A 115343-nucleotide genomic window follows, 5' to 3' on the forward strand; every position below is an offset into this window, starting at 1 on the left:
GGCATGAGAGTAATGGATGTGACAATGCCAGCTCGCTATGGCAGCGAAAAGTCAAAAATCAAATACAGTAAGTACATTCGCAAAGTAGCTCCCATGATCTTCAGAGGATTCTTATGGCGCCTGAAGATGAAGTACATGGTGCTTGACTTCCACCCGCTTGTGCTTTTTTACTTTGCAAGCATGATACTTGTCCCACTGGGTTTAATTTTTGGATTCTGGATTGTCCTGGAAAAGTTGGTGTTCCATGGGTCTGTTTCTCAGAATTATCCTCTGCTGTTTGTGTTTATTTTCTTAGTAGGCATGCAGTTTCTTCTCTTTGCAATGTTTTTCGATATGCAGGCAAATAAAAAGAACTATTCGAAGATAACATGAACGTTGTTCGCAGTATAAGATGTAATTTAGTAAAAAAGTGGAATTTCATCTAAAAATCAGTAAAGTGAACCCCCATGAAAAAAAGTTTATCTATCACAGTTGACATAGAGGATTGGTATCATATTCCCTCGGTATGCGGCTCTCCATTTTCCGTATTCAGAGATGTCAATGAATTTTTTAGAAAGTGGAATTCAAGATACGATTATTTAACTGAACCCACGAAAAGAGTTCTGGATCTTCTCGAGAAATATAATGCTACTGCCACTTTTTTTGTAGTTGCGGACACTGTTGAGCATTATCCTGAATTAATCGAGTCAATTGTCGATAGAGGGCATGAAATTGCTTGCCATGGGTTACATCATATGTGTAAAATTAATCCTAAGACAAAAGAGCCCCTTGTGACCAGTGACGAGTTCGAGTCCAGAACATTAAAAGCAAAGAAAAGTCTAGAAAAAGTTTCCGGTAAAAAAGTCGTTGGATACAGAGCTCCAAATGCTTTTGTCGGTGGCTGGATGCTGGACTCCCTAGAAAAACTCGGGTTCAAATATGATTCATCTGTATGTGTGAACTCAATTTACAATAAAACAGATTCTTGTTTACAAGGTGTCTTCTTTTCTTCTTATCATCTAAGAAGAAATGAGCTTGAAGGAAACTGGTATTCAATATAGAAATGCATGATTATTACAATAAATGGATTTCTAAGGAGTCATTACAGAACAAACTATGCACAGGTTTCGATTAGGTGCCTTGATTTAGTATGAAAATGATGCCATCTGCAAGCATTTTCATTGGCTGTGCATGTTATTCAAAGAATATCATGTTCGTTTTCAAGATCATCACCACCAATTGAAAACCAACTTTATAAAAAGATTGCCTAATCTATTTTGTGATAGTTACTAGATTACTAGAGATGTTTAGGTGGTAACTGCATGTTTGTTACTACACAATACTGTTGCTGGAGTTTCAGCAAAATGTTAAAAACTTTCTGTTTAATATTGGAACGTGATTGTGTGAGATTATTAATAAATGTTTTACATCCTGCTGATGTTCATTTATTTAAACATTTGATATGGTTGTTTGAAAAAAGAGGACATGATGTTAAAATAACTGCCAGAAATAAGGATTGTTGTAAGACACTTTTAGACCTATATGGTTTTGAATATGAATTGATTAGCAATGCTGGTAATGGTATCTCTGGTCTAGGTTTTGAAATGATATCGAGGACTAAAAAATTTGTTTCAATAATTAAAAGGTATGATCCAGATCTTGTATTATCAATGATGGATCCTTCCTCAGCTATTGCATCTAAAGTATGTGGAAAGAAATACATTTCTTTAGAGGATACAGAACATTCTAAACTTGTTATTAACCTAACCCTTCCGTTCACAGATGTAGTTTTAACTCCGTCATGTTTCAAAAAAAAATTAGGACTTAAACAGATTCGATATGAAGGTTATCATGAACTTGCATACTTACACCCTAATTTTTTTCAACCAAATCCAAATGTCCTTTCTGAACTTGGATTAACTGAAAGTGATCCTTATATAGTCCTAAGATTTGTTTCATGGGGTGCAATCCATGATGTTGGGCAGCATGGGATCAGTAACAAAAAAGACCTCGTGAAAATGCTTGAAAAATATGGTAAGGTGTTCATCACTTCTGAAGGGGAAATAGATATTGAACTTGAAAAATATAAACTAAAACTTTCTTCGGAAAAGTTGCACGACCTACTTTATTATGCAACTTTGTATATTGGAGAGGGAGCTACAACTGCTTCTGAATGTGCATTATTAGGAACCCATGCAATTTATGTGAATACTTTAAGATTGGGATATCTCAATGAAGAGGAGGATAAATATGATCTTGTATACAACTTTTCAACTAGATTTGACATTGAAAAAAAAGTATATGATAAGGCCTTAGAATTATTAAAGAATCCTAACTTAAAGCAAGAAGGGAAAATTAAACGAGAAAATATTATTAAGGATAAAATTGATGTTACTAAATTCATGGTTCAGTTTGTTGAGCAATATAAATGATACTTTTAGGCTCTTCGCTATTCTCTATAGGTAACATGATTTTTACTTCAAGACAGCATTGGTTTTACGAGAATATTAGGCAGTTTGCCAATTTAGCATGAAAGTACATGAGGATATCTCTCTCATGTGCTCCCTGCATCATCTTTTTCCATAATTGCAATTATTCCACTAATTATTTTGATACGTTCATCAACTGAGAATATTTCAGTCTCAACAATCTTCCTCTTGTGGATCTCTCCCTTTTGATATCCAGATTTATCTTCATACATCTTGTCATTTGTAATAAGATGCCAAATAATTGTGGCTATTTTCCTTGCTAGGGCAATAATTGCTTTTGCATGTCCAATTGAATTCTTTTTTCGGTTATAAAATTCTTTTAACTTACTATTCTTCTTTCTTGCTGCTGCATTAGCAATCTGTGTTAGAATCCACCTAGCTACTTTTGAGCCTCTCTTTGTGATCCTACCGTTATGGTATTTATCTGCTGATTGATATACATTAGGAACTATTCCAAGCCAGGAAGCAAGCTTATCTCCAGAAGAAAAATCTTTGAAATCGCCAATTTCAGCAAGTAAAACTGCCGCACCAAGTTCTCCAATGCCTGGAACTGACATTAAAATGTCCATTTCATGGTTAAAATTACTATAGGCATAATTAAAATTTCTTTTTCCAAAGCTTCGATTTCATCATCAAGACTCTTTATGAGTTGAAGACAGATCTGAAGCCGATAAACAGAACTTTGAGAGATTTCTCTATCCAGAATCTCTTTTATCTGATTATGTTTTTTACGAATAGTTGGAGAAAGATTTCCCAGAATTTGGTTGACATCTTTACCTGAAGAAATGCCGGATAGAATTATTCTGCCATTCTTACCAAAAATATCTGTCAACACACCTTTTAGATGCAACATTTCAGATGCAAGGATAGAGTGAGCTTCATTTTTTATATATGTTCTTTTTTCCACAAGTATTAACCGAAGTCGAACGTATGAACGGAATTCCCTCTGAGTTTTCACAAAAACTCTTGATGGCTGAATCATTTTATTCAATGCAAGTTGAGCAATGAATTCTGAATCAAGCTTATCTGTCTTTTTATGTGTAAATGCTTTCATGTCTCGTGCATTTCCAATAATAACAGGTAGATGTTTTATTAAGGAATCATAACTTGACTTTGTCACATTTCCTTTTCACGTCAACTGTGAAGTATAATTTTTCCTTTATAAATTCAGTTTAATGAAACAAATAACAGATACCTTCATCAAGTCAAATAATATTTCTGTAAAAAAATACATTTCAGAGAAACATCTTGACTCCTGTTTTCAAACAAAAACTCGTTGTGTTGTTTCAACCGGCATTGATTACCTTAATGGTTTGGTTCTCCTCCCCTATAGGAAAAATATGAGAAAAATGGCAATCTATTGTTGTAAATGCTCTAACAACCAATCACTAAGCCATTTTGTCTCAACTTCTCCTTGGCATCCTGCAGATCTCCTCAAATCTGTTCGAACATATGCCATTAAAACTATAGGCAAAAATGGTGTTCTTATACTTGACGAATCAAGCATAAAAAAATCTGGAAACAGTTCTGTTGGAGTTTCTCATCAGTATTGCGGCAACCTTGGAAAAAAGGATAATTGCCAGGTTGGTGTGTTCCTTGCTTATTTTAAGAAACAGAAGAGAATGTTGATTGATGAGAGATTATATCTCCCACAAAAATGGATTGATGACAAGGAACGTTGTTTAAAGGCTAAAATTCCTCCTGAGAAAATAAAGTTCAGAACCAAGCATGAGCTTGGTCTTGAAATGATTGATAACGCAATAGAAGAAGGTATTCCTTTTTCCTATGTTACAATGGATGGATTCTACGGTGAAAATCCAGAGTTATTGACAGAACTTGAGAATAGAGGCTTAACTTTTGTTGCGGATGTCGCTGTCGATACTTTTGTTTATGTAGAAAAACCCTTAGCTGAAGTACCTTTGAGAAAGGGAAAAAGTGGAAGAAAACCCACAATTCCCAAGGTTTTGAATACATTCTCAACAAGAATTGATTCTCTTTCCAGTTCAATTGAGGGATGGAAACTTATCAAAGTTAGAAAAACGGAAAGAGGGTACAAAAAAGTCTATTTTAAGGCTATAAAAGTTTGGAGACGCCAGAATAAATTACCTTGTGAGAAGCCATTATGGCTTCTCATAAGTAAAGATGTAGAATCTAATGACATTAAATATTCATTATGTAACGCTTCTGAGGATACTTCATTTGGCGAACTTGCAAAAATGCAGAGTTCAAGGTACTGGATTGAGAGAGCATTTCAAGACGCAAAAGGATATTGTGGAATGTCTGAATACATGGTGAGAAGCTGGAATGCATGGCATCATCATATAGCATTGGTTATGCTTGCGATGCTTATTCTGTTGTCGTACAAAATCAAATTGCGGGCGGCCACCCCACCCTAAAGGATGGGGTATGCTTCGGACCGCCCGCCCGGTTACTTGGAGACAGATAATTAAGTATCCTTTAACAAGGTTTCCTTAACATAAGTGATTGAAATTTTTACCTCGGTTTCCTTATCCGATTTACTATCTATATAAAAGGAAACTATGGTTTAGATATTTAAAGAGAAAACGAAGAGGCGAGGGTTCACTTCATCCCCAACCTGAAGGATAGGGTATTCGTGACCCTCTGCGCTCCCGTAGTAATAAAATTTAAATTAAAAACTATTAAGTAGTGACCATGATATTAATAATGAGCCTATCCCAAAACTCAAAATTTGCTTCTTTGGATCTTATATTTTAAGCATCCAATCGAGCTTATAACTATGAAGCCAACCCTGTATATCTCTGATAATTGAGGACAAAATGAGTTTTGGGATGAGCTCAATATATATTTACATTTGGTAGGATAAATGACAAATTGAATTAGAGATCAAATCCAAATGATCACGATTTTCAAGTGAACTTATAACAAATCAAAGTTGCGCTGGCGCACCCCGCAGCAAGCTAGCGCGGTATTCGACTGAAATAATCTATCAGTATTTTAGAATGAGTTTGGCTGCCGAAAGTAGGACGATCATTATGACCAATAAAAATATTTCCATAGCTAATTTATTTCTTTATATCAAGCATACAATATACGTATATCCAATGCTTATAGGTATAGTTATTTTATATTTGTCTTATTTTCCTGGTATTGGCCAATATGGAATGGGATTTGCGTTTTTTTTGGGCTCAGTCTTTTATTATATCTTGAAAAATAATATGTATGTAGAAGTCACACCTAGTAGTAACTCAACTTCTAAAAATTATAAACTATTATTAATTCTCAACATTGTCTTCTTCGTTAGTTTTTCTTTATCTCTTCTTGTACTCCATCAGAGTATATACTATCGATCAGTTTCATATTTTTCATTAATTACTATATCTTTTTTTTCGATATTTATGGAAATAATTCAAAGAAATTACAGCAGGTGTAGTTATTTCTTAATTCTAAAAATAATTCTTGTATCATTATCTCTCCGTATAGGGAGATTGTTTAATTATCCTACTATTCCTGGCTCAGACACACATTTCCATCTAAACATAGTAGAGTTAATTGTTCAAAATGGAACAGTTCCTAGCTACTATATAGCCAACAAATACAGTTTCTCTTGCTTGTTACATATACTCATGGCAATAGATAATATTATTCTAAGTGTTAATTTAAAAAATTTGCTTTTTTGTTCAATAGTGTTATCTACTACAATTATAGTTAGTTTGTTTATATATTGTATTGTTAATAAAATGTATAACACTCAAATTGCGCTTATTTCAGTTTTATTTATAAATATTTCAGATATGTTTTTTAATTTAACCGTCACTAACATCAATCCAGGTTCTATTGTTTATTGTTTTTTTATTATGATATTATTTTGTATCATTCAACAAAAAAACAGGCCTACCTATTCTTCATTTGTTGTCTTAATGATTTTTTGTATGATCCTCTCTCATCAATTATCTACTTTCTGCGTTTTTTATATTTTATTTTCTTTGTTACTAGGTATAATATTTCACAATATTTATTTCACTAAAATTTTGAAAATAAATTTAATAGATCGGGAGGTACATTTATATTATCCTACTTTAACTTTATTTTTCGTATCAATGATACTTCATTGGATCCTAATCGGAGGAACTCAAACCAGTGGTAGTTTTTTTGATCAAATAATTTATAGGCTAGATAGTACAATTGCATCAATGTTCCATGAATACGTATCAGAAGCAAGTGTTCCCACTAATAACTATGAAACATTTTTCTCCACTTTTAATGTTTATTCAAATATATTGTACAACCTGGGATCTAATCTCTTACTAATGTTGGCTATTATCGGAATTCTTCTTATTATTGACTCCAAACTTAAGTCGCAATTTAATTTTTCGTATATTAGTGCGGCGTTTACGTTGTTTTGTCTTATATATGCTGGTACGTATGTAGGTCTTGGTTATTTATTAATTCCGCATCGATTTTTGCCCTTCTTTCAATTATTTTGGGTGATTTTTGCGTCATACTCAACATATATTATTTACAATACAACTTCTCAAAAATGGAGAAAACTTAGTCTGATGGGTATAGTAATATTTTTAATATTTTTCATGATCACGGCTCCGTATCTGAACAACGGGGAGGCGATTTATTCAACAGACATGGTATCTAGAAATCAATTAATATATTCTGAACTGAAGTCGTTAGAGTGGTCTAACTATTTTCTTGAGAATCAAACAGTATATTGTGATTCAGCTGTAACTCAACTACCAATATCCACCGTAGATTTTTTAAATATTTCTACTTACCAAATAATGAATCTTGATCTTAACTCTAACTATTTGCCAAAAAATATTTTAATACGACAATACGTAATAGATAATCCAAATTTAAATATAGGTGGAACATTTGGTACAATTCATAATCACAACTACCAAGAAAAATTAATAAAAATATTTCATGAGTATAATTTAATTTATTCGAATAATTGTGCAAAAGTTTACCAAACAGGCTGTCTCAAAACTGCTTCTAATTGTACATTTGGGTCATAAATATTACAATATTTATCTTCCCTAAATATATATTAGGACTTATGCAGTTGAAATGCCGAAAGATTTATATCATTAGAAATATAATTAGGGTTTAGTGTTTTTCTAAAAACGTACGGAGTTATGGACATAAATCCACCTAAGTGTAACGACATTGACTACAGTAATTTTCTCATTGCGGCTTCTAACTTTTTTAGCTGTACTGAAGCTGCTAGATGTTATTCAGACATAGCTAATGCTCCTTCTCATGATGTTTTTACTCGTTGCCTTCAAAGACAACCTCCACACGGAAGCACTATGGGAGGAAGTAAAAAGTTATGTCAAGCTTAAGGAAGGATACCTAATTTTTGATGATTCAACGTTAGGTAAACCATACGCAGAAGAAATAGCTTTTGTTCGTCGTATGTGAAGTGGAAAACATCATCGTACTGTAAAGGAAATAGGTCTGGTTACCTTAGTTTGGACTGACGGTACAGCCGTTATACCTATCGATTTTTGAATTTATAACATCGATGTAGATGACAAAACAAAGAATGACCATTTCCGTTATATGCTTGACAAAGCCGAAAAACGTGATTTAAGCCAGAATTTGTTTTATTTGATACATGGTATGCAAGTGTGAAAAACCTTAAAGCCATTAGGAAGAAAGAATGGCATTTCCTTATAAGGTTAAAAAATAATCGTTTGGTAAATCCTGACAACAAAGGAAATGTGCCACTTGAAACAGTAGATATTCCGCCAAAAGGATGTGTGGTTCACCTCAAAGCATGTGGATTTGTAAAAGTGTTTTGGATAGTTTCAAAAGATGGAGACATGCAACACGGGGTACAGATGTGCAGGAGATGGAGAAACAAGAACGTGAAGACTGGGCAAAAAAGAAAACGTGAAGCAGGAAAAAGAGGTAGAATTTATAAAGATGAGAAATTGAAGACATGTTACAGGATTGATGGAATTATAAAGGTTAATGATGCTTTTGTTTTAAAAGAAATGGAAAAAATGGGACTTTTCATTCTTGTAAGTAATGATATCCGTCTTTCTCCTGAAGAGATGCTGAAGTATTACAAAGGACAGGATAAAGTAGAAAAATGAGTTAGATTTTTGAAAAGTGATACTTTTAGCATATAGAAGGTCTACCTCAAGAATAAATCAAGAATTGAAGCATTGACAATGATAATGGTTCTCTGCTTAATGAGTTATGCAATTGCAGAATGGAAATTAAGGACAAAGTTAGAAGAAGAAAATGAAACGGTTCCAGATCAAAAAGGGAAACAAACAAAAAGACCAACAATGAAATGGATATTTTTCAAGTTTCAGGGAATTACAGAACTTATAACGCAGAAAAAAGGGAAAACAAAGTCAGAAATTCTGGATATGGAAGAAATTCACTGGAAAATATTGAGGCTCATGGGGGAGGAATATGAAAATATATATCTCTAGTTGCGTTAACGTTGAATAAGAAAGAGCGATTACTCGCTCTCCCTCTTCTAAGAACCGTACGTGAAAGTTTCCCTTCATACGGCTCAAGCATTCTATAACCTTTTCTGTATCAGGCAGCAGTTTTTTTTTCAAATGGAATGTCCTTTCCGGAAACTTAATTTGTATTGACGTTCACGGAAATAATTCGTGTCAAGAAACGGATTCATTTTCAGCTTTAAAGGAATATGCCTACAGATTATGGTTTTGGATAAAAGCAATAAACCATTTATTCCTGTTCTGAAATTCCACCTTCTGGAAGTGCTTCTTTTCCAGTACTTGTTGACAATCCAATCTTTGGATTTATCTGGATGTCTTCTTTTAGCCCATTTCCATAACAGTTCCCATATTATGTGGTCAAGTTTCTGGAAAGTATCCGAAGAAACCACAGAATTATGGTAGTTGGACCAGCCTCTTATTATGGGATTTAATTTGGCAATTAAAACCTCCTGAGACCATGCTCTTCCTTCAGTTATGGTTTGACTGATTGTTTCAGTAAATCTTTTAATGGACTTTTTGGAAGGTTTAGTCAGAAGCTTACCTTTATACTTGCGGAAATTCCAGCCGAGGAAGTCAAAGCCTTCATTAATGTTTGTGATAAGGGTTTTATCATCGGAGAGCTCAAGACCTCGTTCTTTAAGAAAAGCAACAATTACATCCTGGATTTCTTTCGCGGTTTCTTCGGAATTAGCAGTGACTATGAAATCGTCAGCGTATCTTATGAAGTTGACCTTTTTGGAATTTTTCCCTCTTTTAGGGTACTTAGCAAAAAGCAACTTCTCGATGCCATCCAATGTCATATTTGCCAGAATAGGAGAGATAATCCCACCTTGCGGAGTGCCTGCTTTCGTTGAATTCAAATGACGTTTATATATAAAACCTGCTTTCAGAAATTGAGTTAGTATAGCTTTTTCCATTGGAATATTAGTCAGCAACCACTGATGATTTATATTATCGAAACATCCTTTAATATCACCTTCCAAAATCCATTGAGCTGAAGTCTTCTTACTAAGACATAGAAAGATTTGCTGACAGGCATCCTTGGTACTTCGATGTTTTCTGAAGCCAAAAGACCGTAGGTCAGACTTAATTTCAGCTACTGGTTCAAGAGCTAATGCGTATAGAGACTGCATAGCCCTGTCATATATTGTAGGGATACCTAAGGGACGTTTCTTCTTCTTACCAGGTTTATTGATGAAGACTCGTTTAAGCGGTTTGGATTTGTATCTTTTACCAGTGAGAATAAGGACAGCTTTCATTTTGGAGGCAGAACTTAACCATTTTTCACCATCAATTCCAGATGTCCTTTTTCCTTTATTTTGAGTAACTTTTCTTACTGCCAGAAGTTTGGCATAATAAGAATGAGTCAGTAAATACTGTAATCTCTTGGCAAGATTCCATTTGTTTTGTAGGACTGCTTGTGTAATCCGGGTTTGCAACTTATTAACTCTCTTTTCGACTTGATGCCAGTTAATAGTTTTCCAATTCTGGCAGAGTTGAGCGTTTGTAAGCTTCTTATCCAGAGAGGATATCGTTGAATAACTTACATTCAGAAGTTTGCCTCCTTTCATACAATAGAATACCAATAAGCAAGTATGCACCCTTTAGGGTAGGGCAAAGTTCGAACCCCTATCCATTCCATTACAGAATGGCTTTCGCTTTTTGCCTAAATCCTCTGCCCTCTATGCCATTAATTTCCTTCACAGGATCTCTACCTTTCCTTTTTTTTTCAAAAAAAAAAAAAAAAGAAGAAGGAGCATATAGGGTTTACCAAGTTCTATACTACAAATAATGTAAATACCTTAGAAGCCATCTGTAAACCGAGAATCATTTGTCCATTTGCTATAATGTCGGCAGACCCATTACAGCCTGATTCTATACCTTTTGGTTTAAGCGCATCAACCTGCTTTCGCTTGTTCTACTTCACGATTCTTACGATGGTTCACTTTACGTTCTTCATAGTATTCTTATCCTAACCAATTATCAAAGTCAGGTTCCTTGAGTTCTTGATATTGTCATGTGAGCTTCACACACAAACGTTACCATTTATGCATGTCACAGTAGGATTACCTCAAATGGAAAAGGTAGCGTCTGACGCAATTCATAGTATAGCTTCTTGTCGCACCTGCCGAATCTAGGTAAAATAATCGGTATTGTTAACTAATTATAGCTACATTTTTATTTCTATGTTTTATTAATAGAAGAACAGAGTACTTTGGCATTTCAAGACTCTTCGTATAACATTTTGTCTTTCGTCTCAACCTTGCCAGAAAGTGCCTCAATATGCTGTTATATCCTTCAACTGTATATGTTTCGGCTTTGGATTGAGTATGAATATTTTCTGGAAGAAACTCTGCATATGCTCTCCAGTGATCTGTCATCACTCCTCCAATCTCTTTCTGCTTTAATTTTTCCCATATTAGTTGCCCAGTTTCTGTTCCTCTGCTACCAAAAGAGCAGTTGATGAATTTTTTCCCAACTCTATCAACAGCAATCCAGATCCAGCAATATTTTTTTTGTTACCGATGTAAGTGTGCATCTCATCCATTTCAACAATAGATATCTCATTTTCGCTTTTTAGGTCCTCCAACTCCTGGCCAAATTTCTTTATCCAGTTTTGGACAGAAACATGACTTACTTCTAAAAATCTTCCTATTGAGCGAAATCCTAATCCTTCAAAATAGAGTTGCAAAGCCTGTCTCTTTACAGACGGGGAGCAAGCAGTTGATTTAAACTCTACTGTATAGTTATATCCACAATCATAGCATTTGTAGCGTTGACGTCCAAAAACTATACCATTCTTTTTGTGAGTGGAACTATTACACCTTGGGCAGTTCATACAGAAATATATGTTCTAATGATACATATCTATAATTATGTACCAAAGCCAAATAATCCACTATACAAATTAAATTAATTCAGATATTTGAAAGTTTGGAAAAAACGATATGCCAGGAGCCAACTGCGTAACTCCTAATAATGTCAAAGAGATAAGAAATAACGCTTTTTTCATATCGAAAGTACCTGCAACCATCAATGAAACAAAGGAATCATTGACGACAGATTTAGTTCTGGAAACATGCTCTGATGAACGTTATTCTTGTTATGGTGGAGTAGAACAGTTATGGGTTGTATTCTGTTCAGAGGAAATGAAAAAGAAGGAAGAGAAGACATTTGATGAAAAGGTTCTTAAGGAATTTGAAGCAGCAGAAAAATCTCTTAAAAAGCTTTCTAATCGTGAATTTGCCTGTGAAACCGATGCAAGAATAGCGGCTGAACACTGGTTGAAAGAAAATAAATTGTATGAGTTCACGAAACTTGAGATAAAAACTAAATCTCAGAGACTCAAAAACAAGGAAGGAAGACCAAGGAAAGGGGAAGATGTACAGACTTTCTATATGATAGAAGCAGAGATAAAATCTGATCAGAAGAAAGTACAGGAAAGAAGAACGAAGTTAGGAAGGTTCATTCTTACAACCAATGATATGGAGTTGACTCCAGATCAACTCCTAAAATACTATAAAGAACAGGGAACCGTTGAAAGAGGGTTCAGATTCCTTAAGGATAAGAGTTTCAGAGTGTATGAGTTATATCTGAAAAAAGAGTCCAGAATAGAAGCACTTGCAATGGTAATGGTTCTATGTTTGTTATTATATTCAATAGCTGAATGGAAACTGAGAACAAGATTGAAAGAAGAAAAAGAAGCTATTAGAAACCAAGTTAAGAAGAAAACGCAGACTCCAACAATGAAATGGGTATTCTTCCTCCTCAGAAGAATAACAGAAATAACGATCGAAATTGATGGAAAAAGGGTAAAGAAGGTATTAAATCTGGATGAAGAAACAATTAAAGTACTGAGACTGATGGGACAAAAATACGAAAAATATTATGTGTAAAAAAATAGTGCGGAAAGTAGGATCAAAAGGTGGGGAAAAGTAGTCCGGCCAAAATGAGGAAAAGTAAACCGACCTTGACAAGATTAGGCCCACTGCCCAAAGCTACCTGAATCGGTTCCAAATTCATAGACATTTCAGAAACTATTTCCCCTGATCTGAAACTCGATCGAATTTAAAAAACGAACTTATTCCAAGCTTTAGAGGATTGATCTACATTTCAGGAAGACTTTACTACAGATAGATATAAGAGTGAGTGTTAATTTATAATTGCATATATTAAAATATTCTTTTAAAACTGTTTCATGTTCTTCAATAAGAAGGCTTGAAAATTTCTTAGAGCTAGACATACCTCCATGCAGATATATTGATATTATATCCCTACAGTATTCTCTTTTAATATTGTATTTATAAAAAGCTCTTAACTCCCATTCATAATCACCTACAATTTTATAAGTCTCATCGAATTGCCCGCATTTTTTAAAAAGATTGGCTTTGTAAAAGATGCCCTGCTGACATATTACGCTATAAATAAAAAAAAATTTTGTAATATGTTTATGTGATTTTATAAATGACTTATTTGTTATGGGATCTCTAACAATAACAGGACCATAAATAAGTTCAGTATCCTTATTGTTCTTAAACATTTCTACAATCCTTTTTATGACATATTCATCATAAAATATATCATCTGAATTCAAAAAATATAATATATCACCAGTGGCAGCTGTTATTCCTTTATTCATTGCTTCATATATTCCATTATCTGGTTCACTTAATAAAAATGCTATGTTTGATTTATATTTATCTATAATTGATAATGTGTTATCCGTTGAAGCACCATCAATTATTATATATTCAATATTTTCATATTTTTGTTTCAAAACGCTATTAATGGCATTTTCAATAAATTCTTCAGCGTTATGACAAACTGTTATTATTGAAACTTTTGGATCCATAATCATACCCTAAGATTGAAGTTTTTCGCGTTATATTAAAAAACTTAAAATATATACAGTTAAAATATAAAAATTATTACAAAATTAAATAGTGTTGCGATTTAATACTAAGATTTCAAAGTACATTCATATCGCCTTTCTTTTTTATTTATATACTAATCGACGAATTTTCTGCTACAAATGACTTATTTTGGAAATTAGTGAACTCACTTTATAATATAACTTAATTATTGGGTTCTTCGTCATTCTCTATGGATAAGATAATTCTCAATTCAAGACCGCATTGGTTTTCATGAAGGTATTACGAGAATATCCACACAAAACAACGAATACCAATTATTGTTCATAGTATTTAGACATTTTATATTAATAGAATATCTTGCTAGTGTTAAGAAAATTTAGCCTAGATTCGGCATGTTGACATAAGAAATTGGCTCTTCGTCATTCCCTGTGGATAAGATGATTTTCAATTTAAGATTGCATTGATTTTTATGAAACTATAAAGAAAAAAATTCCAACATGCCAATAGACGATTTTATTTCATTACTAATACTAATTGTCGGACAAACTGTAAAGGACAGGCTATTCGTGAACCTCTAAGCTCCCGTTGTAATAAATTATGTTAAATTATGTTTTATTTTGAAGGGGGGTCGAAATGTAAATTTCAAATAACATAACTCGTCAACATTTCCCATTTATCTCCAGTCCAAACAACCATATTTGCAGGATAAGTAAGCCCCACATTGACAAGGGCTTTAGGGATGATTTTAGGACAGAGGTATAGGAAATAAAGTTTGTCTCCAATAGCAAAATTTACATATTTTCTAATTGTACTATTTATTTTTCCGTACGGACGCCCTGAATAATCACTCAAAAAACAGCTTTTTGCTTCTTTCAAATAATGTTCCATACCAAGTCCTGTTTTTTGATCTCCGTACTTACGAAATCCACCGATAAGAGCATTTACTGCATATAGATCGGTGTTTTTGTAAAAACGCGCCCATAATTCGAAGTCTCCTGCATAATTAAGGGAATCTTTTATATGTCCTCCAGATTTTTCCCATAACGATCTTCTCCAGAAGGTTGATTCCTGCTGGATCCAGCCACGGGCATACCAGTGGCATCCTGGCAGATTTGTACCTCGGAAAAAGGAGGCACGGTTAAATCCCCCTGAATTGCCGCACGTAACAGCTTGGCCGTATATGTTCCAGTGTACAGGAAAGTTACTTGTTAGCCATTCTATTTGTGAAAACGTAGAAAATATACTTGCAACAGCTGATAATGCCCCTGGCAAGAGTTTATCATCACTATTTAACCAAGCCATGATTTCCCCTGTTGATTTGGCAAAACCTTTGTTTATGCCGTTGTACTGACCCTGATCTCGCTCACTTACCCAGTATGCAAGCTTATCTTCATATTTGCGAATTACGTCTACACTACCATCAGTGGAACCACCATCAATGATGATGTATTCCAGATTGGGGTAATTCTGATTTAGAATAGATAGTATTGTTTCCTCCAAAAAGTCAGCTTGATTGTAAGATGGTGTAACAATTGATATTTTTGGATATTTCTCTTTCATAGTTTTTCGCCCTAAAACTCTTCTTATCGTTCAAATTTTTTGATTTGACCCCGTTTTACTTTGAATTATTGTCCAAAAATATTCAACGTTTATTTATTTCGATAACATACTTGTACCAGTCTAAGTACTTTTCTACTTGTATACCTAAGTTAAATTTATTATATGCTACTTCACTTGCTTTTTGACCAAATTTCTTTCTTAAGTAATCATTTTGAAGAAGGTCATTAATTCTAGCTGCCATTAGATCTCCATCCCCCGCTGGAACTAAAAAACCTGTAATTCCATCTTCGATCTGTTCTGGAATTCCACCTACTTTTGTAGCTATAACAGGAGTTCCACATGCTAAAGACTCTAGGATTGTATTTGGAAATGTATCTGCGAGAGAAGCATGAATGTACATATCTGCAGCTTGGTAATAGCGTGCTATTTTGACTGGGTCCTTTTGATAAGGTATAAACTGCACTTTTGTGTGACCTATTTTCTCTGGAGGTGCAGTTTCACCAAGTGCCAAAAATAATATTTTTTTATGAGTATATATTTTAGAAACTTCTGAAATCGCTCTTTTCAATGTGTTATAATCTTTCCATGGATTTTTTCGAATTCCATTGGCAGCAAAAAGTAATATTTTATCTTCTTTTGGCAACCCCAGTTCTTGCCTAGCTTTTGATTGGTTATACGGATGAAATATCCATAAGTCCACTCCGTTATTAATTACTTTAGACTTTATTATTGCTGATTTTAAAATAGATTTATTAACTTTTTCCATAAGCCATTGAGAAGGAGTTGTTATATAAAGCCTGCTTCTTTCGAAAATTTCTTTTTTTCTTATCCAGTTATATGCTGTAGCATCCTTTCGAATTCCTGGATAGATTGTTATGTCCGGACAGTTTCCACAGCCTATTTTCCAACGATCACAATTAAATGAATGAGCACAATTTCCACTGAGAAGCCATGCATCGTGAAGAGTCATTACTACAGGTACATGATGACTTAGTGATGGAAGCATTCGAAGATCGAAGTAACCCCCATGCAGGTTATGACAATGAACAATATTTGGCTTTCTCGTTGTTATTTCAAGAACATGTGAAGTTCCCGGATAATTAAAGTCCTCTATACCATTAATTTTATTGATTATCCTTTTTGTTTCTCCAATAGTCTTTAAATTTTTATTAAATTTTTTACCAAGTGGGATTTTTTTTACAAAGGGATCAAGGCAATTCCCAATTGAAATAAATATTTTTGCAGTCAAACTGCGGTATTCGTCATTTGGAATACAAAAAACAGAGGGATCATTAGATCTTTTTGTACCAACTACCAATGTAGATTGATACTCCAAATCTTTATACGCTTGAAAAAGATCCCATGCTACTTTTTCAGCACCACCAGCAATGTCAAACGTGTTAATTTGCAGAATGCTGAGTTTATTCATAAAATCCTCTTTTTAAATTTTCTAAAAGATATCTTTGAAACAGTATTCTAATGCTTCTAAAAATAGAAGTTCTTCCATAATATTTTACAATATTTTTGTCATACTCGGCGTTTCTAGAGATATATGGTGGATGTACTAATGGAAACACAAGTTCATTATTTTTTACTTTTGCAAGAGGAGAATGCTCATCTTTTGTATGTGTTGCTTCTTTGCCAAATCCAATATTTGTTACTAAACTTTTGTTAGGTACAACTGAAAGTGCATTATTTATCCAAGACATGAATATCCATTGATAATCCCAAACATCAAATGAGCAAGTATTGTGATATATTGAATCAAATATTTCTTCCCAATATTTTTGTTGTATTGGTGATAAAAATAAATTATTTAATATATTTTGTTTCTTTGCTGTTGGCCATAGATCTATTTTTATATCGTAATTACTCCAAGCTCTTTTCCACGATGCCCATCCCCATTGACTTGCATGTCCTGAAAAAGTATAACTATAATCATTAAAACATTTGTTGCTAGGCATGGCATTGAATCCACTAATTGTCCATATTCGTGTATCATTTTCGTAGCGTGTTAACATTTCTTCACAAAAAGGAAAAAACGATTTTGAAGGTACGCAATCATCTTCCAAAATAATCGCTCTATCCACTTGATCAAAAACCCAATCCAAACCTCTCACAATTGTCTTACTGCAACCCAAATTTATATCAGAATATAATTTATGCATTTGACATGGCCAATCCACCATATTTTCAACTGCAGATCTTACATTTAAGCATACTTCATGTTCTGCTGATGTTATTCCCCCACCCGCAACTATATACAGGTCTGATGGTTCATATTCTCTAATCTTCTCTAAAACAGCAAGTGCAGTCATGCGCTTATAAATAACTAATACCACAGGAACTTTATTATTCATTTCAACTTCTCCACTTATTTGCCTTCTTTAGCAATATGCCAAATTGACGGGTAACAAATGCAAATACTATACTTGATAATGTAACAAATGCAAATACTATACTTGATAATTTATCACTTCTAACAAAAGTTCCTTCTAACCAATATGTTTCAAAGTGTTTACCTTTGATCTTCATTTTGATATAATTCGTAACATCAAATTTAGGCGCAAACTGTACTACTCTACTTTCTGACTGGTCACTTGCAAACAAGTAACTACCAATGACATCTGCCTCTTTAGGTGTTGGGGTATGCACAAGTAGATTCATACATTTCGAAAATCGTTCTCTATATTTATCGAAATCAAATTTTGTACCAGCTGCATTCTGTTTATATAAATTTGTATAGGTAAATATTCCATCTCGAAGACTTGGAAGACCCCATGCAATCACTTTAGTATCAATTTGTTCTTTTAGCACTGGAACTATGCAACTATCTTCTTTTTTCTCATATTTCATGGTTAACCCATGGTCAGCTGATGCAAATAACTCCATAAAGCTAAAGTATCTAAAACTAAAAGGTGAATTTTTAGGGTACTCAGATTTGTTGGAATATTTTGGATCGAAGAAAAAACCTTCCATACTACATTCTGGACAACTTCTTTTCACCAAGCCAAAATAGAAACCAAGTATATTATGTCCTTTAGAGAAAGAATCGACAACTTGTTTTAATGATTTCTGAATGTTTCCATGCCATCCTAGATCAACTATTCCCGATGCTGGAGTTTCGATGAATTTTTCTTGTATGAGATAATTCACCATTAGTTCCCTTCGCTTCTTAGCTTCATTGAGTATCAAGTCTTCAAGTGGATTTTGTAATAATAATTTTTTCAATAATTCAGTTTCACTCGAATTAAGAATAGAGTTAGCCGACCAATTTCTCTCTGAAATTTCGTTCAATTTCATCATAAATTCATCACAATTTATTCCCAATCTAGATGCTACTACAGCTATGGTTAAATCTACATCTGCCCGAAGTAAGATCCACTCTAATTCTTTATTGGTGATGTTGAATGTTGATGCAATATGCCAAGCTTGTCTAGATCCATAAAGATAGCGTAGTTCAAGATTGTCAACTGTGTTTATCAGTTTTGCGATTTCGAACAATATTTGTCCATCTCGAGAAATGAAATATAATTTTTCTAACCCTACATTTACCGCATTTTTCAAAGTCCATTTTACATATGGGACTAATATAGGACCAGCAACATTTGCTCCTATATCAAATAGCGTATTACGCGTATCATTTTCAGGATAATTTTTGCTTAACCGCGTTAATCTAGATATGCCAGCAGTTAACTGACCCTGCAAATCACAATACCTTTTTTCATCATCACCGAGTAAAACTTGTTCGTAACGATTTAATTTTGTATCAGGAAAGTATTCGACATTAATACCAATCTTACTCCCAGATTTGATGTCACTATTTAAATTATCACCTATGTGTAACAATTCTGTATATTCACATCTCTCTTGTTCTAAAACGTACTTAAATAAATTTCCAGAAGTTTTAGTCAAACCAACTTCACTCGAATTGTAAAAGTGATCTACGTTTTCGTAGGCACCTACTTTTAAAAGCATGTCGAGCACAGAACTTGTTGGAAGATATGTGTCTGATATAAATATGATTCTTGAACCAGAATCCCGTAGATTTTTAATTCGATTTATTATTTTAGGAACGCCATATATCGAATCAATTTCTTCCTTGATTTCGATTTCAATAAGTTCTTTAATCGCTTTTTCAGTTAGATTATATTCTTTTCTAACTATATCATAAATTAAATAAATCGTTACTTCTTCTAAGTGCGTTATTTTTCTTGCTTCAGCTTCTGCATTTATTCGTATTTCTGCATAGTTTTGTATTATATTGTGTGGGAGTTCTAATTCGTATGTTCCTTCCACCATTTTTTGTTGAATTAAACCAAATATTCCAGTCGGCTCGGCTGTCACTCTTGTAAGAACTGTATCAAAAACATCAAAAGAGTAAATGGATACATGTAAATTGGTCATGATCTCTTATCCGCTGTTGCAAGTATGTTCAAAGATAATGGAATGACTTTACCTTGTCCCCAGCCTAGCTCTGCAATCATTTCTATTCTTCGTAAGGCACGGACTGAACGAAAACAAAACCAATGAATGACGGAACTCCAAAAACACTTCGTTAAAATGAGATGACTAAATATAGACGAAAGTCTCGGCGCCTGAAAAAATTCAGTTTCAAAAACTCTTACATTCTTAAATCCAGCGTTGTATAAAAGAAAATCTAAGCTGTGCTCTGTAAAGCTTATGTGGTGAGTCCAGTCAATATACCTCCATCTACTTGCTAATGTTGAATTAGCATTTGGGACAGTACATACCAGAATTCCGTCTGATCTTATAGCTTTTTGAATTGCAGTAACGAACTCTAGCTGGTATTGATGTGGTACATGCTCTATCACATCAAAAGCAAGTATCATATCGTAAGTATCTTCTTTCTTTGAAAGATATTCAATTGAATCTTCAACCAGTGTCACATTCAACATTTTATTTAAACAGGATTGTATCTGCTTGGAATCGATATCTATACCTTCGATATTTTTAAATCCCATATCTTTTAATGCTATCAAAGAAAATCCCATTCCACAGCCTACATCCAAAATGAAACTGTTTTTGTCTCGCGGTATATAGGGCATCAATAATTTCTCATAATATATTTTCATATTTTCGATATGTTCCGGACTGTCAGAATGCCAAATTGAATACTGTCTTGAATAATCAATGTTCATATAACTCACATTTTGTTAAATTTGTTATTCACCTATTTATAGCTCTTCACCATTCTCTATGGATAAGATGATTTTCAATTCAAGACCGCATTGATTTTTATGAGAATATTATGAGATATCCACACAAAACAACGAAGAACTCTTTTGATTAATATGAATATTTCTTCATAAGCAAAAAACCATGTGTGTACAGTCAATCATTAATGATTTGGTATTGTTAACTAATTATAGCTATCTCTTTATTTCTATGTTTCATTAATAGAAGAACAGAGTACTTTAGCATTTCAAGACTCTTCGTATAACATTTTGTCTTTCGTCTCAACCTTGCCAGAAAGTGCCTCAATATGTCGTTATACCCTTCAACTGTATATGTTTCTGCTTTAGATTGAGTATGAATATTTTCTGGAAGAAACTCTGCATATGCTCTCCAGTGATCTGTCATCACTTTTCCAATCTTTTTCTGCTTTAATTTTTCCCATATTAGTTGTCCAGTTTCAGTTCCTCTGCTACCAAAAGAGCAGTTGATGAACTTTTTCCCAACTCTATCAACAGCAATCCAGATCCAGCAATATTTTTTTTGTTACCGATGTAAGTGTGTATCTCATCCATTTCAACAATAGATATCTCATTTTCGCTTTTCAAGTCCTTCAACTCTTGACCAAATTTCTTTATCCAGTTTTGGACAGAAACATGACTTACTCCTAAAAATCTTCCTATTGAGCGAAATCCTAATCCTTCAAGATAGAGTTGCAAAGCCTGTCTCTTGACAGAAGGGGAGCTAGCAGTTGATTTTAACTCTACTGTATAGTTATAGCCACAATCAGAGCATTTGTAGCGTTGACGTCCAAAAACTATACCATTCTTTTTGTGAGTGAAACTATTACACCTTGGGCAATTCATACAGAAATATAGGTTCTCATGACATATAGCTATAATTAGTTACCAAAGCCAATGATTTTTATCTTTATTGACATCTATGATGATCGAAAAGGAAGGTTGAATGCCCGGATGTGATTCTATTTTCTTTTTCCAACCGTACCAATATTTCGGTGCTATTACCAAGTTTCTTTCATTCATCAGATACGCACCCCACCACGAAAAAGAACTATTCGAAATGACTCCTGCTTTGCACAAGGTCATTATTGCTAAGTCAACTTGCATAGATTTTTTTGAAATAATTTTTGGTTCTATTTCTTGAAAACAGCATTCTATATATGAAGGATCGTCTGACAAAAAGATAAAAAAAGGATTTTTTATTTTTTCTTTGATGAGATTTATAGCATTTTCAAAATAATACTTTGGAAGATCTATTCCTCGTTCTTCCATAAAAGATTCTCTTATATAATCTCCTCTCCTAATGTGAACAAAAACTTTTGTATAATTATCAGATATTTCTGATAGAAATTGCCTAGCTTCTGTTAAATATTTTCCTTTGATTTGCAAATTTGAAATGTTTATTTGACTCTGATTAAAGAATATCTCTGATTGGAAGAAATCAGTATTTACATACCTGATATAAGAGAATAATCCTTTTTTTTCTCTCCAATCAGGCAGTGGACGTAAATTGAGATCTTTTTTTTGTTCAATGTAGTTTATTATTCTAACCTTAGATAGTGGCCTAAGCAATAATGGTATAATAATCTTCTGAATTAACAAACATACGTACTTATCTGAACTATGCCAAATAATATGTTTGTCAAAATCAAATGATTTAAAAAGCATCTTCATATTCAAACAAATTATTCGCTCATTTTTTTTTGATATTGTTTTTAAAAACATGTATTGAAAGATTTGATTACCCAACCTTCCATCTGCCAAAAAAATTAACATTTTATCCCTTTCAGTAGGCGATTTAATATACATCTATAGTTTTCATAGCTAAGCTCTCTTATCTTTAGATATGTGAAATGATTTCGAGATAGAATAGTCAAATTAACAAGGGTTAATACTATATAAAGAGACAAATCCAAAACTCAAAATTTGGTGCGAGTTCAAAATAGCCCGAGAGTTGATTGTACGCATGTTTGAAGATTTCCCAAAGACGGAATTTCTGCAATTCTATGTTTTTTTAAGAGTCCCTCATTCAGTTTACTAGAGAGGATAACATGTTTATTTTTGGTATTACTAACAAAACATCTCCACATTTTTTTAAGCATGATGTCAATCCTTTTATGGCATAGATTCAACTAAAATGAAAAGTATCCGATGACCCATCATTATTTTTTGTAAACTGGTCAATATTAAAAGCATAATTCCTATGTCAAGAGACTGGATTAACGTTTGTTTTTTGTCTGTATATTTTTCTCTATCTGCGACATACACCAAATTATGAAATAGATCTTCTATTTGTGCTCATGTATTGTTACCGATTATAACTATGAAACGAAACCGATCTATATTTTTTACTTAAATTTATTGCAATTCTATCCAATTCTACTATTTTTTTAGAATTTAAACTTATATTGAAAAAATACTCCCTTTTAATGTTTTGAGGATAATTTGAAAGAACAAAGTTCCCGTATGTTTCATATTCTGAGAAACCAGAGGTTTCATTTTTATCTATATTATTAATTATTGCGCTATACCATGAACTTTGAGTATTTTCTTCAATTTTCTTCTTTAAGGCATATAATTTTGGTTTGTGAAATAGCATCTGATGACTAACAAATGAAACACATGAATTCGCTTCAACACCTACTATCTTTTTATACATTTTGAAATAAGGTAAATGATACTCATCCGAGTACATGAATAATGTTTTATTTTTGATTAAAAATGTATGTGGTTTAAGGAGAACGGTATCAGCATCTATAACTAAAAAATATTCTTGTGTGCAAATTTTATCCCCACTTAATTTCAGTAATTGCTGGAAAAGCCATCCTGACCTATCTATGTCTTTAACTTTGTAATCTATGTCTTTTTTAGTTATTGGTAAAATAGCATCTTCATTTAAGTATCTACATTTTTCTTTGGAACACACTGATTTTATCTTCTCTGAATCTGGTGCTATAACATATATAGTGGTAATTGGATGCTTTATATACAATCTAACTGATTTAATAGTACACGGAAGAGTAGCCAAATCTTTTTCTGTAGCAGGTATCAGAATATCAATTGGAATATTACTATTACTATTTCTATTTTGGTTAAAATAAAAAATTTTTTGCAATTTTTTATAAATAAAAAGGTACCATATCCTACGGACAATGATGAGTTTAATTATAGTATTTGCCATTTGTAATACCTTCTATATATACTAGAGGAGCTCATAGCAAAACCAATTTTTAGCCTTATACCAATAAATTTTTAGAATTGTTTTTCGTGATACGAGATTCGATTGGTTATCCGGAATATAGGATTCAGAGAAGCAATTTTGAGCTTTTGGATAGGCTCGATCATGAATGCTTGTCTCATTTTGACTTTGTGTAATAATGACACTTTAAATTCTCTTTTTTGGAAGGTTTAAGAATCTCATTGAATCGCGACCATAGTAATTGTCATAAAGGACAAAATCATTGTATTTTTTACACAAAGCTTACTATTCTATATGCTTTATATTTTAAATGAGTGTATTGATTCAAAATATTACATTTCAGTTTTTTGAAATAGTTGTCAAAATACTTACCATTTACAAAAATTGCATCTCCTGAGTATTTCCCTATGTTTGTAAATCCAACTAACAAAAATCCTTTTTTATTTAGAAATGCTCTTAAGTCATCATAGAGTGGCTGATCTTTATATATCTCAAAAAATTCAATTTCTAAATATACTAATTTAAGCTGTTGAATTCTATCTCCTAATCCTTTTAATGCTAATAATTCAGCTCCTTGTATATCCATCCACATCAAGTCAATTGTATCTATTGAATTTTCTTTGATAAAATCCTCTAGTCTAATTGATTCTACTTCAATTTCATCCTGAATATACTTCTCCACTGGATATTTTCCTGATGCTTTAAATATTGATGAAGCACCTGGATTCCCATTAGCCCACGTTGTTATGGTTTTTGACGGATTAATTGGATAAAATTTAATAATCCCTGTAACATTTGAAACAGCTTTCTCAATCAAATTTATACGTGGCTTATTTTTTACCGCCGCTCGACAATCAGGAAGCGTTTGAGGATTACATTCAAAAGTATAAATATTTGCATTTGGCAATAATTTGTAAAAGCTAAGTGTTTCCCGACAATCTCTTGCTCCGACCTCCACAAGCACTTTAATTGATTGCTTCCCTAAAAGTTCTTTTGCAATTTTTACCACTTTATCTACACTTGATTCATAATTCTTCAACGTCAATTTTTTCAGTCTCCCAAAAAAGGTATGGTCTTATAACGCCGTGCATTTGAAGTTTATAATCGCCTCTTGTTATAGCATTCAAATCATCTTGGACACTAAATAAAATTTCTGTTTGGCAATGGATATACACAGGATTGTGTGTTGTGAGTGCAATATTAAGAATATAAGTTTCATTGTTTAGCAAATTAGCTGGAATCCACGCAATTGATCTATATTTTCCTTTTGTAAAAATACCCTCAGTTTTAGTTTCTAGGGATTGGAAAACTTTAGTTCCTGCTTGAGTACTTATCAGAAAATTTGCTGAAGGTTTATAACCTTCTTCCAATATTTGGTAAGTTGTTTCTATCCCAAAATTTTCATTCACTACTATAGTATTAGAAGTTGTACGATCTTTTTTTATAATTCTTACTCTCAAAAGTTTCGTAAATTTATCCCCGATATTTTTTTTATTATAATCTACATCTAATTTTTTTGGTGATTCTTTAAGCATGTATAAAGATACCATTTCGGTAGGGGTTCCATCTGCAACATTTCTTCCTCCATTCAATAAAATAACTCGATTGCAAAGAGTAGTGATTGCATCCAGATTATGACTCACAAACAGCACCGTCTTTCCTTTTTTTGCTACATCCTCCATTTTTCCAAGACATTTTTTCTGAAATTCTGCATCTCCCACCGCGAGTATCTCATCCACGAGCAAGATCTCAGGATCAAGATTTGCTGCAACCGAAAAGGCAAGCCGAACCTGCATTCCGCTTGAATATCGTTTTACGGGTGTGTCTAGAAATTTCTCGACGCCTGAAAACTTTACTATCTCTTCAAACTTCTCGTCTATCTCTCTCTTCTTCATTCCGAGGATAGCTCCATTAAAGTAAATATTCTCTCGTCCTGTAAGCTCAGGATGAAAACCAGTTCCTACTTCAAGGAGACTTCCCACACGACCTCTCAGGATAATCTCACCCTCTGTAGGATATGTTATGCGGGAAAGAATCTTAAGAAGAGTACTTTTCCCCGCACCATTTCTACCAATGATGCCAACTATTTCTCCTTGTTCAATTTCGAAGTTCACATCATTGAGTGCCCAGAATGTATCATTCGGCTTGTGACTTTCCTTCAGCATCTTTAGCGGGTGCCTCACAGCGGAAGTAAAGCTGTCACAAAATGTCTTGTATGTTCCATCCACACCAATGTTATACTGCTTTGAGAGATGCTTTACCTCTATTATCGGTTTTTCCTTTTTTGACGCCGCCATTCAGACCAGATCCGCAAAGTATTTTTCTGTATGCTTGAGGTAGAGTATTCCGCTGACAAAGATAACGATCGTCAGAACCGCCGAGATCCCCAGGCCGACAAAGTCCACTGAAGTGTATCCAAGTATACATGCACGGTGTGCGTTTATTATCCCTGTTAGAGGATTCAGATAGAGCAGAAATTGCAAATTTTTTCCTGCAATATTAGCAGGGTATATTACCGGGGACAAAAACATAAGCAATTGTATAAAGAAAGGAAGGACAAAAATCACATCCCTGTATTTGACACAAATAGATGAGAGCCAGTAACCTATGCCTGAGGCAAGCAAGAATGTCATTAGCACAATTACCGGTAGCAGGACTATTGTAATATTTGGAACAAACCTATAGTAGAGCATCATTAACGCAAGGATGCTCAGAGCAATAGTGTAATCAACAATGCCTGCAAGACATGGAGCCGTTGGAATGAATATCCTTGGCATATAAACCTTTGACAGAAGATTGGCATTAGTAACTAGACTGTTACTGGATTGGGAAAGGGCATTAGAAAAATAAGTCCAGAGAAGAAGACCTGAGTATGAAAATATAGGATATGGAATTCCTTCAGATGGCATCTTTGCAAGCCTGCCGAAAATAAGTGTAAAAACTATCATGGTAAAGAACGGTTGCAATAAAGCCCACGATGCCCCCATGATTGTTTGCTTGTATCTGATCTTGAGTTCTCTTAAAGCGAGAAAGAAGAGAAGTTCCCTGTACTCTTTCAATTCCTGCCAGTTTATATCAAGAAACCCGTATTTTGGGCGGATCACCAATTCGTAGTCAGTTATATTTTCAGTCATAGAAAACACATTTTTCTTTTTTGTGGGTCTTATTCTGTTAGATTCTTCATTTATGCAATCAAAATCTTTCACCTTATTTGATCTTGATACCATTCATAAGTTTTTTTAATTCCATCTTCAAGTAAAATTTTGGCTTTCCATCCCAATCCATTCAACCTCGAAACATCCATTAACTTTCTTGGAGTCCCATCAGGCTTTGAAGCATCATAATTAATCTCTCCATCAAACCCTATAATTTCCTTTATTAATTTTACAAGTTCATTGATTGTAATATCCTCTCCAACTCCTATATTTACAAACTCTCCTACCTCAGAAAAATTATAATTTTCCATCAAATACACACAAGCATCAGCCATATCATCCACATACATGAACTCCCTGAGAGGCTTGCCTGTACCCCATACAACAACTTCAGGCTCATTATTTACCTTTGCCTCATGGAATTTCCTGATAAGTGCAGGCATTACATGGGAAGTTTCAAGATCAAAATTATCATTAGGTCCGTATAGGTTGGTAGGCATAACTGAAATGAAGTTTGTCCCATACTGCTCGTTGTAATGTTTGCAGAGCCTTATGCCTGCAATCTTTGCGATTGCATAGGCTTCATTTGTCTCTTCAAGGGGGCCAGTCAATAGATATTCTTCTTTGAGAGGCTGAGGAGCGAGTTTTGGATAAATACAGGAAGAGCCAAGGAAAAGCAGTTTTTTCACTTCATATTTGTAGGCGGAGTGGATAATATTTGATTCGATCATCAGGTTTTCGTAGATAAATTCAGCGGGGTAGGTACTATTGGCAAGAATTCCACCCACTTTTGCTGCGGCTAAAAATACATACTCAGGCTTTTCCTGTTCAAAAAATTCATTTACAGCTTGCTGGTTTGTAAGGTCAAGTTCTTTGTGGGTACGGAAAATAAGGTTGGTGTAGCCTCTTGATTCAAGTTTTCTTTTGAGGGCTGAACCTACAAGGCCCCGATGTCCGGCTACGTAAATTTTTGATCCTTTTTCCATTTGATCGCCTTTATTTAAAAAGAATTTTACCTCTTGCGGTACTTTTCTGAAATTTACAAACTCCTGATATCTAATTCCGATTCTACTGAATCTTCCTCAGTTTCCTGACTGGAAGCTAATTTCTCTGCAGGATAATTTTTCAGGACTTCATCTTCATCAGACTTCACCATCATCTTTACCAGTTCTTCCAGTCTGACTTTTGGTTCCCAGCCAAGTTTCCTTTTTGCTTTTGATGGATCGCCAATCAAAATATCTACTTCAGTGGGTCTATAATACTCAGGATCTACTTCAACTAAGACTTTATTTGTAAGGGCATCGATTCCAACTTCTTCTTCTCCTTTTCCCTGCCATACTATATCGATTCCGAGTTCTTTGAATGCCAGTTCAGTAAATTTCCGGACTGAGTAAGTTTCGCCTGTTGCTATAACGTAATCTTCTGGCTCTTCTTGCTGGAGCATCAGCCACATGGCTTCTATATAGTCTTTTGCAAAGCCCCAATCTCTTTTTGAATCAAGGTTTCCAAGGTAAAGCCTATCCTGCATGCCATATTTTATCTTTGTAGCCGCCATTGTGATTTTTCTTGTCACAAAAGTTTCGCCACGAATTGGAGATTCATGGTTGAACAAAATGCCATTACATGCAAAAATACCATAGGCTTCTCTATAGTTAATTGTAATCCAGTATGCGTACAGTTTGGCTGCTGCATAAGGGCTTCTTGGGTAAAAAGGAGTTGTTTCTTTCTGGGGGATCTCCTGAACCTTTCCGTAGAGTTCACTGGTCGAAGCCTGATAAAACTTCGTTTTCTTTTCAAGGCCCAGGATGCGGATAGCCTCCAGTAGTCTGAGAGTTCCTATGGCATCAGAATTTGCTGTATATTCTGGAGTTTCGAAAGATACCTGAACGTGGCTCTGGGCTGCAAGATTGTATATTTCATCAGGCTGAACTTCCTGAACAATGCGAATCAAATTGGTAGAATCTGTCAAATCCCCATAATGCATGAAAAAATTAACATTTCTCTCATGGGGATCTTTGTAAAGATGATCAATTCTTGCCGTGTTAAAAGAAGAAGATCGCCGCTTGATTCCATGTACAATGTATCCCTTTTCAAGTAAAAATTCGGCAAGATAAGCACCATCCTGACCTGTAATTCCAGTTATTAATGCAACTTTGGACAAGCTTTTTCCCTCTACTTTATTAAAAATAATAATGATTAATTTATTAAATTTTTAATCTCGTGCCAAGAATAATTTCACTCATCAATTTAAATCCAAAAGAACGATAATATTAGTTTTTACTTATGAGAGCTTCGTAAAAGTATATTTGATCCTCCAATTGAGATAAAGTACCTACCCAATAAAGTTAAATACATACCTAAATTTTGGTAAAAATTACTATAGATATTTAAACTTAACATTGCAAATTACCTAATTGTAGAAATGGTTTGACTGTTACTACGCTCTCATTTAGATATCACTTGAAGTTCCAAACCTGACACAACTTCTCCCATAGGCTTCTGGTCTATATCTAGTACTGCGATTCCTAAGTAGGTTCATAAAAATTGAACTTTAAATAGATCCAACGATCATGAATTTTTTCCAGGAAATAAGGAATCTATTTTGGAATCGAAGCGCTAGATTAAGAGCCTATCCGAAAAGTGATTATCTACTGTAACTTTAACAATAGGCAATTATGTAAAACCGGAATTGATACTTTGATATTATAGATCTATCGTGATTTTTCAACATGCATTACTGACTTTTCGGATAGGCTCTAAGCAGATAAGCAATTGTTACACCAGCCATCACATAGCAAATGCAACAAAATAATAGTAAATATTACGCAAACCCATTTTTGCCGGTCTCATTACAAAGACATTGTTCAGGTTCTCATTTAGATCGTTATCTTTACTACTTCGGCAGTCCCCTTAGTTTTTTGCTTATAGTTCCTTGCCAAATTTATTAAATCGCAGAGTGAAAAGTTTTCAATATTTATTTGACGATCTTTGTAGCAATTTTATAAATTTTAGTAGTAATTATAAATAAGTTTAACTTTATATATTTATCTGTTTAGTTCAAATTCTCATTTTAGCGAAGACAAATATTGTTGAAAGATCCCCAGTAAAAGGGGTTAGAAACTACATGAGTAAAATAAAAAGAGAGTTAAGGGATAAATTAGTCAATTATTAATCCGGTTAATCGTAATTCCGTTGTGATAGGATAAAACTCTGAATGAAAAACGAATGAAATTGCTACTGCATTGTGAAGAATTTTATATGATCCATTCTTCTCAATTCAAACATTATTTACATGTGTATTTTACCCTGGCTAAAAGCCTTAATTCTGGGTCTCCCTTTTTATGATTTTGTTACCTCTAATTGGGACTTTTAGGAGTTTACGGAATTTACTGCATTTGATAGCTGGTTTGGTTAAATATGCTCTAAACAAACCGTGAATGTATTGAGATCCCGAATTGCCATTCGAGTACTGTCTCTGGAGGGAAGCAAAAATTGCGTTTAGGGAACACGTGTCCCTTTTCAAAAAAATATATTAACTGCAAGCCTTTTCAAAAAAGGCTTGACCGAAAATCACTACTTAATCGAAAGCTGTGAAATGGTTGAGCTCGAAGTCCTTACCCCTAAACCCTATCCGACGTGATCAAACGGCACAAAGGTTGTGTTTTTTTTATTTATTCCACAGTTATATGTTCTGGATTGGATTTTTTGCGGGTTTCGGCAGTATAAATTCCGCTTTTGGCAATTTGCTGCGGTATTTGGATTAGTAACTGCGTTCCACAGTGTAGGTAACTTTCTTTGAGCCGTCTGCGGGTACGGTTATTTCCCATTCTGCAGTATAGGCATCTTTTTTCTCGTATGGGTCAGAGGTAGTTGTGATTTCCCAGTCGCCGTAGAAGTTTTCTACGATTTTTACTTTCTGGGACTCAGATTTGTGGTTTTTGATTTCGGTTTCGTAACTTTCTTTCCAGACATTCGAGCTGATTTTATTGTAATTTGTCTGGGTTCTTTTTCCTGTTACATCAAAAGCGTTTCCGACAACAACTTTTATCTCTTCATCTTTTGGGGTATGCTTTATGCTGTCTTCCCCGAGGAACTGAAGCTGACCTTCGGAGTCAGTTTTGTATACTCTTAGAACACCGGCAGGAAGAGGCATTCCAAGACCTTTTTCTTTTGAATTGTTGAAGCTCAGGGCGACCTGGACATCACTGCTTTTTGAGACGTCAAAAACCATTTCCTTTTCTACAGGCACGGAATTAACAGAGAGCAGAGAGAGTTGCTTTACCTGATTATTCCTGAGAGTAGCCGGCCTTTGAAGAGTATAGAGGTGATACTCAAAGAAGGATTCCTCAACAAAGCTTTCCTCGGCTGTTTCATATACAACATCCCCTTCTGCAGTTGCCTTTCTCGCAGGCGTTTCCTGTGGCACAGTTACGCGGTTAACTTCCCCTGCAACCAGTTTAAGTTTGGCATTTTCATAGGTTGTTCCTGCTTCATTATTAACAGTAACCCAACCCTGGATATCGGCCTTCTTATCATCCGCACTGGTCTTTACGATGTAGTTTGCTTTCCAGCTCATCCCATTTGTAAGATAGGAAGTGAGGACGTTTCTCTTTCCTGCGGCAGGCGAGTAGACCTGCCAGATAAGGGTAGGCTTTGTAAGCAGCCCGGCAGAGTCAGGAAACTCCACTTTCGAAACTTCGGAAAGGGTTACAACTTTCCCGTCACTTAACTTGAGCACCAATCCCTTATTGTCATCATAGCTCATGAGAACTCCTGTGTATGTACCTCCTTCTTTTTCGGTTACAGTTATTTCTTTATCCAGAAATGTCTCCAGAAGCTCCTGGTTGCTCACGAGATCGTACTCATAGTTCTGCTCCAGTACGACAGTATTCTTATTTTTCGTATCCTCAAACATTACTGATGTCGGATCAATAAGAGCAGCAACATCCTTATATTCAACCCTGTTCACTCCGGAATCAAGATCGAGTTCCCTTTTTTCTTTTACAAGGGCAAGGTTATTATTGTAAACAGTAACCTCAGTACCCGAATCAGTTGCCTGAGCACCTGCTGTGAGGATCGCCAATGGGTTTGAAACCTGTACTCTGGTAACTATGCTTGAACTGGATTCTATTCCGTTAACTGCAGTTTCAGACATATCTGCTTGAGCCGTATTTTCCGCAAAACCGGGACGGAAGGTAAAATCAGGATACACAAAAGCTGCAGATGCGGTCAAAATCAAGCCTGATGCCAGAATAAGCCAGATATAACTTTTCTTTATTTTCATGAAAGAGGAGTTGGCAACTTTATTATTTATATTTAGCTTTAGCTGCAGTTTTGTTTGAAGTTATTTATTTGGTCTCCAATACAGCTTGTGGCTCTTTGTTGCCTTGTGTGAATATCTCATCATATTCTCATAAAATCCAACGCGGTCTTGAATTGAAAATAGTATTATCCATAGAGAATAACGAAGAACCTGGTGGCAGTATTAAAATATAGCATCATTTCGACTATAGCTATTTAGAATCACTTGACCTTTGAGTATTGACGTGACAATAGCTTTCTACAACGCTTTAAATATGAACTCATGATTTTGAATAGCTTCCTATCATATTCCCTATTCGATTTCTCCTTTTTCAAAGGCTACAGGCTGTAATAATTCTATTTTTTATTTTTAGAAGAACAGGAGAGAAGACAGTTATAAATAATATACACAACTACATACTTAATAATTTTATAGAGTGTGGGTTTAATTGATAGCTTAATTGATGTTTGAAATAATCTAAAAATGTGCGCATAACAGGAAACAAACTGGACGATAAATCAGAAAAAAACAAGCTCAAAAACGAATCCGATGGCAGAAAATCGGGTAACCGAAAAATATGGAAAAGAACTAAGGATCCGCTCTTATGAATCTCATCAAAGCCTTCAGGAATAAAAGCCGTATTGAACTCTCAGGCCTTATTTCAGGCTTCGCTCTGATTATTCTATTTGCCTGGATAATTCTCCCTGCCTCAGCCGCAGGGATAGAAGCAAACAGGGAGATTTCTGCCGAAAAAGTTAATTCAGGCGAAAATTTTGCGGTAACCGTACATATAATTACAGATCAGGATATTGAAGCCCTGACGCTCGATGAAAATCTCCCTGAAGGGTGGCAGGTAAGCCAGTGGGAAAATAATGGGGCTATGTTCCAGGAAACCAGTACATTCAAAGCATCCACTCTGGAATGGATATGGGTTGAGAACCTTTCAGCAGGGGAAGAAAAGACAGTTGTATATAATGTGACCGTGCCTTCGGATTCCGAGCCTGGAAACTTTACACTTTCTGGCAGGATTTCTGCTTATTCTGTTCCTGCTGTCTCCGTGAGCGGATTTTCAGAAATAATGGTTATTTCTTCGCCCGAAGCCAACTTTTCCGCAACTCCCCTCCTTGGGCCTGCACCTCTGATTGTCCAGTTCACGGATTTATCTAACTTCAATCCTGATTCCTGGGAGTGGGACTTTGACGGAAACGGGAACATTGACTCAAACGAAAAGAACCCGGCTTACACGTATGAGAATCCCGGAACCTACACTGTTATATTAAAGGCAGCTAACAGTACATATGAAAATAATACGTACGGAAATAACACCTACGGAAATAATACGTACGAAAATAACACCTACGGAAATAATACGTACGAAAATAACACCTACGGAAATAGTACCCGGAAAAAAGCGGGATATATAACTGTGACCGAAAAATCTTCAAATTCTGGAGAAAACGTAGGAAGTGAAGAAAGTCGCGGGGGAAGTAGTGGAGGAGGTGGAGGAAGTGGGGGAGGCGCAGGTTCTCCAGAATCAACCAAGAATGTCGAGCTGAAGGAAATTTCAAATGAACAGGTTTTCAAAGGCACTCATACATGTTTTACTTTTAAAGGCGAGGCAAATGAAATAGTCAGTGTGGAATTCGATCCGAAAAGGAGTTTCGGAAAAACAACCGCTATTGCAGAAATGCTAAAAAATACATCTTCAATTGTTAAGGAACCTGCCCCCGGAACCGTCTACAGGAATATAAATCTCTGGGTTGGGAATAGCGGCTTTTCAAACCAGGAAAATTTTGAAAATGCCCGAATAAATTTCAGGGTTAGCAGGACCTGGATTATCAAACAGAAAGTCAGCGAAGATGCCATAACCCTGTACCGCTACAGTGAAGGAGCATGGAATCCGCTTCCTACAACCCTCAGCAGAGAAGATGAAGTTTACTTTTACTTTACCGCAGAAACTCCAGGCTTTTCTCCCTTTGCAATCGCGGGCAGCGAAAAGAGAATTCAGTCGGTTGAAATTCTTTCGCCCATAACCGGAAAAAATCAGACCCTGAACGAGGAGAAAACATCTGAAGAGGATAAACAGGGAATTCCTGCTTCAGATATTAAAAAAGAAGAGGCAAAGAGTTCTCCAGGATTTGAATTGGACTTTGTAGTAGTTGAATTACTGGTTTTGTATGGCTTATTTAATAAAAAGAGATAATCCGGGAGTAAAAAAGGGAATCTGAAAGAAAATTGGAAAAGAGAGGCTTTTCTGGGAAAATCTTTTTTCTACAGGTTTTATTTCCCTGTTGATTTCCCTGTTGATTTCCCTGTTGATTTCCCTGTTGATTTCCCTGTTGATTTCCCTGTTGATTTCCCTGTTGATTTCCCTGTTGAGTTCTCTTTTAACCTGTAATCTCAGTCCGGATACCTTAAACAGAACTTACATTCCTTGAATTTGCATTTTGCTTTCTCAGTGATATCCGCACTTCTCAAGCCAGGTAAGAGACTTTATCCACTCTCCTTTTGGCTCCCTTGAAGTGCCTACCACAAGCCGCTTGAGATCTCCGACTTCTTCAACGATGCCGCGAGCTTCTATTAACTCTCCGGGGAGCGCCTGGCCTGCATAGGTGTGGGTATACGAGAGTACATGGTCGATCTCATCGTGTTCGACCTTGTAATAAGCAGGACTGTCAAAAGCAAAGTCAGCATTTGTAACTCTGGCTTCGATTTTCATTTTGACAGTATCCTTCCCGCGTAGAAGAGGCTCTTTTATCTGGTCCCATTCCCTTACAAAAAGAAGGTCAAAATAAGTGCCTTCGACCATGCCTCGGTTGCCTTTTCTCGATTCATGCAGCATGAATTCGTCAAATGAGATCTCGGGAATCCTCTTATTGTAGATCCTCTTCCACATTTCTTCATTGATTTCTTCAATGGGACCTTCCTGTTGTTTTGCAGAAGTTATTGCATCCCTTGCCCTGAACCATACAGGGCCGTACACAACAAAGTCAATATCTGAGCTCTCATTCTGGAGGCCTGCAAGCATCGAACCCGTAACTCCCATGCTTGTCCTGGGAATGCCTGCCAGGTCAAGGGTCTTTACGATTGCCCTTACGCGGCTGTCAGAATTTACAAGCCTGGGAATTGCATCTGCAGGACGAAGCACCTGTTTTACCTCAGATTCAGGCACCACATGAACATCCTGCACCCATTCAGGCTTGTGCTTCCTCATGAACTCAAAAGCCGGACCAAAATCATATTTTTTGTATCGTATTCCGTTTAACTCCCTTTCTCCGTTCTCATCGGGCACGTAACGGAGTGTGGCGCGGATTCCATCCCTACGGAAATAGTCGGAAACCGCAAAAAGCCAGTTATCTTTCGTGACAAGAAAATCCCTCAGGCGTGTTTTTAGCATTTGATACCATCATCCCTGGAACTTATAGGAGTACTTTAGAGTACTCGGATCTATGGAACCTTAACGGCCAGGCTTTATAATAACTGATAACGAGTAACGTGAGATGTATTGTAACATTCCTGTATATAATTGTCAGGTATTTTGGCTTCGTAGAAATTCTCTAAAATCTACTTTTATCCAAAAAATTATAAAAAAGAATTTTAACAATGCTCCTGATTTTCCCTCTAAGAAACTCCAAGAGGATCCACACAACTGATGTTTTTAGAAAGTGTAACTTAGAACCTATCCGAAACACGACTAGCATGAAGATTCATAAGATCCGTAATGTGGAGACTTGAAATTCATGTAAGTACCAGAAAATTAAGACCTAAATTTCAGAAGAAAAAAATAAAATTGCTTTATGAAAATAAAGCTTATTTCTGTTTTTTATATTTTATTCAGTAGTCACACCGTCAAATTCCTCAGGATTTGCTTCAGCTTCTGCTTTTGTGGCTCTCACGATGCCATCCTTATGTTGTGGCGGTGAATAGATAGTAAAGAACTTCAGTGGTTTGTTTTTCATAGTGTTGATTACATTGTGATAGGCACCAGCCGGTACGACCACTGCAGATCCTTCACTGACGTCATATTTGTTACAATTAATTATGCAAGTCCCTTGACCTTTCACAAAATAGAAAAATTGGTCATTATCCTCATGCACTTCCGTCCCTATTTCTTCTTTAGGCTCGAGGCTCATTAGTACCAATTGGCTGTACTGAGCTGTATAGAGCACCTGACGAAAATTGTTATTTTCCAAAGAGGCGTTTTCGAGATTAATAGAATATCCTTTCTTTAATGCTTCAGCGCTTACTGCTGTTGCTGCCATTGACACTAAAAAACATACCGCCAAAAAAATAGCTACTGTCCTTCTGATTTGATTTTTCATTGATTTACTCACTCCTTAATGGTCACTACTTTTGAAAAAACTTCATATTAAAAAAGAACCTTGTAGTAGCCGATTTTTCGTTTTATACCACTACTCGCAAATCTCCCCGTTTTGAACAAAACTGCCTTAGTAGTCTAAGTCCATTCGCTTTGATTCGTTCGTTTTTATCTGTTCTCTATTTTCTGTGAGGTTACAATCTGGAATAAGGTTCCAACTTATTTAAAATAAATTATATGAAAAATTAGTTCTAAAAAAATAATATGTCGATGAAAAATATTTATTTAGTAAACAACATTTAAATATTAATTATGATTTCAGATCCAATCTTTGTTTTATCTGCATTTTAAACTTTAAAATGTCCACTTTTTAAAGTTTAAAATGCAGTAATTTTTCATCTAAACTACCTCATTTTGCTTTCTATTTGGAAACGTGTTGAATTTTCTATATTTACAGAAAAAGCGGCACACGATGGAAAAGTTCTGAGTAGATGACAAAAAAATGGAATAATATACATGAAGTTACAGATACTAAAAGGAAATATATTGAAGGAACTAGTAAAATACAACTAAAATATATTAAAATAAAACTTCCTGAAGTACGAAATACATAACCTTACGATAAGTAGAGATCTATTAGAAGAGATCTTTGACAGATAACAAACGTCGCAGACCATTAAACGGAATAAACTGCAAATGCATAACATCCGAGGGAATGCTTTTGAGAGAAAATCCGAGTGCAGAAGAGCTTGAAGCCTGGATTATCCAGCTCAGGCGCGAATTTCACAGATACCCCGAACTCAGTTTTGGAGAATATGAAACCCAGAAGAAAATCCTGAAAATTCTTGGAGAACTGGGAGTCGAAGCAAGAAAAATTGCAGACACCGGCGTACTTGCAAGCATCCGGGGGAAGTTACCTGGGCCCTGTATCGCCCTTCGATCAGATACGGATGGACTGCAGGTACAGGAAGAGTTGATTGAAAGAAATAGCGATTATATCTCCAGAAACGATGGAGTAATGCACGCCTGTGGACACGATGGACATATGGCAATGCTTTTTGGGGCTGCACGGCTTTTTCAGGAGAACAGGAATTTTCCAGGGGAAGTTCGTCTTATCTTCCAGCCTGCCGAGGAAATTCCGCCAGGAGGTTCGGAGAGAGTAATTGCAGAGGGAGGGCTTGAAGGTGTGGATGCGGTTATGGGCATGCATATCTTTACCAATCACGAATCAGGAAGTGTGGGTTTCCGTCCCGGGCCTTTCATGGCAAGCACCAATCGGTTTGAAGTGATCATTAAAGGAAAGGGAGGCCATATCTCAAAGCCTAAAAGCTGTATTGATCCCGTCCGAATAGCAACGGATTTTCTAAGTAACCTTTACCCAGCCCTGGAAAAACAGCTTGACCCGGATAAGTATATCATTGGAGTGGGAAGGATTCGAGGAGGAGCCCAGTTTAATAGGATTCCCGATACTGTAGAGATTCTCGGAAGTTACCGAACCTTTGACCGGGATACTACGGATATCATTGACAGGACAATAAAAGAGTGCCTGGACGAGGTATCAAAAAGATACGTAAAGCAGGGAGACGAATTTTCAGGTTTTCCGGACTACGAGCTTGATATACTGCACGGCTATCCTGTCCTTGTGAATGACCCTATGTTCACAAATGCTGTAAATTCAAAGCTGCAGGAGAGTTTCCCGAAACTTACAATCTACCCTGAACTCGAAAAAACCTTTGCAGCCGAAGATTTTGCAAGTTACCTGCAGAAAGTTCCAGGAATTTTCATTTCCCTGGGTACTTTAAACCCGGAAAAAAAGATAGTGGAAATCAACCACTCTTGCAAGTTTGATATTGATGAAGATATCCTGATTACCGGCACGGAGATATTTTATACTCTTTCTCTGGATTTCCTCAAAAATCCGAAAAAATATATCAGTTCTCAGAGCTATCTCAACCCCGAACCCTTAAGAAAGAGCCTGAAAACCGACAGGTAAACAGAAAATGAACTGTACGGCTTGTGAAGTGAGTCAAATGATAATACAGAGATACGACGATTCCAGAAATGAAGAAGTTCATGACGTTGTGCTTGGAGTGTTGAAAGAGCACGGTTTTGAACCCGACAGGCTAAAAGATGCCGACCTCAATGACATAAACGGTTATTACTTTGGAAGCGGAGGCGCGTTTTTCGTGGGGATCGTCGACGGCAAAGTCGTAGGCACCGCAGGCGTCCGAAAACTTGGCGGAAACCGGTGCGAAATCCGGCGTATTTATCTTGAAAAAGCTTTCAGGGACAAAGGCAACGGAAAAAAGCTCTTCAGGACTGCTCTCGATTTTGCTGAGAAAAACTGCTCAGGCGTGTTTCTTAAAACCGATTCAACCCTCACGAAAGCGATAGACATGTACCTCAAGCATGGCTTTACTTTCAAGAAAGAAGAGAGAGGGTACCTGTATTTCGAGAAAACGTTTTAACGCCCGAGTCCCGTCTCGGGAGGACGGTGCCCTTTTCGCTCACGTCGTTCGCTCAAGAGGGCTGAATCTGACCTTCCGCAGGTACCTGATATATTTATCTATTTTTTCAATTAATATATGAACTCAATATATGAGCTCATTCCAAAACTCAAAATTAGTTCTCTTAATCCGTATTCATGCGCCTTCGGTTAAATGAGAAATCGTGACAAACTGCGTCTATTCCCACAACGTTTGTTAAATATGTAAGTAAGTTGTGGGCTGGAATAGGGTGTTGATTTCATGTGACCTAACTTCTGGCTTTTTAGGCGCAGATATGCTTTTCCTTATCTCTGCAAGGTCAGATGTTTGCTATTTAGAAATGTTACCTTGCATATGATGTGCTTAAGTTTAAGCACATGCATCGATATCAGGCGATAGTTATGTGCTTAAAAATGTGGAAATAAGGATGTAAACAGGCCAAAATTGAAAGATGGTTTCTAATTCAAAATCGGTCCATGGCAAAAAAAGTCCTTATCCGATGACCAATAAAAAGAGCGTATAATCACTTCTACTGGTTTGTTATTACTTGGTGGTACACCACGCTGCAACCAGAGGTTCATCATTACTTTTGCATTTACTGTAGGAATAGATCCAGTATCTGTACAGTACCAATTAGCAATAATTTTGCCATCTGATGCTATAGCAGTGTAATGTATGTAGGTTGGTTGCCAGTCAAATGTATAAGTCACACCAGTTGCGTTTATATAACTAGAAGTAGGTGGTACAAACGTTATTGTTTGGTCTGGTTGGCATGTGAAATGTAGATGGTCTGAGCTTGAGTCACCCCACTGACCGGATTCAATATCAATCTCATGATTATCATCTGTATATGTGAAGAGTCCAAGCACTACATTTTCATCAAGATTTAATGATTGTGAAGATACTACCCATGTATATTTACCGTATTTAAAGTCTTTAACACTGTCTAGTTCAACACAATTCCAACGATCATCTGAATAATTTAGTTCAAGGTGTAAATTTCCATTTGAATCTACATATGCGTTATTTGGGTTCCAATAGTTTGACCCGGGACCTTTTATACCACTTTTAAGTGTCCAGTCATATCCCGACCAACTAAGGGCACTTGCATTTGATATAAGTAATATAATTCCAATTAATATGAATATCGATTTTCGCATGTTTTCACCATATTATAAATCCTTTTTATTTAGTATAAAGTTTTATTGCAAAAAATCTCACAATAAAAATGTAAATTTATGTGATATGGATAAAAAGTTACATATAATACATTAATATTAAATTAGGATTTTAAATTTTCTATATGGATAAAATAACATCAAAAATCGTTTTTATTAATATTAGGTGAGTAAATTTAAACATTTTTATATTTTCTGGTTTATATAGTATTAGTTACAAATCATGCCAAACAATAAAATTTTAATTTCATTGAAATAAATTATATTTTACCTTAACTCTGCCACGAATAGGAAATATATTTTTCAATAACACTGCTCTTGATAATGTTTCACTCGGAATCATCAAAACACAGTATTGAATTTTTCAGCGTGCCTCCCGCAGAGAGAAAGATAAATTGATGTTTGGGCCTATAGGTATCGAATTTAAAAAATAAGTACATTTTTTATACCATATAGGGAATAAATTTTCTTCATATTTTTCAGTTTATTTCATACAAAATTTTTGGCACTTAAAGAATAAATAGCATTAAATGTATAAAAAATTTCTGGTAAATTTAAAAGCAATAGAGAGGGAAAAATGCAAAACCTCGTGGAAAAACAATATCAAAAGATAGAATTCGTGAATTAGTTTATTCCCTAAGCGAGAGAGAGTTAAGATTTTTAATGAAAAAGAAAACAAATTCATTGCAAAAAATTATGAAATAAATGCATTGAACTAACTAGAAATTTAAGGGTATACATTACACAGGTGTCCTCTGGCAGTGTGCCTTAATTTCTGTAAACTCAAAAAATTATTAAGTTTATGTTTTGAGAATTCGAGAACAAGAGAACTTAATCATGTTAAGTATACAAAAATTTGACTTTGAATTAGTCGGTCTGTTGCAAAAATTTTCGCCTCGGGTTTTAGGCTACGTTTTTAAGCTATTTTAGGCTATTTTAAACTATTTTAGATTATTTTAAGATATTTTAGGCTATTTTAAGCTATTTTAGGATATAATTGTACCCTTGCAGAGGAATGTATTTCTGCATATTATTGCGTTGGGATCTCTCAGCGGCTTACAATACCGGTCCGATCTAGCTTGTTCCATTTTGCCTCCTCTCTACGCAGCTCAACGATGATCGCCCATAACATTACTATATCCATCATAAAGGAATATAGTACCCATAATGGTATCACGTAGAAGTATTTTAAATCGAACCAAGCTCGGTCAAGGGCAATAGAAAATAATAATGCAAAAACGGAAGAGAACATACCAAGCCAACCCATGATGCCTATCCAGCTCAAAGGGATGGGATTAATGTTGCGAAATAGCAAGATTGGCAACATTATGATTGATATCAACTGTAGTAAAGGTATGATAATCATTGATATTAAGTTAATCGGCAAATAAAAGGCAAAAAGGCCATACTTTGGATTGAATAACATATCTCGGTGAATATAAGCGGTCTTAAGTAGCCCACGCGCCCATCGCACGCGCTGCTTCCACAGGCCCGTGATAGTTGAGGGTGCTTCTGCATATACTATGGCCCAAGGTTGAAACACTATTTTGTAACCTGCTTTGTGCACGCGCCAGGTCAATTCCATGTCTTCGCCTATAAATCCCTCCAAGAAGGGTCCAGTCTTTTCAAGAGTGCTATGTCGGAAGGCGCCTATATTGCCAGACACGACCGGAAGGCAATCGATAGTAGACAGCGCTCTACGCACAAAGCCTGTACCTACGTGAGTAAGCAAGTTTGCCAGTTGTGTCTGAAGCTTATCAAGGTTAATAGGAGCATCGTTGCCACATACTGCACCTACATCTTCGCTGATAAAACCACTGAGCATCTTGCTTATGGTATCAGGAGCAAAGATGCCGTCAGCGTCGACGAAGAATAGAACTTCTCCTTTGGCCAGGTTCAGTCCCACGTTAAGAGCTGAGGCTTTGCCTCCATTTTTCTTGGTTACCACAATTACACGGGAGTTCGTTTCATAACGCTGCATCTCTTCAAGTGTATTATCAGACGAACCATCATCCACCAGGATGACCTCATATTCCGAATAGTTTGATGCTAAAATGGACTCTATACAATGACCTATCACTTTTCCTTCATTATAGGCCGGTACCACTATAGAGACAAAGGGATTCTTGCTGTGGAATATATGCTGTTTGCTTTTGCGCATTTCGAAAGCTAAAGATAGTGGATAATATGGAATTGTCAGAATACCTACAGAAAAGCAGGTGAATCCTATAATATAGAAGAATAAAAGAAGTGGCTCCATTAGCAAACTCCAAAATCTTCCAGAACTGCATCCAGTACTTCTTTGGCCTGGGCAATATTTGCTCCAAACCTGGCATTGACCTCCAGAACTACAGGATTGTGATCGTTTCGACGGCGAATATCTATGTCCATTGGACCGGTCAGATTCATGGCCTTTGCTGCAGATATAGCTATATCTGCCACGTCAGGAGCGTTTACGCGCTTCACTTCAGCTGCGTTGCCCACGATTCCCTCTTTTAGCCTGGTCTTTTCTAAAACTACGATAACAGATTTTTTCCCAATATATACCTCAGGTGCGTAATCCGTTCCAGGGATAAATTCCTGCAATATATATCTGTCATCAAGCATGGAGATTGCAGGCCAATCCTTTATATTTCTGACAATTACCTCTCTACCGCCTCTACCTACTCGCGGCTTACTCAGGCACGGCCATCCCAAATTAAGCGAGATCTCCTCAGGCGAAGAGACCTGTGAAGGCAGTAAGTACCTGGGAACACATACTCCATGGCTCGAAAGCCGTTTATATGTCAGAAATTTATCATCTGCATCGGAGACTGGTTGATATTGGCCAATGACCGCCGGGATGTCACTCCAGTTTTTCCATTCTGAGGCTAAGATTGGCAATTCCTCACTCACAGTTGGAATCAGCAGTTGAATGCTCTCCTCGACCGTAAGAGTATATAGTTTTTCCAAGAACGAAGGGTGTGAAGCAGGAGGAATCCTATGCACCTTGACCCCTGGAAACGAGATCCTCTGCATATCAACGCCAATGACGGTATGTCCTTTTTCTAAAAGGAGTAATGTAACATTACGACCGGCTGGGCCTCCAATACCAGTCACCATAATTTTTACCATAAATAATTCCTCTTGCCCAATTTATGACGTGCCCTTTTAAATTTACGATTGTTTATGCCATATTATTACAGATGTAATTAAATTGGTAAGTTAATCCGAATTGCCTCAAAGCCTTCTGCTTTTTCCAATTTTGCTTGAGTACCTCGGAAGATGGCTTTTCCATAGACCTGCTCTGGCTGCACATACCTCTTTTTGTTTTGATCTTTATGTTCCTGGATACTTTCTATTTTGATATCTATATACTGTTCGATATTTACAAAAACATTTGGCTTGAAAGCCTTGGTAGTGGAAGGGCTTTCATAGCATAATATAGTGCTCAGATTGCGGCAAGCACGCAGTGTTGCATCGTGAACCGCTTTATGATCCTGATGTAGATCGTGAATTGAGTGTGTAAATACCATATCCGGTTTCAATTCGTTTACGATTACTTCGATTTGTCTGCTAATCTCCGAGACGAACTGGTCCAGTCTAGTATCAGGAAAATCCATAATTTCGACCTTATTTACACCTAAGAATTCAGAGCTTTTCGTTGCTTCTATAAGCCTGGAGGAACTATTACCCCCCTGTTCCCCTTTGCTTACGATCAAGCCTACTATAGTGTGCCCTGCATCGGAAAGCTTTGCGAGAGATCCTCCACAGGCGATCTCCATGTCATCTGGGTGGGCTCCAACCACCAAAATTTTCCTCGGTTTTGGACTCGGTTCAGCTATCAATTTCATCCACACAATCCCTATCAGGAGTGCACTCTGTCCTATGATGCCCAGGCAATCGGCAATTAACTGGTACCATATATTTGAATCTGTGTTTATTAGGTAGAAAATTTGAAGGGTAGCTGAAAAAATATTGATGATTATTATGAGCCAAAAAATGATTCTAGACCTACGGACCGTTCTCTTCAGCAGCAGCTTTTTCGTTAAAATAAATATAATCACTATATTGAAAATTATCCAATTGATCAGATGTATAAATTCTACCAAGCCAAACATATCGCCCTCTAACTCTAATCTAATCTTTTGATTGCGGTTCCAATTTTTATAATTTTCTCAAAAATTTGGTGGTTTACTAATAGTCAGTTGATATTTTCCAGAAGATACACACATTCGCATTCCGCTCTCTATTTCTGTTTCATATACACTCAATTTTCCTGTATGTAGACAAGCTTAAAAAACAAATGCAATTAAACAAATAGGACTTATGCTATTCATTTTTCAGTTCAACTGCTTATGTCCTAAAGCAAAGATGCTCTAAGACAAAATATCAACCATCCAATAACGCACAGCCCATATTAGACATAAATGGAAAATCTTAGAAATACAGTAGTTTTCCTATAAAACTACTGTATTTTCAGTTTTTATCTTAACATATATTTCTTAATAATAGTTTTATCCAACCAATAATACAGTAGTTTTAAGTAAATGACTTTACTATAAACTATATAAATATATAAATATATAAATTGAATTAAAATTTTTTGATTGATAGGGCAATTTAAATAGTCACAGTTCATGACTCCCACATTCGGCAGATCGACATAATAATCCATTTAATTTTTCTATTGATATCGTTTTTTTCAAAACTTTTACAATTTTATTTAAATCCGAAATTACTATATGTTAACCATAACATGAGCCTATCCCAAAAGCTCATTTACTCTAATTATTCTGCTACCTCACTTTCCGCAGATGTCTGATAAATTTCACTATTTTTTTCGATATTGTTTTTTCCAACATTTCTTTTTATTATTTTTAATTGTATTTTTTTCATTTACTCATTCATTTAAAACTTATATATTCAGTAAAGGTTTTCCTTCTTGTTTTTTGGTAGTAACAATTGAGATCCCAGATAATCTCAATACTAAATTTTTAGAAATATCTCCAAAAACGATAGCAGAAAAAGTATTTATTTCAAGAGGACATCTGCGGAAAGACAGTTTAAAAGTAAAATTTAAATATAATATATTATATACTGTTATAAAGGTTCTGTAAAATCACAATTGGAACTAAACTGAGAAAACGCAGAAGGTTTCAATAAACCTCTATGTATACTCAAATATTCTTAAAAATTTACTGCTAGAATTAGCATAAATAAGACTAAAGTGGAGGGATTTTATGAAAATCGATGTAGAAAATGGTAATTATGGTCTACTAAGTGGATCTGCAAACAGGCTACGCAGCATAATAAAAATTTATTGTGCACTATAAAGAGACTAAAATTTAAATGGTTTTAATACAGTTATTTTCTTAATAATACTGTATTTTTACATTAAATATTTTATTTCAATGACAAAAATGCCTAAGAATCTATAGAATAACCAGTAGTTTTATAGGAAAACTACTACATTTATCTACAAGATCGTACAAAACCAATATCAGATAAGTAGATTAAGTTAATTAAGACAATAACTTTATAATCTCACATCTCATCAAACTATGACTTTTTTAGTTGTTGTCTTCTTAAATGTTATTTAGTATCCTTTTTCCGTATGTATTCCAAGCCTAAAATTTGACTTTGAATTTACAGAAAATTAAAAATAATTCCTACAAATATAACTTAGGCAGTTGGTTAAAGAACAAATATTATAAGATTTTAGACCAGCTAGACTATAATTCTTTTTAATTATCTGTTTTAAGAATACCCCATTCCATTAATCTTTTTTTGATCTGGTGCATCTCTATATCCGTAAAGCTGAGTCCTTGATAATGATAAAGAGATGTCTGAGGATCGTGTCCCTGTCTTTGGTAAACTTTAAAAGGCGGTACTCCTGAACTTAGCATCCAAGATTCAATACTTTTTCTTGTAGTTTTTGCTGAGATTCCAAATGGATTAAAATCAGTTTTAACAGCCCATCTTTTAAGGTCTTGGTTCCAAGTGTCAATATCTGGAGGAGCAGGCCAGTTAAAAAATTGATCAAGAATATAGGGAAAAGTTGAGGGTAACAAATCAATGGTTCTCTCCTTCGCTTTTCGTTTCACTTTCTTCTGTGCATCTTCATTAAGACGAATTTGGTTCCTGCTCTCAGAGTACCATTCAGGATGATCATATAGCCTTTGAATTTCAGCATACCTCATGCCAGTGATTGTTGATAGCTCAAAAAGAGTTTTATGTCTCTTTTTTGGAATTCCTGCCTTAAACTTATCATATTCTACAGGAACAAAGATACGGATTCCATTTACATAAATGGCTTCTTTGTCCCTTGTAAATCCTGAAACCGGATACTTTTCTTTCATTTATTAGTATACAGTTGTTTTTCATAAAAATACTTTAGTATTGTTTGACTAAAATTTGTATCGGTGAATGTCAATTGAGATAATATGAAGAATACAGTATTTTGATAATAACTACTGTATTTAATTATTAATAATATGTTAAGACATTGAAAGGAAAACCGATCCCAGCAAATAGAAGTACTGTAAATGTTCTATATTATTTAAACTGTTTGTTTACATCTTCACTTGTCTTATTTGGAAATTCTTTCATTTTGGAACTCTTGTAAGTTTTATGAATATATTTATAAAATAGGACTTATGCAGTTGGACTGAAGATCAATAGCATCAGACCATTTGCTGGTTAAAATACGACTTTGATCCGCAGGCTTTGTCGTAATGGATTCTGTTCCTCAAGTGCGTAAGTCCTATAAAATATAAACTATGGCATTTTTCTTCATCTAGAGACATTGAGAAAACTGTCTAAGTATTTCTTATGCTTTTTTGATATTGGATGGGTTTATTAAAGGAAACAAGCGTATTCTCTGATAGGATGTAACATTTGGATTTGTATAGGCAGTATACGAATATTTTATGTCAAAAGGTTTGTATTCCAAAATATTCTGAAAAATTAGGTTTTTACAACTGAACCAAAAAAAGTTTAACTTCTGTGAAAGGAGCTTATAATCACATTTACTGGTCTGCCATTACTTGGTGGTACACCAATGCTGCAACCAAAGATTTATCATTTTATTATGGGTAAAAATGGCAGAGAACATACCAAGTCAACTAATGATACTTATCCAGTTCAAAGGGATGGGATTAATGTTGAGAAATAGCAAGATTGGCAGCAGTATGATTGATATCAACTGTAGCAAAAGTATGATAATCATGTATGTTATGTTAATTGGCAAATAGAAGGCAAAAAGCTAAAAATTTTAAGGCTAAAAATTTTGGAAAATTTCAAAAATACATATTTAAGTTATCAGAGGGTTTTTCAGGAAAATCCTTTATCGTTTTTATTTTTCTGGACAATTGCAGAAACTACTTTCTTTTTTCTCAAGGGCTTGCAGGTATTCAAGGACTGCAAGGACGTAGGTTGAGTGGGACCAGGCCAGGGGGAGGACGGATACAGGGTTACCTCTGTCATCGATCTGTTCAGATAGGAGGCCGGTGGGGTGGGCGTGAGCTGCGCACCATTTTAGGAGTTCAAGAGCTCGGTCTAGGTTGCCGACTGCTGAATGCCACTGTGAGAGCCAGAGAGTGCAGATAATCCAGCTGTTCATATAGCCAAAATAAGTGTCGTGAAGATACCTGGCAATCCCGCCTGAAGAGCGTTTAAGTTCGCATTCGATAGCTTCCATTGTACGGATGATCCTTGGGTCATCGGGTGGGAGAATCCCGAAGTACCAGACTGCAAAAATTGAGGAATCAAGAGTAGGGTCGTCAAGCGAACGGCGGAAACGTTGTAGTCGGTTGTCGTAAAGTTTCTCCAGAATAGACTTGCGAATAAGGTCTGCAGCTTCCTTCCAGATGTTTGCATTGTCATAATCGCCAAGAGAGCGGGAGAGTTCATAGGCCCCGTTAAGGCCGGCATAGACAGTACATGCGCTGTAGGTATGTATGCCTTTTCGTTCTTCCCATAGGTCAAAACTCGAAATTGGAAGGCCTGTTTTCGTGTCAATGGCTTTTATAAGATAGTTAGCTGTGGGAATCACAAGCCTTCTGTAATACCTGCCTGTGGTCCAGACACTCTTTGCAATTTCCCAGTTGTTATATAGGGCATAAAGAGGAAGCCCTGTCTCATCGATCTGAATCATAGGGACAGGATGCCATGTGCTCCCGAAGTCTCCGGCAGGCGTGTACTTGTGAAGGAAGTTTCCTTTAGGGGTAATGGTTTTTGAGAAAAATTCGAACGTTTCAAAAGTAAGGTGGTGATACCGCGCCCTGTCGAGCGCAAGGCAGATCCAGGCTGCATCTCTTGGCCAGCAATATGTATAAAGATCTGCTCCGAATTGCTTTATATCCGAATCGCAGGACGCAATTATCGAGCCCGTGATATCCATGTGGGCGACAACTGCAAGAAGGCTCCTGTAAAAGCACTTTAAGACACTCTGCGGGAGTTGAGGCATCCGGGAATATTCCGGAAGGACGGATACTCTCTCAATAAAAGAGTTCCAGAAATTGAAGCTATGATGGAAAAGGGTTTTTCTTCCGGCTTCCTTTTCCTGTTTATGAACCTGAAGCACGCTGCAATACTTTTTTCCGAGAACTATCCAATAGTGTAACCTTGTCGATTCTTCTGGCTTCAGTTCGGGAAGGGTCCAGCCAAGGGTAGAATCTACTGAGCCGTGAGCTACAGGATTTCCACTAAGGGAGGCATCGCTTTCCATGTCTCTCCAGGTGCCTTCAAGCCCTCTCCATTCAGCAGTTCCAACTGCATACTGGTCAAATGCAGGGTCACTTGCATGCAGGAAATAACGGTCGCGCTTGTAATGGATAAGCGTATGTTTATCGATTACAGCCGTTTCTCCGATTTTGGTCTCAAGAATTCGGTAATTCTGGTTTGAGAATAGGCGCAAATGTTTGGGCTTATTAGAGGTATTGGTGACCTTAAAAGTCCTGTAAAAAATATTTACCGAGGGGTGGACAGTTTCCCAGACAGTGATTCTGAGTCCAATTTCCGGATTTTCGAACACTGTTTCCCCTATATTAGAGACAACTTCCATGCAGGCCTCGGGAACTTCATGGTTGCCTTCCAGAATCTCTTCTTTTCTTCTTACGCTTCCCCTGTTCTCTCTTGAGGTTTCAAGGATACGCTTACAGAACTCCTCCTTAAACTCGGATTTATACCTCTGTTTAATCTTCCAGTTTTCAAGCCAGCTGCAATAAAGGGAATCAAGATCGCATATGCCAACCTTTATAGAGTTTCCGTGATTTTCGAGTCCTACATATGGAAAATAGATATCCCTTATAGTTCCTTTTTCGTCTTCGCAGATCAGGATTCTTCCATTTCCAAAAATTAGCGGCCTAATCCCAGGTCCCCCTGCTTTTTTAAATTTTCATGATCCTACAAATAATACAACTCGGACATTTAAGCTTCAACTCAGGTTCCCAAAATATAGTGACCCAACCCGGTTGAATTATCTTTTTTGAATATAATCCGTCATGAAAAATGAATGTATACCTCAAATAGTTTAGTACAGAACATTTTAATAATAACCGGATTTTAGCTTTGTATTTTGCTCATTTAGCCTTAAAATGTCTTGCTCATTTATAGTTCTAAATGTCCAGGATAATACCAAAAAGATACATTATCAAACATGTCTCCTTCTAGTCTTTTTGCTGGCTGCAAATAATAAGTTTAGAACATCGAAGCAGAATCCCCGCGGATTCAAATGTGGGATGAATGCATAATCGGCCTCAGTATCATGTTTATAACTCAAATAAAATATTAATATTATTAAATATAATATAAATTTTTATATAAAATATTATATAATGTCTTGTATATATTATTAAGTTTTGTCTTGGAAGCTGGAAATGCTACAAGAGCTGCTTAACTTTGCTACTGGACTTAAACTATAAAGTTCTACAGAATAGTTCTGCAAAGTAATTCTGAAAAATAGTTCTGTAAAGTAGTTCTGCAGGTAAAAGTTTGAACGTTGATGGCGAGAACCGGAATAACAATTGCCCTGGGGCAGTATGGCATCGGTTGAAATTCCGTAGATGCCCGTCAATTCATTGGCGGAAGATGTCACTTCCGATAAACTACTATAACATGAGGTGGTGGAAGATTTACTTTTATCAAAATGTAATATTAATTAGAAAGTGACTTGTTTAATTTTTTACAGAATAGTAGATGCCTTTGAATTAATAATTTAAAATAAGGATCTATTTTGTTTGTTTTTATTAATCATTATATATTAAAAGTTCATCTTTCAAGAATACACCTTTAAGGTTCTAGTTTAAAGAAGTTGAACCCCATTAAGCTTGAAAATAAAATTAGAGATAAATAAAAGTTTTATATATTTAGCTTCATTTTTTTATAATTGTGGCTCTTGAATCTGTTTTTCAATATATTTAATTTTTACGTTAAAATAGGATGTAATGTAGCTCCAAATTTAAATTAAAGTTTAATTAATGTATTAAATAATTAATAAAATAACTGTTGTGTTTAATTTAATTGAAAAATTCGTAATAATACATTAATTTGTCATATGAGGCGAAATATCCCCTAAAAAATAAATTTTTGTTTGAGGACTCTGAAAAATAGATTTATATATAAGTCAGTCGATTTTGGGACTGTCAAACGGCGGATAGCCGGTAAACAATCAAAAAAAATGGGACTTAAGCAACTGAGCTAAAAATAAACAGCATAAATCTTCAAGCTGCATGAACCCTAATGTTTAGGGTAAATTTACTCTTGCTTTATTTTGCACATTAAGTGCACTAGTCCTGAGGAGAACTCGATATGAAAAAAATTTTCTTGCCTATGGTTTTATTAGTACTGGTTATACTTCTAATGCCCACGGCTTTAGCAGCAGGCAATGTAACAATTAATGATTTTTCCTCTAACGTTACAAATGGGAATGTTACTTTACTTACCAGGCTTACAGGTGATATCACTGGAAATGTTACTAATTGGAAGTGGACATTTGAAAATGTAGAAACAGGGGCTACCACTTACAGCGCTTCAGAATTAACAACCCATCATAATATTAAAAAGCTTGGCGTTTATAACGTTACGCTGATAGTATGGGGACCTGAAGGAAATGACACACTTACAAAGATAGCCTATATAACTGCCAGCAAAGATAGTTTAAAGGCGCCAGTTGTTGATTTCTCTGCATCATCCACATCTGGAAATGCTCCCCTGAATGTATCATTTACTGACAACACTACAGGTGCAACTTCCTGGTTCTGGAAGTTTGGGGACGGACAAACTTCCAAAGAGAGGAACCCCACGCATAACTACACTACAACAGGAAACTATACTGTTATCCTTGTTGTAAACAACGGACAGGGCTGGAGCTCAAAAACTCAAGACATAACTGTACAAAGTGGTCTTCCTATAGTTGATTTTAGTGCAGATAATTCAAGTGGATCTGTGGAGTTTACAGACTTATCTCAAAATGCAACCGAATGGAACTGGGACTTTGGAGACGGAGAGAACTCAACCAATGAGAACCCAACCCATACTTATTCCGCAGCAGGAAACTATACAGTAACACTCACGGCAAGTAATGAAGCTGGATCTGTCTCAAAAGATAATGTAGTAAACGTAACGGAAGAAGCTATTGCTAACGACGAAAGCGACAGCGACAGCGGCAGTAGCAGCAGTAGCAGTAGTAGCAGCCACCACCACAGTAGTAGCAGCGGTAGTATTGGCATCAGTAGTGAGAACGTCAGCACTTCTAGTGAAATAATACATGTGAATGGAACAGAGTCTGAATCTACTGATATTGAGCAAAATAGTACAGCAACAAACGTTAGTGATAACGTAAGTGTTTCTCCTGAACTTCAAAGTAATGTAACAGAAGCTGTGAATGAGACACCGTCCGAACCTGAAACTCAGGACCTTGAACAGGATAACGAAAGTACAGCAGCAGAGACTGAACAGACACCTGAGCAGACACAAAGCTCAAATGCTTCTGGAAATGAAAGCACAAAGTCGCCTGGATTCGAAATGATTTATGGAGTCATCGGACTTCTTGGAGTGTCACTCTATAGAAGAAGATAAAACATAGTCAATTGTAGCTAAGTACGGAAATGATTATAGTTATATCGAGTAAAGCTTACATAAAAATTTGAGCAAAAAATTAACACAAGTTAAAGCAAAAAAGAAGAAAAAAAGAGATATTGAATCTACTAAACCCTATATTTCTGGTTATTTCCATAAACCAATATAAATATTTACGGTAGAACAAAATCAAATCTGGCAAAAAGGGTATATTTGCCTTATTTTGTCAGATTTGAAAGTTATTTTTTCTTATTTCCAGGAACTTCTTTAGCTTCTAAGGCTTTGGCAAGCTGGCCTAAAATTGCTGCATACGTCTTTGGTTATCTGCCATTTGCAATATTCAGTTTATTTTTAGTACAGTATTTATACCTGATTCTAAATTAGTTAATTTTAAGACAGCCTTTTAATATAAATGTCCTTTTTTACAATAATATTAATAAAGACGTCTTAACCCGTCCAGTAAAGGGATTTTAATTTCTCATAAAAGATATATACAAGCTTAATAAGAAAGTTTATATTTTATTGTGCTATCTTATTAAATGTCTTAAAAACGAATATATAAAAATCACTCACTACTGAGAATAAGTGTTTCCAATGTCTTACGTAAAAAAAACATGCCCTATATGTGGAAAAGAATTCTTTGTCCTTAAAAAGGCTGAGAAAAAAGCAACTTACTGCACTCTGGCATGCCTGATAACAGCTCAAAGTAAAGTTGAATACAGAGGCATGACATTCCCGAGTCTTGGGTGAGCATTTATAAGTGGAAAAAATTAAAAATGCGGAGAACATCCTTAAAATGCACATTTCGAACCCCTGCCAATTTGAGATAATAATCCCTTGATATTTGGTCGTTTTGTTAATGAATGACTATAAAAATTATACTTTTGTGATTTTTAATTGTACAAAAGTATCAAAAATCGGAATGTGAGTTAAAAGGAAAACGTTTTCCAATCTATTTATTTTTATGTTCCTTTTATTTTCCAGCGAGTTTTTTTGCAATCTGAGTTACATATCTTCCCTGATAACGGGCCATTGCAAGTTCATTTTCAGAAGGCTCGCGGTTTTCGTCCGCTCCTGCAATCGTTGAAGCTCCGTATGGGCTGCCACCTGTTATTTCATCCATCCTTCTTTGACGTTTTTCGGAATACGGAAGCCCGACAATAATCATTCCGAGATGAAGAAGGGTAACATGCGTTGTGAGGATTGTAGATTCCTGGCCTCCATGCTGTGTTCCACTTGAAGTAAAGACACTTCCTACCTTTCCAACAAGAGCGTCTCTACTCCAGAGTCCTCCAAGGCCGTCAAAAACTGTACGCATCTGAGCTGACATATTTCCATAACGTGTAGGTGTCCCAAAAATTAGGGCATCTGCTCCCGCGAATACATCTTCATACATGCTCCTGGTCACTACAGGAATATGAGCAAAAAGATTTTTTGTTTCGATTGCCCCCATTTTTTCCAGAACTTCGTAAGGCAGGGTTTCAGGCACCTGATAAATCTCCACTTCAGCTCCTTCGACTTCTCTCGCTCCTTCAGCTATAGCTTCTGCCATTTTGTAAATGTGGCCATGAATACTATGGAATATCACGTTTATCTTAACCATTCGAATCACCTTTAAAACCAATATAAGTAGAGCGTTTTAACCGTACATGAAATTGATTGATAATTCCCGGAAAAATCCGGTTCCCTTCTTAAAAATAGTTTTCTGATGCCTTATATAGCTTGTTAGCAAGAATTGAGTTTCTTTCCCTACTACTGTACTCGTACTCTTCGGATCCCATTTCCTGCTTTGTTTTTAATTCTGTTGAAAATACTTTGAGAATTAAAGAAGACTACAAATTCTTGAGAAATAATACGTATCAAAATAGTTATTAGGCTATAATGCTTTATAAGCTGGACATGTCTTCTCTTTCTATCGTAATGCCTTCCATGAATGAAGAAGAAACCATCCGAATTTGCATAGAGAAAGCTCAGTCTATATTCGAAAAATATGGTATAGAAGGAGAGATAATAATTGCTGACAACTCGTCAGACAGGACTGCGGAGATTGCAGCTTCAATGGGTGCAAAGGTAATAGGCCCGATAAAAGGTTATGGAAACGCTTACCTCAAAGGACTGGCCAAAGCAAAAGGAGACTATATTGCTATTGCCGATGCTGACAATACCTATGACCTGCTTGAGCTTGATAGGTTTCTGGACCCTCTTATGGCAGGAGAAGCGGATTTCATAATGGGCACCAGGCTGAAAGGCGATATCAAAAAAGGAGCTATGCCCTGGCTGCATCAATATATAGGCAACCCTTTCCTGACGGCAATGCTGAATCTTCTTTTCGGGACGAAAATTTCGGACGCTCATTGCGGGATGCGAGCTTTCACAAAAGAAGCCCTTGAGAAAATGAACCTTAAAACTCATGGCATGGAACTTGCATCCGAGATGGTAATTGAAGCTGCAAAATGTGAGTTGAGAATAAAAGAAGTCCCCATAACCTATTACTCACGCCGTGCCCCCTCCAAACTTCGTTCTTTTCAGGACGGCTGGCGGCATATAAGGTTTATGATGCTATATCGCCCTTTGCCCTTTCTTTTTCTACCCGGAGCTGTGGTTTTTGTCCTTGGAGTCCTTATAACAGGTTCTCTTCTTCTTACCGGAGATGTGGCAGAAAACCGGCTGCATTCCTTTATTTTGGGCTGCATGCTTCTAATCCTCGGAGGACAGACGCTCTCTACTGGAGGCTATTTGAAAACATATGGCCTTATCCGTGGTATGTACCCCAATAATAAAGGAAACACTGCAAAATGGCTGAACTACCATTCTCTTGAAAAAGAACTGTTTGCAGGTTCAATTATACTTATTGCAGGCCTCCTGTTAGGGCTAAAAGTAGTATACACCTGGATCAGCTCAGGATACGGCTCTCTCTCTGAAGTGAAAAATGCAGTTATTTCAATGGTATTTGCCTTTATTGGCCTTCAGATGATTTTTTCGGCAATTGTCCTGAGCGTAATGCTCCTTGAAGTGGACACTGACTGGTAAGTGGTGCAATGAAAATCGCCTTTGTGTACGATGCTGTTTATCCATGGGTCAAGGGCGGCGCAGAGATGCGCATTCATGAACTGGGAAAACAGCTCTCGGCCAGAGGGCATGAAGTACACATTTTCGGAGTCAAGTGGTGGGAAGGAGAAGATACTTTTGAGTATGAAGGCATGACTCTTCACGGCGTCTGTAAAGCTCGAAACCTGTATGTCAATGGCAGACGCTCGATTTCCGAGGCAATAATCTTCGCTGCAAAACTGTTCCCTGAGCTCAAGAAAGAAAATTTTGACCTTATAGATGTGAGTGTCTTTCCCTATTTTTCCTGTTTTACCGTAAAAGCGGTTTCAATCCTGAAAAAAGCGCCTTTAGTACTTACCTGGCACGAGGTATGGGATGATTACTGGTATGAATATTTAGGAAGGGCAGGAATTTTTGGATTGCTGGTCGAGAAGGCGATCTCGAAGCTATCAGACAATAATATTGCGGTCTCGAAGTGGACAAAGGATAGACTGGAGGGACTAGGGGTGCCTGGAGAAAAGATCGCGGTTATCCCTAACGGGATTGATCTTAAAAGAATCTCCGGGATTGAGTCCAACTGGGGAAAATTCCCTGTTGACCCTGAAAATAACGCTTATGATATCATTTTTGCAGGCCGGCTTATAAAAGAAAAAAACGTTGATCTGCTGATTAAAGCTGTAGCTCTTCTTAAAGCCGATTTTCCAGATCTCAGGTGTTGCATTGTTGGGGATGGACCTGAAAGGGCAGCACTGGTGGAACTCGCAAAGAGAAGTGGGGTTTGCGAGAATGTCGAGTTTGCAGGCTTTCAGGAGTATGGAGCATTGATCGGGAAAATCAAGGCTTCAAAGGTGCTTGTGCTGCCTTCAAGCAGGGAAGGATTCGGAATGGTGGTTATCGAGGCTTTTGCCTGTGGAGTGCCTGTGGTGACGGTTAAAGCAAAGTATAATGCTGCACAGGGTCTTGTTGAAGATGGAATTGATGGGTTTATTGTGGAGCTTGAGGAGAGGGAGATTGCAAAAGCCGTGGCAAAAATGATTGGGAAAAACTCAAAGAACAAAAAAGCTTCAGAAGCCGCATTGCGGAAAGCTGAAAACTATGACTGGGAAGAAATAGTTAAAAATGTTCAATTAATGTTTGAAGCTTGCATAAAAAGAAATTAACGCTGAGTTTATCTGCATAAAACGATTGGATATTCTCTGTTTAAAGTGTGGGCATGAGTACTATTCATGTGCTTCTCTATTCATGCACTTCTCTATTCGTGTACTTCTCTATTCATGTACTTCTCTATTCATGTACTTCTCTATTCATGTACTTCTCTATTCATGTACTTCTCTATTCATGTACTTCCCTATCCACGTACTTCTCTATTCATGTACTTCTCTATTCATGTACTTCTAACACGGGTGAGTTGCCCACAGAAACTGAGTCTATTTCTGTTTCAAAACATTTCTATTTTAAAATATTTATATTTTAACTTATCTGTATTTTAAAATATTTATGCTTTAAAATATATTCACTCGCCGGAAAACATTAAAAATAAGTTAACACTGATCTGGGTTTTATGTACGGTATTTAGGAACTCCGATAAGTTTTAATTTTGCTTTTTAAGGTTTAATTTGAATTCAAAGACACAATAAAGCTTCTTTCTAAAAATGATTCTCTTTAATCTCTTTATCGTGAGAAGTAAGCTTATATTTAAGCCAGCTAATTTCAAAGCTGGCAGCAGGTTGATAGCCTGCAAGAAAAATGGAACATGAATAAGTCAAGAATGGATGAGAATATGAAGATGACAAAATCATTAAAATCAATTTCCCGTTTTGCAACGGTACTAATGGTGTTATGTATTCTCCCTTCAGGAGCCTATGCTGCAGAAAACAGTCCAAAATTTGTTCCTGCACAAAACATAACTGAAGAAAATTTCACCGACGTTCAGGCCGATATACTTGATTCTATCAGTGAACAAATTGCTAACCTTCAAAGTTTCTATACTAATGTAAGTGAAACATCCAATGCCACCGAGCTTCAGGAAGTTCTGCTCAATCAGGCACAAGCAAACGGATGTGGCCCGGATGGGAAGCACGGAGGACCGGGGGGAATGACTCAGGGACCCTGTGGAATGCCTGGATTATTTAATCTTTATCAGGTCGCAAACGTAACTGATGACAATTACACTGATGTCCAGACCGAAATTGTCAGTTCAATCGGGAATATGACTGAGATGCTTAACAAGCAGCTGGAAAACACTACTGATGAAAACAGGACTGAGATGGTAAATGAGCAGATAACTGATCTTGAAGATTTATCCACTAATGTGAGTGCAGCTTCAAGTGCAACAGAACTGCAAGAAGTTGTATTAACTCATATGAAGACTCAAGCTGTTGACTCAATTGAAAAACAAATTGAACACATTCAAGCTAAAGTGAGCGAGAGTGAAAACATAACCGATGATAGCGGTGAGAATGTCACAGAACTCAACAACCAAATCACGGACCTCACCACTCTAATGGACAATATCAACGCAGCTGAATCTCTTGAAGACCTTAAAGAGATCATGTCCTCTTCACAGGGGATGCCGGGAATGGGCCATGGAATGGATCACGGGATGTGTCCCGACCAAAATCCTATGCAGCACGGAGGTAACTTCCCAATGTGCCCCGGAAGAATGCCTGAAAACTGTACCGATAACAGCACCGAAGCTTAAGCTTTGGATTTAAAGCTTGATTAAAGTGAGATGGGAAATTAACAAGGAAAAGAGACGGGAAGTTAAAAAAGGATTATATTAAAATGCACTTTTCCATCTTTTTTCCAGATGTCTGGAAAAACGAATACTTAACCAAACCATATCTTTCAAACCAAATAAAAAACACCTCAAACCAAACAAAAAACACCTTCAAACCAAATCAAAAACACCTTCAAACCAAATCAAAAACACCTTCAAACCAAACAAAAAACACCTTCAAACCAAATCAAAAACACCTTCAAACCAAATCAAAAACACCTTCAAACCAAATCAAAAACACCTTCAAACCAAATCAAAAACACCTTCAAACCAAATCAAAAACACCTTCAAACCAAATCAAAAACACCTTCAAACCAAATCAAAAACACCTTCAAACCAAATCAAAAACACCTTCAAACCAAATCAAAAACACCTTCAAACCAAATCAAAAACACCTTCAAACCAAATCAAAAACACCTTCAAACCAAATCAAAAACACCTTCAAACCAAATCAAAAACACCTTCAAACCAAATCAAAGAACACCTCAAACCAAATCAAAAACACCTTCAAACCAAATCAAAGAACACCTCAAACCAAATCAAAAACCAAAACACACCTTCAAACCAAAACACACCTTCAAACCAAAATTCACTTCAAACCAAACTCTACCTCCCAAAAAACAGGAGATTACTAAATGTTATTGAAAAAATGCCCAAAGTGTAACTCCAAGCTTGAAAATGATACATTCAGGGATTTTCAGTACTGCTCTGTGTGTGGGTACTGGACAAGAAAAGATACTGCAAGGCTGGAACCACTAATAATCCTGGAGTAATAATATTTTTGAACTTTCTTTGGAGTGACAATAGTATGTTTAAATTCTCTTTAGAGTGTGCCCGTTGTGGTACACTTCTCAAAAAGCAGGTACTTGGCTCAAATGAGTTTTACTACTGCCGAAAGTGCGGATCTATATCTTCAGTAGCACCTATGAAAGTGCCTGCTCAATCTGTGAGTCAGCAGATTAATGTTGAGCTGACCAAAAAACAAAAGTTGTTTCTGTGAATTGGCGTTATGAACAACCATTAAAGTTTCTGATCATGAAAAATGGTCCTGATATAATCCTTAAAATTTTATTGAGGAAAATCAAATTGGTTTTGGCATCAATTCAAAGAAAAAAACATAATGAATAGCTAGAAATTCTGAAAATTAAACCGAATGAAGTATTCTAAAGTAACTTCTCAAAATTTAAAAGATGTTCATTTTTTTCTTTATAAATTTAGTTTCATGAAACAAATTTCAAAGTACAAGGGTAATTTCAAAGTACAAGCGTAATTTTCAGAGTACAAAAGTAAATATCAATGTGCATTAACTAAGGCTCTTAACCGGATTTTCATGCTGAGAAATCTCCCCTGGTGAGTCCGGTCCTGAAGAACCTTTAATACCAGGTTTTGAAAGTTCGGGTTTTGATTTAATTAACATCTCATGGAAAAGGGACGGATTTGCCTCGGTGGAAAAGCCGGATTCTTCTCCAGGATAGATGTATAATTCTTCGAAAAGTTCATTCTGGAAAAGCCAGATCTTCCTGCTTGAAGCAAGAAAAAGAAGAGAAAGATAATCCATAATTTTATCTTCGCTTTTTTCCAGTATACTCGAAAAAACCACTACGGATTGCTTATTAAACAGTTCGGCAAGCCTTTTCCACATAAGAGACAACCGCGAGCCAATGGCTTCGTCATGTGCAATGCCCAGGACATCTCCGGTAGTAAGCTTGGGGCGAGGATCGGATTCTTCTGAAACCTGGCTGGCTTTTTTTTCATTTTTTCTTGAGAGGTGTTTTTCGGCTTTCTTGAGTTCAAGAATCAGTTCATTGAGTGTTACCGGCCTTGTGGATACACGACGAACTGGAAGCTTTGGTATAGGAAACTCTGCAGGCTCAGGGAAATCAGGATCATCAGGAAAATCCGAATCAAAGGTATCAACTTCTTCCTCTTCCACATCAAGGATTCCCGAAGATTTCATACGCAGGAGTATAGCAGAATAAAGAAGCGTCCTTGAAGAAATTCTAAGGTCCATCTGCTTTAGCTCTTCCACCTTTCTCAGGAAACCGTCAGTAAGCTGTACTATGTCAATATCCCAGGGATCAATTTTTCCTACCCGCGCAAGTTCAACCAGTATACCCAGAGGTTCGGAAGTTTCAAACTCCGAAATATCAAGCAGATTCCAATCAATTCCAAGGCATGAAAGAGTACCTGGCAGCCCATAAATTTTGGATTTCACAAAAAAAGAGTTGTTTTCCCCGGATTCAGAAATCGTACTAGCTTGAAGAAGCGGAACTTCAAGCGCTGCCCCCTCGTTATCCGTAAGTTCAGCCATTAAGTCTCACCCCGGTAATGCTGGTAAGGTTATTTTCCTGCATTGTAACCCCAATTGTCCTGGATGCGGCCTGAATCATAGGTTTTCTTAAGGAAACAACAATAAACTGGACTTTTGATCCTGAGGTTTTAACGCGCCTTGAAACCCTTTCCACATTCCAGCCGTCAAGGAACATATCAATTTCATCAAAAGCATAGAAGGGAGCAGGACGGTATTGCTGAATCGCGAAAATGAACGCAAGTGCGGTAAGGCTTTTTTCTCCTCCGGACATTGCCTCGATCCTCTGGAGAGTTTTCTCTTTGGGCTGCGCCCGAAGTGTCATTCCTCCTGCAAAAGGGTCATCAGGCTCATCAAGCAAGAGTTCACCCACCCCTTCGGAAAGCTCATGGAAAATCTCCTTGAAGTTGGCATTAATGCTTGTATAGGCTTCCATAAAGGCATCTCGTTTTAACTGCTCATACTGATCAATGCGCTCAAGGAGCTGCTCTCTCTCGGTAAAGAGAGTGTCTCGCTTACCCTGCAAATCCGAAAGCCTTAATTCTACCTCATTGTACTCGTCAATTGCCCGCATGTTTACGGGTTCGAGCCTTCTGAGCGCTTCATCAATTGCCTGAATCCGCATGTAAACGGTTTCGTAATTAGGAACTTCATCAGTTTCTTCTATGCCTCTTTTCAGGATTTCTTCGACAAACTGCTTTTCCTGATCTAAAAGCGCGTTTTTGGTAGCTGTGAGCGTAAGTACCTGCTGCTTCGCCTTTTCAAGCGTAGTTGCGGCAGTACTTACCCTGCGCTTGACCGCATTATGTTCGGTCTGAACCTTTTCCCGTTCCTGCTGAAGCCCTATCAGTTCATCCGAAAGCTTGACCTCCCTGGCTTTCTTCTCCTCAAGTTTTTCCTCAAGTTCCTTTATTTTTATCTTCAAAGAGTTAACTTTTTCTATTCTTGAAGCTTTCTTTTCCTCAAGTTCCTTTATAAGTTCCTTTGCTTCGTTAATTTTCTGTTCAGCATACTCTTTTTCAAGCTGCAGGGCATTTAATGTGGCTTCAGTATCCCGGATCCGACCATCCAGCCTGCGGAGTTCCTCGTCAATGAATTCTATTTTTTTATTTATTTCAGGCAGAGGAGAATCCGCAAGTTTTGCTTCAAGTCCCGAGATCTGCCCCTCAAGTTCGGATACGGCTTTTTCTTTATCAGCTTTTTCCGCAGTTACCCTATCCATTTCAGTCCCAAGTTCGGTTCTGGACTCCTCAATTGCTTTAAGGTCGGCCTGCTTTGATTCAAGAAGTTCAGCAAGTTTTGCTTCCCTGCCTGCGATTTCATCAAGCTGGTTCTCTTTTCGTGAGATCGTAGCTTCACAGTCCCGAATTTTCCTGCTCAGCTCGAAAAGGTGGCTTTCAATGCTGTCCTGCTTGCTTATTGCTGCATTCCGGCTTGCATCCAGGGATTTGATCTCCTCTGCAAGTTCAACCAGTTTGTCTTTTTCTGCAGCTGCAAAAGAAGTGCCCGATTTAGAGGATATTGACCCTCCTACCATTGCTCCGCTCTTTTCCAGAAGTTCGCCTTCAAGGGTTACCATTCTTGCCTTTCCCATGAGGCGGCGGGCACTTTCAAGGCTTTCCATAACAAGAGTATCCTGAAAAACGTACCAGAAAGCAGACTCAAAACCGGAATCAAATTGAATAAGGTCAATTGCGTATCCTATTACCCCGTTTTCGTAACTTAGATTTTCAAGCCGCCTGGGCTCTCTCAGTTTGTTGAGAGGAAGGAAGGTTGCTCTACCTCCTTTTCTCCGCTTCAGGTACTCGATTGCTTCGGCAGCATCGGCATCCGTGTCAACAACAATCGCTTGCATCCGGTTTCCTGCAGCAACCTCCAGAGCTGTTGAGTATTGTCTGTCCACTCTCCCAAGCTGGGCAATGGTCCCATGAATTCCGAAAAGGTCCTCCTGCCTTGCAGCCCCTATTACCATCTCCACGGCCCTGGAATAGCCTCCGCCCTGTTCCGATGCTCGCACTCTTGCCTCCGTGATTGTGTATTCCTGCTGGAGGCCGTGAAGTTTGTTCTCAAGTTTCCTTATATCTTCTTTTATCCTGAAATGGCTGCTTTCGATATCATCACGGTCCCGGATAAGAGACTCCAGGTTTTCGGAAAGCTTTTCAATTTCGTACTTAACAGAAAGCGTATCACTGTCAGAAGTAGCAACTGCGGCTTCAGCGTCTCTGATCTGGTTTTCTATCTCCCGGAGTTCTAAAGATTTTCTCCGGAGAGTATCAAGGAGCCGGTCTTCGGTTCGGATTAACTCGTTTTTCTCGTTTTTTACATCCTCAAGCTTCTTCCTGGCAGCCATGAGCTCATCCCGTGTAGCAGCAAATTTTGCGTCCACATCCGCAATCCTGCTCTGAAGCAGCATGCGCTCGGTTTTGCGCTCGGAAAGCTCTGAAGAAATGCTTTCTTTTCTCAGGTTTTCGGCTTCAATTTTTTCATCGAGTTCCCTGACCTTGCCTTTGGTGGAATCGATCTCTACAAAGGATTTCCTGCGCCGTGAATCAGCTTCCTCAAGTTCGGATTCCGAAAGCTCGATACTATCTACGCAGCGAGAAATTTCTCCCTTTGTCTCTTCGATCTCCCTCTTAACCTGAAGCTGTTTATCCTCTCCTTTTTTTCGGATTTCAACCGAAAGCTCTTCCAGGGTTTCTTCAAGCGCCTGAAGTTCCTGCGTTCTCTCGTTGAGGACAAGCTGGACTTTTTCAAGATGCTCGTCTTTACCTGCGAGTTCCTTATCCACATTCTGCAGTTCAGCCCTTGCGTCCTTGAGTTTGGAAAGGAGAAGATAGCCTTCAAATTTGACTTTTTCAGCTTTGAGCGCCTGATATTTTAAGGCCTGGTCACGTTCTCCCGCCAGTTTTCCTAGCTGGGTGCGTACCTCTTCAAGGATGATATCTACGCGCTCGATTTGCTGTCTTACGACTTCCAGTTCACCAAGAGCCTTTTGCTTGCGTTCATCAAATTCTGCGACCCCTGCGATCTCGTCTATAATCTTTCTTCTTTCTACAGAGGTCATGGAGATTATCTGCGTTACATCTCCCTGCATAACCACATTGTAACCTTCAGGCGTTATCCCAGCTTTTGCAAGCTGGGAATGGATTTCTCCAAGACTTACGGCTTTTCCATTGAAATAAAAATAGCTGTAATACCCGCTTTTTGTCCGTCGAACCTTTCTTGAGACTTCAACCTCGTCAAGCTCTAGAGGTAACTTATGGTCAGAGTTGTCAAAACGGATCGTAACCTGAGCAAAATCAGGCTTTTTTGACGCATCGCCATTGTAAATCAGATCGGTAAGTTTTTCAGCGCGAAGAGTCCTTGAACTTGTGAGCCCAAGTGCAAAAAGAATCCCGTCTATTATGTTAGACTTCCCACTCCCATTCGGACCCGAAATTGTAGTAAAGTCATTATAAAAGGGAATCTTTACTTTTTTTCCGAAAGACTTAAAATTAACAAATTCAATCTCTTTTATATACACAGAATGCCTCTGTAATCTTACGTTTTTGAGAAAGTTTCTGTCTTTTTAAGCTTTATTTCGCCCGAGAATCTTTCCGGCTACATGTGATAACCTCGGCATCTTCATTTTCCCGCACATCCACTGACTCTTCTATGAAGTGCTTTTTCGAAGATCTCTCGGCGATTATATACTCACATTTATATTCATCAGCGGGTTTTTCCACAGGTTCCGTTTTAACAGCAGAAGGCTGCCTTTCAGGTAACGACGATCCTGGAGGTTGCTGCCTGAACTGTGTTCTAATCGGCGGTTGTTGCCTGACAGGTTCTCTAATCGACGGTTGTTGTCTGGCAGGTTCTCTAACCGACGACCCCTGCCTAACAATGCCTCTAAGCCCTCTTTTATCGCCACTTTCTGCAATAATATATTCGCACTTCGTTTCGGCTTCTTCTCTATCAAGATCTGCCGGCTCAACCTCCCTGAGCTTTAGCTGAACCTTTGCGCCTGTACCTGGTAAGGGGGCAGGAGCTTCCTTGAATTGGCCCAGTCTGTATGCCGGTTTTTCTATTCTGAGCTCAGGTTTCGGTTTGGTTTTTCTGGAAAGAGGCGGAAGGTCTAGAGGGTCTTCAGGAAGAGTCAGAGTAATAGAAGATGGCACTACAGAAGATGGCACTACAGAAGACGGCACTACAGAAGGTGGAGCAACAGGAGCAGTCTTTTTTGCATCTTCCAGTTGTTTAGCGAGATCTCCAATCTGTGTTTCCAGTTTCTTTATAAGCATTTTCTGGTCAAGCAATTCGCGGACAAGCCCATCCTGAATGCCTGAAAATTCCCTCAACTTCCGGTCAGCTGCTTCCGAGTCATTTTCCCCTGATGCTTTCAATTCTGTTCTTAATTCATTCAGGATGGAAGCTTTGAGTAGAGCAGGGTTAGGGATTCCCATGAGCTCTGTCCTGATTTCGGAGAGGACAAGATCCTTGATGGAATCCTGATCGGAAACGTTTTCCATTTCGGCCCGCAGTTCATTGAGAACCGAAACCTTAATCGATTTCTTGAGAGTCTCGAGCTCCTCATAGGTTATCGATAGTCGCCTTTTAAGCGGTGTATTATGCACGTCCCTCTGTCCAGTTCTCATAAAAGTACCTCTTATGACAAATTCGGGTTCCGATTTCCTGACAGCCTGGAATTTTCTGGTGACAAGGCAGTCAGCACAACAATAATTAAATTGATTAGATCATAGGAATTTAAATAATATGTACAAAGTACATGTAATCTTACTTTAAATATATATGGTAATCGATAGTTTTTCTGGCCTTATATAATACTTTTAATAAAGAGGAACAAAAATCTTTTTATTTAATCTTTTTTGAAATACTCCATAAATGGGCTGAAAAGGCAGGAAAATAAGGATAAAAAGTTTTCAGAATTGAAAAATGGCCTTTTAAGGAAATAACAGAAAAGGATTCAAAGAGAATCAGGGAACAAAAAAGGACTCTTAGTCATTCCTTATGGATGAAATGATTTTCAATTCAAGGCCGCATTGGTTTATGGTGATATTATGAGGACATACACACAAAACAATGAAGAGTCCAAAAAAGATTCGGAAACAAAGAGGAACAATTTGGATGAAAATTAGGATAAATATTTTTCGATATATCTGTAATAAAAAACAATAAATAGGAGATACCTGCGCAAATCTTGCATCCCTTAACAAATCGAACAAGAATGATGTTCAAACTTCGCGTAGATTCGCAGGGGAATCCAGAGAGAAAAATGTTCATAATACTACAAAATAGAGGAATGAAACCCAAGCTTAACTTTAAAATACAAGGAGTTAAAGAGTTGGATTTCAAGAAGGGGTAATAAATTTTAGGGGAAAAGTGTTAGTTCATGGATGAAAAGGAGCCCTCAAAGTCGACCAGTACATTCTCCCTTGATTGGATTTTGGAAGAGGTACAGTCCATTTCCGCAGCAGTTTCATTAACAACGGAACCGTGAGTTCCGGTACTTTCAAGGAAAAATTGAACCTCATCAAGTTCAGGCTCGCGGAAATGATCCATTTCAATTATATCCATAATAACACTCAACACGTTTTTGTGTAAGTGAGTGGTAATTCGGGTCATCGGGAATAACACTATGTACCAAATATTAATAATTTGCGGTAAAGGTAGAATATTTCAAAAAGAGAAAACACACTTGCAAATATATAAATGTTGTGCCCGATTAGAGAAACTTGCCTTCCAAATAAACCACATAGACTGTAGAGAAAGATAATTATTTTGAGGAAAGCCAGGGCAAGAAAATCTGCAACAGAATGTGAACTACCCCAGGGCTAAACTCAGGGATTTTACGCTTCGTCATATAAAAACGGAAAAAAGAAGTCAAAGAAAAGAAGGCCCAAAAATCCTAATCAAGATGCCCACTCCAAGAGCCAGCAGTATAGTGAAAATAACTATTAAAGCCGTATCCTTTGCTCCAAGTTCGTGCTTCAGTACTGCAATCGTCGCTACACACGGCATATAGATTGTCGTGATTACAGCAAATTGGTACATCTGGACAGGTGTCATTACAGCTGCAAAATTGGCTGTACCTGCAAGTACGGCAAGAATCTGAAGCGCCATTTCTTTTCGGAGAATCCCAAAAACCAGGGCAGTCGCCGCAAATGCCGGAAGGCCCAGCAGGCCCACGGATATCGGCTCTACAAAGTCCTGGAAGATTGAAAGAAGGCCCAGAGCATCGGCAACCCCCAGAAAAGCGCTTCCAACGAGCAAAAGCGGAAAAGCTATATATAGAAATTCTCGGCTTTTCATCCACGTCTTCCTGAGAGTGGATTTCAGCCCCGGTTTTCTGAGAGGGGTCATTTCCATGATAAAGCCACTTCTCTGGCCTGGCAGACTTTTTCCCAGAATTAATCCCATCCCGGTAATAATAATAATCTCCAGAATATAGATTGAAACCGCAGGCCAGAAACCTACGAAAGTTCCAACAAGCCCCAGGATTATGACGGTTCGCGCTGAGCAGGGAATTAGAGATATAAGAAGGGAAGCTATCCTCTTTTCCCGCCGTGTGCCAAGGGAATGCACTGCCATAATTGCAGGGACGTTGCAGCCAAAACCAAGAACCAGCGGAATCACGGCTCTTCCGTGAAGCCCAAGCTTATGAGTAAGATTGTCAAGCAGAAAAGCTGCCCTGGTAAGATAACCCGAATCCTCAAATATTGAAAGAATGGCATAAAAGACTGCAATATATGGAATTGCGATTGCAAATCCGGCCTCTACTCCTCGAAGAGAATAAACGACCAGGTTTTTCAGGACAGGCGACATGCCAGAAGTTGCGGCTTCGGTAGGAAGAATCACATGAGGCTCAAAGATTTCATTCACAATCCAGGTCTCAAGGAACCCGCCTACCCGGAAAACAAGAAGGAAAGTAATGAGCAGGGCAGATATGAGCACTGCAATCCCGAAATTAGGGGATGTAAGGATAGCATCTACTCTTTCCCTTATATTTTTTTTAGGTTCAAACCTTGAAACCACGCTGTCCACAATATATCCTGCTTCCCCATAGAGATCTCTTGCAACAGTATCAGGTACCGAAATCCCCTGCTCTATCTCCAGGTTCTGTCTTAACCGCCTGGCAGAAGAGAGCAAGGCATTAGCCTCTGGTGGCATACAGCAGAGTTCTACAAACTCGGCATCGTTTAGCAGAGCTGCCATTTTTACGATTGGAGGTATATTGGGAAAGGTATAGTCAAGGCTAGAAAGAGCCTGCTGGACCCACTGGCTATATCTTACCTGGTGGTGCTCCTGAGTCTTATTCTGCTCGCCAAGAGCTACAAGCATTACCTCATCAAGCCCTACTCCCCAGGTTGCAACTGTTGGTACTACAGGCAGGCCAAGCAGTTCGGAGAGTTCGTCTGTATCAACGAGAATCCCGAGGTCTGCAGCCAGATCTACCTGATTTAACGCAACAACCATAGGGATATCGAGTTCCAGAAGCTGCAGGGTCAGGTACAGATTCCTTTCGAGCCTGCTCGCGTCAACGACATTGATAATAATATCAGGTCGGTCCTCAATCAGAAATTGCTTGGTTACTTTCTCATCTTCGTTTGTGACCCCAAGGGAATAAATGCCTGGCAGGTCAACTATTTCAATAGTTTTGCCCCTGGCATTTACAATTCCTTTTTTAAGTGCAACTGTTGTGCCAGGATAATTTGAGACCTCAACCCCTACCCCCGTAAGCCTGCTGAAAAAGACGCTTTTTCCAACGCTTGGGTTGCCTATGAAAGCTATTGTCAAATCATAGGGACTTTTGCTCTGACTTCCACTTCCGGAAGTACAGCATGAGCTGGAAATTCCTATCACATCTCCGGTTATTTTACTCCATGCCAGTTATATGCCTTCTCTTTGTTTTTTACACGTTTCTGCCCTTCGGAGCTATGAAAATTTTCTTTGCAATATCCCTTCCGAGAGCAATTTCCGACCCTACCGCTATAACCGAGATACAGCCCTGCCTTTGCTTTCGCCTGACTTCAATATCTTCTCCCATAAGAATGCCAAGGGAGAGCAGGCGCTCTTTCATTTCTCTTGGAAGGGTCACCCGGGCAACTCTGCCTGAACTTCCTTCTTCCATCTCATCAAGCGGGACAAATTTTTCCTCTTGCCCGATATTATTTTTATCAATATTGATCGGGTTCCCGTCAGGGCAATACTCGGGGCATCCCAGAAATTCGTAGATCTTTTCAAGTACGGCATCTGAGACCGCATGCTCAAGTTCACAAGCTTCTTTATGCGCTTCCTTTCTATCAAAATCAAGGACATCAACAAGGAAAGTTTCAAGTACCTGGTGTTTTCTTTTGATCTTGATAGCCTGATCAGTTCCTCTTTTTGTTAATTCAACTCCCTGATAAGGTGTATACTCTACAAGTCCCGAAGAATGTAACTTTTTTATCATTTCCGTCACGCTTGGCGGAGATACGTTGAGTTCTTCAGAAATCTGTTTAGTCTTTGCAGGGCTCTGATTTTTTCTAATGAGGTAGAGAATAGTTTCAAGATATTCTTCAAATCGCTCTATATGCATTACATCATCCCGCCAGCATATGCCTGACTCCATATCCGATAATTAGGATAGCCTAAAAACGTAACTGCCTGAATAAATAATTTTTGATCTTTAGCTATTTATATTCATTTTAAATCCTGAAAATTGAACTCTTATAGTTTTGAATTTAAAGTCTTAAATTCAAAAAAATAAAAAACAGGATATCAGAGAAGAATTTTAAAAGCAATTCAGGAATGAATCGATTTCAGAACAGCAACTTCGTTACAATCCGGAAACTTAGGGCACCTCAAACAGCCGGACCAGATTTTTCTGGGAAGGGTGTTTTTGTCCACAACCTTAAAGTCCAGAGTCTCGAAAAAACCAGGCACATAAGTAAGTGCAAAAACGTCCTTCATGCCAAGGTGTTTAGCGTCCTCAAGACAAGCCGTGACAAGCTTTGTACCTATTCCCTTTCTTGCACATACTGGGTTCACGGCAAGGGCAAGTATCTCTGCAAGGTCTTCCCACACTACATGCAGGGCACAACAGCCCACAACTTCTCCATCAATCTCACAGACGTAATAATCCCTGATGTTCTCGTACATCTCACTCAGCGAACGGGCGAGCATTAGCTCTTCCTTCGAATAGGTATTGATGATTTGTTTCATTACAACTACGTCATTTACTCTGGCTTTCCTGATCAATTCGTGTTTCCTCTGGGTTAGCATTTTCTTTTCGAATAAAATAGAATGCACTGGGATATGATCAATAAAAATGTATTGTATACTTCTATGGAATACTTACTTTCCAGATAAGAAATTTTCCATTGTTTGCACGAATATTTACATAGGCGGTAGTGTTCAGAAATATCTGGTTCTTCTGAACAGACAGAATGTCCATAGCGCCTTAGAATGAAAACCCTGGAGTTAGAAAATAGAGTTTCGTTTTTTAGAAAACTGAGATAAACAGGTTAATGGAATACGGGACAAGGAAAATACAGATTAAAGGAAATTAGCGGGCGCGAAGGGATTTGAACCCCCGATTTACAGCTTAGGAGGCTGCCGCCATATCCTGGCTAGGCCACACGCCCATGAAACACTTTCCGAAAAATGCAATCTTACAACTACCTGCTGAATTTGCATTTCAGGTGATCCATAATACCGGTATAAGATGTATATCAAATTATCGCTCCGAATAGAAGAAATGTATGCCTGGAAAATAAGAACTGTGGTATCAGGAAAGTTTTAAATCTAATGTAAACCTTTAACTCGAAAAAGGTTAACAATACTTTAAATTTTCAGTTGCTATACAGCTTTCAGGACTGGAATTAACCATCATAAGTTATCATTATAAAGCTGACAAGTTTATTCGAGTCTTCAGTTTCTATATCAAATATTACAGCTTTAAAACATATTACAATCTTAAACTTACACTGGATTTTCCTGCCTGCCAATTCAAGGACGTAAAAAACTGACAGGCTTAAAAAAGACGAAAAAATGAGAATAACTGAGTAAAATTGATACGAGGAAAAAATGTGTACATAAAAAACAAAGAGCCTTACTTCAACCGGACTCCTGAACTAAGGATGATGGTTTTCGCATCTCTTTTTGCAGCCCTGACCGCCGTAGGGGCTTATATACAGATTCCTATACCTTTCTCTCCTGTCCCCGTTACACTGCAGGTATTCTTTGTCCTGCTTGCAGGAAGCATGTTGAAAAGCAAATGGGGAGGCTTGAGCATGATAGTGTATACCCTTCTCGGCATAGCAGGGCTTCCTGTGTTTGCAGGAGGCAGTTCTGGAATGGGAGTGCTTTTTGGGCCCACAGGCGGATACATAACTGGCTTCATTCTGGCGGCGTATGCTATAGGAAAGCTTTCCGAAAAGGCTGAAAAGTCTGATAAATCCGGTCTCTTTATCAATGCCCTTAATATGAGTGCAGGAGTCCTGATTCTCTATGCATGCGGATTTATTCAATTGATGTTTGTAGCTGACATGGGACCTGGAACATCCCTTGCTCTTGGTGTCATTCCTTTTCTGCCTGGAGAAATTGTAAAAACTGGAGTTGCCGCATATATTGCTTCAACCTACAAGCTCTAAAGCTACTTCCATTTAATTTTTTGTAGATCAGCAGAAAATAAAGGCGAAACTCAAATTTTCAGTACAAGTTATAATAATTTATAATAAATTTGAAATGAGACAATAAAAATTTAGAGTAAACATGATCAGGCTTGAAAAAGTGAGTTACAGTTATCCTGATGGTACCCCAGCGCTTGAGAATATAAACCTGGTTATAAAAAAAGGGGAATTCATAGGGGTAATAGGGAAAAACGGAAGCGGCAAATCCACACTTGCCCTTCAACTCAGTGGACTCCTGAAACCTCAGGCTGGCAGAGTGATGATAAGAGGAATGGACACCCGTGACCCCTCAAATCTTCCAGGAATCAGGAAACTCGCAGGTATCGTTTTCCAGAATCCTGAGACTCAATTTGTGGGTCGGACAGTTGAAGAAGACCTGGCTTTCGGCCCAGAGAATCTCTGCCTTCCACCTGTGGAAATTAGAAAGTGTGTGGAGATGGCGCTTGCCGAAACCGGGCTTGAGAAGTACAGGCACCGTTCTCCGAAAGCCCTGAGTGGAGGACAGGGACAGTGTGTAGCTCTGGCAGGAATTCTTGCAATGAATCCTGAATGCCTTATCGTGGATGAGGTAACTTCCATGCTTGACCCTGAGTCCGGAATAGCTGTTCTGGAAATCATAAAAAAACTGCACAGGAAAGGAAAAACCATTGTATATATCACTCACAATCTCGAAGAACTTCATGACGCAGACAGAGTCATTGTCATGGAAAAAGGGAAAATAAGGCTTGAAGGCGAGCCAGAAAGCATTTTTTCCGATATTTCCCTCCAGACATTTGGGCTTTCCCTACCTTCTTTGATTGAGCTGGCTGAGAACTTGAAAATGCACGGAATAATAATTCCCTGGGAAAAAACCTCTTCTCCCCAGAGCTTTGCAGAGGAAATATGCCGATTATTCTTGAAAACGTAAGTTTTTCCTACTCCAGAAAGACTCCTCTCGAAACTCTCGCATTGAGAGATATCAACCTGCGGATAGAGAAAGGAGAGTTTGTGGGAATACTGGGAGAAAAAGGCGCAGGGAAATCTACTCTAACAAAACTTTTCAACGGGATTTTAAAACCAGAAACAGGAACCATTCGCGTGGATGGGCTTGATCCTTCTTTAAGAGAGACGAAACGCAGGATAGGAATGGTTTTTCAGCAGACTGCTGACCAGCTCTTTTGTAAGACCGTATATGAGGAAATAGCTTTCGGGCCCCTGAACTTTGGGTACTCGAAAAAAGAAACCGAGGAAATGGTATATGAGGCAATTGAAGCTGTCGCTCTTGACCAGAGTGAGCTTTCTCGAGACCCTTTTAGCCTGAGTGGAGGAGAAATGCAAAGAGTTGCTCTTGCAAGCGCCCTTGCCCTCAGGCCGGACTATCTTGTACTGGACGAACCAATAACAGGGCTTGACCCGGCCGGGAAAAAGGACATTCTTGAGACACTTAAAAGAGTTAAAGAGAAGGGTACTGCGATCATAACCGTAACCCATAATCTTAAAGGATTCTTTCCCTTGCTAGAAAGAATAGTGCTCATAAGGGAAGGAAGAATAATTTTTCAGGGAAGCCGGGAAAGCTACCTCGAAAAAGGATTCGAGCCTCTCCCGCCTATAGCTTCCATGATGAAAGAACTTAGAGCAAGAGGACTGCCAGTAGACACTGCAGTCTTCACGGTTGAAGAAGCTCTTAAAGAGGTTCTGAGATTAAAATCGACCCATGGAACAGAAAATAATGGGAACTAAAACAGGAATTCACTAAAACTGTAATTCACTAAAAAAGGAATTCACTAAAAAAGGAATTCACTAAAAAAGGAATTCACTAAAACGGGAAGCTTCGGAAAATTCCTGAAAGATAATTTATAAGGAGAAAGTCGAAGGAAATATGCAGGAACCTGTTTTCAGTTACGTGCCAGGGGCTTCCATTCTCCACAGGCTTGACCCCAGGACAAAAATTGCAGCCGTGATGCTGCTTGGAATTCTGACGTTCAAAATAGGGAATTTTGCAGGAATAGGGGCTCTTTTCGCTTTTTTCTTTGCCCTTGCTTTACTCTCAGGACTGCCAATGAAAGTGTTTTTCAGGGCAGTAAGGCCGATGATGCTGTTTATATTTTTTATTTTTCTCACACAGCTATTTTTTACCGATGGAAAAACCCTTGCTTCGTACTGGATTCTGCAGCCAAGTCTGGAAGGGATGGAAAAAGGGCTCAAACTTGCTGCCCGATTTATACTACTTTTGCTTTTTGGAGCCCTCCTGACAGCCAGTACTGACCCATCGGCAATTACCTGCGGCATAGAAAGGATGCTAAGGCCTTTACCATTGCGCTGGCTGGGAATCAGCTCTTTTGAACTTGCTACGATGATGAATATCTCTATAGCGTTTCTTCCCCTTCTGTTCGAGAGAGTAGAGCGGACAAAAGCAGCTCAGAAAGCAAGAGGAATGGATTTCGTAAAAAATCCTCTCCGTTCAATCCCTGCTCTTGCAATTCCTTTGCTAAGAGGTGTAATCAGGGACGCTGAAGAACTGGCCCTCGCAATGGAGAGCAGAGGTTATCAGGGAAGCAAAAGGACCTCGATACACGAACTTTCCATGCAGAAAAGGGACTGGGAAGCTCTTTTTACCCTTGCACTTATTATCACCTTCATTTTGGTTCTTTAAATACAGTATAAAGAAAGATTTTAAGATACAACCGAGGTTCTGACAATTTTCTTAGATGGCGCAGTTCTTAAAAAGATATTAGTATATGAACAACTGTTCATATGTTCATGCAAGAGAAATGTGAAAGAGTGGATTCAAAGCAACTGGAAAAACTGTTAGAAAATGTTCCGGGCCCCGAAAGTGTCACGCGGATGGCTGCGGTGTTTCAGGCGCTCCAGTCCGATACACGCCTTAAGATCCTTTTTTTACTAAAGCAAAAAGAGATGTGCGTCTGTGAACTGGAACAGGCGCTTAGTGTCACTCAATCTGCAGTCTCTCATGGGCTTCGCACCCTAAGGCAGCTTGACCTCGTTCGGGTCAGAAGGGAGGGAAAATTCACGATTTATTATATTGCAGACGAGCATGTCCGCACGCTAATTGAAATGTGCCTTGAACATGTGGAGGAAAAAGCATGAACTTCGAATTTCTAAACACTCTTCTGGTCTTTTTTTCAGGGGTTCTCATAGAATCCTGGAAAACCTTCGTAGAAATGGCTCCCTATCTTATTTTCGGCCTGGGTATTGCAGGTCTTCTGAATATCCTGGTACCTGACCAGAAGATTGTGGAATACCTTGGAGCATCGGCGGGAAAAATTCGCTCTGTTATCAATGCCGCCCTTGCAGGTCTTCCCCTACCTCTCTGCTCCTGCGGAGTGATCCCTGCCGCGATGTCGATCCGAAAAAGGGGAGCTAATCGGGGAGCAACCCTTTCTTTCCTGATCTCAACTCCCGAGACAGGGGTTGACTCAATAGCAGTTACTTATGCTCTTATGGACCCCCTGATGGCAGTTTTCCGCCCACTTGCTGCTCTCGTTACTGCTGTTCTTACAGGGCTTGCAGATAATTTTTTGATAGGGGAACATCTGGAAAAAAAGAATATCCAAAAACAGGAAATCCAAAAACAGGAAACCAAAAAACAGGAAAATCCTGGGAAAAAAGCAGGAGTTCTTGCAGTCTCGACCTTGATTGGAGCTCCCTTACAGGAAAAAACATGCAGCTCTTCCTCATGTAGTTGCCATAAGCCAGCAGATTCCGGTAACAGAGAAAACGAGTATGTAAGCACTACAACTGAGGCTATGGAAGTAATGCCCTCAGGAGCAAAACCTCTGGAAATCAATAATAAATCTGAAAATGTCCGAAAACTTGCCTTAGTAAGCCCAGACTTCCAGAAAGAGGGCTCTTCATGCGGCTGTGGGAAATGTGGGTCCGAAGAAAAAGAACCGAGAAAAGAAGGGAAAGATAAAGAACCCGGAAAAGATAAAAATAACAAAGAATCGGTAAAAGCCAGGTTGATTAAAGGAATAAAATATGCTTATATCGAGCTGCCAGCCGAGATTTCCAAATGGATGATCATCGGAATCTTTTTTGCAGGAATAATTTCCTATGCAGTTCCCGATAGCCTTATCCAGAATTATCTGGGAGGAGGATTTGTATCAATGCTGGTCATGCTCATTGTGGGAATTCCTCTTTATATCTGCGCTACAGCTTCTACCCCTCTTGCCGCAAGTCTTATAGCCAAGGGCATGAGTCCAGGCACTGCTTTTGTTTTTCTCCTCGCAGGGCCGGCAACCAATGTAGCAACTATAACGATGGTTGCCCGCTTCCTTGGAAAACGTTCGGCAGCTCTGTATCTTGGGATGATTTCTCTCTGCGCTCTTGGGGCAGGTTTCCTTCTGGACTGGTTTTATCTAAAACTCGGGATCAGTGCGATAGCAACTGTGGGAACTGCAAAAGAACTGCTCCCCGAAGACCTGAAGTTGGGTTTTGCGTTTATCCTTCTCCCCTTGATGGTATATGGAATTTTTCGAAAAGAAAAAGAATGCGGCTGCTCGGAATGCCACTAAAGTAGAAGATGCCAGAAGAAGGAAACATGAAAATAGTGAAGGGGATAGAAAAGGTACCAGAATAATATAAATCCTCACAAATAGAATAATCTATATGCAGGAAAATCCCGAATCTCAAGAAAAAAAGGTAACTAAAGGATACTTTTTTGAAGTTCCAGGGGTACCTAAAGCCAAATCTGAAGAGGAACCATGTGTGAGACCTGAGAGAAAAAACGAAGAGGAAATCAGTGGAAGTACTGCACCTCTGGAAAGAGAAGAGCCGAAAAAAAACGAATCCAAACCTGAAGGGAAACTTGAAACTGGCTATACCGAGGAGTCCTGGGCAAAACCTGAAAGAGGTATGGAAGAAAAAGAAAAACAAGGAAGCTCCAGATCCGAAGAGAAAATAATCCCGAAAGAAAGTGAATTCAAGGCTCCGGGAGAACTTGAAACCGGCTATACTGAGAAATCCTGGACAAAGCCTATAGATATGCAAGAGAGAGTCGTTATAGAACCTGAGGAGAAAAAAGAAGAGGAAGCCGCTAAAGGGACTGGCGAGAAAGTCAGAGAAGAAACAAAGGAAGCCGGGGAAGAAGTTAAAGAAGAAGCTAAAGAAGAAACTAAAGAAGAAGCTAAAGAAGAAGCTAAAGAAGAAGCTAAGGAAGAAGCTAAAGAAGAAGCTAAGGAAGAAGCTAAAGAAGAAGCTAAAGAAGAAGCTAAAGAAGAAGCTAAGGAAGAAGCTAAAGAAGAAGCTAAGGAAGAAGCTAAAGAAGAAGCTAAGGAAGAAGCTAAAGAAGAAGCTAAGGAAGAAGCTAAAGAAGAAAAGCGCACTGCCTACACTATGAAAAAGCGTCTGACTAAAAGCAAGAAAGAACGTATGCTCTTCGGAGTTTGTGGAGGGTTGGGTGAATACTTTGACATTGACCCGACCTTTATAAGGCTTGCTTTTGCAGCCCTAGCTCTGCAAGGAGGAATTGGTATTGTCCTGTATATTATCCTGGCAATACTTATGCCCTCGGGGGATGGATATAAAATGATTCCCGGCTCAGAGAAGTGATTTTCAGCGATGAAATCTTACAAAGTTTTATCTGACATAAAAGTTCTTGAAATAATTTTCATATTTTTGTGCATGTTATTCAATGAATTTCATGCTCGTTTTTGAAATTTTCGTTTTCTTAGCTTCCCGTTTTTCAGCTTTTAAATCTATATAGGAGCTAGACTATATTAGCATGAAAATTAGCATGAAAATTAGCATGAAAATACTGTTATCTGCAAGCACTTTCATTGGTTGTGCATGTTGTTCAAAGAATATCATGTGCGCTTTTTGTAAACTGAAACACAAATATTGAAGAATTACAGGATACACATTTTTTTAACTGTGCTCTTTTCTTAAATTACCTGATTCAGACACTCTCTATCACTGTCATGTGAAAATGAGATTCAAAGCGCAAGTCTGTGAATTTTCGGAGTAAACATTAACTTATTAATTTTTAAGTCCGCCAGTTTGTAAAGTCTCAGAAAACAATAACAATAACATGTAGCTGGCGCTTAAATGACCAGAATTTCATATCAAAAAATTTCGACAAGCTTTTATATAGTTGAGAGAAAAAATAATATTAAGAGAAAAATATTCTTATTATTGAGCAGGCCTAGCTTTTTGGCGCCAGATGAGGTAAGCAAGTGTTTCAATCAAACAAAAGCGAGAGTAAAGGAGCACGATGCGGTACAGACCATTTAAAGTATTCTTTCGCGGTCAGTTTTACTGCGGCAGTTATCACTGGTTTAATCTTATATTTTCTTGTAGGAAAGGGAGATTCTTCTTCAGCTCGCCTGGCAGTCACCGCATTTATTGTCATAATAGGTACAGCACTGACTTTTTTCATCCTGTGGACTGGAAGAGTCAACCTTCTCCGCATGGTAACTTTTATTGGAATGGATGGTTTAATTTTCACCATCGCACTTAGTCTGGAACATGAAGTGCACAGGGGCAGCATTCTGCTGACCAGTCAAGCCTTGAACAATAATAGCGTTCCCATCTGTCCGATCACCATCCCGTTCGTAGCAGTACCATACTTTACCGAGGGAAAAATGGTCTTCCCATCCCCAGTCACATCGCTATTTGCCGTTCTCTTTATGTGGCTCGGTCTTGTACTTATCCTGGGAAGAGGGTGGTGTGGCTGGATATGTTTCTTCGGATGGATGGACCAGTTTTTTGCTTCTCTATTAAAGAAGCCGATCATACCTCTTGAAAACCCCCCAAAATGGGCAAAGTTGTTTCCTTACGCATTTATGTTGTTCCTGATCCTTGTCAGCGCTGTCTTTCTGATACCTATCTTCTGCGCTTTTATATGCCCGCTGCGGATTATCTACGATCCACCAGGTGTAACAACGACCTTTGAGTGGATCACAGCTCTGATATTCGTTACTGGTGGGCTGATCTTCCTGGTGATAGGCCCGCTGCTCACAAAGAAAAGGCTGTTCTGTAGCTTTATATGCCCGCTTATGCCTGCCAATACTCTAATTGGGGTTATCAATCCGTTTAAGGTAAAAATCGACACAAACCTCTGCAAGAAATGCGGCTTGTGCGTGAAAAGTTGTGAGTTGTTCGCGATCACCAAAGAATCGCTTGCGAAAGGAAGAACAACAATCGAGTGCGCCAAGTGCGGAAAATGTATGGACAAATGTCCTGCAGGTGCGATCAATTACAAGCTGATGTTTACTGACCAGACCATAAGATTATTTTTTATTCCGCTGGCAATTATCTTTAACCTGCTCATTGCGTCAGGCTTCATATGGACGGTTGTACACTACCTGATGACCGGCGAAATAGTGAGTTTCCAATAATTGCATTTACTTATTGACTGGTAATAATGGAAGTTTCTGAAATGGCTATTGACAAAAAGAATATCAGGATATGGGTAATGTATCTGTACATGGTTCTCATTGTGATCATTGGCTTTTCTTTGTTAGCAAAGTCATGAGCGGTGGCTGATGATCGTAGAGACTATTTCCCGGGGCATGTTGCTGGGGTTGTCCACGGGCGTTTTCTGCCTGGTCACCTGCGCTCCTGTATATGTGCCTTTTGTCTTATCGGAAGACCGAAAGCTGCGGCGGAATATACTATCCATTGGACAGATTGCAATGGGCAGGCTAATTGCCTACCTGTTTTTCGGCCTGATCCTGGGAATTCTCGGCAAGCAGATAGACGGACCATGGCTAAATAAAGCTATAGGGTCTGCTATGATTCTGCTTTCTGTCCTGATGCTAGCTTTTGTGGCGGTAAAAAAATGGCCTCATTTCGGGTTGTGCAAGCTGAGTAAAAAATACGTGAATTATCCCGCTTTCTTTGGCCTCCTGACAGGAATCAATGTGTGCCCCCCATTCCTTCTGGCGATGTCCGCAGCTCTGTCTTATGCCAGTATTACAGGCAGTATATTGCTATTTGGAGGATTTTTTGTTGGAACCTCGTTTTATCTCATATTGCTGGTGCCGCTGGGACTCGCAGCTAAAGTGGAAAGTATCAGGCAGATAGGGCTGATTACAACAGTAATGTCAGGAGTAATGTTTCTCGCGCTGGGACTGGGGTACCTGCTATTATGAAGTCAGATCCTGTTTAGTGGCTTTTTGAGCTTCCAGATTAGGTTTAGTGGCCTTTTATGTTTCCGATTTTACAGAATTTTTGTTGCATTATTCTATCTACGTCTCCTACAATTTTGATCCTGCAATTTTGATCCTGCAATTTTGATATGAGATTTCCCAAAACAAAAGTTGCGCGCACTCCGGTAAAACTGTAGTTTGTGTTAAGACTCCTTACTGTAAAGAAGGCCTAAAAACAGAGAGGGCCGGCAGAAAGTATAAAAGCTCTACAGAAATGGTCAAAAAACAGAGATGGGCAGGTAGAAAGTATAAACCTCTACTGAAAAAGGGTAGACATGTCAGAAAGAAAGAGAGTGAAAATAGTTTGCGCAGGTTAATTTGAAGTAATTAGAGAATTCAAAAACGGTTTTTAAGGCTAATTAGAATAGATAAAGAATTAAGCGGGCTCGAAGGGATTTGAACCCCCGACGTCTGGGTTAGAAGCCCAGCGCTATATCCTGGCTAAGCCACGAGCCCTGTTTGCTTTTCTTAGTGCGGAATACGAAATGAGCGTTTTAACATAAAAGCTTTTTGTATGGATACATTAATTGGGACTGTAAATATCTTAAAATATTTATATAGAATCGGAATTGTAATATATATTTAGTATATACTGACTTATTCGGCATTTTACTTAGGAATTTGCCAGTATGGAAACTTCCCTGAGGCTTTGAATTTTTAAAACCCCGCGCAGAGCTTACATACTGTCAATGAGTGAAATAAAGTAAATGGTTTATAGGGTTTGCATATTACAATCATATTTAATTGACATTATCAAGAATATAAGTGAACTCTATAAAGTAGTAAGATTGCAGAGGATTGTTCGCAAATGAGTGAGTTATTAATCTACTTGGATGGGAAGTTTGTTCCCAAATCCGAAGCCAAAGTTTCGGTCTATGACCATGGTTTCCTCTACGGCGACGGTGTTTTTGAAGGCATAAGGGCATATAACGGCCGTGTCTTTAAACTAAAAGAGCATGTTGACAGGCTTTATGACTCGGCAAAGGCAATTGCAATGGATATCCCCCTTACAAAGGAAGAAATGAGTGAAGCAATACTTGAAACCCTCAGGAAAAATAACCTTAAAGATGCATATATCCGTCCTGTTGTTTCGAGGGGAGTTGGAGATCTCGGGCTTGACCCCCGCAATTGTGGGAAACCCTGCGTTGTTGTCATAGCCCAGGGTTGGGGAGCCATGTACGGCGACCTGTATGAAGTCGGGCTCAAAGCCGTCAGTGTCTGTGTCCGAAGAAATGCACCTGATTCCATATCCCCTAATATCAAGTCCCTGAACTACCTGAACAATATCCTGGCAAAGATTGAAGCTAACGAGAAAGGAGGAGACGAAGCCATCTTCCTGGATCATAATGGTTTTGTCTGTGAGGGTTCAGGAGATAATATCTTCGTAGTCAAGAATAATAAGGTTCTTACTCCCTATACAATCAGCAACTTAAAAGGGGTTACCAGAGCCACAGCTATCGAGCTTCTGGACGAGATGGGATACAAAGTCATCGAAGCAAATCTCGGTCTATTTGACCTTTACACAGCCGATGAAGTTTTTGTCACAGGCACTGCAGCTGAAGCTGCTCCTATAACCAGACTTGACGGCAGGGTTATAGGCACAGGCAAACCCGGGCCCATGACAATGAAGATGGTTGAAGCTTTTGAGAAAATAACCCAGAGTACGGGTGCACCAATTTATAAATAAAAAGGCAACTCTGATAAATGAAAGAAACAGAAAGGGCAATAAAATCAAGCGGGACTTTTCCCGCCACGATTTTTTTGGATAATTTTCTGAAGCAGCTTTTGTCTGTTCCTCTTTTTAAGTTTCTACTTAAGCTGTTCTTAAGTCCCTGTTGAAGTTTCTTTAAGTTCGTGTTTTAAACTTATGTTCTAAATCCTTTGACTTTCTACTTAAGCTTCTATTTGGACTAATTTTGAATTTTTAGTTAATCTGCTGCCTGGACTAATTTTGAGTTTCTTTAAATTTCGATTTGAGCAGCTCTTAATTAACTTGCTTTTTAGATTTTTCGAGGAAAAAAGTAAGTATAAAATGTCGGGATAAAACAGTATAAAACATGCCTGGAAATGCTATTAAACTAGAACACTTATCTGAAGACCTGTAAATTAAGGTTGAATTTCTATGAAACGCAAAGAATTTCGGGAACTTATCTCTGTAGAGAAGGCACGGGAAATAATAAATAACCTGCAAGTTTTTCCCAGGCAGGAACGCTTAACTCTTGAAAACGCTTACGGTAAAATCCTTGCAGAGGATATTGTTACCGAAATCAATGTCCCTCCTTTCCCAAGAGCTATAATGGATGGTTATGCAGTCAGGGCAGAGGATACGTATGAATGCAGCGGAACCGAGCCTGTAGAACTCAAACTCATCGGAAACCTCCAGGCCGGCTCGGATGTAAAATTCAATGTTTCAGCGGGGGAAGCCGTGGAAATAGCTACCGGAGCTCCGATTCCCGAAGGAGCTAACGCTGTGGTAATGATTGAATATAGTTCTGAAGAAGACGGAACCGTATCGATTTACAGTCCTGTAACCGTGGGAGAAAATATCATGAAGGCCGGTTCTGACATCCAAAAAGGAGAGCGTATGATCAGGGCAGGTCGGAAGCTCGGGACCAGGGAAATCGGAGTTCTTGCTTCTGTCGGGAAAAAGGATGTGCCTGTCCTAAAACTGCAGGTTGGAATACTCTCAACAGGAGACGAGCTTGTGCGTCCCGGAGAAAAACTTACTTTCGGAAAGATATATGACGCAAACTCTTACACCTTATATGCTGGCATACATGAATGTGGCGCCTTCCCCCTGCTTTACGGGATCGTAGAAGATAACAAGGCAGCCATGAAAAAGGTACTTGAAACTGCAGTTTCGGAGTGTGCCCTTATTCTGACTTCTGGCAGCACGTCATCGGGGTCAGGGGACGTGATGTACAGACTCGTAGATGAAATCGGAGAAACCCTTGCCCACGGCATAAGTGTAAAACCTGGGAAACCTGTGGTCATTGGAATAATACAAGGTGTCCCTATAATAGGGCTTCCTGGAAACCCTACATCTGCATTAACAATTTTTAACGAATTCGTAGCTCCCCTACTTAGAAAAACCCTTGGAGAAGAGAAAGCGCTTAAAAAAACGGAAAAAGGAGTTATAGGCACACGTTTCCGTTCAGAAGGAAGGCAACAACTTCTCCCAGTAGGCCTGATCAGAGGAAGGGTTTATCCTGCAGACAAAGGCTCGGGTGCCATAACCTCTCTTTTCGGGGCAGATGGCTTTATTGAAATCCCACCCAGTACAGAGTTTATTGAAGCGGGAACCCCTGTAGAAGTGACTCTTTTCGGAGAGGTTGAAAAACCTGATATCCTGATAGCAGGCGGCTTCTGTCCTGGCCTTGACCTTCTTGAAGACCTTAGCGGACTTCGTTTCCGGACCCTTTACACAAGTTCAAGCGGGGGCTTCAGTGCAATTGCCGCAAATACAGCCGATATTGCAGGCGTGAATATGCCGTCACGAGACCATAGAGGACAGGACGGAGTCCTGTATAACGTCCCTACAATCGAGAATATGGGACTTTCAGACATTGTTCTTGTTAAAGGGTACAGGCGGGAAGTAGGGCTTCTTGTCAGGCAGGATAGGCCGGTTTCTGGGCTTTCTGACCTCCCGGGAAAACACCTGATTAACCGGAATCGTGGCTCAGGTACAAGAGCTCTTTTAGACCTGAAAATTGCAGAATTCATAGCTGGAAAGGGAATTGATAAAAAGGAGTTTACAGATTCGATTCCTGGATATGCATCCGGAGCAAAATCGGAAGTAGCTGTCTGTGAGGCCATCGTCTCAGAAAATGCCGAAGTAGGTGTGGGAATAAGAAACTGTACCGAAAAGAATGGGCTCCAATTTGTAAAATTTGCAGAAGAAGAATATGATTTCCTTATAAGGAAGGAAATTCTGGAAACTCCCGAAGTCTGCAAGTTTCTGGAAACTCTTAACTCCGCAGAATTCGCTTCAAAGCTTCCCGAAGGGATACATGTGTATGAGAGGACAGGAGAAATAATCTTCTTTGAATGAAAATAATCTTAATGGATAGGAGAGATTGTCCCTTTGAGACAGTTCTTCTCTTGAATAAGAGATGTAGGATCTTTAAGACAGTTCTTCTCTTGAATAAGAGAGGTAGAATCTTCAAGACAGTTCCTCTCTTGAATAAGAGATGTAGTCTCTTTGAGACAGTCCCTTTGAATAAGATAAACGACCACTCATTGTAATAAGTAAGACTGTACCTTTGAATCCAGTTCTGATGAAGAAATTTTCACCGGAAGCAGCCTTTAATAAGCTTTAAGTATTATTATAATTATTATGAAATAGAAATGTTTTGAGTAGCCTTATTATTCAGAACCAGTAAATGAAAACATTCCATAGTTATATATATTGCATTCAACTATTCAGGATAAAATATCCAGATACGGATCTCTTTTGGATCAAAAAAGGTTTGTATAAACCGTTTGGACACGGTTTCTTTTTCAATTAATATGAAAATCATTTCTTTAGTCCCTAAATCGGCAGGTTCCAGATGAGCAGCATACAGGAGCAAATACAGGACGTCGAAGACGAACTTCGAAAGACCGTGTACAATAAGGCAACTTCCCATCATATAGGCCGCCTCAAAGCCAAGCTAGCCCGCATGAGGGATGAAGTTGAGAAAAAAGCCTCGGCAAAAGGAGGAGGAGAAGGGTACTCGGTCAGAAAATCAGGAGATGGAACCGTCACCCTTGTAGGTTTTCCATCAGTAGGGAAATCTACGCTTCTGAACAAAATCACGGGTGCCAATTCTGCAGTGGCAGCATATGAATTTACTACCCTTACAGTTGTGCCAGGCGTACTGGAACACAAAGGTGCAACAATCCAGTTCCTTGATGTCCCTGGGCTTGTAAAAGGCGCATCTTCAGGGCGCGGACGTGGAAAGGAAGTCATATCTGTTATCAGAAACTCGGATATGGTTATATTTTTGCTTGATGTATTCCAGCCCAAGCATTACGAAGTACTTATGGACGAACTTTACCAGGCCGGCATTCGTGTGGATGAAGAGCCCCCTGATGTGGTAATCAAGAAAAAAGATAGAGGTGGGGTAGTGATCAATTCAACCGTTGACCTTGACCTGGATGAGGAAACTATCAAGGCTGTGCTGGATGAGTATAAGATCCACAACGCAAGTGTACTTATAAGAGAAAACATAACGGTTGACCAGCTTATTGACGTTGTCCTGAGCAACCGCAGCTATGTCAGGTCTCTAATAGCTGTTAACAAGGTTGACCTGGCCTATCCCCAGTTGATTGAAGAATGCAGAGAGCTATACCCTAACTCGATCTTTATTTCAGCCCATGAAGGCATTAATATCGAGACTCTCAAAGATGCTATTTACGACAGGTTGGGTTTCATTCGAGTCTACTTAAAACCACAGGGTCAGCCTGCAGATATGGAAGAGCCCCTGATAGTTATGAGTGGGACCAACATAGGCCAGATTTGCGATCGCCTGCACAGGGATTTCCGCAGGAAGTTCCGCTATGCTCATGTCTGGGGCACCTCCGCAAAACACCCGGGGCAAAGAGTAGGCCTTGACCATAGAATGCAGGATGAGGATATTCTCACAATTATCATTCAGAAGTAAACATTCTGAAGTAAAAGAAGTAACAGAACTATAAAGAGAAAAAACGAGACGCGAAAAAGAAATACCCGATCTTTTCGCATCCCACACTTTTTTGAGTTTATATGCTCTCAAAAGCCTGTACTGTTCCGGAAGTTTTTGAAAAAACACTTTTCTTCCTGTTATTTTCGGAATCAATACCATTTCTAGCTTCAATTTCTTCCTCAAACTCAGCAGCGCATTCATCCGGGCTTTTTCGGGGAGTGGTTTCAGGCATTTTCCTTGGCTCGAGATTTTCAGAAGCTCCAAGGCCATACCTTCCCTTTGCAGCTTCTATAATAGCCTTAAGCATTTCGGAATAGGAAATATTAGCATAAGCCGCCATCTTTGCCAGATGACCGTCCCAGCACCAGCCAGGATTGGGGTTTACTTCAAGAAGTTTGGGTTTGCCTTCGGCATCAAGCCTCCAGTCAAAACGGGCGTAATCCCGACAGCCCAATCTGGTAAAGAGAGCAAGGCAGCATTTTACGATTTCCTTTCGGGTTTTTTCTGGGAGATCAGCAAGCACGGACTTTATGTTCCAGTACGGAGAACCTGGAATCCATTTAGCTTCATACCCGCAGATCTTTGGAAGGTCTTCAGGCACTCCCGAGTAATCTTCTTCCGTAATAGGCAGTACAGTACATGCAGGCGGATTTCCAATAATGCCAACACTGATATCTTTTCCGGGGAGAAACTCTTCCAGCAGGAAAGGCCGGTTCGAGCCAATTTGTTCCCGGGTTGCCGCAAGAATTTCAAGAAGTTCCTCGCGGCTGTGAGCAATGCTTTTCTGTGTAATCCCAAAACTTGAGTCCCCTGAATTGGGCTTTACAAGCAGAGGGAAAGAGAGAGAAAGCTTTGAAAGCTCAGAGTCTTCGGTTACAAGCATTCCCTTTGCTACAGGAATACGCATCTCTCTAGCAAGGCCCCTTACAATGGATTTGTCATAACAGAAAGCAAGACATTGAGGGCCCGCCCCTGTATATGGAATGTTGAGCTGTTCGAGCAAAGCCGGAACATGAAGCTCTTTTGTGGGGTCGTTATTAAACCCTTCATCACAGAGATTAAGTACAAGATCAATTTTTGCTGCTTTCTTCTTCAGTTCCTCCAGCAACGTTTCGTGCCTGTCAAGGAAAGTAAATTTCATAAAAGGAATCTCTGCAAGTGCTTTTTTCATTCTTTCAAGAGTATCAAAATCATCATCATCGAAGACACAGGCAGGCTTAACCTGATCTTCTTTTCTCGGATCTCCAAGCACAACTGCAATATTCATTGGTTTTTTATTTCCGGCTGCCTGAAGAGAAGGAGGCCACGGTTTCTCAACAGAGGCCGAGACCAGGATTCTCTGTTCCATCATACCCGCATCCTGAGTAACTGCGGACACCGGGCTAAAAGTAGTGTGAAAAGTCGGACTACTAAACCCTGACGCAGTAAGCAACTCAAAAAGGCTTCCTTTATTGTATAACCTCTCAGCGTAAAACTGGTCTGCAATTACTCCTCTGTCAATACGGCTTATCACTTCTCTGCAAATTAGCCGATCACCATCGGCCGAGAGGGCTCTTTCCCTGCAGACAAAGTATTTCCTGTCCAGCCATTCCCATGACCTGGGCTGGAAACTTTTTTTCATGTAATCTCCGTCCACAACATCAACGAAAACTCTGCCTCCGGGCTTCAGAACTCTGAAAATTTCTTCAAGAACCTTTTGGTCCTGGAGCGTTGAGTCAAAGTAGCCAAAACTGTTGCCCATTATAGTAACTATGTCAAAAGTATCAGATGGGTAGGGAAGTTTTCTTGCATCTCCTTCTCTGAACCTGACCTGCAGGTTCTCTTTCTGTGCTCTGGTTCTTGCTTTCCTTATAAGGTACTGGGACCTGTCATATCCTTCAATATTTGAAAAACCTCTCCTTGCCAGTTCAAGTATATGTCTTCCCTGACCACAGCAAAGATCAAGAATTTTTTCTTCAGGAGACACTCCTAAAATGGAAACAATGAGATCGACCTCTTTTCTAGTAACCTCCATATCATCCAGAAGATCGGCATCGGTCTTAAGGTAAAGTGAGTTAAAAAGAGTCTGCCACCAGTCGGACCGGACATGAGTTTCAAGGTCTTCAACAGGCCCAAAGGTTTTCTTCTGTACAGTGCACCTGGTGCGTCTGCGCCTGGTATTTGGATCTGTATTATTCAGGGTCATGATCTTATATCTTCCAGAAAAAAGTGTATGTGCTTTGAGTATATCAAGTTTATTGGAGAGTTGAAAATACTTACGTACTCGTAGAAAAAAAGTAGATGCATTAAAGATCAATAGGCCTATAAATTTGGTTTAAGGGAATCTCACATCTTTAAAATTTATTACAAGATGAATATGGGTTTAAAAAGTTAAAGAAAGATTAAGTAAGTAATAGCATCCAAAATAGTAATTAAAACTCCAATTTTGGAAAATTCGGCAAATGATAGAGTTTTTCCTTCTTTTTCTGCGTTTTGGATAATTATGACGTTGCTTGCAGCGCCCAGGATCAACAGGTTTCCTGCAATTGTACTTCCTGCAGCAAGCGCCATCAGTTGCACCTGAGAAACTGTACTGCCCATGGCAGGCAGATAGAGCGCAACAAAGGGAACATTAGAAATAAGTTGGCTGAGTCCAATGCTGAGCGCGAGGATCATTGACACCGAGCCTAACTGAGGAGACATCCTGGTAAGCAATCCCTGGCATGTTCCGGAAATCCATACGCTTTTCATTAGCACAAACATTGAAACGAAGAAAACCAGGGTTGACCAGTCAATATTTTTCAGGACCTCAACGCGTTTTCTATTGAGCAGGACAGGCGACGCGGAGAAAAGTGCAATCCAGCTCAAATCAAAATCCCAGGCAGGGAAAAATTCCACCAGGAAAATTTTACAGACTATGAGAATCAGCAAAAGCAAAAGAGAGATTTTTGAAGCACTGGCAAGTTCAGGGTCAGTAATAACTTCTTCAGAGTGAATAAGGGTTGATATTCCAAATTCCTCCCGAAAAAAGAGTTTTAGCACTGCGTAAGCAATTAAAAGACATATAAGGGTTGGTATGGCGAGTGAATGCAAAAATATTACAAACGGAGAATCAAGGTTTCCCCCGATTGCTATGAGGAGGTTTTGCGGGTTTCCAATAGGGCTCATAACGCTTCCTGTAGTTACCCCAAATGCCAGGGAAAAGAGCATGAGTTTGGGAGATATATTGTACTTTCTGGAAAAACCCAGAACCAGTGGAGTACCCATGATAGCCAGGGTATCATTCATGAGAATTGCAGAAAGAATTCCTGTAGAAAACAACACAAGTAAAACAAGTTGATCCGTATCCCTTGCCCTGGAAACTATCCGGTTCCCGAGCCATGCAAGATACCCGCTCATGTTAAGTGCTTCCCCAACGCAAAAAGCCCCGAAAAGGAAGATGAGCACATCCATATTAATCGCTGCAAGAGCTTCTCGGAGAGAAATCTCACCGAGCAACAGTACCAGTATCGCTCCAAAGGTCATGATCTGCCAGATCTGCAGCCTTAAAGATCCGACCTGCCTGAGAGCGGTAAGTACAAAAACACCCAGAAGAATAAGCACGGAAAGGTCAGGTAAAGGTACAGGAGAAGACAGTAAAAACTCTGCTGGCATAGGGCACACGAACTTAACAATATATATTTAGAATGTGATACCAGCTTAAGTATAAAACTCCTGCGCTCAGGGGGAGATTTTCTGTAAAAAAAGACCTTAATGAATAGGAAAGTAAGAAAGATTTAAACGTAGACTAACAGATTTTTTAAAACATGACAATCTTTTTCCCTTTTTCTGCAACCATCCGCCAGGAAGAAGACTTCTATATCTCAATCTGCCCTGAAGCTGATATCATTTGCAAGGGAATCACTATTGAAGAAGCCATTGAAAACCTGAAAAAAGAAATGGAAAAATTCCTTGGGGAAGAACTGTCCCAGGGATTTTCAAAAATTACATTTTACTGAATCTGAAATTTATAATTTCCTTCCGGAAATATAATCTCTTCTGATTGAAATCATGGCAGTTATCAATGATTTCAATGATTTTCATCAAAAACCAGGAACTCTGTAAGAATCGATCAGATCGCTAGCAAAGAAGTTCCTGGTTTTATCGATATCATGAACACACAGTAAAATGGTTTTAAAAGGGTTTTTAAAAGGGTTTTTAAAAGGGTTTTTAAAAGGGTTTTTAACAGAACTAGTAGAAAAAAGAGAAACATACATTAAAAGGAGGGTAAGGAAAAACCCGAAAACTTATGGTCCTTTTACCGTAGCCCCCGTTACGATCGCTCGGAAAATACGCTCCCCCAAGCATATTATTCAGAACAGGACCAAAAAGCTTCCGGGCAATTCTTTACTATTCATACCCTTTGCTCACTCTTTGTTATCTCTAGTGTACAGTATAGGATAATCCCTGTCATTATTTTAAATTAATTATACCAAAAATTAGTTCCAAACGAAAAATGTTTTCGCATAAAAAGTTTTAAAATCGGAGTATGATTTCATGTTATACGAGTTTTTAGCGTTAACCAGATGCTAATAGACTTTGAAAAGGGAATACAGTAGTAAGAGGTTTGATTGAGAGTTAATTTACAACTTACCATCCGGCAAATTTCAATAAAAGTCTACAAAGGTATTTTCAACTTTTCAAAGAAGAAATAAGAGAATAAAAAAACCAGAAAGCAAAAAGGATAAGAGAATAAAAAGACCAGAAAGCAAAAAGGATAAGAGAATAAAAAGACCAGAGACCAGAGAGAACAAAAGATTTAGTAAATCCAGAAAAACGTAAGAAAATGCCTGGAGGCGCTGTACCTGTTCACTGTATCCCCCAATAAAATCTCTCTGATTACCATGCTCCCCCGAGCATGATTTTCAAAGAAGGACCAGCAGCCTCCAGGCTATTCTCTTATCTATTAAGGTTTCTCTTATCTATTGAGGTGGTTGCCAATCTAACTATCTAACTCCATAATATACTAAGAACATAAATTATTTTAAATTAATTATATCAAAAATTGTTTTTAATCAAAAAATCTTTTGACGCCAAAGATTTTAGTTCCAGAATAGGTTCAAATATAGAACAATATTTTTAGATACTTCCGTTTTTTTGGTCAATACTATTTTTTTATATATTTAATAAATTCATATGAAGAAGCGTAAAACCCTGAGTTTTTAGCTCAGGGATATTCACATATTATGGTTCTTCGTTGTTTTGTGTGGATATCCTCATAATATTCTCATAAAAACCGTGCGGCCTTGAATTGAAAATTATCTTATCCATAGGGAATGACGAAGAACCCATATTATTTACATCCACACATGAAGATTATTAATGAAGGAAGTGGCGCATGCCTGTAAAGACCATAGAAACTCCTAGCCGATTTGCAGCAGCAATGACTTCGCCATCCCTAATTGATCCGCCTGGGGAAACTATGTAGCGAATATCATTTTCTGCTGCATGAATTATGCTGTCATCGAAGGGGAAGAAGGCATCTGAGGCCATTACGCATTCTGACATAACTCTCTGGCAATAATCTTCAAAGGAGGTTTCAGGATTTTCCCGTTCGTAAATTATCCTGAGATTTTCAACAGCTTTTGTGGCTGCAAGTTTACGAATCGAATCCACTCTGTTCGGTTGTCCTGCGCCCATAGCAAGTACCATGAAGAAACCTGGCTCGTACTCGTGAGCAAGGATCACTGAATTGGATTTAGTTGACTTACAGGCTTTAAGGCAGAATTCCGAAAGAGAGCGCTTCTCTTCAGGATAAGAAATGTCTGTGACTGATTCCCATTTTTCGTAGAGGCCAATATCGCGACTCTGCTTGAGCATGCCTCCGATTACATACTTATATGTGTAGTCCGTCCCGAAAGCTTCCCTGAGATCAGGCAGTTTAAGGAGTCTAAGATTTTCACTTTTCTTTTTCAGGTATTCAAGAGCATCGGGCTTGAAGTCAGGAGCAAGAATAATCTCCACAAATTTTCCGTTCAGAAAAGTCGCAGCTTCGAGGTCAAAGATTTCATTAGTGCAGATTATGCTTCCGTAAGCTGAAATTGGGTCTCCGTCCCAGGCAGCCTGAAGAGCCTGCAGGAGTGTGCTGCCGGTTGCAAGCCCACATGGGTTATTGTGTTTTACAATTGCCACGCCAGGATGAGCACTTCCTAGTTCTTTTACCGTTTGAAGAGCATTATCGGCGTCCACATAGTTATTGTAGGAGAGTTCTTTTCCGTGCAGCTGAGTGGCTTTTGCCAGGGTAGGGCCTTCAATTTGGGAATCTTTATAAAAATAGGCTTTCTGATGCCAGTTTTCGCCATAGCGAAGTTTTACACCGCCAGTAAAATTCAGGCGAAGCACGTTTTCTTCGAGCAGGGTTTTGCTCAGGTAGGTATCGATTGCTGCATCATAATCCGCAGTATGCCTGAAAGCCTTAACTGCAAGGGCAGCTCGAGTTGCCTCCGAAACTACCCCTGTTGAGCGGAGTTCTTTGAGGACACGCCCGTAGTCCAACGGGTCTGAAAGTACTATAACCGAACGGTAGTTTTTAGCTGCCGAACGAAGAAGAGTTGGCCCTCCGATATCTATGTTCTCAATGGCTTCTTCGAGTTCGACGCTTTCCTTTGAGACCGTTACCTCAAATGGATAGAGGTTTACAGCCACCATGTCAATAAGCGAGATGTCTTCTCTTTCAGCCTCAGCCATCTGTTCCTTGCTCTCTCGCAAACATAAGAGCCCGCCATGAATTCTTGGATGGAGAGTTTTAACCCTTCCTCCCATCATCTCCGGACAGCCTGTGACTTCCGAAACATCAGTAACTTCTATGCCGGCGTCGCGAAGAATTTTCGCTGTCCCGCCTGTTGAAATAATTTTCACGCCAAGTGATTCAAGCCCGCGTGCGAATTCTGCAATTCCGGTCTTGTCTGAGACGCTGAGCAGTGCCCTCTTTACCAAAAAATCACCAATATCTCTGGTTTAAAAATTCTTAGCTATAAAACTTATGGTCTACGCATTATTATATTAAAACAGAGAGTTTTTTCTGGATAAACTGAATTTATATTTTACAAATTCAGTATTTCCGTGAAGGTGCTTCCAGAATTCTTCTAGGAATATAGTTCTTTAAGTTTTTGGTACGTTTCATACACAACTCCCCCAAGTTATACATTTTTTGCTTCTTTTTTGGTAACTCGTATAAAAGGGTAATATGCAGCTTTACTTTTATAGCTGCATTTTCATAAAACAAACATAGGCTGAGAAGTTAGGGCTCAAATCCTCGGACATGAAAAACTGGTCTTTACATATCCTATTAAATGTTTGGATATTCCTTATATGCTGTAACCTGCTGGATCGGACATCGAACTCAAGCTTCAAAGAGGCATAAGAAAATACCATTTCCTCAAACAAACAATTTCCGGCGAAAAACGGGACAAAACTAGAAGAAGGAGTTACCATGCCTGAAAAAAAGTCAAAAAAATCTGACACTCAGGACTTCATTTCCGAATATGATATTCCTGATAACAGACACAATTTCGACCGCATCTGGGCTCTTTTAAAAGAAGAGTATTCTGACGTAAAACCCTCTCTTAACTACAGCAATCCCCTTGAACTGCTTGTGGCGACTGTTCTTTCAGCCCAGTCAACTGATGTACAGATTAATAGAGTGACTGATAAACTGTTCAAAAAGTACAGGACTGCAGAAGATTATGCCAGTGCAGACATCAGAGAACTTGAAAACGATTTATATTCCACAGGTTTTTACAAAAGCAAGGCAAAAAATATCAAAACTGCTGCGCAGATTATTGTTGAGAAGTACAACGGAGAAGTCCCAAAGACTATGGAAGAACTTATCAGTTTGCCAGGGGTCGGAAGGAAAACGGCTAATATAGTACTTTCCAGAGCATTTGGAATAGTAGAGGGAGTTGCTGTAGACACTCACGTAAAAAGGATTTCAAGACGGATGGGATTTACGAAAAACTCCGACCCCGCTAAAATTGAACAGGACCTTATCTCACTTGCCCGAAGGGAAGATCTCGATTCAATTTCCATGACCCTGATCTATCATGGGAGGAAAGTCTGCCAGGCAAAAAAACCAAAATGCAAAATCTGCATTGTAAAGGACTTATGTCCTTCGAGTGTAATATTTATTAGCAATGCTTGAATTTTTTTCCAGAGACAGGAGGACTAAATTATTTTGTTGAAGCAAAATCTGTAAAGTTTTACTGAAAAGATTACTTTTTCAAAGATCTTTTAATATGCGAGCCGTTTCTCCCCTACTTTTTGGGAAGAACGGTTTTTATGGAAGAGAACTCTATTTTATGTTCAGACTTTTTTGCTAAAAACTTTTCCTAACCCTAAACTGATTACCAGCACTGCAAGTGTTCCAACAGCTATTGCTACTACTTCCCCACTCTTTCCCAGGCCTTCGATGGAATAGTCAGACATCGGAGAACTTACTGCAGGTTCAGTCTCTTCAATTTGGGACATCTTCGACTCTTCAACTACCCCCCCAGCAGCACTTTCAAGCCCGTCAGGGTCGGAGGATGCGAGGAAAGGAGCTAGAACTGCAAGCAAAAGTGCAATCACAATTCCGGCATAAAATAATTTCATGTTTGCTTTTCCGCTCATGCATGAGCCTCCTTTTTATGTTTATCTGGTCTGGCAGTGAAATTATCCTCAAGGAGATCAGGACGGGATTTTGCAATCGCTGTGATTACAACTGAGGTGATCAGTCCTTCGCCTATAAAACCAATTATCAAGTGATATGTTCCCATTGCAATTAGACCTGGGACAAGGGGGAAGGTGCCTGCAATCCACATTTGGATCGCGCAAACTATTGCCGAAATAAATAGTCCGAGCCAGGCGCCTCCGAAGGCTGCAATGCTTGTACCTACCCTACTTCGAAGGGCAACATATGTATAATATCCAACAAATCCGGAAATGACACCCATATTCAGAATATTTGCTCCCATTGTAGTGACTCCCCCGTCCCCGAAGGCGAACCCCTGCACAAGCAGGACTAGAGTAAGCACAAGGACCCCAGCCCAGGGGCTTCCGAACACGATGGCAACAAGGACTGCTCCTACCATATGCCCACTTGTTCCCATCCCTATGGGAATATTCATGGCCTGGATTGCAAAAATTCCTGCCGCAAGAGCCGCAAGAATCGGTACTTTCATCTCATCAAGCTCGTTTTTTGCCCATTTCATTGACATTATAATAAACGGAAGGGCAATAACCCAGTAAATTACTGCCTGGCTAAGCGGTATGAATGAATCAGGTATGTGCATTTCACTTTCCTCTTTTACCCCTATCTCTTATTTAGCATGAAAATGCTGCATCTGCAAGCACTTTCACTGGTTGTCCATGTTATTCAAATAATATTATGTTCGCTGCCTGTAAATCCAAACAAAAGTTCTTTAGGTTCAGAAATATTCCTAAAGAAAAGAATTGAAAACTATTCTTAACATAAAGCCTGAAAATTCTTTTTCAGGAATAATCTTAGCATTTTTGAGTTTCTTATACTGTTTTCAGTGACTGTTTTCGAAGAACACTTCTGATAATACCACATTAATCAGTATTACATATATACGTTTTGGTATTACTTTTTTTGACAATTTTTTTATTGAAACCTTCTCATGTATCTCTCTTTTTATTTTTTAGTCGAATAAAGTAGCCTGGTATATTCGATTAAGTCGCACATCGATTCATATTAATTTTTTGACTTTGTCTCCTACTCTGTTTTGACCTCCTAACCTGTTTTGAAACTTAACGAAAAAAAGAACGGGACATCTTTGTTCAAAAATATGAAGTATGAAGAATGAATTTATCGAAAAGGCACAAAGAAATGAAAGTACTTGAAAGAACTTTCATGCTAAAATAACGTTCTGGTTTCGTAAGAATATTATTAGAAAAGTTAGCAATACGTAATAGGAAATGTACCAAAAATCTTAAATATCAACTGGTAATATCGATTAATGGTCTATGGCGAACAGACACAAAATAAAATACCTCCGAAATCGCCTAAGTAATCTGAACTCCTTTTTGCCCTGCCTGTGGTAGCAAAGCAGGCAGGAACTGGATGAAACGTTTTAGAACTCCTGGTTAAACTAATGATTTTCATAGCGCCATTTATTATTTCACTCATATTTTTCTTCCGTTCCTTCATTTTTCGTTCTGATATCTTTCCAGTCCTTGATGTTCAAGATTTTCAAGGGAATTATTCAACTTATCTCACCCTTAGCTCTAGTTATCGTCAATTCTGTCATACAGTTTTTCCAGATCCATTTGCAACCTGTTAATTTCCTTTTTCCAGATTTTTTTATTAAATTCCATACAGAGACCCATTTTCAAAGCTGCCAGTTTCACATAATTCTGAGAAATTTTTCTGTTGCTGCAGGGAAGGCCGAAAGCCAGATCGGTTTTTTTGATGCTATATTTTTCGTGGATTAGAAACTCGTAAAGCTCAGTAACCAGGTCTGGTTTTTCTTCAGACTGTTTGGAAAAATCCGGGCAAAGATCAACCAGATTCCGCAGGTGGGACTGGACGCCACAACATTCAGGGCACAATTGCTTTGAATTTGCAAACTTAAGCAGCTCTTTGAATTCAAGAAAAATATTCGTCTGCTCGAAACCTGAGGGTAGAGTTTTTCCGAGGAAGATAAGGATATGGATGCATTCATGAAAGAGGATTTTTGCTATCAGGAATTCAATTCTATCCCGAAGGTTCCATAATTTTTCGACCAATTTTCGTTCCCACAACTCATATGGATTTATCAGGACAAGGGATCTGTAGATTATTTTCTTGTCTTCTTTAGAAATGATTTTTTTAGGCTCGAAGGCTAACCCCGGCATCATTCCAACAAATTGCACTCGGACCGCTAGATCCCAGCAGTATTTCCATTCCCCTAAACGCGCACATTTTACCCGATAGTATTTTCCGTCAAATTTGACTCTTTCAATTAGCCGGTACAGCTCCTCATTTTGTTTTTTGATAAGGGTTTTTATTACAGTTTCCCTGTAAATGTTCAGGTCGAGATAGAAAAGCCCTGGAGATAAAAACGAACAATCAGGAGCAGGATTAGAAACAGGATAAGTAAAAGGATTAGAAACAGGATAAGTAAAAGGATTAGAAACAGGATAAGTAAAAGGATTAGAAACAGGATAAGTAAAAGGATTAGAAACAGGATAAGTAAAAGGATTAGAAACAGGATAAGTAAAAGGAGAGAAGTATAAGTCAACAGGAGAGGCTGGTGAAGAGGCAAGGAATAACTTGTCCTTCACTCTATGTAACGGCAAGCTATTTTTTTCCTTTGGCAAAACTTTCTTTGTTCTTATTCCCTGCACCGCAAATCTACCCCTCTTGAACCCATTACCCACAATAAGAGGTTATTAGTGTTACTAAAATTTATTTTCGTATTATTAAATAGTAAAACATCCTAACCAATAAATACTTTATTCTACAAAATTGAAATATAGTAACAATACCACAGAGGATATGAAGAAACTCATATTTCCTTAGAGCTTTTAGAACCCTCTTAACTCTAAAAACAGAGAAGCCTAAAGTTTTTAATTTTCAAAACAACCTTCTGCAGATTTATTAGACCCAAATCTACTGGAATATCTGTGTTCTTTAAAATAACTTTTTTAACTTACTGCATCATTAAATTTCATTAGGGTATTATTTCTATAGACAAATTTATTAACTTTGCATACAGATTAGTACCAATAGGAAATAATTTATTTTAAGAAATCTATTAAAAGTATAATCCATGAGTTAAGAAAATCCTGTCTGTTCAGGAAAGGAGTAAAATATGTCTGAGAAAGTTGCAAGAGCAAATGTTATTAGGTTAAAAAATACGCACATAAAATGCCTGAAAATTAGACTTCGGAAGTCAAAACCGTTTATTGCAAAGAATGAAACTGAAGGATACAACAACCAATAAGCTAAATCTAGAAATTTCCGAACCTGATTAAGTTTAACATAAAATATACAACGCTGCCGAAAAAGTTCTAAAACTCTCTTTTTTGAAATTTGAAGAGGATACCTAAATTCCCCTAAAATGCCGCAACAATTTTATTTTCCCGCTGTTAACAAATATTATTTTTTTGTTTTCGTATGGTTTAAATGATTTTTACTAAGCCATCTTACGTTTTTTGTCTTATTTTTTACTTAATGCAATGAATTTTTTTAATATACTTACTTTTTTAAGATTGTAGATAAGTTTATATATGTTCAACAAAAATTAATCATATATAAAATATATTTTTATTAATATATTATTAATTAATAACACGGAGTAGTGTGATCTCATGAACAGCTTACTAAGTGCTGAGGGCAACAGTTTACTGCCCATTTTTCAAGACTATGAGCTGCAATTATATGACATCAGGTCCCATATCTTACATTTTTACAACAATATTAAAGATCGTGATTTAAGTATAATTGCAGAATCAAATATGGCGGAACTTTATGAGATATTTTCCGAGCTTGATGAGCTTGGGCATCTGGATGTTTCTGAAGATCTCTGTCAGGCCTTACTTAGAGATCCGGTGATCCGTTCCGTTCTTCCTGCAATTTACACCAGTTATACTCATTTTTTTAGTTTGCATGAGACTCAGCTAGCAAAAAATATTCTGGCTTACAAGGAACCCTGGAAAATACTGGAATCTTTTCCTCTATATCCCAGATACGAAAAAATGATTAAAACTCAAGTTCGGGCATCCCCTGGAATTGAAGTGCTGGCTTTCATAGGCTGCGGTCCTCTTCCTGTTACTCTACTTATTTTCAGTAAATTATATGGCATCCGTTGCATTGGAGTAGATCAGGACCCTGAAGCCGTGGATCTGGCAAAAAGCTGTATAAAGCACTTTGGGCTTGAAAAGGAAATCACTATTCTTGAGGGAGACGAAACCGTACTTTCAAAAATGGAATGGGACTCTGTGCTTATAGCAGGACTTGCCGAACCCAAACAGCGTATCTTTGAAAACTTACATACGATGATAAAAAATCGAAAATCGAGTTCCAAAAAACCAATTTCAGTGTGTTATCGCAATTATAGCGGCATAAGACAATTGCTATACTGGCCAGTCCAGCCGGAACAGATTAAAGGTTTCAGAAAAATAAACGAAATCTATCCCGCTGGAAAAGTAAACAATACCCTGGTTTTCATGGAGTGTGAATAACATTCAAAAAATAGATGTTAAGCCCCTAATTGCCGAATTTCGCCAGATCTATACCCAGATAAAAGATCTTAAAGAAACTGATATCCTGGATAATTCCTCTCCTGAACTGTATGCTGTGTTTAAAAGGCTGGATGAACTGGTATCTCTGGATATAGATGAACAGTCTATTGAGGTACTCTTTGAAAGCCCGGATTTTAATATTCTGATTGTTGAGATTTCTCGCTTTCGGTTTTTATACAATTTGAAACTTGAAATCGAAAAAGCAAAAAGTCTTCTTGAAAGCTCGAATCCGTGGCAAACTCTCCAGAATTTTACATTTTATCCGAACTACCTGCAGCTTGCCAGAACCGAATATACAGGTTCAGGTCTTAAACCAAAGGATTGTGTTCTTTTTCTTGGAAGCGGCCCTCTACCTCTGAGTCTAATAATGCTCTGTCGCGAACACGGTCTTTTCGGAATCGGAATTGAACAGGATGGAAAAAGGGCAAGCCTCTCCAGGGAGGTAATTGATTGTCTCGGTCTTTCCGAAAGTATTGAGATAATCGAAGGAAACCATTTCATCCTGCCCCTTAAAACCAGATGTGACCTTTACATGGTTGCTGCCCAGGCTGAACCCAAAGAAGAGATATTCGAGCACCTTGCAAAAGTCCTTCCCAAAGGAAGTAAAGTTTCCTACCGCCTTTATGAAAAGGGCCTTCGGAGAATTCTGGACAGTAATTTCCTCTTTAAACTGCCTTCAGGATTTGAAGAATATCTCAGGGTTCAGCCGGAACCTCCAGTTAATAATACGGTTGTATTTTTGAAAAAGAGATAAAATCTTCTGGCTGTAGGAAGCGGTTTTCAAAATTTTCTATACCAACCAATTCTCAGAAACAATCAGTTCTCAGAAATAGTCAGTTCTCAGAAATAGTCAGTTCTCAGAAATAGTCAGTTCTCAGAAAAGCTAAGGGAGTAGTGGAAGCAGTGGAAGCTCCTTTCAGACATAAAGATGTGTATATAATATGCAACCTGCACTCAGGAGCAAAAAGAAGATGTCCTGAGCTCTGATTTTTGTCCTATAATAAGCCTTTTCATGACCACTTCCGTAACCTCTGCAAAGCATACTTATATAGGTCCTTTCTCCCTGCTCGTAGGAGCGTATGAAAATAGAACTTATGCTGTTTCCTACCTGCTCGATGACCCATTTTCTTGGCACATCTTTGTTCCATATATCAAAAAGCCTTGTTTGCTGTGCGGTCCTTATCCTTTTAAGAACGGCCCAAAACAGGAAAAGATAGCGTATCATCATGCTCAAAAGCAGAGTAAACTCTCTTGGAATGCCTACCCTGTCTGCAGCTGCAACCATATCTCTCAGCCGCGTAGTAGAAGAAAACAGGATAATAGCTGTTATGCAGACCAGAAATTTTGCAAGCAGGGTGATTCCAAAGTCAAGTCCTTCATAAGTTATACTGAGCCCGAAAGGCAGGTCAAGAGGGTATAGAGTATAATTTTCTATAAAGGAAGGTCTAAAGAATGGCTGGATAAGGGCTATTGTGAGTCCGAATGGTAAAATTGCAAGAATACGAAGGAAAAAGTATCTTAAGTCGAGCCCTGCAGCAAGCACCAGAAGCAGCAAATAAACCTCGATGGCAAAAAGGCGGACCATATTTTTTTCGTGAATCCGGGGCAGGCTAACTGCATAAATGATTATTGCAAATGTAAAAAGCAGCTTTATCCGGGGATCAAGCCTGTGTACTGGACTGTCTTTATATGATTCGCGTTCAATATCCGTGAGCGTTACCATTAAAAATTCTCCTCTGAGGACTATTTCCGGCTTTCAATCAAGCCTCACATTTTGCTGTCCCGAGCTTATAAGCCGCAGTACTTCGTCTCTGGCTGCTTCGGCTGTTATCTGTATGTTAACATTAAGTCCTTTTTGCTGGAGCATCTCGAATACTTCAGCCACTCTCGGAAGTCTGAGGTGAGCTTTCCTGAGGAGTTTGGGATCACTAAATATCTCATCCGGGCTTCCGTCAGCCTCAAGTCTTCCATGATGGAGAACAAAAACCCTTTCTGCAAAATAAGGAACCACATCCACGTCATGGGTAGAAAGGAGCAGGGTGATTCCAAGTTCCTTGTTCATCTTCATAATTAACTCAAGCACGCGAGCAGAACTGAGAGGGTCAAGGCCAGCTGTTGGCTCATCAAGGACTATAACTTCAGGGCGCATGGCAAGGATGCCTGCAATCGCCACAAGTTTCTTCTGCCCTCCACTTAGATGATGCGGAGCCCTTTCCTCAAAACCTGTGAGTCCGACCATATCAAGGGCTTCTTTAACTCTCATTTCCACCTCTCTTCTGGACAAACCCATATTAATCGGCCCAAAAGCAACATCTTCTTCAACACTTGGAGCAAGCACCTGGTCGTCAGGGTCCTGGAAAACGATTCCTACGGTTTCCCTGCAGGCCCGGAGATTCTTCTTAGTCATTTTTTCCCCTTTTATCAGGATTTCCCCTGAAAGAGGCCGCAGAATTCCATTAAGGTGCTTGAACAAAGTAGATTTTCCGGCTCCATTAGCTCCAAGCACTGCAACTCTCTCCCCTTTGAACACTTTGAGATTGATTTTATCCAGGGTATTTGAATCAAGATGAGAGTATCTATGGCAGAGGTCTCTGACTTCCAGTACAGGAACGCCATTTCTTTCGGTAAACTTGCCCGATTTTTCGGAACCTGTTCCGGCTTTCTGGCTCATTCTGCCTGTTGTTTCTTTTGGGAAAGTTACTGTTTCTTCGGAGTTATGGGGGGAATTCGGAGTGCTCATACTGAAAACATCCTGTATGAAGATCGCGTTTACATATGAAAACTAACTTTTTTAAAAATAGTATTACAAGTAATGAAGTTATCTTTCTTATGTATTATGGTTTGTACTTTACCTTTAACTTATCCATCTATTGTTTAGTTTCATTTCATTATTTGCATTTAATTTTATATATTAGTTTAAGTGCCTTCAAAAAAGATTCTGATTAAACTTGCCTTTCAAAGATGTGTGATTTTACGGCATCTATAGACTTTGTTTGTGTATGCCTAATAAAAGAATAACCCTTTCGGTAACGATTTTGTTAGGATGACAGGTATTTCTTTAACAAAATTTTTGAAAGATTTTAGTTTTCGTACCTGTAGCTTTATTTTTTCTAGAATAACAAATGATCAAATACATATTTTGCATGGCCACAAAAAAACCCGTATTCAAAATATCGTATACGAGTGGCCTTCTAAACAGATTAATGTATTGGTCAGTTGTGGATTTTTTATACTATCTCGTTGTAACATTAATTGTGAACTAAAATTAAGATCTACGTTTATAGATTTTTTGCGAAAAAAACGAAATGAACAGACTTTTTAAAGTGAGTTTATTAATTAGGATCAACAATTCAAGCAAAAAATGAGAAGTCGCTTGATGCTGATTTTAAGGAAAATTTTTGGCAAAAAACACATTTCTTTGAAAGGAAAGTCAAACCATAACGAGGAAGGAACAAAGGCAAATGGCACATTTATGACGATTGTTCAGACGGCAAAGAAACTGGGTGTAAGTGCATATCATTACATATGTGATAGAGTCGGCGGTACATTTGAGATGCCATCTCTGGCTCAACTCATCAAAGAAAAAAGCTTGGTGAGTGAAAGGTGAGAGATTTCCACTCAACTTGAAGAGGATACGAATCCAGTTTTTATCAAAATAGATATTCGCTATCTAAAGACTTAAATCACTATGTTGTATTACACAGATGATGACCATTTACAAAATCTAGTGATTTTGAATTTTATATTCATCACTAGATTTTGGTACTGAGTCCTGTAATGAGAACGCTTAGTATTATTTCAACGCAGCCTATAATGAGAATGCTCAGTATTATTTTTTTGTTAACCAAAATCTAAAACCTCCATTTTCGATTATTAACCCTGTAATCTCAATTATGAAAGTGAAGAAGTGAGAAATTCATCAAAGAACATTCATATTCTTGCAATTTCAACGGGGATTAATCTCCTCCTTTCGTACTTGTTACTATTAGTTATTGGCTAATTACCAAGAATTTTGGATAGGTAATAGGTAATTACCACTACCAGTAAGCTTTGTGTTGAAAAAGAAGTTAATAAATGATTAACTCGGAAAATCTGTTTGTAAGAAAAAAAATCCCTTGGGCAAGATCAAAATACTTATATAAGATTATGTGAGGTAGATCCAAAATATGGGGTGACTGTTGTTCTGGAAATACCTTCTGCCTGAGTAGATAAATATAAAAAAGGAATGAATGTGTCGTTTTTATGACGTGGATTATTAAGTCTGTTTAAAAATAAAATATAGTAAATAGATATATTTGCCCTATGATGAACTATCTCATTTTCCAAGTTTACGAACTTGGAAAATATGGGATATTGAGGCGGCCATGAAAAGAAAGTTTGTAAACAGCATCCACTTAGAACTTGGGATCCATTTTATTAACCCTGCAACTATAAGGAAACCGCTGACTGTGGCAAATATGCTCAGGCCAAGATAGAACTGGCTCCAGGGTATATCTCCTTTATTAACAGTTTCCAAGTAAATGTCAAATTCCTGGGAGGCTGGGAGAAGTTCCACAGTGTCCTGCTCTCTATTGTAGGCAACGATTCCCATATTTTCCATTTTTGGGATATGTGTCTGAAGCAGTGAAACATATATGCTTTTCCTAACACCCCTATTTGGCTCTTCGTCTTGGGATTCAATACGGGCGATCTCTTCGGACAGGGAACGTACACTCTGGTTTCCCTGAATGCGGAGGAGTTCAAGCACAAGCCTTCTTCGGTCGTTCTGGAGTACTCCAAAAATGTCACTCTTTGATAACTGCGATTGTGTTTGTACAGTTCTCTGAGTATTAAACCTAGATTCGGCAGGTAAACATATAAGTTAATATAATTAATTTTCATATTTCTTTTCTTGATCTTCCATGGCAGATAAAAACAACAGTAGAAGAGTTGAATCCTCAATAAAACGTACAAGCTTCTTAGGTCACCTTGGTCTTATTGCTGGAGTTTTCCAAGAGCTTGAAGTTGACAAATTGATCGATGAGAAACTTCCTAAAGAACGAGATCACAAGGTTCCTCACTCCGTCTGTATCCTTGCCATGGTACTCAATGGTCTTGGTTTCATAGGGCAACGTCTGTACCTTTTTCCTGATTATTTCAGGACTATTTCTATAGGAAGACTTTTTGGAGACAGCGTCACACGAGAAGACCTGAATCAATATGCTATTGGAGAAACTCTTGACAGAATCGTAAAGTATGGTCCTACAAAACTGTTTACTGAAATCACTCTTCACATTATGAATCGTCTACCTATTCCTGTCCATTGTTTACACGCTGACACTACAAGTGTCAGCGTTTATGGGGATTATGAAGACGAAGAAACTGAGTATATTGATATTACTTTTGGAATACCCAAAAACGGAAGATGGGACCTCAAACAATTTGTTTTGAGCTTGATTGTTAATCAGCATGGAATACCACTTTTCATGAACACCCATTCAGGGAATGCTTCAGACAAAAGCACAATTCTGGAAGCAATCAAGTCTCTCAAATCAGCTTTAAGACCTGAAAGCAAAGTGTACTATGTAGCTGATAGTTCTTTTTACACTGATAATAATATCAAGAACATAGGAAAGTCATTCTGGATCAGTCGTGTTCCTGCAACAATTACTGAGGCAAAGGAACTGCTAAATGCAAATCTAAACCTGAAAACGTTGAAAAGCGACGAAAGATACTCATTTTATCAAACCTTTGTGGATTATGGTGGAGTTAAACAAAAGTGGGTTTTGTTACTCTCTCATAAAATGAAAGAAAAAAAAGAGGTAACTCTCAGAAGGAAGCTTGAAAAAGAGCTTGAAAAAGCAGAAAAGTCGCTTAAAAAACTGGCAGGAGATGACTTTTTCTGTGAAGAAGATGCATTAAAAGCAGCAGAAAAATGGATTGCAGATTTCCCTTCCGTTCTTTTTGAAAAAGTAGATTTGAAAACCATTAAAAAACGCGAAGCAGGTAAAAAAGGCAGACCTTTAAAAAATGAAAAATTAAAGACATATTATAAGATTGATGGGGTTATAAAGGTTAATGATGCTTTTGTTTTAAAAGAAATGGAAAAAATGGGACTTTTCATTCTTGCAAGTAATGATATCAGTCTTTCTCCTGAAGAGATGCTGAAGTATTACAAAGGACAGGATAAAGTAGAAAAAGGATTCAGATTTTTGAAAAGTGATGCCTTTAGCATATCGAAGGTTTATCTCAAGAATAAATCAAGAATTGAAGCGTTGACAATGATAATGGTTCTCTGCTTAATGATTTATTCTATTGCAGAATGGAAATTAAGGACAAAGTTAGAAGAAGAAAATGAAACGGTTCCAGATCAAAAAGGGAAACCAACAAAAAGACCAACAATGAGATGGATATTTTTCAAGTTTCAGGGAATTACAGAACTTATAACGCAGAAAAAAGGGAAAACAAAGTCAGAAATACTGAATATGGAAGAAATTCACTGGAAAATATTGAGTCTCATGGGAGAGAAATATGAAAATATATATCTATAGTTGCGTTAACCTGCCGAATCTAGGATTAAACATTTTATTTAATAGATAATAAACATTATTTCTGAGGGAGTTCAAGCACAAGAATATCTCTCCATTTTTTTAATAAAAAACTTATGTATCCTCTTCAGATTCAATGGAGAATTTTCCAACTTTACACGTGTGTGATAATTTTGACATAGTTAGGTACTCGAATATATCGCTTGAGATTGTTTCATAAACTTGGAATAATTCTTAAATTTTTGTAACTATTCAGCCTGCCGGAATCTATTGATCTATATCGATTTTGATGAAATCGGCATGTATGAATTCTAACTAGTGAGGATTGAAAAAACGTAATCAATAGCCAACAATTAAATAAAATACATTTTCTGAAATTTGCCAATTGAATTCGGGTAAATCAGGCTAATGATGTTGTTTTTCCTAGGCTGAATAGTTACAAATTTTCAACAAATATATGAAATTTATTTTTACCCATTGAATCTACATGGCTCTTCGTTGTTTTGTGTGGATATCCTCGTAATGTCTTCATAAAAACCAATGCGGTCTCGAATTGAAAATCATCTTATCCACAAGGAATGACTAAGAGCCATACAACCTTACTCTTTTTTGGAATTGGCAGGTACTGAAAGTTCTGTGAACCACAAAATTTTAAAAAAATCGTAAAAATTGAGAACTTGATCTAGGTAGACCAGTTTCAGATACAGTGTACAAAACACAGTATACAAAAATGTGACTTAAAAATTACAACATATTCAGAACACTGCCTTAGAATTAATTACTAATTATGAACATGACTCTCTTTTTGTGTTTTGGTTATTTATTATGCAATGTTATTCGTAATGTTATTTGTAATGTTATTTGTAATGTTATTTGTTAGAACGTTTATAATGTAGTCCATATATATAAATATATAGGATTTCGCATATATTTATGGTTTTTAATATAAGTGTATGAATTTCAATATAAATATTCATTTTTAGTATTTATTGAGCATACTTAATAGAAATCTTGAGTTATTAATTGGAAATCACCATAATCAGTATTTTTGTGTTGAAAAAAATGGTTATAGGACCTATGCACTTGAGGAACAAAATAAGCACTTGAGGAACAAAATCAATTGCAGCGAAAACTGTGGATTAAAATCATGTTTTAGGTAGTTAACAACCTAATGATGTTGATTTTTCAGTTCAACTTTGTGAGTTCTATTATACTTCAGACTCTTCATTGTTTTGTGTGGATATTCTCACAATATTCTATGTTTTATCCCAAAATAATTTCGCTTTTTTAATATTTTTTATTTTAATCATACATCATATACAGTTGACCCACTATTTTACTCCAATTTCGAACTTGTTTCATTTTACATGATTAGTCCACAATACCAAAATGGAATTTTACTTACTCAACGTTTAACTCTTTGCGTCGCCTGCTGTTGTATTGGGCATTAAACGTTTAAAGGATTTTGGGTCGTTTCCCTGAGTTATTGATCAATTCCGAAAAAGCGAGTACATCTCACGTATTTAATGAATATATTGAGAGATTCTTGCGCTTTCGGTTTTCAATGATTCAAACCCACTACCGGATTTTGAATCTGCGAAATTATTTCAGGATACAACAATTGGAGGAGTTTTGGATTTGAGAAAAAATGTAAAATTCTGCATGAACCTCACATTTCGACCCCTCTCAAAAGACACAACTTAATTTTTTATTCACGCAGTTTATTACTAATTTTACCCTGTTATTCTATATAAATAGTTTAACTCCCCCTATGTATCTATATAGATACCTAAATTTTCATTTGTTTTTATAAATTTAAACTTGATTTTTTTGAACGTTGTGGGATTCGAGCCAAAATCATTGATTTTGTTGAGCACATGCCCACATATGATTCAAGAAGTTTTTCAATTATTGCAAAAATCACCTTATTTTTGAAAGAGAGGGCGGAATGTGAGATTTAATGTAAAAACATCAAAATATAAGAGGACATCTTCCTGATAGAGAGCTTGAGAGATAACTATACAAATCTTCCCAACCTATTTTTTTCGATGCAGCGTATCGTTCTCCATGTAGACATGGACTATTTTTTTGCAGCCATTGAAGAGCGGGAAAAACCTGACCTTCGGGGAAAAGCCATCGTAGTCTGCATGCTTTCCGGAAGAGGTGAGCTCAGTGGAGCTGTAAGTACCTGTAATTATACTGCACGAGAGTCAGGGATCAGGGCAGGAATGCCCTGTTCGAAGGCAAAAAAACTGAACCCTGAAGCTGTTTTCCTGCCTGCCCGAAAGGATTTTTATACTTCAGTCTCGGATCGGGTGATGGAAATTATCAGGAGTTATGCGGATGTCAGGGAGACAGGGGAAGCGTTTGAACAGATAAGCATAGACGAAGCCTTCCTGGAAATTACCGAAAAAACAGGTGGAGATTTTAACCTTGCCTTTGAGATTGGAACCCAGATAAAGAATGACGTAAAAGATAAAGAGAAACTGACCTGTTCGGTGGGGGTAGGCCCTAATAAACTTATTGCCAAGATGTCATCCTCTGTCCAGAAGCCAGATGGAATTACTGTTATAAGTCCGGATAAACTCGAAAACTTTCTCTGGCCTCTCAAGGTGTCCAAACTCTGGGGGATAGGAAATGTAACCGCAGGAAAGCTGCAGGAAATGGGCATCGTCACAATAAAAGATCTTGCTGAACACGATGTTATTGACCTGATTTCTACTTTCGGAAAAACACGGGGGATCTGGCTTAAACAAGCTGCGTCAGGCATCGATGATTCTCCCCTGAAAGAAAGGGACGGCTCCGAACAGATAGGGAGGATTGCAACCCTGCCTGAAGATACTCTCGACGTTAATCTTATCTCTCAGCTACTTGACAGGCTGGCAGGGGATGTAATTTCAAAACTCGATTCGAGGGAGCTTTCCTTCAGGACTGTAACGATTACTGTCATAAATTCAAAGTTCAGGATGTACACTAAAAGCCGTACACTAAACCACCCGGTCTATTCAAAGGAAACTCTTCTAGAGGTGACTCGTGAAATCCTTAATGAGTTCCTTTCGGAAAGCCGAACTGAGTTCAGGCGTGTAGGTGTAAGGGTAGGAGAACTTCAAAAAAGGATGGGCCAGAAAAGCCTTTTTGATTATTAGTTTCACCCTTTTTGAGATTATCAAATTTGATTTGTTGAGTATCAAATTTGATTTGTTGAGTATTGAGTTTGCCTTTTTGAAGTTTTACATTTCCCTCTATCTGAATTCTCACTTTTTCTTTTTGTAAATTACTCCGTTTTAATTCATGTAAATGTAAGAGTTTATGGAAGAGTTCAAATAAATTTAACAAGAGGGCAGACTTCAATACATGCTCCGCAGTGAATGCAGTTTTCTTTAATCCTTACTTTCTTTTCTTTCATTTCAATCGCATTATGCTCACAGTGGCCCACGCAAACTCCGCACCCCTGGCAGAGTAAAGCCCTTCTTACCGAGAGCTCAACAATTCTCATAAGCTTTTTTAGCTCTTTTTCGTCCTCGCTTCTCCCATTAACATTACCTGAGGCAAAAACCTGTGCCCTGGATTCTCTGAAAACGACGGACGCGGCTCCTTCTATGAAAGAAGCTTTGCCGATGGGTGAAAGCATCCCGCTTTCTTTAAGGGTTTCTATGTCAATTGCCTGCCCAAAGCTTCCGTCCGCAGATATTCCTCCTGCTTTGCAGGGCCTGTACCCTGTTGCTACTTCAAAATGAAGTTCTGTTGGGGCTTCCTGGGATGGAAGAAGAGAAATTCCTTTTTTCTCAGCAAGTTTCTGGAGAACACGAGGATACCGCTTATAGCGCCATAAACCGTACTTTACCCACTCAGGAGAGAGACCCATTTTCTCGGCATAGTCAAGGAGATAGAAGTTCAGCTTTTTTGCAAGTTCTGGATGGCTTTCTTCAAGCTGGAAGAAATCTGCAAGAGAGGAAGATGGACAGAGCCAGCATCCCATCCTATCATATCCTTTCTCATAAGCCGGATTATAGGGAGCTTTTGTTCTGAAAAGGTAAAGCCAGACATGAAGAGCTGTCCATTCCTGTATAGGGGATGCTCCTACCTGGTTTCCCACCCAGGGATTTTTCCAGACTTTCTTGCTGATTGAACGGGCATGGGATTCATACTGGCGCTGTCCTATGAAACTAAGGCATCCTCCTTCATAGTTCTCGTCAATTAACCTGGTGATCGGCCCGAGTTTGCAGATCTTGCAGCACCAGCGGGTATCCATGGTAGGAGGGCCAAAAACACTTATTGAGTTCCAGAAAGCGTCTCCTGCACTTGAGCTCCTTAGTTTTTTCCCATAGTGCTCTACAACCTGTTTGACGTTTTCAACGGTTTCCGGAAACTCAAGCCCGGTATCTGCAAACATAATCTCGTAATCGCCAAGACTTTCACTAACTAGCTGGAGCACAGCAAGGCTATCCTTTCCCCCGGAATAGGATACGCTTACTTTCATGTCCATGCTTCCCACGACATTTTTTATGAAGGCATGGGACCTTTCTATCATGCCGTCCAGAATTTTTTCGTTGGCTTTTACGGCATCTTCCCAGGTCTGCTCTCCAAAATTTTCTTTTTGAGGCTCTGGGTTTCCGCTCCAGCGAGGTTTTACTGCATGCCCGTGGTTTTCTTCACACATTTCCTTTCCTGTCATTCGGGCTCGCCCACAGCAGATTACTTCTCCTGCAGGGTTCAGCACAACTACCTCGTCTTCTTTTTGGATTTCAGGATCGGCATCAAGAACCCCGGGTGCCAGAACACTTGCTCCCTTTTCCAGGATAAAAGGTACAACTGCCTGATCAATAACAACCCATTTTTTCAGGGCTTTTCTATCCCTGCCCTGGAAAAGCCTTCTTGCCCCTTCGAGCCTGGGAAGTAAAACCCATTCACAGCTCTCAATTTCAAATCTAAGAGACGCAAGCACTTCCCCGTCAACTATAATCTCATCCATACGGTCTTCATACGGAGCTTTATTTAGCACTACAAGGTGTCCTTCAGGTATAAGTGGCGCATTGAACTGTTTTTCCGAAACCGAGTTTATGCGTTTTATATCATAATCAAAAGCAGGGCGGATATCCCCTGGAGGGGTTACCTCAACTTTTTTTGTACTTTTACCGCATCCGCACTTTTTTCCTAGCACAGGCACATTACAGGCCTCACACCAGTGCAGAAGCATTTTTCCAAGATATGCTGGTCTGGACATGTCATGCAGATTGAGAGAGGTTCACCTTTAAAAGGCTTTGGCTCAAGCTTTTTAAAAAAAAGCTTGACCAAAAATTCATTTAAAAAGTCCTGGATTTTCGTAAGCTCTTTAGAAAAAGCTTGGCCAAAAATTTATTTAAAAAGTATTGTCTTTTCTTAAGCTCTTTAAAAAAAGTTTAATCAAAAAGTTATTTAAAAAGTCTTGTTTTTTCTTAAGCTCTTTAGAAAAAGTTTAATCAAAATTATGTATTGGAACGTACTGTTTTTTCAAATGCTCTAATCTTTAAACAGGGCTCAATAATCCAATGATTATGACACATTCTCGCATAATACATTGGCAAGTTCTTTCAATGAGATAATACTTTTAACATTTTTACTTATTAATATTTTGTTATTTCTATTAATCCATATACCTTTCATTCCAATATTTTCACATGGTATTATATCCGTTTCGATAGTGTCTCCAACATAAAAGCATTTTTCTGGTTCTTCACCATTTCTTTTACATGCAATTTCAAATATTTCCGTATGGGGTTTTGAAACATTAAATTCTCCTGCTACTACGATATCAACAAAGTAGTGAGAAATTTTCATTTTATCTAGCTTTAGTTTTTGTTGCCCTGGATCTCCATTACTGATGATACCCATTTTTAGCTTTGAAAGTTTTTTCAAGCATGGTATTACATCATTAAAAGGTTTCCAACTTAATTCATAATTGCGTAAATAGTGATCAAATACTTCAAGTGCTTCTTCACTTGACAGGTTAATATTTCGTTTTAAATAAAGTTCTTTAATTCGCTCTATTCGCTGCTCTTCAAAAGAGCATTTTTTGGCTAAATATTTTTCAAAGTGTTTGTCTGATAGTTTACACCAAATAGAATAAAATTCATTAAAATCCATATCAAAAAAATTTTTATGGTTCTGGTAAAATAATTTGACCCCCGTAAATTCTGCACTTTTATGATCCAACAGAGTGCCATCTATATCAAAGAAAACCATCATGCTTTTTCCTCAAACTCAATAATATGATAGTACGAAAATTTAGCAGGAATATCTTTGTATCAGTATATCTTTGTATCAGTAATACAATAGGAAAGATCTGTTTTCTTCAAGTCATAACTTCTGTTTAATAATTAGTTAAAATTTCCTGATAATTAGTCAATTGTCGTCGGTCAAGGAACTTTCTTGCCTGAAATATATCGATTTTGTACCCGAAGCCTGCTTTAAGTTTTGGAGTATTTACATGAAATTGATTCTCTGTTCCAGCCTATAATAAAATTAAATATTTAACAACTGTTGAGGAAATGAAAGCAATTTCTCTTGATTTCTCAATTAACCGAAAACACATGTCTGAGACTCTTTTAACAATAACGTCTTGACAAAATCTGTCTGAATGTTTCAGTTTAGTGTCTAGATTCTCTGAATTTGACATCCGGATAATCCGGAATATGCAAATTGGGTTTTTTACTAAGAAGAAAATGAGTTTCTGTATTTCCAATTTTTTCAAAACCAAGTTTGTTGTAAAAATTTTGAGCTATATAATTAACTTTTAACACTCTGAGATTTATTTCTATTTTTGCCTTTTGAGCATCGGCAATAATATCTGAAATAATTAAAGTTCCTATTCCTTTATTCTGATATTCAGGCAATATTTGTATTTCATCAATAACAATGGATTTTTCACTTCGACTGAAAGCAACAATGCCAACATTTTTTTCATTTACAACAATAAGCTGGAATTCTATAGTTTGGAAATACCTGCTGAAAAACTCTCTTTGAAAATCTTCGTTCCAATTGCCCCATGTTTTTATTACATAATCTTCTATGTTAGCCTTATTCAAGTTATAAATGAAATTATAGTCCTCTTGTGTTGCTATCTTTAAAATATATATTTACTCACCCATCCAATAAAATTTATTGATAATATCAAGCAATTGGTTCAGTTCATTATATCAGGAAAAGTGTTAATTTTTGTTCTTTTTCATTACAAAATAATCTTACTTGATAATATACTCTTCCACATCAACTTATATTTCCCATCTTATATCTAAACGCATAAGTTATGCTTCTTTGAATATATTGCTGTGGCCGGTGTGCTGTGTGAGTATGTAAACGCAAGCAAAGCCATGTTTTAGACTATGCCATGAAAACATCAATCAGGTATTAGTGGACGACCATAATATTAGACTGCTATTAATTAGACTGGTTTCAGAATCGGCTCATGATATAGATATATACAAATGCAGAAATAATGGATATTGGAATGGATATTGGGGGAATATCATGGTAGTCATAAAAGAAATTAATTCAGCCGGATTCGGGAAAATTCTTACAATCTTTTATGGAACAATGGGTTTAGTTTTTGGGTTTTTTACAACAATAGCTGCTTTAATGGGAATTTCCATGACAAAAAAATTCGGGATTTTTTCCTTGATTTTCGGAAAATGGGCTGTACTCAGTCTACCTATATTTTATGGAGTATCTGGATACTTCATAGGGCGTATTGCAGCTAGTTTATATAATACTATAGTGGGCTCGAAAAAAGGGTTCAGGGTGGAGGTTTTGCGTTAAAAATTGGTATTCATAGAGGCAAATATCAAAAAATTATCAATAAGTGTTGTTTGTATAATTTTATTTTTCCTTTTTTCCCAAGCATTCCTTGTCTTCAATGCAAGTTCAGTCCAATAAGTAACGACATTAAACCCCATTTTGGCACTTACTTCTTACCGAACTTCCATCCTCCAAAAAGGCAGGCCAAGCCGCACAATAATCCGAAGCCTGGAGTAGAGTTATTTTTGCTCGATTCATTTCCATTTGAGATACTACCATTATCATACTCAGAATTATTGTTCTTTGAATTATTGAGTTCAACAGCTTTTTTTTCTTCAAATGATAGGTTAGCTTCTTCGGCTTCTGTATCTTCACGTGAATTGGAAGCTACCCTTGTGCTTTGATCAGTAATATTAGAATCTATTAAAGGCCCAATAGCAACTCCAGCAGGATAGTTTAGAGTATATTTCCCTGAATTCACAGTCGCTGTAACTTTGTTTGTATCTGTATCAATTACGGAGACATTGTCGCCTTCGGCGTTTGTCACATATACCTTTTTTCCGTTCGGTGTGACTGCAATTCCCATAGGCTGTTTTCCTACAGGCACGGTGGCTATAACAGTGTTTGTTACTGTATCAATTACGGATACGTTGTTGCTTTGCCAATCTGCCACGTATACCTTTGTTCCGTCCGGTGTGACTGCAATATCACCTGGGCCATCTTCTACAGGCACGGTGGCTGTAACGGTGTTTGTTTCTGTATTGATTACTGATATGTCATTGCTGCCTGTATTGGTTACATACACCTTATTCCCGTCAGGACTGACTGCAATATCAGAAGGATGGTCTCCTACAGGCACCGTGACTGTAATTTTGTTTGTAGCCGCATCGATTACAGAAGTAGTGTTGTTGCGGCTGTTTACAGCATAGATTTTTTTTCCATCTGGAGCGATTTCAACGTTAACAGTACTTATTCCGAGATTAATCATGGCCGTTACGCTATTCGTTGCCGTGTCAATTATTGAGATATTGTTGCTGTCATTATCCGCCACACTGTAGCGATTTGTCACATAAACCCTTGTTCCTGCAGGGTTGACTGAAACTCCCCAGGGATAACTTCCTCCTGTATTCACTGTAGCACTAACCATATTTGTGGCTGTGTCAATTACTGAGACGGTGGGGTCAAATCCGGTTGCTACGTATACCTTTGTTCCTGCAGGGTTGACTGCAACACCTGCCGGCCAGCCGCCCACAGGCACCACGGATGTAACATTGTCAGTTGCTGTGTCAATTACAAAAACAGTTCCAGTGTCGACCCCCAAACTCGTAACATATGCAAATGGAGCTGCACCTGCTACGCTCACCAGTATTGAAATCGTAAGTACTGGTATTCCAAAAGCTCTTAGGAAAGTATCTTTTCTGCGTGCTTTATTAGACATTACCACAGATGAGGGTGGAACCGGAAAAGTAGCAATCGACGTTGTTGATATAGTTTTACCTTTCATATTTTATCCTCAAAAGCTGTTTGTCTTTCGCCATAGCGCTGTTTAGCGCTGTTACAAAAAAATTTGGAGATTTCAATAAATATATAAAAAATAGTGAGAATTTTGATAAACCTCACTTTTTGGCTGGCTATATATAGCTATATACAAAGTGTACATATGCAACCGTTGAAACCAGGAGTACATCCAACTCTTTAAAGGATTTTAACGTATATAGATACGTTTTCTTTCTGTACCGTTTCCGATCTTTTCAATCTTTGGTGTACCACGTGACCCAACAGGCAATGGATCATTAATATACATATAATAATACCCATTCTGAATCAGGTATCCCTGGCAAACCCGATAATGATTTGAAGTCATACTGAAAAAAGGTCTTCTTTTGTTAATCTCTGTAACAGCACCAGAACTAGTACAACTACTAGTTAAAGTTCCTGTTTTTCCCCATTTAATATTAGCCCATTCTATAATTTCAGAAGGATTGAGCCCAGCCGGATCATCGTTAGAATCGAAGAAATATTTATAGATTGATGTTTGTTTAGGAGTTGGTCTTCCATAGTATAAAGAAATCATTTGAATAGATGCTTCACCACAATAAATATCGCATTCTTGTCCACGACAAAGAACACCAAGTTTTATACTTGTTGAAGTCGTTGTTGCTGCATCGGCACTGAGTTTCTTCATATTTTCTTCAGTGACTGCCGCATTAATATTAACTCCCTTATTAGCTGCTGCTTGTTCTATATATTTTGTGAGTTGATCACTTTCCTGCCACTCTTTTAAATTTTCTTCAACTCCATTCTCCAATTTCATCTCATACATTGACCAAACCCCAGGCCCGGTTTCAGTTACAGGTTTATCTTCTACCTTTTCAAGAGTATATGCATCTACAAATATCCGATGTTCAAATCCAGTGGTCTTGTCTTTTACAACGGTCATTGCCCCTATACTCGGATAGTTGTATACAACCAAACTGGTTGATTTGATTTCTCCAGTTGGATAATTTTTCTTGGCGATATCTTTTGACTTTTTTATAGCTTCAGTCGTTTTATAGGGTTCAGGATCAAATGCAATGTCATTGAATGAATTTCCTAGCTTTTTATTGGCATAAATATCAATTGTACCTATCAATTTTTTTTCTTTATAGACTAAAAATTGATAAAATAATTTCTGACCATTTATGTCATAAAGCTCAATTGGTTTGGGATCAATAGATGCCCCTGTCCAATCTTCAAAGTTTGGTGCTTTGGCTACTATAAAACGTATCATATTCGCATTAGCATGCTTAAAGGCGTCTTCAGCAGTTACAGAGTAATTATCCTCTTTCTGTGCACTTACGGCTGGTATCAATGTAATACCAACCAGCAATATTACTAAAATTAGC

The 115343-nt window shown here is 38.0% G+C and carries 81 protein-coding genes, 2 tRNA genes and 4 pseudogenes (2 of these 87 cut by a window edge); 37 read left to right on the forward strand and 50 right to left on the reverse strand.

Features of this window, described 5'->3' with window-relative positions; genetic code table 11:
• The 3 genes from MSVAZ_RS14960 to MSVAZ_RS14970 all read left to right on the forward strand — a co-directional run.
• Positions 1 to 372: the 3' portion of a glycosyltransferase family 2 protein gene (locus MSVAZ_RS14960; RefSeq protein WP_084626161.1), read on the forward strand. The gene continues 1218 nt to the left of window position 1, outside the view; only the last 372 of its 1590 coding nucleotides appear in the window; its start codon lies beyond the left edge, outside the window; it ends in the stop codon at positions 370 to 372.
• Between the two features lie 74 nt (positions 373 to 446).
• The gene (locus MSVAZ_RS14965; RefSeq protein ID WP_084626162.1) at positions 447 to 1040 is read left to right on the forward strand and encodes a polysaccharide deacetylase family protein; all 594 of its coding nucleotides are present in this window, start codon (positions 447 to 449) and stop codon (positions 1038 to 1040) included.
• 261 nt (positions 1041 to 1301) lie between these two features.
• On the forward strand, positions 1302 to 2411 hold the full coding sequence (locus MSVAZ_RS14970; RefSeq protein ID WP_232316123.1) for a DUF354 domain-containing protein: 1110 nt from the start codon (positions 1302 to 1304) through the stop codon (positions 2409 to 2411).
• A 122-nt stretch (positions 2412 to 2533) separates the two neighbouring features.
• Here the strand turns inward: MSVAZ_RS14970 and MSVAZ_RS14975 are convergent.
• Positions 2534 to 3573 (reverse strand): annotated as a pseudogene (locus MSVAZ_RS14975) (IS110 family transposase); the annotation flags it as partial.
• Between the two features lie 70 nt (positions 3574 to 3643).
• Between MSVAZ_RS14975 and MSVAZ_RS14980 the strand changes: the two are divergent.
• Positions 3644 to 4840: pseudogene (locus tag MSVAZ_RS14980) on the forward strand (IS701 family transposase); the annotation flags it as partial.
• 3252 nt (positions 4841 to 8092) lie between these two features.
• Positions 8093 to 8911, forward strand: a pseudogene (locus MSVAZ_RS14995) (IS1634 family transposase).
• A gap of 128 nt (positions 8912 to 9039) precedes the next feature.
• On the opposite strand, the gene ltrA reads toward MSVAZ_RS14995, so the two are convergent.
• The gene (ltrA, locus tag MSVAZ_RS15000; protein ID WP_048122254.1) at positions 9040 to 10518 is read right to left on the reverse strand and encodes a group II intron reverse transcriptase/maturase; all 1479 of its coding nucleotides are present in this window, start codon (positions 10516 to 10518) and stop codon (positions 9040 to 9042) included.
• Positions 10519 to 11103: 585 nt separating this feature from the next.
• Positions 11104 to 11786, reverse strand: a protein-coding gene (locus MSVAZ_RS19735; RefSeq protein WP_394297470.1) for an IS1 family transposase whose coding sequence is annotated in 2 segments (ribosomal slippage) — positions 11104 to 11463 and positions 11466 to 11786 — 681 coding nt in all. Because the reading frame shifts where the segments join, the coding sequence is not laid out codon by codon here.
• A 130-nt stretch (positions 11787 to 11916) separates the two neighbouring features.
• On the opposite strand from MSVAZ_RS19735, the pseudogene MSVAZ_RS15015 reads away from it, so the two are divergent.
• Positions 11917 to 12843: pseudogene (locus tag MSVAZ_RS15015) on the forward strand (IS1634 family transposase); the annotation flags it as partial.
• Positions 12844 to 13040: 197 nt separating this feature from the next.
• On the opposite strand, the gene MSVAZ_RS15020 reads toward MSVAZ_RS15015, so the two are convergent.
• The 15 genes from MSVAZ_RS15020 to MSVAZ_RS15095 all read right to left on the reverse strand — a co-directional run bounded on the left by MSVAZ_RS15020 (position 13041) and on the right by MSVAZ_RS15095 (position 32235).
• Positions 13041 to 13799, reverse strand: coding sequence for a glycosyltransferase family 2 protein (locus MSVAZ_RS15020; RefSeq protein ID WP_052727999.1), 759 nt, complete (start codon positions 13797 to 13799; stop codon positions 13041 to 13043).
• Between the two features lie 664 nt (positions 13800 to 14463).
• On the reverse strand, positions 14464 to 15381 hold the full coding sequence (locus tag MSVAZ_RS15025; protein ID WP_052728000.1) for a glycosyltransferase family 2 protein: 918 nt from the start codon (positions 15379 to 15381) through the stop codon (positions 14464 to 14466).
• An 82-nt stretch (positions 15382 to 15463) separates the two neighbouring features.
• Positions 15464 to 16810, reverse strand: coding sequence for a glycosyltransferase (locus tag MSVAZ_RS15030; protein ID WP_048122264.1), 1347 nt, complete (start codon positions 16808 to 16810; stop codon positions 15464 to 15466).
• Entirely contained in the window at positions 16803 to 17741 is a 939-nt protein-coding gene (locus tag MSVAZ_RS15035) for a hypothetical protein (RefSeq protein WP_048122265.1), read from the reverse strand. Before MSVAZ_RS15035 ends, MSVAZ_RS15030 begins: the two co-directional genes overlap by 8 nt.
• A gap of 1 nt (position 17742) precedes the next feature.
• Complete coding sequence (locus tag MSVAZ_RS15040) at positions 17743 to 19788, reverse strand: HAD family hydrolase (protein ID WP_048122266.1); 2046 nt, start codon at positions 19786 to 19788, stop codon at positions 17743 to 17745.
• The gene (locus MSVAZ_RS15045) at positions 19785 to 20543 is read right to left on the reverse strand and encodes a class I SAM-dependent methyltransferase (protein ID WP_048122267.1); all 759 of its coding nucleotides are present in this window, start codon (positions 20541 to 20543) and stop codon (positions 19785 to 19787) included. The genes MSVAZ_RS15040 and MSVAZ_RS15045 overlap by 4 nt, the downstream gene beginning before the upstream one ends.
• A 217-nt stretch (positions 20544 to 20760) precedes the next feature.
• Positions 20761 to 21443 (reverse strand): IS1 family transposase gene (locus tag MSVAZ_RS19740; RefSeq protein ID WP_394297471.1). Its coding sequence is split into 2 segments (ribosomal slippage): positions 20761 to 21120 and positions 21123 to 21443, totalling 681 coding nucleotides; the frame shifts between segments, so codons are not numbered across the junction.
• A 39-nt stretch (positions 21444 to 21482) separates the two neighbouring features.
• Positions 21483 to 22361, reverse strand: coding sequence for an alpha-1,2-fucosyltransferase (locus MSVAZ_RS18990; RefSeq protein WP_198146753.1), 879 nt, complete (start codon positions 22359 to 22361; stop codon positions 21483 to 21485).
• Positions 22362 to 22905: 544 nt separating this feature from the next.
• Positions 22906 to 23778, reverse strand: coding sequence for a DUF6492 family protein (locus MSVAZ_RS15065; RefSeq protein WP_198146754.1), 873 nt, complete (start codon positions 23776 to 23778; stop codon positions 22906 to 22908).
• 289 nt (positions 23779 to 24067) lie between these two features.
• Positions 24068 to 24805 carry an FkbM family methyltransferase gene (locus tag MSVAZ_RS15070; protein ID WP_198146755.1) on the reverse strand — a complete coding sequence of 246 codons (738 nt, stop codon included), beginning with the start codon at positions 24803 to 24805 and terminating at the stop codon, positions 24068 to 24070.
• Positions 24806 to 24821: 16 nt separating this feature from the next.
• Complete coding sequence (locus MSVAZ_RS15075; protein WP_048122275.1) at positions 24822 to 26093, reverse strand: ABC transporter ATP-binding protein; 1272 nt, start codon at positions 26091 to 26093, stop codon at positions 24822 to 24824.
• Positions 26094 to 26930, reverse strand: coding sequence for an ABC transporter permease (locus tag MSVAZ_RS15080; RefSeq protein WP_048124167.1), 837 nt, complete (start codon positions 26928 to 26930; stop codon positions 26094 to 26096).
• 68 nt (positions 26931 to 26998) lie between these two features.
• On the reverse strand, positions 26999 to 27937 hold the full coding sequence (fcl, locus tag MSVAZ_RS15085; protein WP_048122277.1) for a GDP-L-fucose synthase: 939 nt from the start codon (positions 27935 to 27937) through the stop codon (positions 26999 to 27001).
• Positions 27938 to 27990: 53 nt separating this feature from the next.
• Positions 27991 to 29112 carry a GDP-mannose 4,6-dehydratase gene (gmd, locus tag MSVAZ_RS15090; RefSeq protein WP_048122279.1) on the reverse strand — a complete coding sequence of 374 codons (1122 nt, stop codon included), beginning with the start codon at positions 29110 to 29112 and terminating at the stop codon, positions 27991 to 27993.
• Positions 29113 to 30711: 1599 nt separating this feature from the next.
• Positions 30712 to 32235, reverse strand: a complete 1524-nt coding sequence (locus MSVAZ_RS15095; protein ID WP_048122281.1) for a DUF4139 domain-containing protein — start codon at positions 32233 to 32235, stop codon at positions 30712 to 30714.
• 622 nt (positions 32236 to 32857) lie between these two features.
• Between MSVAZ_RS15095 and MSVAZ_RS15100 the strand changes: the two genes are divergently transcribed.
• A complete protein-coding gene (locus tag MSVAZ_RS15100; protein ID WP_048122283.1) occupies positions 32858 to 34456 on the forward strand; it encodes a PGF-pre-PGF domain-containing protein in 1599 nt (532 codons plus the stop codon).
• A gap of 252 nt (positions 34457 to 34708) precedes the next feature.
• Here MSVAZ_RS15100 and MSVAZ_RS15105 read toward each other — a convergent pair whose 3' ends face one another.
• Positions 34709 to 35650, reverse strand: coding sequence for a nucleotidyltransferase domain-containing protein (locus MSVAZ_RS15105; protein WP_048122285.1), 942 nt, complete (start codon positions 35648 to 35650; stop codon positions 34709 to 34711).
• A 433-nt stretch (positions 35651 to 36083) separates the two neighbouring features.
• Positions 36084 to 36575 carry a cupin domain-containing protein gene (locus MSVAZ_RS15110; protein WP_231592267.1) on the reverse strand — a complete coding sequence of 164 codons (492 nt, stop codon included), beginning with the start codon at positions 36573 to 36575 and terminating at the stop codon, positions 36084 to 36086.
• A 711-nt stretch (positions 36576 to 37286) separates the two neighbouring features.
• On the opposite strand from MSVAZ_RS15110, the gene MSVAZ_RS15115 reads away from it, so the two are divergent.
• Both MSVAZ_RS15115 and MSVAZ_RS15120 read left to right on the forward strand, forming a co-directional pair.
• Positions 37287 to 38564 (forward strand): M20 metallopeptidase family protein, encoded by a 1278-nt coding sequence (locus tag MSVAZ_RS15115; RefSeq protein WP_048122295.1) that lies wholly within the window; start codon positions 37287 to 37289, stop codon positions 38562 to 38564.
• A 37-nt stretch (positions 38565 to 38601) separates the two neighbouring features.
• Positions 38602 to 39039, forward strand: a complete 438-nt coding sequence (locus tag MSVAZ_RS15120; RefSeq protein WP_048122297.1) for a GNAT family N-acetyltransferase — start codon at positions 38602 to 38604, stop codon at positions 39037 to 39039.
• A gap of 476 nt (positions 39040 to 39515) precedes the next feature.
• On the opposite strand, the gene MSVAZ_RS15125 is transcribed toward MSVAZ_RS15120, so the two are convergent.
• The 6 genes from MSVAZ_RS15125 to MSVAZ_RS15150 all read right to left on the reverse strand — a co-directional run bounded on the left by MSVAZ_RS15125 (position 39516) and on the right by MSVAZ_RS15150 (position 49281).
• Positions 39516 to 40217: a glycoside hydrolase family 16 protein gene (locus MSVAZ_RS15125; RefSeq protein ID WP_048122300.1), complete on the reverse strand. Its 702-nt coding sequence runs from the start codon at positions 40215 to 40217 to the stop codon at positions 39516 to 39518.
• A gap of 1066 nt (positions 40218 to 41283) precedes the next feature.
• Positions 41284 to 42495, reverse strand: coding sequence for a glycosyltransferase (locus MSVAZ_RS15130; protein WP_048122302.1), 1212 nt, complete (start codon positions 42493 to 42495; stop codon positions 41284 to 41286).
• Positions 42495 to 43349, reverse strand: a complete 855-nt coding sequence (locus MSVAZ_RS15135) for an ATP-grasp domain-containing protein (protein ID WP_048122304.1) — start codon at positions 43347 to 43349, stop codon at positions 42495 to 42497. Before MSVAZ_RS15135 ends, MSVAZ_RS15130 begins: the two co-directional genes overlap by 1 nt.
• 77 nt (positions 43350 to 43426) lie before the next feature.
• Positions 43427 to 44023: a PIG-L deacetylase family protein gene (locus MSVAZ_RS15140; protein WP_232316124.1), complete on the reverse strand. Its 597-nt coding sequence runs from the start codon at positions 44021 to 44023 to the stop codon at positions 43427 to 43429.
• 1938 nt (positions 44024 to 45961) lie between these two features.
• Positions 45962 to 46576: a site-specific integrase gene (locus tag MSVAZ_RS15145; RefSeq protein ID WP_048122306.1), complete on the reverse strand. Its 615-nt coding sequence runs from the start codon at positions 46574 to 46576 to the stop codon at positions 45962 to 45964.
• A gap of 995 nt (positions 46577 to 47571) precedes the next feature.
• Complete coding sequence (locus tag MSVAZ_RS15150) at positions 47572 to 49281, reverse strand: glycoside hydrolase family 15 protein (RefSeq protein WP_084626164.1); 1710 nt, start codon at positions 49279 to 49281, stop codon at positions 47572 to 47574.
• A 1745-nt stretch (positions 49282 to 51026) separates the two neighbouring features.
• Here MSVAZ_RS15150 and MSVAZ_RS15155 point away from each other — a divergent pair.
• Both MSVAZ_RS15155 and MSVAZ_RS20925 read left to right on the forward strand, forming a co-directional pair.
• Positions 51027 to 52295 carry a PKD domain-containing protein gene (locus tag MSVAZ_RS15155; RefSeq protein WP_048122312.1) on the forward strand — a complete coding sequence of 423 codons (1269 nt, stop codon included), beginning with the start codon at positions 51027 to 51029 and terminating at the stop codon, positions 52293 to 52295.
• Between the two features lie 594 nt (positions 52296 to 52889).
• Entirely contained in the window at positions 52890 to 53045 is a 156-nt protein-coding gene (locus MSVAZ_RS20925) for a hypothetical protein (protein ID WP_197078776.1), read from the forward strand.
• Between the two features lie 223 nt (positions 53046 to 53268).
• Here the strand turns inward: MSVAZ_RS20925 and wrbA are convergent, their stop codons facing one another.
• Entirely contained in the window at positions 53269 to 53898 is a 630-nt protein-coding gene (gene wrbA / locus MSVAZ_RS15160; RefSeq protein WP_048122314.1) for an NAD(P)H:quinone oxidoreductase type IV, read from the reverse strand.
• A gap of 278 nt (positions 53899 to 54176) precedes the next feature.
• Between wrbA and MSVAZ_RS15165 the strand changes: the two genes are divergently transcribed.
• The 5 genes from MSVAZ_RS15165 (at position 54177) to MSVAZ_RS15185 (ending at position 59122) form a co-directional block, all read left to right on the forward strand.
• On the forward strand, positions 54177 to 55325 hold the full coding sequence (locus tag MSVAZ_RS15165; protein WP_048122318.1) for a glycosyltransferase family 2 protein: 1149 nt from the start codon (positions 54177 to 54179) through the stop codon (positions 55323 to 55325).
• Between the two features lie 8 nt (positions 55326 to 55333).
• Complete coding sequence (locus tag MSVAZ_RS15170) at positions 55334 to 56503, forward strand: glycosyltransferase family 4 protein (RefSeq protein ID WP_048122320.1); 1170 nt, start codon at positions 55334 to 55336, stop codon at positions 56501 to 56503.
• A gap of 626 nt (positions 56504 to 57129) precedes the next feature.
• Positions 57130 to 58044: a hypothetical protein gene (locus MSVAZ_RS15175; RefSeq protein ID WP_232316125.1), complete on the forward strand. Its 915-nt coding sequence runs from the start codon at positions 57130 to 57132 to the stop codon at positions 58042 to 58044.
• Positions 58045 to 58127: 83 nt separating this feature from the next.
• A complete protein-coding gene (locus MSVAZ_RS15180) occupies positions 58128 to 58757 on the forward strand; it encodes a hypothetical protein (protein WP_048122323.1) in 630 nt (209 codons plus the stop codon).
• A gap of 173 nt (positions 58758 to 58930) precedes the next feature.
• A complete protein-coding gene (locus MSVAZ_RS15185; protein ID WP_156151109.1) occupies positions 58931 to 59122 on the forward strand; it encodes a hypothetical protein in 192 nt (63 codons plus the stop codon).
• A gap of 303 nt (positions 59123 to 59425) precedes the next feature.
• Here MSVAZ_RS15185 and MSVAZ_RS15190 read toward each other — a convergent pair whose 3' ends face one another.
• The 8 genes from MSVAZ_RS15190 to MSVAZ_RS15225 form a co-directional block, all read right to left on the reverse strand.
• A complete protein-coding gene (locus MSVAZ_RS15190; protein ID WP_048122327.1) occupies positions 59426 to 60433 on the reverse strand; it encodes a segregation/condensation protein A in 1008 nt (335 codons plus the stop codon).
• On the reverse strand, positions 60426 to 63953 hold the full coding sequence (smc, locus tag MSVAZ_RS15195) for a chromosome segregation protein SMC (protein WP_048122329.1): 3528 nt from the start codon (positions 63951 to 63953) through the stop codon (positions 60426 to 60428). Before smc ends, MSVAZ_RS15190 begins: the two co-directional genes overlap by 8 nt.
• Positions 63954 to 64005: 52 nt before the next feature.
• Positions 64006 to 65064, reverse strand: coding sequence for a hypothetical protein (locus tag MSVAZ_RS15200; protein ID WP_048122332.1), 1059 nt, complete (start codon positions 65062 to 65064; stop codon positions 64006 to 64008).
• Positions 65065 to 65812: 748 nt separating this feature from the next.
• A complete protein-coding gene (locus MSVAZ_RS15205; RefSeq protein WP_048122334.1) occupies positions 65813 to 66052 on the reverse strand; it encodes a hypothetical protein in 240 nt (79 codons plus the stop codon).
• 258 nt (positions 66053 to 66310) lie between these two features.
• Complete coding sequence (gene feoB, locus MSVAZ_RS15210; protein WP_048122336.1) at positions 66311 to 68290, reverse strand: ferrous iron transport protein B; 1980 nt, start codon at positions 68288 to 68290, stop codon at positions 66311 to 66313.
• A gap of 49 nt (positions 68291 to 68339) precedes the next feature.
• Positions 68340 to 69038, reverse strand: a complete 699-nt coding sequence (locus MSVAZ_RS15215; RefSeq protein ID WP_232316126.1) for a metal-dependent transcriptional regulator — start codon at positions 69036 to 69038, stop codon at positions 68340 to 68342.
• 173 nt (positions 69039 to 69211) lie between these two features.
• Entirely contained in the window at positions 69212 to 69667 is a 456-nt protein-coding gene (locus MSVAZ_RS15220) for an N-acetyltransferase (protein WP_232316127.1), read from the reverse strand.
• A gap of 311 nt (positions 69668 to 69978) precedes the next feature.
• Positions 69979 to 70053 (reverse strand) — tRNA-Arg (locus MSVAZ_RS15225).
• Positions 70054 to 70548: 495 nt separating this feature from the next.
• Between MSVAZ_RS15225 and MSVAZ_RS15230 the strand changes: the two genes are divergently transcribed.
• From MSVAZ_RS15230 to MSVAZ_RS15275, 9 genes are all read left to right on the forward strand, one after another.
• Positions 70549 to 71061: a biotin transporter BioY gene (locus tag MSVAZ_RS15230; protein ID WP_157206147.1), complete on the forward strand. Its 513-nt coding sequence runs from the start codon at positions 70549 to 70551 to the stop codon at positions 71059 to 71061.
• 121 nt (positions 71062 to 71182) lie between these two features.
• Entirely contained in the window at positions 71183 to 72007 is an 825-nt protein-coding gene (locus MSVAZ_RS15235) for an energy-coupling factor transporter ATPase (RefSeq protein ID WP_048122342.1), read from the forward strand.
• The gene (locus MSVAZ_RS15240) at positions 71983 to 72819 is read left to right on the forward strand and encodes an ATP-binding cassette domain-containing protein (RefSeq protein WP_048122346.1); all 837 of its coding nucleotides are present in this window, start codon (positions 71983 to 71985) and stop codon (positions 72817 to 72819) included. Before MSVAZ_RS15235 ends, MSVAZ_RS15240 begins: the two co-directional genes overlap by 25 nt.
• 139 nt (positions 72820 to 72958) lie before the next feature.
• A complete protein-coding gene (locus MSVAZ_RS15245; RefSeq protein ID WP_048122347.1) occupies positions 72959 to 73732 on the forward strand; it encodes an energy-coupling factor transporter transmembrane component T family protein in 774 nt (257 codons plus the stop codon).
• Between the two features lie 107 nt (positions 73733 to 73839).
• Positions 73840 to 74187: an ArsR/SmtB family transcription factor gene (locus MSVAZ_RS15250; protein ID WP_048122348.1), complete on the forward strand. Its 348-nt coding sequence runs from the start codon at positions 73840 to 73842 to the stop codon at positions 74185 to 74187.
• Positions 74184 to 75614 (forward strand): SO_0444 family Cu/Zn efflux transporter, encoded by a 1431-nt coding sequence (locus MSVAZ_RS15255; protein WP_048122349.1) that lies wholly within the window; start codon positions 74184 to 74186, stop codon positions 75612 to 75614. The genes MSVAZ_RS15250 and MSVAZ_RS15255 overlap by 4 nt, the downstream gene beginning before the upstream one ends.
• A gap of 94 nt (positions 75615 to 75708) precedes the next feature.
• On the forward strand, positions 75709 to 76650 hold the full coding sequence (locus tag MSVAZ_RS21380; RefSeq protein WP_052728003.1) for a PspC domain-containing protein: 942 nt from the start codon (positions 75709 to 75711) through the stop codon (positions 76648 to 76650).
• Between the two features lie 623 nt (positions 76651 to 77273).
• Entirely contained in the window at positions 77274 to 78437 is a 1164-nt protein-coding gene (locus MSVAZ_RS15270; protein WP_048122351.1) for a 4Fe-4S binding protein, read from the forward strand.
• Between the two features lie 147 nt (positions 78438 to 78584).
• Positions 78585 to 79193, forward strand: a complete 609-nt coding sequence (locus MSVAZ_RS15275; protein WP_082091158.1) for a sulfite exporter TauE/SafE family protein — start codon at positions 78585 to 78587, stop codon at positions 79191 to 79193.
• A gap of 438 nt (positions 79194 to 79631) precedes the next feature.
• Here the strand turns inward: MSVAZ_RS15275 and MSVAZ_RS15280 are convergent.
• Positions 79632 to 79706 (reverse strand) — tRNA-Arg (locus MSVAZ_RS15280).
• Between the two features lie 352 nt (positions 79707 to 80058).
• Between MSVAZ_RS15280 and ilvE the strand changes: the two genes are divergently transcribed.
• The 3 genes from ilvE (at position 80059) to MSVAZ_RS15295 (ending at position 84895) form a co-directional block, all read left to right on the forward strand.
• Positions 80059 to 80937: a branched-chain-amino-acid transaminase gene (gene ilvE / locus MSVAZ_RS15285; RefSeq protein ID WP_048122356.1), complete on the forward strand. Its 879-nt coding sequence runs from the start codon at positions 80059 to 80061 to the stop codon at positions 80935 to 80937.
• A gap of 435 nt (positions 80938 to 81372) precedes the next feature.
• Positions 81373 to 83301 carry a molybdopterin biosynthesis protein gene (locus MSVAZ_RS15290; RefSeq protein ID WP_048122358.1) on the forward strand — a complete coding sequence of 643 codons (1929 nt, stop codon included), beginning with the start codon at positions 81373 to 81375 and terminating at the stop codon, positions 83299 to 83301.
• Between the two features lie 499 nt (positions 83302 to 83800).
• Positions 83801 to 84895, forward strand: a complete 1095-nt coding sequence (locus MSVAZ_RS15295) for an OBG GTPase family GTP-binding protein (RefSeq protein WP_048122359.1) — start codon at positions 83801 to 83803, stop codon at positions 84893 to 84895.
• A gap of 97 nt (positions 84896 to 84992) precedes the next feature.
• Here the strand turns inward: MSVAZ_RS15295 and MSVAZ_RS15300 are convergent, their stop codons facing one another.
• A complete protein-coding gene (locus MSVAZ_RS15300; protein ID WP_048122360.1) occupies positions 84993 to 87101 on the reverse strand; it encodes a methyltransferase domain-containing protein in 2109 nt (702 codons plus the stop codon).
• Positions 87102 to 87286: 185 nt separating this feature from the next.
• The gene (locus MSVAZ_RS15305) at positions 87287 to 88549 is read right to left on the reverse strand and encodes an anion transporter (protein WP_048124182.1); all 1263 of its coding nucleotides are present in this window, start codon (positions 88547 to 88549) and stop codon (positions 87287 to 87289) included.
• Between the two features lie 152 nt (positions 88550 to 88701).
• Here MSVAZ_RS15305 and MSVAZ_RS15310 point away from each other — a divergent pair, with 152 nt between their 5' ends.
• Positions 88702 to 88893, forward strand: coding sequence for a hypothetical protein (locus tag MSVAZ_RS15310; protein ID WP_048122361.1), 192 nt, complete (start codon positions 88702 to 88704; stop codon positions 88891 to 88893).
• Between the two features lie 1360 nt (positions 88894 to 90253).
• Here MSVAZ_RS15310 and purH read toward each other — a convergent pair.
• Positions 90254 to 91870: a bifunctional phosphoribosylaminoimidazolecarboxamide formyltransferase/IMP cyclohydrolase gene (gene purH / locus MSVAZ_RS15315; RefSeq protein ID WP_048122363.1), complete on the reverse strand. Its 1617-nt coding sequence runs from the start codon at positions 91868 to 91870 to the stop codon at positions 90254 to 90256.
• 496 nt (positions 91871 to 92366) lie between these two features.
• Here purH and nth point away from each other — a divergent pair, with 496 nt between their 5' ends.
• On the forward strand, positions 92367 to 93074 hold the full coding sequence (gene nth / locus MSVAZ_RS15320) for an endonuclease III (protein WP_048122365.1): 708 nt from the start codon (positions 92367 to 92369) through the stop codon (positions 93072 to 93074).
• Positions 93075 to 93235: 161 nt separating this feature from the next.
• Here the strand turns inward: nth and MSVAZ_RS15325 are convergent, their stop codons facing one another.
• From MSVAZ_RS15325 to MSVAZ_RS15335, 3 genes are all read right to left on the reverse strand, one after another.
• Positions 93236 to 93541 carry a PDGLE domain-containing protein gene (locus MSVAZ_RS15325; RefSeq protein WP_048122367.1) on the reverse strand — a complete coding sequence of 102 codons (306 nt, stop codon included), beginning with the start codon at positions 93539 to 93541 and terminating at the stop codon, positions 93236 to 93238.
• The gene (gene cbiM, locus MSVAZ_RS15330; protein WP_048122369.1) at positions 93538 to 94203 is read right to left on the reverse strand and encodes a cobalt transporter CbiM; all 666 of its coding nucleotides are present in this window, start codon (positions 94201 to 94203) and stop codon (positions 93538 to 93540) included. Before cbiM ends, MSVAZ_RS15325 begins: the two co-directional genes overlap by 4 nt.
• A gap of 955 nt (positions 94204 to 95158) precedes the next feature.
• Positions 95159 to 96259, reverse strand: a complete 1101-nt coding sequence (locus tag MSVAZ_RS15335) for a hypothetical protein (RefSeq protein WP_198146756.1) — start codon at positions 96257 to 96259, stop codon at positions 95159 to 95161.
• Between the two features lie 1113 nt (positions 96260 to 97372).
• On the opposite strand from MSVAZ_RS15335, the gene MSVAZ_RS15340 reads away from it, so the two are divergent.
• The gene (locus MSVAZ_RS15340) at positions 97373 to 98098 is read left to right on the forward strand and encodes a nicotianamine synthase family protein (protein ID WP_232316128.1); all 726 of its coding nucleotides are present in this window, start codon (positions 97373 to 97375) and stop codon (positions 98096 to 98098) included.
• A complete protein-coding gene (locus MSVAZ_RS15345) occupies positions 98091 to 98912 on the forward strand; it encodes a nicotianamine synthase family protein (protein ID WP_048122376.1) in 822 nt (273 codons plus the stop codon). The genes MSVAZ_RS15340 and MSVAZ_RS15345 overlap by 8 nt, the downstream gene beginning before the upstream one ends.
• Positions 98913 to 99074: 162 nt before the next feature.
• On the opposite strand, the gene cbiQ is transcribed toward MSVAZ_RS15345, so the two are convergent.
• Complete coding sequence (cbiQ, locus tag MSVAZ_RS15350; RefSeq protein ID WP_048122378.1) at positions 99075 to 99881, reverse strand: cobalt ECF transporter T component CbiQ; 807 nt, start codon at positions 99879 to 99881, stop codon at positions 99075 to 99077.
• Between the two features lie 33 nt (positions 99882 to 99914).
• Positions 99915 to 100898 (reverse strand): ATP-binding cassette domain-containing protein, encoded by a 984-nt coding sequence (locus MSVAZ_RS15355; RefSeq protein ID WP_048122380.1) that lies wholly within the window; start codon positions 100896 to 100898, stop codon positions 99915 to 99917.
• 678 nt (positions 100899 to 101576) lie between these two features.
• Between MSVAZ_RS15355 and MSVAZ_RS15360 the strand changes: the two genes are divergently transcribed.
• Positions 101577 to 101765, forward strand: coding sequence for a hypothetical protein (locus MSVAZ_RS15360; protein ID WP_157206109.1), 189 nt, complete (start codon positions 101577 to 101579; stop codon positions 101763 to 101765).
• 708 nt (positions 101766 to 102473) lie between these two features.
• On the opposite strand, the gene MSVAZ_RS15365 is transcribed toward MSVAZ_RS15360, so the two are convergent.
• Complete coding sequence (locus tag MSVAZ_RS15365; RefSeq protein WP_449288756.1) at positions 102474 to 103016, reverse strand: DUF7344 domain-containing protein; 543 nt, start codon at positions 103014 to 103016, stop codon at positions 102474 to 102476.
• Positions 103017 to 103059: 43 nt separating this feature from the next.
• Here MSVAZ_RS15365 and MSVAZ_RS15370 point away from each other — a divergent pair, with 43 nt between their 5' ends.
• The gene (locus MSVAZ_RS15370; RefSeq protein WP_048122172.1) at positions 103060 to 104688 is read left to right on the forward strand and encodes an IS1634 family transposase; all 1629 of its coding nucleotides are present in this window, start codon (positions 103060 to 103062) and stop codon (positions 104686 to 104688) included.
• 2045 nt (positions 104689 to 106733) lie between these two features.
• Complete coding sequence (dinB, locus tag MSVAZ_RS15375) at positions 106734 to 107831, forward strand: DNA polymerase IV (RefSeq protein WP_048124189.1); 1098 nt, start codon at positions 106734 to 106736, stop codon at positions 107829 to 107831.
• Positions 107832 to 108004: 173 nt separating this feature from the next.
• On the opposite strand, the gene MSVAZ_RS15380 is transcribed toward dinB, so the two are convergent.
• Positions 108005 to 109909 carry a phosphoadenosine phosphosulfate reductase domain-containing protein gene (locus MSVAZ_RS15380; protein WP_048122387.1) on the reverse strand — a complete coding sequence of 635 codons (1905 nt, stop codon included), beginning with the start codon at positions 109907 to 109909 and terminating at the stop codon, positions 108005 to 108007.
• A gap of 3 nt (positions 109910 to 109912) precedes the next feature.
• On the opposite strand from MSVAZ_RS15380, the gene MSVAZ_RS20565 reads away from it, so the two are divergent.
• Entirely contained in the window at positions 109913 to 110068 is a 156-nt protein-coding gene (locus MSVAZ_RS20565; RefSeq protein WP_156151112.1) for a hypothetical protein, read from the forward strand.
• A gap of 149 nt (positions 110069 to 110217) precedes the next feature.
• On the opposite strand, the gene MSVAZ_RS15385 is transcribed toward MSVAZ_RS20565, so the two are convergent.
• Positions 110218 to 110910 carry an HAD family hydrolase gene (locus MSVAZ_RS15385; protein ID WP_082091159.1) on the reverse strand — a complete coding sequence of 231 codons (693 nt, stop codon included), beginning with the start codon at positions 110908 to 110910 and terminating at the stop codon, positions 110218 to 110220.
• Positions 110911 to 111311: 401 nt separating this feature from the next.
• Entirely contained in the window at positions 111312 to 111749 is a 438-nt protein-coding gene (locus MSVAZ_RS15390; protein WP_048122392.1) for a GNAT family N-acetyltransferase, read from the reverse strand.
• A 442-nt stretch (positions 111750 to 112191) separates the two neighbouring features.
• Between MSVAZ_RS15390 and MSVAZ_RS15395 the strand changes: the two genes are divergently transcribed.
• Positions 112192 to 112479, forward strand: coding sequence for a hypothetical protein (locus MSVAZ_RS15395; protein ID WP_048122394.1), 288 nt, complete (start codon positions 112192 to 112194; stop codon positions 112477 to 112479).
• Between the two features lie 145 nt (positions 112480 to 112624).
• Here MSVAZ_RS15395 and MSVAZ_RS15400 read toward each other — a convergent pair whose 3' ends face one another.
• Together MSVAZ_RS15400 and MSVAZ_RS15405 are read right to left on the reverse strand one after the other, a co-directional pair.
• Positions 112625 to 113962, reverse strand: coding sequence for a beta-propeller fold lactonase family protein (locus tag MSVAZ_RS15400; protein WP_084626166.1), 1338 nt, complete (start codon positions 113960 to 113962; stop codon positions 112625 to 112627).
• Between the two features lie 201 nt (positions 113963 to 114163).
• A protein-coding gene (locus tag MSVAZ_RS15405) for a C39 family peptidase (RefSeq protein ID WP_048122396.1) crosses the window boundary here: on the reverse strand, positions 114164 to 115343 show its 3' portion. 29 nt of this gene lie beyond the right edge of the window; only the last 1180 of its 1209 coding nucleotides appear in the window; the start codon falls outside the window, past its right edge; its stop codon occupies positions 114164 to 114166.

The organism is Methanosarcina vacuolata Z-761, assembly GCF_000969905.1.
Taxonomy (GTDB): domain Archaea; phylum Halobacteriota; class Methanosarcinia; order Methanosarcinales; family Methanosarcinaceae; genus Methanosarcina; species Methanosarcina vacuolata.

What these genes read in the sequence shown, in the direction of transcription:
- MSVAZ_RS15100 (WP_048122283.1), top strand. Translation starts at nt 32,858, where the DNA reads ATGAATCTCATCAAAGCCTTCAGGAATAAAAGCCGTATTGAACTCTCA.
- MSVAZ_RS15250 (WP_048122348.1), top strand. Translation starts at nt 73,840, where the DNA reads ATGCAAGAGAAATGTGAAAGAGTGGATTCAAAGCAACTGGAAAAACTG.
- MSVAZ_RS15125 (WP_048122300.1), bottom strand. Translation starts at nt 40,217, where the DNA reads ATGCGAAAATCGATATTCATATTAATTGGAATTATATTACTTATATCA.
- MSVAZ_RS15300 (WP_048122360.1), bottom strand. Translation starts at nt 87,101, where the DNA reads ATGACCCTGAATAATACAGATCCAAATACCAGGCGCAGACGCACCAGG.
- MSVAZ_RS15310 (WP_048122361.1), top strand. Translation starts at nt 88,702, where the DNA reads ATGACAATCTTTTTCCCTTTTTCTGCAACCATCCGCCAGGAAGAAGAC.
- MSVAZ_RS15240 (WP_048122346.1), top strand. Translation starts at nt 71,983, where the DNA reads ATGCCGATTATTCTTGAAAACGTAAGTTTTTCCTACTCCAGAAAGACT.
- MSVAZ_RS15035 (WP_048122265.1), bottom strand. Translation starts at nt 17,741, where the DNA reads ATGAATAATAAAGTTCCTGTGGTATTAGTTATTTATAAGCGCATGACT.
- nth (WP_048122365.1), top strand. Translation starts at nt 92,367, where the DNA reads ATGCCTGAAAAAAAGTCAAAAAAATCTGACACTCAGGACTTCATTTCC.
- MSVAZ_RS15355 (WP_048122380.1), bottom strand. Translation starts at nt 100,898, where the DNA reads ATGAGCACTCCGAATTCCCCCCATAACTCCGAAGAAACAGTAACTTTC.
- MSVAZ_RS15190 (WP_048122327.1), bottom strand. Translation starts at nt 60,433, where the DNA reads ATGGCTGAACTTACGGATAACGAGGGGGCAGCGCTTGAAGTTCCGCTT.
- MSVAZ_RS15185 (WP_156151109.1), top strand. Translation starts at nt 58,931, where the DNA reads ATGTTTAAATTCTCTTTAGAGTGTGCCCGTTGTGGTACACTTCTCAAA.
- wrbA (WP_048122314.1), bottom strand. Translation starts at nt 53,898, where the DNA reads ATGGTTAAGATAAACGTGATATTCCATAGTATTCATGGCCACATTTAC.
- MSVAZ_RS15075 (WP_048122275.1), bottom strand. Translation starts at nt 26,093, where the DNA reads ATGGCGGCGTCAAAAAAGGAAAAACCGATAATAGAGGTAAAGCATCTC.
- MSVAZ_RS15145 (WP_048122306.1), bottom strand. Translation starts at nt 46,576, where the DNA reads ATGAAAGAAAAGTATCCGGTTTCAGGATTTACAAGGGACAAAGAAGCC.
- MSVAZ_RS15045 (WP_048122267.1), bottom strand. Translation starts at nt 20,543, where the DNA reads ATGAACATTGATTATTCAAGACAGTATTCAATTTGGCATTCTGACAGT.
- dinB (WP_048124189.1), top strand. Translation starts at nt 106,734, where the DNA reads ATGCAGCGTATCGTTCTCCATGTAGACATGGACTATTTTTTTGCAGCC.
- ltrA (WP_048122254.1), bottom strand. Translation starts at nt 10,518, where the DNA reads ATGAAAGGAGGCAAACTTCTGAATGTAAGTTATTCAACGATATCCTCT.
- MSVAZ_RS15170 (WP_048122320.1), top strand. Translation starts at nt 55,334, where the DNA reads ATGAAAATCGCCTTTGTGTACGATGCTGTTTATCCATGGGTCAAGGGC.
- MSVAZ_RS15205 (WP_048122334.1), bottom strand. Translation starts at nt 66,052, where the DNA reads ATGACCCGAATTACCACTCACTTACACAAAAACGTGTTGAGTGTTATT.
- MSVAZ_RS15020 (WP_052727999.1), bottom strand. Translation starts at nt 13,799, where the DNA reads ATGGATCCAAAAGTTTCAATAATAACAGTTTGTCATAACGCTGAAGAA.
- MSVAZ_RS15110 (WP_231592267.1), bottom strand. Translation starts at nt 36,575, where the DNA reads ATGAAAAATCAAATCAGAAGGACAGTAGCTATTTTTTTGGCGGTATGT.
- MSVAZ_RS14970 (WP_232316123.1), top strand. Translation starts at nt 1,302, where the DNA reads ATGTTTGTTACTACACAATACTGTTGCTGGAGTTTCAGCAAAATGTTA.
- MSVAZ_RS15275 (WP_082091158.1), top strand. Translation starts at nt 78,585, where the DNA reads ATGATCGTAGAGACTATTTCCCGGGGCATGTTGCTGGGGTTGTCCACG.
- MSVAZ_RS15180 (WP_048122323.1), top strand. Translation starts at nt 58,128, where the DNA reads ATGCACTTTTCCATCTTTTTTCCAGATGTCTGGAAAAACGAATACTTA.
- MSVAZ_RS15245 (WP_048122347.1), top strand. Translation starts at nt 72,959, where the DNA reads ATGCAGGAACCTGTTTTCAGTTACGTGCCAGGGGCTTCCATTCTCCAC.
- MSVAZ_RS15370 (WP_048122172.1), top strand. Translation starts at nt 103,060, where the DNA reads ATGGCAGATAAAAACAACAGTAGAAGAGTTGAATCCTCAATAAAACGT.
- MSVAZ_RS20925 (WP_197078776.1), top strand. Translation starts at nt 52,890, where the DNA reads ATGTCTTACGTAAAAAAAACATGCCCTATATGTGGAAAAGAATTCTTT.
- MSVAZ_RS15025 (WP_052728000.1), bottom strand. Translation starts at nt 15,381, where the DNA reads ATGAAAGAGAAATATCCAAAAATATCAATTGTTACACCATCTTACAAT.
- MSVAZ_RS15235 (WP_048122342.1), top strand. Translation starts at nt 71,183, where the DNA reads ATGATCAGGCTTGAAAAAGTGAGTTACAGTTATCCTGATGGTACCCCA.
- MSVAZ_RS15395 (WP_048122394.1), top strand. Translation starts at nt 112,192, where the DNA reads ATGGTAGTCATAAAAGAAATTAATTCAGCCGGATTCGGGAAAATTCTT.
- MSVAZ_RS14965 (WP_084626162.1), top strand. Translation starts at nt 447, where the DNA reads ATGAAAAAAAGTTTATCTATCACAGTTGACATAGAGGATTGGTATCAT.
- fcl (WP_048122277.1), bottom strand. Translation starts at nt 27,937, where the DNA reads ATGGAAAAAGGATCAAAAATTTACGTAGCCGGACATCGGGGCCTTGTA.
- MSVAZ_RS15200 (WP_048122332.1), bottom strand. Translation starts at nt 65,064, where the DNA reads ATGAGAACTGGACAGAGGGACGTGCATAATACACCGCTTAAAAGGCGA.
- MSVAZ_RS15115 (WP_048122295.1), top strand. Translation starts at nt 37,287, where the DNA reads ATGCTTTTGAGAGAAAATCCGAGTGCAGAAGAGCTTGAAGCCTGGATT.
- MSVAZ_RS15305 (WP_048124182.1), bottom strand. Translation starts at nt 88,549, where the DNA reads ATGCCAGCAGAGTTTTTACTGTCTTCTCCTGTACCTTTACCTGACCTT.
- cbiM (WP_048122369.1), bottom strand. Translation starts at nt 94,203, where the DNA reads ATGCACATACCTGATTCATTCATACCGCTTAGCCAGGCAGTAATTTAC.
- MSVAZ_RS15175 (WP_232316125.1), top strand. Translation starts at nt 57,130, where the DNA reads ATGACAAAATCATTAAAATCAATTTCCCGTTTTGCAACGGTACTAATG.
- MSVAZ_RS15040 (WP_048122266.1), bottom strand. Translation starts at nt 19,788, where the DNA reads ATGACCAATTTACATGTATCCATTTACTCTTTTGATGTTTTTGATACA.
- MSVAZ_RS15255 (WP_048122349.1), top strand. Translation starts at nt 74,184, where the DNA reads ATGAACTTCGAATTTCTAAACACTCTTCTGGTCTTTTTTTCAGGGGTT.
- MSVAZ_RS15030 (WP_048122264.1), bottom strand. Translation starts at nt 16,810, where the DNA reads ATGAATAAACTCAGCATTCTGCAAATTAACACGTTTGACATTGCTGGT.
- MSVAZ_RS15165 (WP_048122318.1), top strand. Translation starts at nt 54,177, where the DNA reads ATGCTTTATAAGCTGGACATGTCTTCTCTTTCTATCGTAATGCCTTCC.
- MSVAZ_RS15130 (WP_048122302.1), bottom strand. Translation starts at nt 42,495, where the DNA reads ATGGAGCCACTTCTTTTATTCTTCTATATTATAGGATTCACCTGCTTT.
- MSVAZ_RS15095 (WP_048122281.1), bottom strand. Translation starts at nt 32,235, where the DNA reads ATGAAAATAAAGAAAAGTTATATCTGGCTTATTCTGGCATCAGGCTTG.
- MSVAZ_RS15215 (WP_232316126.1), bottom strand. Translation starts at nt 69,038, where the DNA reads ATGGAGTCAGGCATATGCTGGCGGGATGATGTAATGCATATAGAGCGA.
- MSVAZ_RS15150 (WP_084626164.1), bottom strand. Translation starts at nt 49,281, where the DNA reads ATGGAAGTTGTCTCTAATATAGGGGAAACAGTGTTCGAAAATCCGGAA.
- MSVAZ_RS15155 (WP_048122312.1), top strand. Translation starts at nt 51,027, where the DNA reads ATGAAAAAAATTTTCTTGCCTATGGTTTTATTAGTACTGGTTATACTT.
- MSVAZ_RS15135 (WP_048122304.1), bottom strand. Translation starts at nt 43,349, where the DNA reads ATGGTAAAAATTATGGTGACTGGTATTGGAGGCCCAGCCGGTCGTAAT.
- MSVAZ_RS15380 (WP_048122387.1), bottom strand. Translation starts at nt 109,909, where the DNA reads ATGTCCAGACCAGCATATCTTGGAAAAATGCTTCTGCACTGGTGTGAG.
- MSVAZ_RS21380 (WP_052728003.1), top strand. Translation starts at nt 75,709, where the DNA reads ATGCAGGAAAATCCCGAATCTCAAGAAAAAAAGGTAACTAAAGGATAC.
- MSVAZ_RS15325 (WP_048122367.1), bottom strand. Translation starts at nt 93,541, where the DNA reads ATGAGCGGAAAAGCAAACATGAAATTATTTTATGCCGGAATTGTGATT.
- MSVAZ_RS15105 (WP_048122285.1), bottom strand. Translation starts at nt 35,650, where the DNA reads ATGCTAAAAACACGCCTGAGGGATTTTCTTGTCACGAAAGATAACTGG.
- cbiQ (WP_048122378.1), bottom strand. Translation starts at nt 99,881, where the DNA reads ATGGTAACGCTCACGGATATTGAACGCGAATCATATAAAGACAGTCCA.
- MSVAZ_RS15120 (WP_048122297.1), top strand. Translation starts at nt 38,602, where the DNA reads ATGATAATACAGAGATACGACGATTCCAGAAATGAAGAAGTTCATGAC.
- MSVAZ_RS15400 (WP_084626166.1), bottom strand. Translation starts at nt 113,962, where the DNA reads ATGAAAGGTAAAACTATATCAACAACGTCGATTGCTACTTTTCCGGTT.
- MSVAZ_RS15080 (WP_048124167.1), bottom strand. Translation starts at nt 26,930, where the DNA reads ATGACTGAAAATATAACTGACTACGAATTGGTGATCCGCCCAAAATAC.
- MSVAZ_RS15065 (WP_198146754.1), bottom strand. Translation starts at nt 23,778, where the DNA reads ATGGCAAATACTATAATTAAACTCATCATTGTCCGTAGGATATGGTAC.
- MSVAZ_RS15295 (WP_048122359.1), top strand. Translation starts at nt 83,801, where the DNA reads ATGAGCAGCATACAGGAGCAAATACAGGACGTCGAAGACGAACTTCGA.
- MSVAZ_RS15290 (WP_048122358.1), top strand. Translation starts at nt 81,373, where the DNA reads ATGAAACGCAAAGAATTTCGGGAACTTATCTCTGTAGAGAAGGCACGG.
- MSVAZ_RS15230 (WP_157206147.1), top strand. Translation starts at nt 70,549, where the DNA reads ATGATGGTTTTCGCATCTCTTTTTGCAGCCCTGACCGCCGTAGGGGCT.
- ilvE (WP_048122356.1), top strand. Translation starts at nt 80,059, where the DNA reads ATGAGTGAGTTATTAATCTACTTGGATGGGAAGTTTGTTCCCAAATCC.
- MSVAZ_RS15340 (WP_232316128.1), top strand. Translation starts at nt 97,373, where the DNA reads ATGGCGGAACTTTATGAGATATTTTCCGAGCTTGATGAGCTTGGGCAT.
- MSVAZ_RS15385 (WP_082091159.1), bottom strand. Translation starts at nt 110,910, where the DNA reads ATGATGGTTTTCTTTGATATAGATGGCACTCTGTTGGATCATAAAAGT.
- MSVAZ_RS20565 (WP_156151112.1), top strand. Translation starts at nt 109,913, where the DNA reads ATGCAGATTGAGAGAGGTTCACCTTTAAAAGGCTTTGGCTCAAGCTTT.